Source organism: Sphingomonas floccifaciens, assembly GCF_042681125.1.
GTDB classification, from domain to species: Bacteria; Pseudomonadota; Alphaproteobacteria; order Sphingomonadales; family Sphingomonadaceae; genus Sphingomonas; species Sphingomonas floccifaciens.
Window position 1 is genome coordinate 727,488 of record NZ_JBHUFC010000002.1, and the last position, 99,735, is coordinate 827,222.

The 99,735-nt window shown below is 66.3% G+C and carries 93 protein-coding genes and 1 pseudogene (1 of these 94 cut by a window edge); 35 read left to right on the top strand and 59 right to left on the bottom strand.

The window, feature by feature from the left end; genetic code table 11:
- The 8 genes from ACFSC3_RS06235 to ACFSC3_RS06270 all read right to left on the bottom strand — a co-directional run.
- A protein-coding gene (locus ACFSC3_RS06235; RefSeq protein WP_380939526.1) for a sterol desaturase family protein crosses the window boundary here: on the bottom strand, positions 1 to 358 show its 5' portion. The gene continues 131 nt to the left of window position 1, outside the view; 358 of the gene's 489 nt are visible here — the first part of the coding sequence; the start codon lies at positions 356 to 358; its stop codon lies off the left edge, out of view.
- Positions 359 to 411: 53 nt separating this feature from the next.
- A complete protein-coding gene (locus tag ACFSC3_RS06240; RefSeq protein ID WP_380939527.1) occupies positions 412 to 1,866 on the bottom strand; it encodes an efflux transporter outer membrane subunit in 1,455 nt (484 codons plus the stop codon).
- Positions 1,859 to 5,074: a multidrug efflux RND transporter permease subunit gene (locus ACFSC3_RS06245; protein WP_380939528.1), complete on the bottom strand. Its 3,216-nt coding sequence runs from the start codon at positions 5,072 to 5,074 to the stop codon at positions 1,859 to 1,861. Before ACFSC3_RS06245 ends, ACFSC3_RS06240 begins: the two co-directional genes overlap by 8 nt.
- Before the next feature lie 6 nt (positions 5,075 to 5,080).
- Entirely contained in the window at positions 5,081 to 6,280 is a 1,200-nt protein-coding gene (locus tag ACFSC3_RS06250; protein ID WP_380939529.1) for an efflux RND transporter periplasmic adaptor subunit, read from the bottom strand.
- Between the two features lie 54 nt (positions 6,281 to 6,334).
- Positions 6,335 to 6,904, bottom strand: coding sequence for a TetR/AcrR family transcriptional regulator (locus ACFSC3_RS06255; RefSeq protein WP_380939530.1), 570 nt, complete (start codon positions 6,902 to 6,904; stop codon positions 6,335 to 6,337).
- A gap of 113 nt (positions 6,905 to 7,017) precedes the next feature.
- Positions 7,018 to 8,034: a YeiH family protein gene (locus ACFSC3_RS06260; RefSeq protein ID WP_380939678.1), complete on the bottom strand. Its 1,017-nt coding sequence runs from the start codon at positions 8,032 to 8,034 to the stop codon at positions 7,018 to 7,020.
- 98 nt (positions 8,035 to 8,132) lie between these two features.
- Positions 8,133 to 9,467, bottom strand: a complete 1,335-nt coding sequence (locus ACFSC3_RS06265; protein ID WP_380939531.1) for a sigma-54-dependent transcriptional regulator — start codon at positions 9,465 to 9,467, stop codon at positions 8,133 to 8,135.
- A complete protein-coding gene (locus tag ACFSC3_RS06270; protein ID WP_380939532.1) occupies positions 9,464 to 11,224 on the bottom strand; it encodes a sensor histidine kinase in 1,761 nt (586 codons plus the stop codon). Before ACFSC3_RS06270 ends, ACFSC3_RS06265 begins: the two co-directional genes overlap by 4 nt.
- Positions 11,225 to 11,428: 204 nt before the next feature.
- On the opposite strand from ACFSC3_RS06270, the gene ACFSC3_RS06275 reads away from it, so the two are divergent.
- From ACFSC3_RS06275 to ACFSC3_RS06285, 3 genes are all read left to right on the top strand, one after another.
- On the top strand, positions 11,429 to 12,784 hold the full coding sequence (locus ACFSC3_RS06275) for a dicarboxylate/amino acid:cation symporter (RefSeq protein WP_380939533.1): 1,356 nt from the start codon (positions 11,429 to 11,431) through the stop codon (positions 12,782 to 12,784).
- Between the two features lie 82 nt (positions 12,785 to 12,866).
- Entirely contained in the window at positions 12,867 to 15,971 is a 3,105-nt protein-coding gene (locus ACFSC3_RS06280) for a TonB-dependent receptor domain-containing protein (protein WP_380939534.1), read from the top strand.
- Position 15,972: 1 nt separating this feature from the next.
- Entirely contained in the window at positions 15,973 to 16,875 is a 903-nt protein-coding gene (locus ACFSC3_RS06285) for a DUF4886 domain-containing protein (protein WP_380939535.1), read from the top strand.
- A 92-nt stretch (positions 16,876 to 16,967) separates the two neighbouring features.
- On the opposite strand, the gene ACFSC3_RS06290 is transcribed toward ACFSC3_RS06285, so the two are convergent.
- The 6 genes and pseudogenes from ACFSC3_RS06290 to ACFSC3_RS06315 form a co-directional block, all read right to left on the bottom strand.
- Positions 16,968 to 19,079, bottom strand: a complete 2,112-nt coding sequence (locus ACFSC3_RS06290) for a TonB-dependent receptor (protein WP_380939536.1) — start codon at positions 19,077 to 19,079, stop codon at positions 16,968 to 16,970.
- 127 nt (positions 19,080 to 19,206) lie between these two features.
- The gene (locus ACFSC3_RS06295; protein ID WP_380939537.1) at positions 19,207 to 20,508 is read right to left on the bottom strand and encodes a pectate lyase; all 1,302 of its coding nucleotides are present in this window, start codon (positions 20,506 to 20,508) and stop codon (positions 19,207 to 19,209) included.
- A 223-nt stretch (positions 20,509 to 20,731) separates the two neighbouring features.
- Complete coding sequence (locus ACFSC3_RS06300; protein WP_380939538.1) at positions 20,732 to 22,828, bottom strand: NAD(+) synthase; 2,097 nt, start codon at positions 22,826 to 22,828, stop codon at positions 20,732 to 20,734.
- Entirely contained in the window at positions 22,786 to 23,289 is a 504-nt protein-coding gene (locus tag ACFSC3_RS06305) for a CinA family protein (protein ID WP_380939539.1), read from the bottom strand. Before ACFSC3_RS06305 ends, ACFSC3_RS06300 begins: the two co-directional genes overlap by 43 nt.
- A gap of 197 nt (positions 23,290 to 23,486) precedes the next feature.
- The gene (locus ACFSC3_RS06310; protein ID WP_380939540.1) at positions 23,487 to 24,200 is read right to left on the bottom strand and encodes a murein L,D-transpeptidase catalytic domain family protein; all 714 of its coding nucleotides are present in this window, start codon (positions 24,198 to 24,200) and stop codon (positions 23,487 to 23,489) included.
- A 492-nt stretch (positions 24,201 to 24,692) separates the two neighbouring features.
- Positions 24,693 to 24,833, bottom strand: a pseudogene (locus tag ACFSC3_RS06315) (SPFH domain-containing protein); the annotation flags it as partial.
- Positions 24,834 to 24,936: 103 nt separating this feature from the next.
- On the opposite strand from ACFSC3_RS06315, the gene ACFSC3_RS06320 reads away from it, so the two are divergent.
- Together ACFSC3_RS06320 and guaB are read left to right on the top strand one after the other, a co-directional pair.
- A complete protein-coding gene (locus ACFSC3_RS06320) occupies positions 24,937 to 25,743 on the top strand; it encodes an HpcH/HpaI aldolase/citrate lyase family protein (protein ID WP_380939541.1) in 807 nt (268 codons plus the stop codon).
- Between the two features lie 313 nt (positions 25,744 to 26,056).
- Complete coding sequence (gene guaB / locus ACFSC3_RS06325) at positions 26,057 to 27,517, top strand: IMP dehydrogenase (RefSeq protein WP_380939679.1); 1,461 nt, start codon at positions 26,057 to 26,059, stop codon at positions 27,515 to 27,517.
- 236 nt (positions 27,518 to 27,753) lie between these two features.
- Here guaB and ACFSC3_RS06330 read toward each other — a convergent pair whose 3' ends face one another.
- Complete coding sequence (locus tag ACFSC3_RS06330; protein WP_380939542.1) at positions 27,754 to 28,161, bottom strand: hypothetical protein; 408 nt, start codon at positions 28,159 to 28,161, stop codon at positions 27,754 to 27,756.
- Between the two features lie 241 nt (positions 28,162 to 28,402).
- On the opposite strand from ACFSC3_RS06330, the gene ACFSC3_RS06335 reads away from it, so the two are divergent.
- Positions 28,403 to 29,581 (top strand): RsmB/NOP family class I SAM-dependent RNA methyltransferase, encoded by a 1,179-nt coding sequence (locus ACFSC3_RS06335; protein ID WP_380939543.1) that lies wholly within the window; start codon positions 28,403 to 28,405, stop codon positions 29,579 to 29,581.
- A 35-nt stretch (positions 29,582 to 29,616) separates the two neighbouring features.
- Positions 29,617 to 30,138, top strand: a complete 522-nt coding sequence (locus tag ACFSC3_RS06340) for a hypothetical protein (RefSeq protein ID WP_380939544.1) — start codon at positions 29,617 to 29,619, stop codon at positions 30,136 to 30,138.
- Positions 30,139 to 30,147: 9 nt separating this feature from the next.
- Here ACFSC3_RS06340 and rsmA read toward each other — a convergent pair whose 3' ends face one another.
- The 4 genes from rsmA to ACFSC3_RS06360 all read right to left on the bottom strand — a co-directional run bounded on the left by rsmA (position 30,148) and on the right by ACFSC3_RS06360 (position 35,689).
- On the bottom strand, positions 30,148 to 30,969 hold the full coding sequence (gene rsmA, locus ACFSC3_RS06345) for a 16S rRNA (adenine(1518)-N(6)/adenine(1519)-N(6))-dimethyltransferase RsmA (protein WP_380939545.1): 822 nt from the start codon (positions 30,967 to 30,969) through the stop codon (positions 30,148 to 30,150).
- Entirely contained in the window at positions 30,966 to 31,952 is a 987-nt protein-coding gene (gene pdxA, locus ACFSC3_RS06350; protein WP_380939680.1) for a 4-hydroxythreonine-4-phosphate dehydrogenase PdxA, read from the bottom strand. Before pdxA ends, rsmA begins: the two co-directional genes overlap by 4 nt.
- Before the next feature lie 25 nt (positions 31,953 to 31,977).
- Entirely contained in the window at positions 31,978 to 33,354 is a 1,377-nt protein-coding gene (locus ACFSC3_RS06355) for a peptidylprolyl isomerase (RefSeq protein WP_380939681.1), read from the bottom strand.
- A 94-nt stretch (positions 33,355 to 33,448) separates the two neighbouring features.
- Positions 33,449 to 35,689 carry an LPS-assembly protein LptD gene (locus ACFSC3_RS06360; RefSeq protein WP_380939546.1) on the bottom strand — a complete coding sequence of 747 codons (2,241 nt, stop codon included), beginning with the start codon at positions 35,687 to 35,689 and terminating at the stop codon, positions 33,449 to 33,451.
- A gap of 154 nt (positions 35,690 to 35,843) precedes the next feature.
- On the opposite strand from ACFSC3_RS06360, the gene ACFSC3_RS06365 reads away from it, so the two are divergent.
- From ACFSC3_RS06365 to ndk, 3 genes are all read left to right on the top strand, one after another.
- Positions 35,844 to 37,322: a leucyl aminopeptidase gene (locus tag ACFSC3_RS06365; RefSeq protein ID WP_380939547.1), complete on the top strand. Its 1,479-nt coding sequence runs from the start codon at positions 35,844 to 35,846 to the stop codon at positions 37,320 to 37,322.
- Between the two features lie 13 nt (positions 37,323 to 37,335).
- Positions 37,336 to 37,776: a DNA polymerase III subunit chi gene (locus ACFSC3_RS06370; RefSeq protein ID WP_380939548.1), complete on the top strand. Its 441-nt coding sequence runs from the start codon at positions 37,336 to 37,338 to the stop codon at positions 37,774 to 37,776.
- A 79-nt stretch (positions 37,777 to 37,855) separates the two neighbouring features.
- A complete protein-coding gene (ndk, locus tag ACFSC3_RS06375) occupies positions 37,856 to 38,278 on the top strand; it encodes a nucleoside-diphosphate kinase (protein ID WP_380939682.1) in 423 nt (140 codons plus the stop codon).
- Positions 38,279 to 38,323: 45 nt separating this feature from the next.
- On the opposite strand, the gene ACFSC3_RS06380 is transcribed toward ndk, so the two are convergent.
- The 4 genes from ACFSC3_RS06380 to purM form a co-directional block, all read right to left on the bottom strand.
- A complete protein-coding gene (locus tag ACFSC3_RS06380; protein WP_380939549.1) occupies positions 38,324 to 38,917 on the bottom strand; it encodes a hypothetical protein in 594 nt (197 codons plus the stop codon).
- A 74-nt stretch (positions 38,918 to 38,991) separates the two neighbouring features.
- Positions 38,992 to 39,597: a hypothetical protein gene (locus ACFSC3_RS06385; RefSeq protein WP_380939550.1), complete on the bottom strand. Its 606-nt coding sequence runs from the start codon at positions 39,595 to 39,597 to the stop codon at positions 38,992 to 38,994.
- The gene (purN, locus tag ACFSC3_RS06390; RefSeq protein WP_380939551.1) at positions 39,594 to 40,142 is read right to left on the bottom strand and encodes a phosphoribosylglycinamide formyltransferase; all 549 of its coding nucleotides are present in this window, start codon (positions 40,140 to 40,142) and stop codon (positions 39,594 to 39,596) included. The genes ACFSC3_RS06385 and purN overlap by 4 nt, the downstream gene beginning before the upstream one ends.
- Before the next feature lie 183 nt (positions 40,143 to 40,325).
- Entirely contained in the window at positions 40,326 to 41,414 is a 1,089-nt protein-coding gene (purM, locus tag ACFSC3_RS06395; RefSeq protein ID WP_380939552.1) for a phosphoribosylformylglycinamidine cyclo-ligase, read from the bottom strand.
- A gap of 197 nt (positions 41,415 to 41,611) precedes the next feature.
- Here purM and ACFSC3_RS06400 point away from each other — a divergent pair, with 197 nt between their 5' ends.
- From ACFSC3_RS06400 to ACFSC3_RS06415, 4 genes are all read left to right on the top strand, one after another.
- Positions 41,612 to 42,847, top strand: coding sequence for a heavy-metal-associated domain-containing protein (locus ACFSC3_RS06400; RefSeq protein ID WP_380939553.1), 1,236 nt, complete (start codon positions 41,612 to 41,614; stop codon positions 42,845 to 42,847).
- 167 nt (positions 42,848 to 43,014) lie between these two features.
- Positions 43,015 to 43,653: a P-loop NTPase family protein gene (locus ACFSC3_RS06405; protein WP_380939554.1), complete on the top strand. Its 639-nt coding sequence runs from the start codon at positions 43,015 to 43,017 to the stop codon at positions 43,651 to 43,653.
- Complete coding sequence (locus ACFSC3_RS06410; RefSeq protein WP_380939555.1) at positions 43,650 to 45,818, top strand: RNA degradosome polyphosphate kinase; 2,169 nt, start codon at positions 43,650 to 43,652, stop codon at positions 45,816 to 45,818. Before ACFSC3_RS06405 ends, ACFSC3_RS06410 begins: the two co-directional genes overlap by 4 nt.
- Entirely contained in the window at positions 45,815 to 47,278 is a 1,464-nt protein-coding gene (locus ACFSC3_RS06415) for a Ppx/GppA phosphatase family protein (RefSeq protein ID WP_380939556.1), read from the top strand. Before ACFSC3_RS06410 ends, ACFSC3_RS06415 begins: the two co-directional genes overlap by 4 nt.
- Before the next feature lie 43 nt (positions 47,279 to 47,321).
- On the opposite strand, the gene ACFSC3_RS06420 is transcribed toward ACFSC3_RS06415, so the two are convergent.
- Complete coding sequence (locus ACFSC3_RS06420) at positions 47,322 to 47,594, bottom strand: I78 family peptidase inhibitor (RefSeq protein WP_380939557.1); 273 nt, start codon at positions 47,592 to 47,594, stop codon at positions 47,322 to 47,324.
- Positions 47,591 to 48,769 carry a ribonuclease D gene (gene rnd / locus ACFSC3_RS06425; protein ID WP_380939558.1) on the bottom strand — a complete coding sequence of 393 codons (1,179 nt, stop codon included), beginning with the start codon at positions 48,767 to 48,769 and terminating at the stop codon, positions 47,591 to 47,593. The genes ACFSC3_RS06420 and rnd overlap by 4 nt, the downstream gene beginning before the upstream one ends.
- 180 nt (positions 48,770 to 48,949) lie before the next feature.
- On the opposite strand from rnd, the gene aspS reads away from it, so the two are divergent.
- The gene (aspS, locus tag ACFSC3_RS06430) at positions 48,950 to 50,788 is read left to right on the top strand and encodes an aspartate--tRNA ligase (RefSeq protein WP_380939559.1); all 1,839 of its coding nucleotides are present in this window, start codon (positions 48,950 to 48,952) and stop codon (positions 50,786 to 50,788) included.
- A gap of 292 nt (positions 50,789 to 51,080) precedes the next feature.
- Here the strand turns inward: aspS and ACFSC3_RS06435 are convergent, their stop codons facing one another.
- From ACFSC3_RS06435 to ACFSC3_RS06455, 5 genes are read right to left on the bottom strand one after another with little or no spacing between them, the layout of a single operon-like run.
- Entirely contained in the window at positions 51,081 to 51,302 is a 222-nt protein-coding gene (locus tag ACFSC3_RS06435; protein WP_380939560.1) for a DUF4170 domain-containing protein, read from the bottom strand.
- Between the two features lie 58 nt (positions 51,303 to 51,360).
- Positions 51,361 to 51,774, bottom strand: a complete 414-nt coding sequence (locus tag ACFSC3_RS06440; RefSeq protein ID WP_380939561.1) for a hypothetical protein — start codon at positions 51,772 to 51,774, stop codon at positions 51,361 to 51,363.
- Positions 51,775 to 51,792: 18 nt separating this feature from the next.
- Positions 51,793 to 52,113: a hypothetical protein gene (locus tag ACFSC3_RS06445; protein WP_380939562.1), complete on the bottom strand. Its 321-nt coding sequence runs from the start codon at positions 52,111 to 52,113 to the stop codon at positions 51,793 to 51,795.
- Entirely contained in the window at positions 52,110 to 52,460 is a 351-nt protein-coding gene (locus ACFSC3_RS06450; RefSeq protein WP_380939563.1) for a phage holin family protein, read from the bottom strand. Before ACFSC3_RS06450 ends, ACFSC3_RS06445 begins: the two co-directional genes overlap by 4 nt.
- A 22-nt stretch (positions 52,461 to 52,482) precedes the next feature.
- On the bottom strand, positions 52,483 to 52,980 hold the full coding sequence (locus ACFSC3_RS06455) for a hypothetical protein (RefSeq protein ID WP_380939564.1): 498 nt from the start codon (positions 52,978 to 52,980) through the stop codon (positions 52,483 to 52,485).
- Between the two features lie 132 nt (positions 52,981 to 53,112).
- Between ACFSC3_RS06455 and eno the strand changes: the two genes are divergently transcribed.
- From eno to ACFSC3_RS06475, 4 genes are all read left to right on the top strand, one after another.
- Complete coding sequence (gene eno / locus ACFSC3_RS06460) at positions 53,113 to 54,393, top strand: phosphopyruvate hydratase (RefSeq protein WP_380939565.1); 1,281 nt, start codon at positions 53,113 to 53,115, stop codon at positions 54,391 to 54,393.
- A 178-nt stretch (positions 54,394 to 54,571) separates the two neighbouring features.
- Positions 54,572 to 54,898, top strand: a complete 327-nt coding sequence (locus tag ACFSC3_RS06465) for an FtsB family cell division protein (RefSeq protein WP_380939566.1) — start codon at positions 54,572 to 54,574, stop codon at positions 54,896 to 54,898.
- 372 nt (positions 54,899 to 55,270) lie between these two features.
- Positions 55,271 to 56,326: a pyruvate dehydrogenase (acetyl-transferring) E1 component subunit alpha gene (gene pdhA / locus ACFSC3_RS06470; RefSeq protein WP_380939567.1), complete on the top strand. Its 1,056-nt coding sequence runs from the start codon at positions 55,271 to 55,273 to the stop codon at positions 56,324 to 56,326.
- Positions 56,326 to 57,756, top strand: a complete 1,431-nt coding sequence (locus ACFSC3_RS06475; protein WP_380939568.1) for a pyruvate dehydrogenase complex E1 component subunit beta — start codon at positions 56,326 to 56,328, stop codon at positions 57,754 to 57,756. The genes pdhA and ACFSC3_RS06475 overlap by 1 nt, the downstream gene beginning before the upstream one ends.
- A gap of 25 nt (positions 57,757 to 57,781) precedes the next feature.
- Here ACFSC3_RS06475 and ACFSC3_RS06480 read toward each other — a convergent pair whose 3' ends face one another.
- Genes ACFSC3_RS06480 through ACFSC3_RS06490 form a run of 3 tightly spaced genes read right to left on the bottom strand, consistent with a single transcriptional unit; the run spans position 57,782 to position 60,272 of the window.
- Complete coding sequence (locus ACFSC3_RS06480; protein WP_380939569.1) at positions 57,782 to 59,155, bottom strand: TadE/TadG family type IV pilus assembly protein; 1,374 nt, start codon at positions 59,153 to 59,155, stop codon at positions 57,782 to 57,784.
- A gap of 29 nt (positions 59,156 to 59,184) precedes the next feature.
- On the bottom strand, positions 59,185 to 59,721 hold the full coding sequence (locus ACFSC3_RS06485) for a TadE/TadG family type IV pilus assembly protein (protein WP_380939570.1): 537 nt from the start codon (positions 59,719 to 59,721) through the stop codon (positions 59,185 to 59,187).
- Positions 59,721 to 60,272, bottom strand: coding sequence for a TadE/TadG family type IV pilus assembly protein (locus tag ACFSC3_RS06490; RefSeq protein ID WP_380939571.1), 552 nt, complete (start codon positions 60,270 to 60,272; stop codon positions 59,721 to 59,723). The genes ACFSC3_RS06485 and ACFSC3_RS06490 overlap by 1 nt, the downstream gene beginning before the upstream one ends.
- Before the next feature lie 48 nt (positions 60,273 to 60,320).
- On the opposite strand from ACFSC3_RS06490, the gene ACFSC3_RS06495 reads away from it, so the two are divergent.
- Together ACFSC3_RS06495 and ACFSC3_RS06500 are read left to right on the top strand one after the other, a co-directional pair.
- Positions 60,321 to 60,965 (top strand): squalene/phytoene synthase family protein, encoded by a 645-nt coding sequence (locus tag ACFSC3_RS06495; RefSeq protein WP_380939572.1) that lies wholly within the window; start codon positions 60,321 to 60,323, stop codon positions 60,963 to 60,965.
- Between the two features lie 49 nt (positions 60,966 to 61,014).
- A complete protein-coding gene (locus ACFSC3_RS06500; RefSeq protein ID WP_380939573.1) occupies positions 61,015 to 61,485 on the top strand; it encodes an EF-hand domain-containing protein in 471 nt (156 codons plus the stop codon).
- Here ACFSC3_RS06500 and trmFO read toward each other — a convergent pair.
- The 4 genes from trmFO to ACFSC3_RS06520 are packed head-to-tail and all read right to left on the bottom strand — an operon-like array spanning position 61,424 to position 64,914.
- Positions 61,424 to 62,791: a methylenetetrahydrofolate--tRNA-(uracil(54)-C(5))-methyltransferase (FADH(2)-oxidizing) TrmFO gene (gene trmFO / locus ACFSC3_RS06505; RefSeq protein ID WP_380939683.1), complete on the bottom strand. Its 1,368-nt coding sequence runs from the start codon at positions 62,789 to 62,791 to the stop codon at positions 61,424 to 61,426. The genes ACFSC3_RS06500 and trmFO overlap by 62 nt on opposite strands.
- Positions 62,792 to 62,838: 47 nt before the next feature.
- Positions 62,839 to 63,462, bottom strand: coding sequence for a hypothetical protein (locus tag ACFSC3_RS06510; protein WP_380939574.1), 624 nt, complete (start codon positions 63,460 to 63,462; stop codon positions 62,839 to 62,841).
- A gap of 17 nt (positions 63,463 to 63,479) precedes the next feature.
- Complete coding sequence (locus ACFSC3_RS06515; protein ID WP_380939575.1) at positions 63,480 to 64,352, bottom strand: fatty acid desaturase; 873 nt, start codon at positions 64,350 to 64,352, stop codon at positions 63,480 to 63,482.
- A 13-nt stretch (positions 64,353 to 64,365) separates the two neighbouring features.
- Entirely contained in the window at positions 64,366 to 64,914 is a 549-nt protein-coding gene (locus ACFSC3_RS06520) for a GbsR/MarR family transcriptional regulator (RefSeq protein ID WP_380939576.1), read from the bottom strand.
- Between the two features lie 47 nt (positions 64,915 to 64,961).
- Between ACFSC3_RS06520 and ACFSC3_RS06525 the strand changes: the two genes are divergently transcribed.
- Positions 64,962 to 65,597, top strand: coding sequence for a lysoplasmalogenase family protein (locus ACFSC3_RS06525; RefSeq protein ID WP_380939577.1), 636 nt, complete (start codon positions 64,962 to 64,964; stop codon positions 65,595 to 65,597).
- Positions 65,594 to 66,025, top strand: a complete 432-nt coding sequence (locus ACFSC3_RS06530; RefSeq protein WP_380939578.1) for a DUF488 domain-containing protein — start codon at positions 65,594 to 65,596, stop codon at positions 66,023 to 66,025. The genes ACFSC3_RS06525 and ACFSC3_RS06530 overlap by 4 nt, the downstream gene beginning before the upstream one ends.
- A gap of 31 nt (positions 66,026 to 66,056) precedes the next feature.
- Here the strand turns inward: ACFSC3_RS06530 and ACFSC3_RS06535 are convergent, their stop codons facing one another.
- The 8 genes from ACFSC3_RS06535 to ACFSC3_RS06570 all read right to left on the bottom strand — a co-directional run bounded on the left by ACFSC3_RS06535 (position 66,057) and on the right by ACFSC3_RS06570 (position 75,039).
- Entirely contained in the window at positions 66,057 to 66,722 is a 666-nt protein-coding gene (locus ACFSC3_RS06535; RefSeq protein ID WP_380939579.1) for a spermidine synthase, read from the bottom strand.
- Between the two features lie 126 nt (positions 66,723 to 66,848).
- A complete protein-coding gene (locus ACFSC3_RS06540; RefSeq protein WP_380939580.1) occupies positions 66,849 to 67,202 on the bottom strand; it encodes a DUF952 domain-containing protein in 354 nt (117 codons plus the stop codon).
- Positions 67,199 to 69,898: a DNA gyrase subunit A gene (gyrA, locus tag ACFSC3_RS06545; RefSeq protein WP_380939684.1), complete on the bottom strand. Its 2,700-nt coding sequence runs from the start codon at positions 69,896 to 69,898 to the stop codon at positions 67,199 to 67,201. Before gyrA ends, ACFSC3_RS06540 begins: the two co-directional genes overlap by 4 nt.
- Positions 69,899 to 70,098: 200 nt before the next feature.
- The gene (locus ACFSC3_RS06550; protein ID WP_380939581.1) at positions 70,099 to 70,629 is read right to left on the bottom strand and encodes a glycine zipper 2TM domain-containing protein; all 531 of its coding nucleotides are present in this window, start codon (positions 70,627 to 70,629) and stop codon (positions 70,099 to 70,101) included.
- Between the two features lie 219 nt (positions 70,630 to 70,848).
- Positions 70,849 to 71,502, bottom strand: a complete 654-nt coding sequence (locus ACFSC3_RS06555) for a hypothetical protein (protein ID WP_380939685.1) — start codon at positions 71,500 to 71,502, stop codon at positions 70,849 to 70,851.
- A 76-nt stretch (positions 71,503 to 71,578) separates the two neighbouring features.
- Positions 71,579 to 71,890 (bottom strand): hypothetical protein, encoded by a 312-nt coding sequence (locus tag ACFSC3_RS06560; RefSeq protein ID WP_380939582.1) that lies wholly within the window; start codon positions 71,888 to 71,890, stop codon positions 71,579 to 71,581.
- Between the two features lie 138 nt (positions 71,891 to 72,028).
- Positions 72,029 to 72,646 (bottom strand): hypothetical protein, encoded by a 618-nt coding sequence (locus ACFSC3_RS06565; protein ID WP_380939583.1) that lies wholly within the window; start codon positions 72,644 to 72,646, stop codon positions 72,029 to 72,031.
- A gap of 71 nt (positions 72,647 to 72,717) precedes the next feature.
- Positions 72,718 to 75,039, bottom strand: coding sequence for an ATP-dependent helicase (locus tag ACFSC3_RS06570; RefSeq protein WP_380939584.1), 2,322 nt, complete (start codon positions 75,037 to 75,039; stop codon positions 72,718 to 72,720).
- 63 nt (positions 75,040 to 75,102) lie between these two features.
- Here ACFSC3_RS06570 and ACFSC3_RS06575 point away from each other — a divergent pair, with 63 nt between their 5' ends.
- The 3 genes from ACFSC3_RS06575 (at position 75,103) to ACFSC3_RS06585 (ending at position 77,972) form a co-directional block, all read left to right on the top strand.
- On the top strand, positions 75,103 to 75,507 hold the full coding sequence (locus ACFSC3_RS06575; protein ID WP_380939585.1) for a GFA family protein: 405 nt from the start codon (positions 75,103 to 75,105) through the stop codon (positions 75,505 to 75,507).
- The gene (locus ACFSC3_RS06580) at positions 75,504 to 76,523 is read left to right on the top strand and encodes a sensor histidine kinase (protein WP_380939586.1); all 1,020 of its coding nucleotides are present in this window, start codon (positions 75,504 to 75,506) and stop codon (positions 76,521 to 76,523) included. Before ACFSC3_RS06575 ends, ACFSC3_RS06580 begins: the two co-directional genes overlap by 4 nt.
- Positions 76,524 to 76,691: 168 nt before the next feature.
- A complete protein-coding gene (locus ACFSC3_RS06585; protein ID WP_380939587.1) occupies positions 76,692 to 77,972 on the top strand; it encodes an MFS transporter in 1,281 nt (426 codons plus the stop codon).
- A gap of 2 nt (positions 77,973 to 77,974) precedes the next feature.
- Here ACFSC3_RS06585 and rsmD read toward each other — a convergent pair whose 3' ends face one another.
- Together rsmD and ACFSC3_RS06595 are read right to left on the bottom strand one after the other, a co-directional pair.
- Positions 77,975 to 78,517, bottom strand: a complete 543-nt coding sequence (rsmD, locus tag ACFSC3_RS06590; protein WP_380939588.1) for a 16S rRNA (guanine(966)-N(2))-methyltransferase RsmD — start codon at positions 78,515 to 78,517, stop codon at positions 77,975 to 77,977.
- Positions 78,514 to 79,782 carry a pseudouridine synthase gene (locus ACFSC3_RS06595; protein WP_380939589.1) on the bottom strand — a complete coding sequence of 423 codons (1,269 nt, stop codon included), beginning with the start codon at positions 79,780 to 79,782 and terminating at the stop codon, positions 78,514 to 78,516. The genes rsmD and ACFSC3_RS06595 overlap by 4 nt, the downstream gene beginning before the upstream one ends.
- A 118-nt stretch (positions 79,783 to 79,900) precedes the next feature.
- On the opposite strand from ACFSC3_RS06595, the gene ACFSC3_RS06600 reads away from it, so the two are divergent.
- Positions 79,901 to 80,332, top strand: coding sequence for a response regulator (locus ACFSC3_RS06600; protein WP_380939686.1), 432 nt, complete (start codon positions 79,901 to 79,903; stop codon positions 80,330 to 80,332).
- Between the two features lie 22 nt (positions 80,333 to 80,354).
- On the opposite strand, the gene ACFSC3_RS06605 is transcribed toward ACFSC3_RS06600, so the two are convergent.
- Complete coding sequence (locus tag ACFSC3_RS06605) at positions 80,355 to 81,476, bottom strand: aromatic ring-hydroxylating oxygenase subunit alpha (RefSeq protein ID WP_380939590.1); 1,122 nt, start codon at positions 81,474 to 81,476, stop codon at positions 80,355 to 80,357.
- Between the two features lie 56 nt (positions 81,477 to 81,532).
- On the opposite strand from ACFSC3_RS06605, the gene ACFSC3_RS06610 reads away from it, so the two are divergent.
- Positions 81,533 to 82,867, top strand: coding sequence for an AmpG family muropeptide MFS transporter (locus ACFSC3_RS06610; protein ID WP_380939591.1), 1,335 nt, complete (start codon positions 81,533 to 81,535; stop codon positions 82,865 to 82,867).
- Here the strand turns inward: ACFSC3_RS06610 and ACFSC3_RS06615 are convergent.
- From ACFSC3_RS06615 to ACFSC3_RS06650, 8 genes are all read right to left on the bottom strand, one after another.
- Positions 82,859 to 83,281 carry a DUF6628 family protein gene (locus ACFSC3_RS06615; RefSeq protein WP_380939592.1) on the bottom strand — a complete coding sequence of 141 codons (423 nt, stop codon included), beginning with the start codon at positions 83,279 to 83,281 and terminating at the stop codon, positions 82,859 to 82,861. The two genes, ACFSC3_RS06610 and ACFSC3_RS06615, sit on opposite strands and share 9 nt — an antisense overlap.
- 74 nt (positions 83,282 to 83,355) lie before the next feature.
- Positions 83,356 to 84,678 (bottom strand): bifunctional folylpolyglutamate synthase/dihydrofolate synthase, encoded by a 1,323-nt coding sequence (locus ACFSC3_RS06620; protein WP_380939593.1) that lies wholly within the window; start codon positions 84,676 to 84,678, stop codon positions 83,356 to 83,358.
- A gap of 90 nt (positions 84,679 to 84,768) precedes the next feature.
- Complete coding sequence (gene accD / locus ACFSC3_RS06625; RefSeq protein WP_380939594.1) at positions 84,769 to 85,623, bottom strand: acetyl-CoA carboxylase, carboxyltransferase subunit beta; 855 nt, start codon at positions 85,621 to 85,623, stop codon at positions 84,769 to 84,771.
- Entirely contained in the window at positions 85,620 to 86,408 is a 789-nt protein-coding gene (trpA, locus tag ACFSC3_RS06630) for a tryptophan synthase subunit alpha (RefSeq protein WP_380939595.1), read from the bottom strand. The genes accD and trpA overlap by 4 nt, the downstream gene beginning before the upstream one ends.
- Complete coding sequence (trpB, locus tag ACFSC3_RS06635; protein WP_380939596.1) at positions 86,405 to 87,634, bottom strand: tryptophan synthase subunit beta; 1,230 nt, start codon at positions 87,632 to 87,634, stop codon at positions 86,405 to 86,407. Before trpB ends, trpA begins: the two co-directional genes overlap by 4 nt.
- 15 nt (positions 87,635 to 87,649) lie before the next feature.
- Positions 87,650 to 88,291, bottom strand: coding sequence for a phosphoribosylanthranilate isomerase (locus tag ACFSC3_RS06640; RefSeq protein WP_380939597.1), 642 nt, complete (start codon positions 88,289 to 88,291; stop codon positions 87,650 to 87,652).
- 22 nt (positions 88,292 to 88,313) lie between these two features.
- Positions 88,314 to 88,841 (bottom strand): GNAT family N-acetyltransferase, encoded by a 528-nt coding sequence (locus ACFSC3_RS06645; RefSeq protein ID WP_380939598.1) that lies wholly within the window; start codon positions 88,839 to 88,841, stop codon positions 88,314 to 88,316.
- An 87-nt stretch (positions 88,842 to 88,928) separates the two neighbouring features.
- Complete coding sequence (locus ACFSC3_RS06650) at positions 88,929 to 89,642, bottom strand: hypothetical protein (protein ID WP_380939599.1); 714 nt, start codon at positions 89,640 to 89,642, stop codon at positions 88,929 to 88,931.
- Positions 89,643 to 90,009: 367 nt separating this feature from the next.
- Here ACFSC3_RS06650 and ACFSC3_RS06655 point away from each other — a divergent pair, with 367 nt between their 5' ends.
- The 5 genes from ACFSC3_RS06655 to ACFSC3_RS06675 all read left to right on the top strand — a co-directional run bounded on the left by ACFSC3_RS06655 (position 90,010) and on the right by ACFSC3_RS06675 (position 93,166).
- A complete protein-coding gene (locus tag ACFSC3_RS06655) occupies positions 90,010 to 90,693 on the top strand; it encodes an energy transducer TonB (protein WP_380939600.1) in 684 nt (227 codons plus the stop codon).
- Positions 90,694 to 90,775: 82 nt separating this feature from the next.
- Complete coding sequence (locus ACFSC3_RS06660) at positions 90,776 to 91,585, top strand: MotA/TolQ/ExbB proton channel family protein (RefSeq protein WP_380939601.1); 810 nt, start codon at positions 90,776 to 90,778, stop codon at positions 91,583 to 91,585.
- Positions 91,586 to 91,689: 104 nt separating this feature from the next.
- Positions 91,690 to 92,166 (top strand): ExbD/TolR family protein, encoded by a 477-nt coding sequence (locus tag ACFSC3_RS06665; RefSeq protein WP_380939602.1) that lies wholly within the window; start codon positions 91,690 to 91,692, stop codon positions 92,164 to 92,166.
- Positions 92,167 to 92,198: 32 nt separating this feature from the next.
- Positions 92,199 to 92,624: an ExbD/TolR family protein gene (locus ACFSC3_RS06670; protein WP_380939603.1), complete on the top strand. Its 426-nt coding sequence runs from the start codon at positions 92,199 to 92,201 to the stop codon at positions 92,622 to 92,624.
- A gap of 182 nt (positions 92,625 to 92,806) precedes the next feature.
- Positions 92,807 to 93,166, top strand: coding sequence for a tetratricopeptide repeat protein (locus ACFSC3_RS06675; protein WP_380939604.1), 360 nt, complete (start codon positions 92,807 to 92,809; stop codon positions 93,164 to 93,166).
- A 988-nt stretch (positions 93,167 to 94,154) separates the two neighbouring features.
- On the opposite strand, the gene dcd is transcribed toward ACFSC3_RS06675, so the two are convergent.
- Positions 94,155 to 94,706: a dCTP deaminase gene (gene dcd / locus ACFSC3_RS06680; protein ID WP_380939605.1), complete on the bottom strand. Its 552-nt coding sequence runs from the start codon at positions 94,704 to 94,706 to the stop codon at positions 94,155 to 94,157.
- A gap of 204 nt (positions 94,707 to 94,910) precedes the next feature.
- Between dcd and ACFSC3_RS06685 the strand changes: the two genes are divergently transcribed.
- Entirely contained in the window at positions 94,911 to 96,968 is a 2,058-nt protein-coding gene (locus ACFSC3_RS06685; RefSeq protein ID WP_380939606.1) for a prolyl oligopeptidase family serine peptidase, read from the top strand.
- Positions 96,969 to 97,094: 126 nt separating this feature from the next.
- Here the strand turns inward: ACFSC3_RS06685 and ACFSC3_RS06690 are convergent, their stop codons facing one another.
- Together ACFSC3_RS06690 and ACFSC3_RS06695 are read right to left on the bottom strand one after the other, a co-directional pair.
- On the bottom strand, positions 97,095 to 97,553 hold the full coding sequence (locus tag ACFSC3_RS06690) for a cytidine deaminase (RefSeq protein ID WP_380939607.1): 459 nt from the start codon (positions 97,551 to 97,553) through the stop codon (positions 97,095 to 97,097).
- Between the two features lie 3 nt (positions 97,554 to 97,556).
- Positions 97,557 to 98,039 (bottom strand): UPF0262 family protein, encoded by a 483-nt coding sequence (locus ACFSC3_RS06695; RefSeq protein ID WP_380939608.1) that lies wholly within the window; start codon positions 98,037 to 98,039, stop codon positions 97,557 to 97,559.
- Between the two features lie 107 nt (positions 98,040 to 98,146).
- Between ACFSC3_RS06695 and ACFSC3_RS06700 the strand changes: the two genes are divergently transcribed.
- Positions 98,147 to 99,658 carry a replicative DNA helicase gene (locus ACFSC3_RS06700; RefSeq protein WP_380939609.1) on the top strand — a complete coding sequence of 504 codons (1,512 nt, stop codon included), beginning with the start codon at positions 98,147 to 98,149 and terminating at the stop codon, positions 99,656 to 99,658.
- Positions 99,659 to 99,735: the final 77 nt, after the last annotated feature.

Here is a 99,735-nt window from a genome sequence, read left to right on the forward strand (position 1 = left end):
GGTGCGCCTGGAGCAGGCGCTTGAAATAGCCGCGCTTGGGGACCCAGCGGAACCCGCCGCGCTGGTGGACCAGCATGTCGTGGACGAAGGCGTAGATGCCGCCATAGACGGTGATGCCGAGCGCCGCCCACCAGAGCGGCGGCCACCACAGGCCGACGACGAACATCACGATCGGCACGATGGCGAAGACGACCGCGTAAAGGTCGTTCTTCTCGAACCAGCCGTCATGATCCTCGTGATGCGACTTGTGCCAGCCCCAGCCCCAGCCGTGCATGACATAGCGGTGCGTGGCCCAGGCGAAGCATTCCATGAACAGCACCATGCCGATCACGATCGCGAGTTTCTCGAACCAGGTCATCGCAGTTCACATAAGCCATCCGCCCCCGCGATGCGAGAGCGGGTGGCAAAAACTCAACCGCTCGAAACCTCCTTCAGTCCCCCGCCGAGCGCAGTGTAGAGCGATACGTCGTTCTGAAGCTGCGCACTCCGTAGCTGGAGCAGCTGTTGTTCCGCGGCGAACAGATTGCGTTCGGCGTCGAGCACTTCGAGATAGATCGCCAGGCCGTTGTCGTACCGCAGGCGCGCCACGCGGACGAGGCGGCGCTGGGCATCGATCGCGCGAGTCTGTGCGTCGATCTGCTCAATGTAGCGGCGGCGCGCGACGAGCGCGTCGGCGACTTCGCGGAACGCAGTCTGCGTCGCCTTCTGATACGCGGCGACCAATTCGTCCGCCTGTGCCCTGGTCAACGCAACTCCCGCGCGCCCCTTGCCCCAGGTCAGGATCGGCTGGGTCGCATTGGCGCCGACGCGGTATTGGAGCGAGTCGCCGCCGATCAGGCTGCCGAGCGCGGGCGAGATGAAGCCGAGCAGGCCGGTCAGCGTGATGTTCGGCAGGAACGACGCGCGGGCGACGCCGATATTCGCGTTGGCCGCGCGCAGTCGCTGTTCGGCCTGAAGCACGTCCGGGCGATTGACGAGGAGTGCGGAGGGCAGGCCGGGTTCGATCGCGGCAAACTGCCCCGGATCGCTGAGCGGGCGCGCCGCAGGGAGCGGGCCGGGCAGGGGGCCGCCGACGAGGACGGTCAGCAAATTCTCGCTCTGCGCGGTCGTGCGGCGCAGCTCGGCCAACTGGGTCTCGGCCTGCGTCACCAACAGCCGCGCCTGGTCGAAGTCGACCGTGGAGGTGACGCCGGCATCCATCCGCTTGCGCGCGATCGTCACCGCATCGCGTCGGCCGGCCAGCGTGCGTTCGGCCAGCGCGATCTGTTCCTCGCCTGCACGGATTTGCAGGTACGTGGCGGCAACCTGCGCCACGAGCGAAATGCGGAAGGCGCGCTCGGCCTCCACGGTCGCGAGATATTCCCGGCGCGCCGCCTCCGACGTGTTGCGCAAACGGCCCCAGAAATCGAGTTCGTAGCTCGGCACCTGCACGCCCAGCGAGAACTGGTTGATCGTGAAGGCATCGGGCGTGCTGCTCGGGGTCGGCGTTCCGGTTCCCGTGCCGCTGTTCGTGCCGCCGATCGGGAAGCCCAGCGCGTTGATCGGCTGACGGGTGCGGGTCGCGCCGGCGACGCCTTCGACTTGCGGCAGGCGGTCGGCATCGGTGATCCGGTACTGCGCACGGGCCTGTTCGACCCGCGCGACCGACTGGGCAAGGTCACGGTTGTTGGCAAGCGCAGCAGCCAGATAGGCCTGGAGCCGCGGGTCGCCGAAGAATTCGCGCCAGCCGATATCGGTCGCCGCCCGCGTGCCAGCCGTCGCTTCTGGGAAGGTCGGTGCGACGGGGGCGACGGGCTGGACATATTTTGGCGTGAAGTTGCAGCCGGCGAGCGAGGCCAGGCCGGCGAGCAGGATCGCCTTACGCATGGGCGGGGGTTCCTTCCGAGCGATCGCCCTCCGGGCCATCGTGATGCGCCGCCGCCGACGTCGGCGCCTTGCGCGACAGCCAGCGCCGCGCGGCGAAGTAGAAGACGGGGGTGAAGAAGATGCCGAGGATCGTGGCGGCAATCATGCCGCCCATCACGCCGGTACCGACCGCATGGCGGCTCGCCGCACCCGCCCCGCTGGCGATCACCAGCGGCACCATGCCGAGGATGAAGGCGAGCGACGTCATGAGGATCGGACGCAGGCGCTGGCGCGATGCCTCCAGCGTCGCCTCGCGCACCTTTTCGATCCCCTCTCCGGGTTGATGCTCCTCGTCGTCGATCGCGAACTCGACGATCAGGATCGCGTTCTTCGCCGCAAGGCCGATGATCGTGATCAGGCCGATGTTGAAATAGACGTCGGCCGACAGCCCGCGCAGCATGGTGAAGACCACCGCACCCAGCACGCCGAACGGCACGACCATCAGCACCGAGAAGGGGACAGCCCAACTGTTGTAGAGTGCGGCCAACAACAGGAAGACGACGATCAGCGACAGGCCGAGCAGCAGTCCGATCTGGCCGCCCGCCTGCTTTTCCTCATATGCCGTACCGGTCCATTCATAGCCGAAGCCGGGCTTCAGCACCTGATCGGCGATCCGCTCCATCTCCTTCAGCGCCGCGCCCGACGACTGGCCCGGTGCCGCCTGGCCCGAAATCGTCAGCGACGGATAGCCGTTGTAGCGCTGGAGCTGGGTGGCGCCGGCTTCCCACGAGACCTTGGTGAAGGCTGAGAAGGGGACCATCGACCCCTGCGCATTGCGGACGCGCAGCGCGAGGACGTCTTCGGCCTTCATTCGGTTCGGTGCATCGGCCTGGAGGTAGACGCGCTGGACCGTGCCCTGGTTCGAGAAGTCGTTGGCATAGGCCGAGCCGAAGCTGATCGCGAGGGTCGCGTTGACGTCGGCGATCTGTAACCCCAGCGCGCGGGCCTGGACGCGGTCGATGTCGACGTAGAGCTGAGGCGATGGCGCCTGCCCCTCGGGGCGGATGCCGGCCAGGATCTTGCTTTGCGACGCCGCGCCCATGATCGCCCCCATCGCCTGCTGGAGCCCGGCCGGATCGTTGCCCACCCGGTCCTCCAGCTTCAGCGAGAAGCCGGTTGCGTTGCCCAGCGCCTGGATGGCGGGCGGATTGAGCGCGAAGATGGTCGCGCCGGTGATCCCGCTGGTCGCGCCGAAGGTCTTGCCGACGACGGCGTTGACCGAATTCTCCGCACCATGCCGGTCGGCATAGGGCTTAAGCATCACGAAGGAGAGCGCCGCCGACTGGCCCTGGCCGAAGAAGTTGAAGCCAAGAACCGAGATTACCCGGTCGAACTGCGGCTGCTTCATCAGGAACGCTTCGGTCTGGCGCACGGCCGCTTCGGTCCGCTCGGTCGTCGCACCCACAGGTGCGTCGTAGCTGACGACGAAATAGCCCTGATCCTCCTCAGGCAGGAAGCCGCCGGGAAGGCGCAGGAAGAGGAGCGCGGTGACGCCCAGCACGGCGAGGAAGACAGCGAGCCAGCGCAAGGGGCGCGACAGCATGCCGCCGACGCCGCGGATATAGCGATCGGTCGCGTTCTGGAACCGGTCGTTGAACCAGTTGAAGAAGCGCTGCGGATAGCCGCGCCAGCCGTCGCGCGGCTCTGGCGTGACGCCCGGCTCATGCTTGTGCGGCTTGAGCAATGTCGCGCACAGTGCCGGGGTCAGCGTGAGGGCCAGGACAGCGGAGAAGAAGATCGAGACGGCCAGCGTCACCGAGAACTGGCGGTAGATGCCGCCGGTCGAGCCGGGGAAGAAGGCCATCGGGATGAACACCGCGATCAGTACGAGCGTGATGCCGATGATCGCGCCGCGGATCTGGCCCATCGCCTTGATCGTGGCCTGGGCGGGCGGCAGCCCTTCCTCCGCCATGATGCGCTCGACATTCTCGACCACGACGATCGCATCGTCGACCAGGATGCCGATCGCCACCACCATCGCGAACAGCGACAGCGTGTTGATCGAGAAGCCGAACATCCACAGGCCCAGACACCCGCCCGCCAGCGCGATCGGCACGACGATCGCCGGGATGACGGTCGAGCGCCAGTTCTGGAGGAACAGGAACATGACGAGGAAGACGAGCAGCATCGCCTCGACCAGCGTGCGGATCACGTTGTCGATCGAGGTCGAGATGAACGGCGTCGTGTCGTAGGATACGTCCCAGGTGATGTCGGCCGGGAAGGTGCGTTGCAGCTCCTTCATCCGCGCGCTGACGGCATCGCGGGTGGCGATCGCGTTGGCACCGGCGGCCAGCTGGACGGCGATACCCGCCACCTTGTCGCCGTTCAGCGAGGTCGAGAACTGGTAGTTGTCGGAGCCGATCTCGACCTTGGCGACGTCGCCCAGCCGGACGGTCGACCCGTCGGTATTGGCCTTGATGATGATCTGACGGAACTGCTCCGGGGTCTGGAAGCGGTTCTGCGTCACGATCTTGGCGTTGAATTCGGTGCCGGGCGTTGTCGGCTGGTCGCCGATACCGCCGCCGGCGGTCTGGCTGTTCTGCTCCTGCACCGCGAGCAGCACGTCGGACGGCGACAGGTTGAAGCCCGACAGCTTCGCCGGGTCGAGCCAGATGCGCATCGCCTTTTCGGAGCTGAACAGCAACGTGTTGCCGACGCCGGGGACGCGACGGATTTCGTTGACGACCTTGGTCGAGGCGAAGTCGCCGAGTTCGAGCGCGGGCGTCTTGCCGGACTTCGACCGCAGCGTCAGCACTTCGAGGAAGCCCGACGAATTGTCGGTGATCTGAATGCCCAGACGCCGGACATCCTCCGGCAGGCGCGGTTCGGCGCGGTTCAGGCGATCCTGCACCTGGGTGCGGGCGACGTCGATGTCGGTGCCCGACTGGAACGTCAGCACGATCTCGCCGGTGCCGTTCGCGCGGCTGGTCGACGACATGTAGAGATATTTGTCGACGCCGTTCAGCTCGCGCTCGATCACCGACGTGACGTTCTTGTCCATCGTCTCGGCATCGGCGCCGTTGTAGTTATAGGTCAGCGTCAGCGACGGCGGGGCGACCGAGGGATATTGCTCGACCGGCAGGTTAAGCAGGGCCATCGTGCCGAACAGCGCGATGAAGGCGGCGATCACCCAGGCGAAGACCGGGCGGTGAACGAAGAAACTGTCCATGATCGCTTACTTCTTCGCCGGCTGCTGCGGGGCCTGCGCAGCGGGGGCGGGGTCGCCCTTCACCTGGACGCGCATGCCCGGCATCATCAGTTTCTGCCAGCCATCGGTGATGACGCGCTCGCCCGTCTTGAGGCCCGACTTCACCAGCCAGTTGCTGCCGACCTGACCGGCCAGCTGAACGGGCCGGGGGGCGGTGGAGCCGTCCGGGTTGGCGATCGTCACGCTTGCCCCACGCTCACCGAACTGGATCGCGCGCGCCGGAATCAGGATGCCGTTGGGCGCCGTGCCGATCGCGATGCGACCGCGGACGAACTGGCCGGGGACCAGCAGTCGCTCGCCGTTGGGGAAGACCGCGCGCAGGACTTGCGTTCCCGTCTGCGGATCGACCGATGGCGCGGCGAAATCGAGCGTGCCGACCGGGCCATATTCGCGGCCGTTGGCCAGCACCAGGCGGACCTCGACCTGCCGCAGCGGCTTCAGGTCGGTCTGGCCGGAGCGCCCGGTCGCCAGCATGTCGAGCAGTGCCGTGTTCGATTCGGTGAAGACGGCGTAGATCGGCGATGGCTGCTCGATCGTCGTCATCAGCGTGCCCTGGGCGGCACTGACCAGCGCGCCCTCGGTCACCTGCGCGCGCCCGACGCGGCCGGAAATCGGCGCGCGAACGGTGGTGTAGTTCAGCTGCAGTTGCGCGCGGGTCAGCGCGGCGCGCGCCTGCGCGACATCGGCCGATGCCGATCGCAACGTCGCCTGCGCTGCGTCATATTCCTGCCCACTGACGGCGCGCTCCTTGATCAGGGGCGCGTAGCGACGGACGACCGACTGGGCATTGGATTGCGCGGCCTGCGCCCGGGCGAGCGTCGCGCGGGCCTGTTCGACCGCGGCGCGAAGGTCGCGCGCGTCGATGCTGAACAGCGGCTGCCCGGCGCGCACGTCGGCGCCTTCGGTGAACAGCCGGCGCTCGATGATGCCGTCGGCGCGGGCGCGCACCTCGGCGGTGCGAACCGCTTCGATACGGCCGGGCAGCTCGACGATATTGGGCACCGTCTGCGTCTGGACGGTGATCGCCTCGACCAGCGTCGGCGGGGGCGGGCCGCCTGCGCCGCCACCGGGCATGCCGCCACCGGGCGGGGCATCGCCACCACTACCGCACGCGGCCAGGGCGAGGAAGGCAAGGATCGAGATCGAGCTTTTGAAGCGGTTCGGCACGGGAAGTCTCCGGGGGTGGCGGCCGGGAAGGGATGTTACGAAGGTCGTGTGACGTCAGGGCGACGCGCGGGTCATAGCGATCATAGCGCCGCGTACGTCCGGCGAGACGTCGGCGACACCGGCCGCCGATCGCATCGTCGACAGCCAGATGCCATCGGCGGCAAGGCGGACGATGCGGCAGGGGACATTGTCATCGGTTGCGGCATGACGCCGGACCTGCCCGTCGACCCAGGCCGCCCAGCGGTCCTGCAACGTCGGATCGGCGATCATCGACAGGCACAGAGCGTGCGAAGACACGGAGTCGCGGATACAGTGCTTGACGAAGACGCCGTTCAGATAGGCGCGGGTGAACCGTCCATACGGTTCGGGGTCTTGCGCCATCTCGGCCTCGATCGACGCTTCGGCGAAGGCGGTCATGCTTTCGAGCACGCCGTCGATCAGCGCGTCCTTTGTCGGGAAATGGTGGAACAGCCCGCCCTTCGTCACGCCCGCCGCGCTCGCCACGCCGTCGATCGTCAGGCGTGCAAGCCCCTTGTCGGCAAGCACCGCCATGGCCGCATCGATGATGGCGGCACGGACCCCTTCAGGGTCCTTCTTGCGTTCATAGGCGGTAGGCGGGCTCAAGCGTTATCGACCATGTACAGTGTGATACCGACCGTCCGGTATCTTTCCAGGACGCTTCGGTCAAGCGGTCTTCGCAAGTGCAGCAAATCACAGGATTTTCGTTAGCCTGCTCGTCAGCGAATCGCGATCAGCGTACCCGTTGCGGTCAATCCGAACATCGCCAGCGTGACGAGTCCGATCAGGATCAGCGGGCGCGATCCCATCTTCATCAGTTGCGGCAGCGGCGAGCGGATGGCGGTGGCGGCGACGGCGGTCGCCAGCAGCGCGCCGGCCGATGTTTCCGCGCCGTGGACCACCGGCAGCGGGATCACACCCGTGGAATTGATCCCCGCTACGACGAAAAAGCCGATGACGAACCACGGCACACCCTGTCCGGCGGCCGCGCGTTCGCTCTTCGGCAGGAAGAGTGCCAGTACCGCGAGGACGGGGGCGAGCAGTGCGACGCGGGTCAGCTTGACGATCGTCGCGATCCGCCCGGCTTCGGCGGAATAGGAATAGCCTGCGCCCAGCGCCTGCGCGACGTCGTGGATCGCGCCGCCGAGCAGGAAACCCGCGCGTCCGTCGGAGAAGCCGGCGGCGTGCGCGAGCATGGGATAGAGGACCATCGCCGCCGCGCTCATCGCCGAGATGCCGATCAGGACGAGGGTCAGTTGCGCCTGGCTGATCCGCCGCGTGCTGAGCGTCGTCGCGACGGCCAGCGCTGCCGAAGCCCCGCAGATCGCGACCGCCCCGCCAACCAACATCCCGAACCAGCGGTCGTACCCCAGCCACCGCGCGAGCATCACCGCGATCATCATGGTGCTCGCGACGACGACGACGATCGCGCACAACGCGGGCAGCCCGAGATCGGCGATCTGCCCCAGCGTCACGCGCGCACCGACAAGGACGATCCCCCAGCGCAAAAGGTCGCGTGATGCGAAGCCGAGCCCGGCGTGCAGCCTCTTGTCTGCCGACAGAAAATTGAGCGCGAGGCCGATCAGCAGCGCCATCAGTGTCAGCGGCGCACCATAGCGGTCGGACAGAAACCCCGCCGCCAGCATCGCCGCAACGACCAGCGCCAGACCGGGCAGATGTTCCCGCCATCCGACCCGCGGTCCTTCGACGATATCGCCGAACAGGTCGGCGGCCATGGGGAAGGGGCGGGTCGTTTCGGTCACGACCCGCCCGCTACCATGACTTAGCAGCTTTTGGCAGGGGAAGATGGCCGAGCCCGAACGCGGTCAACCGCCTATGCTTCGGCCGGGCGTTGGCGGAAGGCGTCGAGATCGATCCCGTGCCGCGCCACCTTGTCGTAGAAGGTCTTGCGCGGGATGCCGAGGTCGACGAGCGCGGCTGCGACCCGGCCGCGGTGATGGCGCAGCGCGGCCTCGATCAGATCCGCCTCATATGCGGCGACACGGGTGGGAAGGTCGGCGTCCGACGGGACGCGCGCGACTTCGGTGCCGAGGCCCAGGACGCTTTCGAACGCGAAATTGCGCAGCTCGCGGACGTTGCCGGGCCAGTCGTGCTCGCGCAAATGTCGACTGGCGGCGTCGGTCAGCGTGAAGTCCGGGCGACCGAGCTGCGCCTTCGCCTCATCGACGAAGGCCGCGAACAGGCGGAAGATGTCGCCGTCGCGCTCGCGCACCGGTGGGATTGGCAGGCGGACGGTGTTCAGGCGGTAGAATAGGTCGGCGCGGAAGCCGCCCGCAGCGACGGCGGCGGCCAGGTCGGTCTTCGTCGTCGCGACGATGCGCAGGTCGACCGCGATCGGGCGGGCCTCCCCGATCGGCTGCACCTCACGCTCCTCCAGCACCCGCAGCAGGCTGGCCTGGATCGTGAGCGGCATGCTGTCGATCTCGTCGAGCAGCAACGTCCCGCCGCTCGCCGCCACGATCTGCCCGTCGCGCGACAGGCGGGTGTGGGGAACGCTGTCGGCGGCGTGACCGAACAGGTCGAACTCGGCGAGCCCGTCGATGAGCGCACCGCAGTTGACCGCGACGAACGGCCGGCCCCGCCGCGGCCCCATCCGGTGCAGCAGGGTCGCGACCAGCTCCTTGCCCGTGCCCGTCTCTCCCTCGATCAGCACGTCGATATCGGCGGCAGCAAGTTGCGCGATCGTCGCGCGCTGGCGGACCATCGCCGCACTGTCGCCGATCAGGGGGCTGCCGGCCTGCGCCGCTTCGGCTTCGCTGCGCAACCGCCGGTTCTCGACCACCAGCAGCCGGCGCTCGATCGCGCGGTCGATGCTGGCGGTCAGATGGTCGACCGCGAACGGCTTGGTGAGGAAGTCGAAGGCCCCGCGGTGGAGTGCGGACACCGCCATCGCGACGTCGCCGTGGCCAGTGATGAGAATGATCGACAGGTCGGGGTCGGCGGCGTGGACGGCGTCCAGAAACGCGAAACCGTCCATGCCCGGCATCCGGATGTCGGAGACGATGGCGCCGGCGAAATCTGCTGGGATCGCCGTCAGCGCCGCGCGGGCGTCGGCATGGGCGATGACGGTATAGCCGGCCAGCTCCAGCGCCTGCGTCGTCGCGGAACGCAGCGCCTCATCATCCTCGACGAAGATCACCTCGCTCATGGCGTCACCGCCAAGGTGAGGGCGAAATGCGCGCCCGGGCCATCTGGCAGCAGTGCGAGGTCGCCGCCGAATTCCCGCGCGATATCGCGCGCGATCGCCAGGCCAAGGCCAAGACCGGCGGGCTTACCGGAGGTGAAGGGTGTGAACAGCGCGTCACGGATGCCGGGATCGACGCCGGAGCCGGTGTCGGCCACCGTGAGTGTCATTCGCGCCTCTTCGCGGACGGCGCTGACGGTGATCCGGCCATCGGTCTCCCCGATCGCGTCGAGAGCGTTCTGGATCAGGTTGACCAGGATCTGCTCGATCCGCACGCGGTCACCGACCAGGCGCACCGCGCGGGTATCAGGATCGGTGTCTACCGCGATCCGTCCGCGCGCGCGTTCTCCGATCAGGATCAGCGTGCCGTCGAGGATGTCGCCCAGCGTCGCCGTTCCGCCGGCCGGCGTGCGCTTGCGGGCGAAGCCGCGCAATTCGGCCTTGATCGTACCGATGCGGTCGGCGAGCGCGACGATCCGGCCGAGATTGTCGCGCGCCGCATCCTCCGCGCCGCGGTCGAGCAATATCGTACCGTTCTCGGCAAAGGTTCGGATGGCGGCAACCGGCTGGTTGATTTCATGCGCCACCCCGGCCGTGATCTGGCCGAGCGTGCCGAGCCGGTTGGCCTGCGCCAGTTCCTCCCGCGCGGCGCGATAGCGGCGGTCGGTGGCCACGCGCTCCTCGGACTCGATCCGCAACCGTTCATTGGCGTCGCGCAGATCCGCGGTGCGCGCGGCGACCTGCTGCTCCAGCCGGGCATGCGCTTCGCGCTGCAACCGCCGCCGCTCGGCCCCGCGAACGACGACCGCGCCGACGACGCCGGCACAGAGCAGCGCGCCGAACCCCCAGAGTAACGCGAGTGTACGGGCGGAGGAGAGGGCTGGCGCGAAGGGCGTCAGGTGGATGAGCCGGGCTCCGGCGATGGGGGCAGGGACGATGCCGATACGATAGCGGTCGCCTCCCGCGACGGCGATGCTGCCGGAGATGACCAACGGGGCGGGCAGGGGGGCGGCGGCACCGAACTGGAGCGTGCGGCGGGCGGCGGCGGCGACGGCCGGTGCGACCGGGCCGATCGAGCGGAAGCGCCAGTCGGAGCGGCTGGTGATCAGGACGACATTCTGCGGCCCCACGACGAAGCTCGCGCCGCTCGCCCGCGCCCATGCCGCCTCAACCGCCTCGAATTCCACCTTCACCACGACGACGCCGAGTGCGCGTCCGCCCTCGTCGACGCGCCGGGCCAGGTAGAAGCCGGGGCGACCGCTGACTGTTCCGAGCGCGAACAATTCGGACGCGCCGCGGCGCATGGCGTCGCGAAAATAGGGGCGAAAGCTGTAGTTCTGGCCGACGAAGCTGGTCGGCGCGCGGTAATTGCTCGATGCGACGGTGCGTCCGGCCGTGTCGATGACGTACAGATTGGCCGCGTCGGTGCGGGCGACAAGCTGTTCGAGCCGCGCATCGAGGCGGGCCTGTGCCGGTTGCGACCCCGACAGGGCAGCACGGACATCGGGGAACTCCACCAGCACCAGCGGCAAAAGGCGAAACTTCTGTAACTCGCTGGCGAGCAGCGCTGCATGACCACGCGCCGTCGCCAGCGCGATTGCATCGGTGGCCCGCGTCGCCTGCGCGCGCGACCAGCGGTCGCCGGCGAACGTCGCCACGGTAAGAACGACCAGCGCGACGACCAAGGGGGCGATCCAGCGGGGAGCGTGACGACTCGGCATCTGTGCGGAATATCGCACAAACCGGTCTATACGCATGTCTTTTTACACGCGCATTTCGGTCTGCATCTCGTACTAAAGGCGCGATAAAGCGTTATCTGTCAGTAGGTTACGCGTATTGACGCATCGGTTTGCGCCTGCTTTCCCGGTCACGATACACCTAGTGACGAGCCGCCGTGCACAGACACGCGTCAGTCGAGAGGATGTATGATCGCGATTCCAGACCGCTCACCGGACGCCGAGACGCTCCGCAAGGTCCCCTTTTACCGCCATCTCTACGTCCAGGTCCTCGTCGCCATCGCGCTCGGCGTGACATTGGGTGCCGTCTGGCCCGAAACGGGCGCGGCGCTCAAACCGCTGGGCGACGGCTTCATCAAGCTGGTGAAGATGGTGATCGCGCCGGTCATCTTCCTGACCGTCGTCACCGGAATCGCCGGGATGCGCGAGTTGACCGCGGTGGGCCGGGTCGCAGGCAAGGCCTTCGCCTATTTCCTCTTCTTCTCGACTCTGGCCCTGATCGTCGGCCTGGTCGTCGCCAACGTCGTCCAGCCCGGCGCGGGGATGAACGTCGATCCCGCCACGCTGGATAGCAAGGCGATCGCCGACTATGCGCACAAGGCGGAAGAGACGTCGCTGATCGCCTTCCTGCTTGACATCATTCCGACGACGATCCCCTCGGCACTGACCGACGGATCGATCCTCCAGACGTTGTTCGTGGCCATCCTGTTCGGTATCTCGCTAAGCCTGGTCGGCAAGCCGGCGGAACCCGTCTTCGACTTTCTCGAGCGCGTCACGCTCGTCGTCTTCCGCCTGGTCGGGATCCTGATGAAGGCCGCTCCGATCGGTGCGTTCGGGGCGATGGCGTTCACCATCGGCAAATACGGAATTGCCAGCCTGGCGAACCTCGGCGCGCTGGTCGCGACCTTCTACCTGACCTCGCTGATCTTCGTGCTGGGCATCCTGGGCGCAGTGGCGTGGCTGCACGGTTTCTCGATCCTGAAGCTGATCGCCTATCTAAAGGCCGAACTGCTGCTGGTGCTGGGCACCTCGTCGTCCGAAGCGGCATTGCCCAGCCTGATCGGAAAGCTGGAGCGCGCCGGTTGCGACAAGGGTGTCGTCGGGCTGGTCGTCCCGACCGGCTATTCCTTCAACTTGGACGGCACCAACATCTATATGACACTGGCGGCGCTGTTCATCGCGCAGGCGACGGGAATCGACCTAAGCTGGGGCGAGCAGGCCGCGCTGCTGGGTGTCGCGATGCTGTCGTCGAAGGGCGCGGCGGGCGTGACCGGGGCGGGCTTCATCACGCTGGCCGCGACGCTCAGCATCGTACCCTCGGTCCCGGTCGCGGGCATGGCGCTGATACTGGGCGTCGACCGCTTCATGAGCGAGTGCCGCAGCCTCACCAACTTCACCGGTAACGCGGTCGCCGCGATCGTGGTCGCGCGCTGGGAAGGCAAGCTCGACCGCGCGCGACTGGACGAGGTGCTCAACAACCGCCGCGTGTCCGATGCCGAAACGATCGACGAAGACGATGCGCTGGTGACCGTGCCCGCCGCCTGAACCCGATCACCGACTACCTATCGCCGACCGGCGATCACCGACTGCCGACTACCAAAACAGAATATAAATCGAGGGAGAGATCATGACCAAGACGACAGCCGCATTGCGTGCGGGCTCGGCGCTGCTCGCGCTGGTGACCGCCGGCATCGCCAGCGCTCAGACGACCCCGCCGCAGACCGCGCCGGAGAATGTGCCCGGCATCGCCGCGAGTCAGGACGAGGACAGCCCCGCGCAAACCGAACAGGACATCGTCGTCGTCGGCACGCAGATCCGCGGTGCCAGCACCACCGCCGCGCTGCCCGTCACGGTCGTCGACGCCAACCAGATCGAGGCGACCGGCGCCCTCAGCGGCGACGAACTGTTCCGCGCGATCCCACAAGCCGGTGACGTCACCTTCAACGAAGCGAACAATCCGCAGACGTCGAACGCGGCGCGTGGCGACGTCAATTCGATCAACCTGCGCAACCTGGGCGTCGGCAACACGCTGGTGCTGTTGAACGGCCGCCGCCTGGTCCAGCATCCCACCAGCCAGGCCGGCGACGGCAATGTCCCGGTGCTCGGCTTCAATTCGAACGCCCTGCCGGTCGCCGGGATCGAGCGCCTGGAGATCCTGCGCGACGGCGCCGCAGCCATCTACGGCGCGGATGCGGTCGCAGGCGTCGTCAACACGGTGACCAAGGGCAACGTCAACGGCGGGCAGGTCGACCTGCGCTATGGCGGCGCGGAGGGCACGCATCGCCGCGAGTTCCAGGCGACTGGCCTGCTCGGTACCGATTTTGCCAGCGGGCAGGGCAATGTCTCGGTCTACGCCGACTACACCCGCCGCACCGCGCAATTGGCGGAGGACCAATATTACACCGCAACGGACAATCTGCTGCCCTATTTCGCGAACGATCCCCGCTTCGCCGGCAACCTGACCGCTGACGGCCGTGCGACGCAGAGCCCGTGGGCCAACCTCGCCGTCGTCAACGGGCCTGGCACGATCCGCCGCAATCCGGGCAATACCGCGCTCACGTCATCGGCCGGCGCGTTCCACACTCAGTCGATCCTCAACCCCGGCTGTGCGGTGACGCTGAACGCGGAAACCTGCCTCGGCAGCGGAACCCGCGCTACCGCCTCGACCTTGCGGTCGGAGCGGTTCGACACCCGGCCGGGCACCACCGTCGCGCCGTCGATCCACCGCTTCAACAGCTTCCTGTCGGCGCATTACGACGTCAGCGACAGCCTGACGCTCTATACCGAGATCGGCTATTACCGCGCCGGTACGACGCGCATCCAGCCGCCGACGATCAACCTGAACGCGATCGTCGTGCCGGCATCCAACTATTGGAACCCGTTCGGGCCGGTGACTTTCGCCAACGGGACGGCAAACCCGAACCGCGTGTCCGGCCTGACCAACGTCCCCGCCGCCGGCCTGCCGGTGCGCCTGTCGACCTATCGCTTCGTCGATGCCGGCTATCAGCGGGTCAACGTCGATAACTGGCAGTCGCGCTTCCTGGGTGGTGCGCGTGGCAAGATCGGCAGCTTCGATTTCGATACCGCGATCCTTTATTCCGAAGCGCAGGCGACCGACGTGTCGAACGCGATCAACATGACGAAGCTGCAACAGGCGTTGTCGCTGTCGACCCCGGACGCGTACAACCCGTTCTCCGGCGGCTGTTCGGCCAGCCCGTCGCTCGGGGATTGCACGCCGTCGTCGCAGGCGACCATCGACAGCTTTACCTTTGATCTTGCCCGCCGGTCGAAGACCACGCTTGCACTGGCCGATTTCAAGATGTCGCGCGCCGATCTGCTGGCGCTCCCCGGCGGCAATCTGGGCGTCGCGTTCGGGATCGAGGGGCGACGCGAGACCCAGGCCGATATCCGCGACGACAATTTGAACGGCACGATCCATTTCGTCGATTCGGTGACCGGCGAGCGCAATCTATCCAACGTCGCCGCGGTCAGCCCGACGCCGACGACGCGCGGTCAGCGCACCGTCTTCTCGGCCTTCGCCGAACTTGCGGTGCCGGTGATCTCGCCGGAGATGAACATCCCGCTCGTCCAGCGTGTCGATTTGCAGATTGCCGGGCGGTACGAGCATTACAGCGACTTCGGATCGGTCGCGAAGCCCAAGATCGCTGCCGCCTGGGACCTGACCAACGGCTTCCGCATCCGCGGGTCTTGGTCGCAGGGCTTCCGCGCGCCGAACCTCGAACAGACCAACACGGTGCAATATTCACGGCTTGGCTCGAACACCGACTTCTACCGCTGCGAAGCCGACCTGCGCGCCCGCCGGATCGCCAATTTCGGGGCGTGCGGGCGTAACGTCAGCTATTCGATCTTCATCGCCGGCAACCCGGATCTGAAGCCGGAGGAAAGCACCAACTGGTCGGCGGGCGTCGTCCTGCAACCCGACTTCGGCAACCCCAAGCTCGGCAAGCTCACGATCACCGCGGACTATTGGTCGATCCGGCAGGAGGGGATCGTGGGTCAGTTCGGTCCGCAGAACGCGCTTGTGCTCGACTATCTGTTGCGTCAGCAGGGATCGTCGAACCCGAACGTCATCCGTGCCGCGGTGACGGCCGACGATACGCCGCTTTTCACCGGGACCGGCCTCGCTGCAGCTGGCGTCGTGACCCAGATCAACGACCAATTCACCAACCTGCAGCCGCAGACGGTCGAGGGCCTGGATCTGGGCCTGTTGTACAATGTCCGCACCGACATCGGGAAGTTCGACTGGTCGGTGAATGCGGCGCACCTGATAAAGTTCAGCCGAGATACGCCGCCGGGCGTGACCGAGCTGTTCGATGCGCGCGCCGCCGGTACGATCAACGCCGCGACCCCGCTGACCGATGCGACCGACCTGATCGAACAGCGCGGCCGGCCGAAGTGGCGGCTGACCAGTTCGCTGACGTGGAGCCTCAAGCGGTTCCAGGTCGGCGGCTTCGTGAACTATGTGGCCGACGTCGACGACACCGGGTTCCTCGACGTCAACGGCCAGCCGTACGTCGTGAAGGGGCAGGCGACGGTCAACCTCTATGCGCAATACCGGTTCAAGGGCGGCGTGCTCGACGATACCCGTTTCCGCATCGGCGCGCGAAACCTGTTCGACGTTCAGCCGCCGATCACGGCTGACGGCTATCTTGGCTCGCTCTATTCGCCTTATGGTCGCTATCTCTACGCGACAATCAGCAAGAGGTTCTGACGTGAAGACTGTCCTTCTCGCCCTGGCGGCCGTCGCGGTTGCCACCCCCGCCACCGCCCAGGTCGCGCCCCCGCCGGCGCGACCGGCGTCGGCGGCGCCTGCGCGCACGATCCTGTTCATCGGCAACAGCTTCACGCAAGGCGCGCACTCGCCGGTCCGAAACTATCGCGCGGGGACGGTGACCGACCTGAACGGCGACGGTTATGGCGGGGTTCCGGCGCTGTTCAAGCTGTTCACCGAACAGGCCGGGCTGAACTATGCGGTCAGCCTGGAGACGCAGGGCGGGCGGTCGCTCGGCTTCCACCTGACCGAGCGCGCGGCGCGGTTCAATCGGCCGTGGGACGTGGTCGTGCTGCAGGAATATTCGACGCTCGACCGGCGGCGCCCTGGCGATCCGGCCGCCTATATCCGGGACGCGGGCACGCTCGCGGCAATGTTCACGCGTGCGAACCGCAATGCCGAGGTGTTCCTGATGCCGACCTGGAGCCGCGCCGACCAGGTCTGGCGCAGCGGCAGCCCCTGGTCGGGAACGCCGGTCAACAAGATGGCCGACGACCTGTTCACCGCGGCGATGCGCGCCAAGGCGGCCTCGCGCGACATCGACGGGATCATCCCGGTCGGCCTGGCATGGAACCGGGCGTTCTCCACCGGCGTGGCGGACCCGAACCCGTATGACGGCGTCGCCTTCGGCCAGCTCGATCTCTGGTCCTACGACCAATATCACGGGAGTACGGCGGGCTATTATCTCGAAGCGCTGACCGTATTCGGCCGCATCACCGGCCTCGACCCGCGGACGTTGGGGCCGAACGAGCGGGGCGCTGACGAGCTTGGCCTGTCGAATGCGCAGGCGAGCGCGTTGCAGCGGATCGCTTACGAGACGTTGCAGGCTGAAGGGCGACGGTAAAGCCGTCGGTGCCCCCGCGAAGGCGGGGGCCCAGGGCCACGAGCGAGACTGCCTGTGGCCCTGGGCTCCCGCCTGCGCGGGTGCACGGAGGCTTAAAAGCCGAACCGCACCGTCGCGCGGATGTCGCGGCCCGACAGCGGCGCGAAATCCTTCAGCACGCTGGTGTGGCGGCGCGTCAGCTGGTCGAAGATGTTGTTCGCGCTCAGCATCAGCGTCGTACGGTCGTTGTCGAACGGCTTGAACGACAGCGACGCATTGACCAGCGTATAGCCATCGGTCGGCGTCTCGAACGCGGCGATGCGGTCCTGCTCGAACACATGTTCGACTTCCGCTCGCGCGGTCAGTCTCGGTCCCTGCGCTTCGATCCCGCCGAGCACGCGCAGCGGCGGGATGCGCGGGATCGGGCCGCTGTTCTTAACGGTCGCGCGGACATAATCGCCCAGCACATCGGCGTTGACCGCATAGGACCCGATCTGCGCGACGCGGAACGACGCGTCCGCCTCGAACCCGTAATAGCGCGCATCGGCCTGCGCATAGGCGAAGCAGGGCAGGTCGACGTCGCGTCCCGAAGGCGCGGCGGCGGCTTCGCAGACACCCTGATCCGTCTGGTTCTCGAAGATATAGTTGCTGAACCAGCTATGGTAGGCCGACGCGTCGAAGCTGAAGCCGTCGCCATGGGCGTGCAGCGTCGCCTCCAGCCCCCATGCCTTTTCGGTGCGGAAATTGGCGTTACCCAGCTCATAGGCCTGGGTGCCCGCATGCGGGCCATTGGCGAATAGTTCCTCTGCCGACGGAGCGCGGGCGGTGCGCGACCCGTTGATGCCGATACGCACGTCCGGCGCGATCTCGACCGACGCGCCGAGCGAGCCCGACAGCGTCTCGAACTTGCGCGCGCCCGAGAAGAAGCGCTGGTCGCCGGCGACGACGCGGGTGTCGTGGTCGGTCAGCTCGTAACGCAGGCCGCCTTCCGCCCTGACGCCGCCGAGGTCGAACTGTTGGAGCGTGAACAGGCCGACCTGATTGGTCTCGGCCTTGGGAATAAAGGCTTCGTCGCCGACCGCCTGGAAGACGCGGTTGTAATATTGGACACCGGTCGCGCCCTGCCAGCCGCCGCGCTTCGCCTGAACCAGTTCGAGGCGCCCTTCGGTCCCCTTGTTGTAGAAGGCGGTTCCGACCTCGCCGCTCGGCTCCAGTTCAAAATGGCGATAATTGGCGTGGCCGGCGCGCAGGCGGATACGGTCGAGGAAGCCGCCGCCGGTCTGCACCTCGGCACGCAGGTCAAACCGGTTCTGGACGACGTCAAGACGCGGCGCTTCCTGCTCCTGCCCGACCTCGGTCGCATAGCGGATCGGCACGCCGTAGAGGCTATCGTAATGGCCGTAGGAGATGCCGAGCATGCCGCTATCGGTGATCAGAGAGGCGCCGACGCCGGCCGTCCATGTCTCGGCGGCGGTGTTCGGGATGCGACCGCGCAGGTTCGCGCTGCCGGCGAAGTCGATCGGGTCTTCGTCCGGATCCTGCGGGCGGCCGACCTGCGACAGTGCGGCGGCGCGCGCGGCCGGGCTCAGCAGATAGCCACGGCCGATGCGCATGTCGCCGGTCTTGAGATACGAGCCATCCGCGTGCAGCACGAACTTGTCGCCCAGCGCCACATCACCGGCGGCGCCACCCGATCGTTCGTCGGCAGCGCTGCCATAGGTCGCACGGCCATCAACCTTGAAGCCGTTCTCCGGCATCCGGCGCGGAATGCGCGTGTCGATGACGTTGACAACGCCACCGACCGCCGACGATCCGAAGAGCAGGGCGGAGGGGCCGCGCAGCACCTCGATCCGCTCTGCCAGCAACGGGTCGATGATCACGGCGTGATCCACCGACGTGTTCGACACGTCGATCGAACCGATGCCGTCGGTCAGCACGCGTACGCGCTCACCCTGGAAGCCGCGCAGGATCGGGCGCGACGCATTGGGGCCAAACGAAGTCGCCGACACGCCGGGTTGGCGCGCCAGCGTCTCGCCGATCGTCGAGCGGAGTTCGCGGGTCAGTTCCTCGCCGGTGACGACCGACGTGCCTTGCAGGACGTCGCGCTCACTCGTCAGCACGGGGGCGGTGACGATAATTTCGTTGCGGGCGGTCGGCGTGGTCTGCGCCATCGCGGGCGCGGCGAGGACGAGCGGAAGGGCGGTGGCTAGAGTGAAACGGGACATGACGACCTTTCGAACGTGAATTCCGCGTCGCCGTTACGCGCTACGTTACAACGTATCAACCGCGAAACGAACGCGGCCCGGCGGTTTGTCCCGCCAGGCGTGCGGTTCGTTGATCAGGTCGCCGGCCTTACCCCCGTGTCAGGCTGTCGAGATATTCCTCCAGGTTCGTCCAGCCGTTGCCGTTGCGGTCGGCGTTGCCGTCCTCGGCCTTGCGCGGGTCGAGCCCGTGTGCGCGTTCCCACGCGTCCGGCATGCCGTCACCGTCGCTGTCTTTCGCTGGCGCGCGCGTCCGGAGCATCGGCCAGCCGCCCATATCGTGCTGACTGTCGATGATTCGCCCCGCGCCCGACCGGACGCCCGCGACGACGGCGGCGTCGATCGCGTCGCGCGCCTTCGATGCGCCTGCCCGCGCGAGAACGGCGTCGAGCGGCTTCGCGTCAGCAGTAACCGGGGCCACGTCGATCGGGCCGGCTAGCTTCCAGCCGGGTGCGATCGTGCCCGTTACCAGCGTCATCTGGTCGGCCGGCTTGGTGCCTGCCATCGAATTCCCGTCGAACCAGCCCTTCGCCAGTACGTTCGACTCATCGAAGGCGAACGCGCCCTTACTGTCGGGGCCGAGCAGATAGACGTTGTCGATGAAATTATACCGGACGATCGCGGCCTTGTCGGCGTCGTACCCAGAGTGCGACCCACCCCAATTGTAGAAGACGTTCGACCGGAAATCGAAGGTCGCGCCTTCGGGATCGATATCCGGTCCGTCATAATTGCCCGGACGCGGCATGCGGGCGATGTGGTTGGCCCAGAGGTTGTGATGCCAGCTCGCCTTCGCGCCGCGGCCGCCGCGGATCAGGCTGCCATAGCCGTGTTCGCCCTTCACATGACCCGATTTGCGCAGCGAATTGGCGATGATCGACCATTGCACGGTCAGATCGTACCAGCCCTGGTCCGGGTCCTTGTAGTTGGCGGACGCCGACAGCGACTCGTCGATCGACCAGCTGGCAGAGACATGGTCGAGGATGATCCGCCGCCCCTTGGTGACGGTCATCGCATCCTCCTGGCTCTTCGACACATTGCCGAGGCGCGAGCGGATGTAGCGGATGACGACGTCGTCGGCGGCGACGACCAGGCTGTGGTCGCGCAGGGTGATGCCGTCACCCGGAGCGGTCTGGCCGGCGATGGTGATGCGCGGTTCGCGGATCTTGAGTTCGGATGCGAGCGCGATCGTACCGGAGATGTCGAACACGACCGTCCGCGGCCCCTTCGCCTCCACCGCGGCGCGCAGCGAGCCGGGGCCGGAGTCGGCCAGCGTGGTGACCTTGATGGCCCGGCCGCCGCGTCCGCCTTGAGCGAACCGGCCCGCGCCTTCTGCGCCGGGGAAGGCGACGACGGCCTGCGGGGCGGCGAGGCTGAGCAGGAACAGCGGGATCATGACGGGCCTCTCCAATATCTTGTCGAAGGATGGTCGGGCAGGAAACCGGTGTCAATAAACTTCCGCATTTGTCATGCCGCAAGGGCTAGGACCAATTTTCGGTGAGGACATTCGAAGCCGTCATCCTGACGGAAGTCAGGATCCAGGGCCAAGCAACAAGGTCGGGGCGGAGAAACACTGGATTCCTGCTTTCGCCGGAATGACGATCGTTAGGGAAGATCGATCAAAGAGCCGGCAGCTTCGCCTTTAGTTCGTCCAGCCATACCGCCGTCGTACCGTCCGACGGCGCCCGCCAGTCGCCGCGCGGACTCACTGCGCCGCCGGCCGACACCTTCGGGCCGTTGGGGAGGGCAGAGCGCTTGAACTGGCTCGTCTGGAAGAAGCGTCGCACGAACGCCTCCAGCCACTTGGCGATGGTCGCCAGATCATAGGCGTTCCGCCCGTCCTCCGGAAAGCCCATCGGCCAGCGCCCGGCGTCGGTATCGCGCCACGCGTGCCAGGCCAGAAACGCGATCTTCGACGGCGGCAGGCCGTGACGCAGGACATAATGCGCGAAGAAGTCGTGGAGCTCATACGGCCCGATCCGGTCCTGTGTGCTCTGCATCGCGCCCGAGCCATCGGCGGGGACCAGTTCAGGCGAAATCTCAGTCGCGAGGATCGCCTCCAGCACCGCGTTCGTCTCCGCGTCGAACTGGTCGATGCGGACCGCCCAGCGGATCAGATACTGGATCAGCGTCTTCGGCACGCCCGCGTTGATGCCGTAATGGCTCATATGATCGCCGACGCCGTAGGTGCACCAGCCAAGCGCGAGTTCGCTGAGGTCGCCGGTGCCCAGCACGATGCCCTGCCGTTGATTGGCGAGGCGGAAGAGGTAATCCGTCCGCAATCCCGCCTGCACATTCTCGAACGTCACATCGTATACGGGTTCGCCGCGGCCATAGGGATGGCCCATGTCGGCCAGCATCTGGGTCGCGGCGGGGCGAATATCGATCTCGTCGCCGGTGATGCCGAGGGCGTTCATCAGGCCCCAGGCCTGTCCCTTGGTCGCTTCACCCGTCCCGAAGCCCGGCATGGTGAAGCCGAGGATGTCGGAGCGCGGGCGGCCCATGCGATCGAACGCCTTGGCTGCGACGATCAGCGCGTGGGTCGAGTCGAGTCCGCCCGATACGCCGATGACGAGGTGCTTCGACCCCGTCGCCGTCAGGCGCTTGCGCAGCCCCTCGACCTGGATGTTGAACGCCTCGTAGCAATCCTCGTCGAGCTTCGACGGCGTATTGGGGACGAACGGGAAGCGGCGAATATCGCGCGTCAGCCCGCGGTCGGCGAAATCCGGTGTGTGGCTGAAGCTGATCCTGCGGAAGCGCGTCTCGGGGTGCCCGTGCGCGGCGGCGCAGTCGTTGAACGTGCCGGTCCGCATCCGCTCCAGTCGCAACCGTTGCACGTCGACGTCGGCGACGACGATCTCGGTCGCGAGGTCGAAGCGGCCGCTCTCCGCCAGCATCTCGCCGAGTTCGAGGATCATGCCCTGTCCGTCCCAGGCGAGATCGGTAGTGCTCTCGCCGGGACCCGACGCCGAATAGACATAGGCCGACGCCGTCCGCACCGACTGCGACGCGCACAGCAGCACGCGCTCGCGCGCCTTGCCGATGACGATGTTGGAGGCGGACAGGTTGGCGAGGATCAGAGCGCCGGCCAAGGCCCCCTGGGTCGAGGGCGGGGCGGGCGCCCAATAATCCTCGCACACCTCGGCATGGACGATGAAGTCGGGCAGATCGTCGGCGGCGAACAGTAGATCGGTGCCGAATGGCACCGTCTGTCCGGCGACGATGATGTCGAGCCCGGTCAGCCCGACGCCCGGCGCGAACCAGCGCTTCTCGTAATATTCACGGTAGTTCGGCAGGTAGGTCTTGGGCACGACGCCCAGGATGCGGCCGCGGTGGATCGCGATCGCGCAATTATAGAGCCGCCCGTTCCGCCGCAGACCCGCGCCGACCAGCAGCACCGGGGTCAGATCGGCGCTCGCAGCGGTAACCTCCGTCAGCGCCGCCTCGACCGCGGCGGCATGCGCGTCCTGCAGGTGCAAGTCGTCGATCGCATAGGACGATAGGTTGAGTTCGGGAAAGACGAGCAGGTCGCAGCCCTGCTCATGCCCCTGCCGCGCGAGCGCGATGGTGGCGGCGGCGTTGGCCGCCGGATCGCCGACCGTTCCGATGGGTGTGCAGGCGCCGACGCGGACGAAGCCCTGCGCCTGATGCGAGTAGAAGGGATGATTGCTGGTCACAGCGCCTTTTCGATCATCTGGAGCGCGACTTCCAGGCATTTCACACGCGTCGGTCCGCGTCCGATGTCGCCGAAATGCTCCTCGCGATGATCGGTCGCGCGGCCGGTGCGGGCGCAGCCGAAATGGACGAGACCCGGTTCGTCGTCCGGCCCGCCCGGTCCCGCAAAGCCGGTGATTGACAGCGCCACATCGGCGCGGCTCGCCGCCAGCGCTCCGTCCGCCATCGCCAGCGCGACGTCTCGGCTGACCGCCCCGCAGCTTTCGACCATGTCGCGCGCGATGTGCAGCAATTCGCACTTCGCGTCCTTCGAATAGACGACATAGCCACGCTCGAACGCGCCCGAGACGCCTTCGACATCGGTCAGGAGCGAGGCGAGCAGCCCGCCGGTGCAGCTTTCGGCCGTGGCGAGCGACAGGCCGGCGTCGTTGGCCTTCTCCAGCACGCGACGAGCGGCGTCCTCGATGTGGTCGGGGAGGGCGGGGGACAGGGTTTCGGTCATGGCGCCAGCCTATGCCGGTTGGCCGGCGGACGCTTTGATGCCAGTTTATCTCGAAGAAACCGTGCAAAAATCCTCCCCTGCAAGGGGAGGTGGCAGGCCGAAGGCCTGACGGAGGGGTGTCACCCTTTCCGAATAGGGTGACACCCCTCCAACGCGCTTACGCGCGCCACCTCCCCTTGCAGGGGAGGATCATGCCGTTACACCTTCGCGGCGTAGATCATCCGGCCTTCGCCGAGCAGGTCGAACACCGTCGCCAGCGTCGTCTCGCCGACCGCGAAACAGCCCTGGCTGCGGCCGAGCTTGCCGTGCTTCGCCAGCATGTCTTCGTTCGAATACCACGCACCGTGGACGACGATCGCGCGGTCGAGGGCGTTGTTGTTGGTCGGGTCCAACCCGATCAGCCGCTGTGAGCGGCCATGCTTGCCGACATAATAGTCGCTGGTCAGGAACGCGCCCTCGCAGGACGCTTCGCTGTTCACTTCGTTCGAGAAGCGCTGAAGCCAGCCGGTGTGCGCCGGGTCGGACCCACTGCCGTGCGCGACCAGCAGCGAGGTTACGGTCCCGTCGTGCAGATTGATCAGGTGGAGCCGCGGGCTGGACGATGATTTGCTGAAGTCGGCAAGCGCGATGCGGTCGCGGCGCGCGATCGCATTGCCATGTCGGTCGAGGGCGTTGCGGGCCCGGTCGAACAGCGCGGCACGGATGCCCGGCGGCGCAACGGCGGGCGTCGCTGCGACGGCAACGGGCGCCGGCGCGACATGCACCGGGACGGGCGGTGGCGGCGGCATAGTCAGCGTCGCGACCTTCGCCGCCTGCTGAGCACAGCCGGGCACGACCGCAATCGATCCGGCGACACATGCTGTCTTCAACAGCGCACGACGCGAGGCCGCACGCGCGAGCAGATGCTCCATTCACGGGTCCTGATTGTTGATCCCCGCGATCTATGTAGCAGTAAATGGTTGCTTTTTCATGTGCTTGCCGACCGCGATCCGTCGCGGGGTTGGCTCAACTCATCCCGCGGCAAAACGGCGGGGCGGCGGTCGGAGGTGGTAAATGCGGCGGTTAACTCTCCACGGCGGCTAAGGAAATCGCGGGAAACCGCGTGTCCAAGGGGTATTTGCGCCCCAGACGGTTCAGCCGACCGCTCCATGCGCGGCTGCCAATCGATTCGGTAGCGGAACGCCCTAGGCTTGGGCAGGCCCCGATTCACCGCTCCGCACCGCGCGCGTTGGAGATCAGCGGGCGCGATCTGTCACAGACCGGCGATCATCTGACGAGCTGACAGGCCCGCTACTTGCTCTCCGGCAGGGTTATGGCCTCGACGACCAGCACGGTGTCCTGCACGCCAGTGACCCGGACGCGCGTACGGGCAGGCACGTCGGGGCCGGCGGCGATCCATTCGCCATCATGTTCACGCGGCGGCCGACCCGGTAGAAGAAGTCGGGGTAGGAGTTGAACCCCGGCGACGCGGTGGTGGTGTAGCGGCCGAAATGTTCGATCGTATATTGATGACCTTGCCGCACGATCTTGATCGACGCGAACAGCTAGAAAACGACGATCAGCAGCGCGACCAAGGCGGTGATTGTCAGTTCCATAAGGGCGATTTCCACTCCCGTTGAGGGCCAAGGGGCAGCATAAGCGGACCCCATGACCACACCCCGCCTTGCGCCCCGTTCGCTCCTGTTCCTGCCCGCATCGAACCCCCGTGCGATCGCGAAGGCGCGGACGCTAGCAGCGGATGCTGTGTTGCTCGACCTAGAAGACGCTGTGGCCAATGACGCTAAGGCGGCGGCGCGTGAAGCGGCTGTGACGTCGGTGGGGGAGGGGTTTGCGGGCAAGCTCGCCGCGATCCGGGTCAACATGGTCGACCGCGCAGAGCATGCCGCCGATGTGGCGGCGGTGGCCGATTCCACGGCCGACCTGATCGTCCTGCCGAAGGTCGAGCGCGCGCAGGATGCGGCGTCGGTCGCGCGGACCAGCGGCAAGCCCCTGCTTGCTATGATCGAAACGCCGCGCGGCGTGCTCGCCGCGGCCGAAATCGCGGCCCAGAGCGGCGTAGTCGGCCTGATCGCCGGCACCAACGACCTACGCGCCGCCCTCCGCCTGCCGCCGACCGCCCCGCGCGAGTGTCTATCACACGCCCTCCAAGCCATCGTTCTCGCCGCCCGCGCGCACGACGCCTGGGCGTTCGACGGCGTGTTCAACCGCCTGACCGACGCGGACGGCTTTGCGACGGAGGCCCGGGCGGGACGCGACCTCGGCTTCGACGGCAAGACGCTTATCCACCCGTCCCAGGTCGATCCCTGCAACACCGCCTTCGGCCCGACCGCCGGGGAGATCGAAGAAGCCCAGGCCCTGATCGCCGCCTTCACCGGCGGCGCCGAACGCTTCCGCGACCGGATGATCGAGGGGATGCACGTCGATCAGGCGCGGGCGGTTTTGGCGCGGGTTTGAAGACAGAAGGAATTTTTCACGCAAAGGCGCAAAGGCGCTAAGAGAAGAAGGGCTTTAGCGGAGGGCAGAGCGCACCTTTGCTACGTCAGCGGCTTAATTCGTGTTTCAGACACTGAGCGCTCACGCGCTCGAAGCGTCGTCAAACAGCTTGAACCCCTTCGCGCCTTTGCGCCTTTGCGTGAACCAAATCTTCCTTCTTCCTGTCCGAGCGCTCACCACGGAAACGAAGTGAACCGACAGGACTAGCGCCATTCACCCCGCTTGTTTACATGGCCCGCCAAATCTCGACTCGACCCAGATTGGCGCACCCATGATCGACATCCCCTACGGCCTGACTTTCGACGACGTCCTGCTGGTGCCGGCCGAAAGCGAAGTGCTGCCGTCGATGGCGGATACCCGGACCCGCGTGACGCGCGGTCTGGCGCTCAACATCCCGGTCCTGTCGTCGGCGATGGACACCGTCACCGAAGAGGCGATGGCGATTATGATGGCGCAGCTGGGCGGCATCGGCGTGCTCCACCGCAACCTGACCATCGAGCAGCAGGTCGCTGCGGTGACCGCGGTGAAGCGGTTCGAGAGCGGCATGGTCGTCAACCCGATCACCATCCGCCCCGATGCGACGCTGGCCGAGGCGCAGGCTCTGATGACCCGCCACCGGATCAGCGGCATCCCGGTTACCGAAGCCTCGGGCAAGCTGGTCGGCATCCTGACCAACCGGGACGTCCGCTTCGCCGAAAACCCGAACCAGCCCGTCGCCGAGCTGATGACGCATGAAAACCTCGCGACCGTCAGCGTCGGCGTCACCCAGGAGGAGGCCCGCCGCCAGCTCCACCAGCGCCGTATCGAGAAGCTGCTGGTCGTCGACGACGCCTATCGCTGCGTCGGTCTCGTAACCGTCAAGGACATGGAAAAGGCGGTGACCTACCCGGACGCGACCAAGGACGCCGCCGGCCGCCTGTGCGTGGCCGCCGCGACCACGGTCGGCGACAAGGGCTATGAGCGCACCGAAGCGCTGATCGACGCCGACTGCGACCTGATCGTCATCGACACCGCGCACGGTCACAACAAGGACGTCGCCCGCGCGGTCGAGCGGGTGAAGGCCCGCTCCAACCGCGTCCAGGTGATCGCGGGCAATGTCGCCACCGCGGAAGCGACCCGGGCGCTGATCGACGCGGGCGCAGACGGCGTGAAGGTCGGCATCGGACCCGGCTCGATCTGCACCACCCGCATCGTCGCTGGCGTCGGCGTGCCGCAGCTGACCGCGGTGATGAACGCCGCGGAGGCCGCCGCGAAGCTCGGCGTGCCGGTCATCGCCGACGGCGGGCTGCGCACCTCGGGTGACCTCGCCAAGGCGCTGGCGGCCGGGGCCTCGACCTGCATGGTCGGCTCACTGCTCGCCGGAACCGAAGAAGCGCCAGGGGAAACCTTTTTGTATCAAGGCCGTGCGTATAAGTCCTACCGCGGCATGGGAAGTGTCGGCGCCATGGGCCGGGGCTCGGCCGACCGCTATTTCCAGGGCGATATCAAGGACCAGCTGAAGCTGGTGCCCGAGGGTATCGAGGGACAGGTTGCCTTCAAGGGCTCGGCACGCGAGGTGATCCATCAGCTCGTCGGCGGCATCAAGGCGGCGATGGGCTATACCGGCTCGGCGACGATCCCGGACCTTCAGCAGCGCGCGCAATTTGTGCGGATCACGGGCGCAGGGCTGCGCGAAAGCCACGTCCACGACGTTACGATCACGCGCGAAGCCCCGAACTACCCGACGCGGGGGTGAGGGGGCAAAGGCGCTGCCTCACGTCGGTCCTCCTTCAAAAAAAGTCGACCAAAGTCGTTTCCGTCATTCCGGCGAAAGCCGGAATCCAGAGTTTCTCTATCCAAGCCGTTGATCTGCTTGGCCCTGGATCCTGACTTTCGTCAGGATGACGAATTTGGACAGGCGACGGATTCGTTCTCAGCAGTTCCGCCAGCGCGGGGATAAGAGGGGATTCCAACGGCAGCGGAGAACTGTGCCTATTTCCCCACCACCGGCTGCTTCAACTCTACCCGCAGCAAGCGAAACGGCGCCTTCCCCAAATTTGTCACCGCATGCGGCGCTTCGTTCGGCGCCCAGATCGCCGCGGGCGGCGCGCCGGCGGGCAGGCGCGTCCGGTCGACCTCCACCAATTTACCGTCGCGAACCGCGTAACGAATGTCCAACGCAGGCTGCCACGACTGGATGTGGATGACGCTCGGCCAGCGATGCTCATGGACCGCTTCAGTCTCGCCCGGCATGACGGTGACCTGCAGCACGCGAACCTGGTCGTTTTCCAAGATAACGCGGTGATTGTTCGGAGCCGCCGCCACGGCGTCCAGATCGGGCGGCGCGACTTGGCCAACCTGCATCGCCAAGAGCGTCACCGGTAGGAGAGAAGTCATCACGTCGCCTCCCTATGTCAGGCTGCGAGTATGACGAGAGTGGCCCCCATCGGCAATCCCGGCCTGCCGGTTCGCCTCGCCCATGTTGCGCCACGTCCACAAATCGCTGGCAAAGTTGGAAGCGATTTGCTCCACGCGGAGCCATGACCATTCTGCCCCGTCCCGCGGAAATTTCGCAAAGAAACTTCACACCGAAAACATATGCCCATGTGGGCGAAGATCGTGAAGTTTGGAGCCTCGCCGCATGACCCCCGCCGCCCGCACGCAAGCCGCGATCGAGCTGCTCGACGCGATCATCGCCTCTGCCCGTGACGGCGGTCCGGCCGCCGACACGCTGATCGCGCGCTATTTTGCCCAGCGCCGCTACGCCGGCTCCAAGGACCGCCGCGCCGTCCGGACCCACGTCTATGACGCGATCCGCAGCCTCGGCGAGCGCCCCGCGAGTGGCCGCGCCGCCATGCTCGCGCTGGCGAAGGACCGGCCCGAAATCGCCGAAACCTTCGACGGCAGCGCTCATGGACCCGCGCCGATCGACGCCAAGGAGCCTGCCGCGCTCCCCGGTGTCGCCCCCGCATGGCTGATGGACGCGCTCCAGCGCTCCGGCCTGGACCGCGCGCAGCTTATCGCGCTGCTCGACCGTGCGCCGCTCGACATCCGGGTCAACACGCTAATGGGCAGCCGCGACGACGCGCTCGCCATGTTCGAGGGCGCCGAGCCGATCGGCGGCACCGTCGCCGGCCTGCGCTTGCCTGCCGACACGCCGGTCGAACGCTCGCCGGCGTTCGAGGGCGGGCTGATCGAGGTGCAGGACGGCGGCAGCCAGATCGTCACCACCGTGGCGCAGGTCGCGCCGGGAATGACGGCCATCGACCTCTGTGCGGGAGCGGGGGGCAAGACGCTGTCGCTCGCCGCGCTGATGGGCAATGACGGCCGGATCGTCGCGACCGATACCGACCGTGCCCGGCTCCAGCGGCTTCAGCCACGCGCCGACCGCGCCGGCGTGATGATCGTCGAAACTCGACTGCTCGATCCGGGCGAGGAAGCCGAGGCGCTGGCGGACCTGAAAGGCGCGGCCGACGTAGTGCTGATCGATGCGCCCTGCTCGGGGACGGGGACATGGCGGCGCAATCCGGAGGCACGCTGGCGGCTGACCTCACCGCGGCTCGAACGGCTTGTGGCGACGCAGGCGCGACTGCTGGACCTCGGCGCGACCCTCACGAAGCCAGGCGGATCGATCACGTACATCGTCTGTTCACTGCTCGATGCCGAAGGTCGCGGCCAGGTCGACGCGTTCCTCGCTCGGCACCCGGGTTGGGTGGCGGAAGCACCCGTGGTCGGCTCGCCGCACGGCGCCGGCGCCCGGCTGACGCCGGCCAGCGACGGGACCGACGGCTTTTTTGTCGCACGCCTGCGGGCTGCGTGATAGTTTTGCCCGCGATGATCGGGTGGGAGAATGTGATGCGGTATCTATCGGTCGCGGCGGCGGTGGGGCTGACGTTGGTGTCGCTGTCGACCTCGCTTCACGGCCAGCGCCGCGACGATCAGATCGATCCGCGCTCGATCGCTCTGCTGGAAAAGGGCCGTGCGCTGAAAGCGGCGGGCAACCTCGCCGGCGCGACCGACATGGTCGAGACCGCGCTGGTCGTCGATCCGCGCAATCGTCCGGGGTTCCTGCTCCTGGCGGAGATCGCGCGCGCGCAGAACCTGCCGGGCAAGTCCATCCGCCTGTATCGCGAGGCCCTGCTGCTCGAACCCAATGACGTCGCCGCGCTCAAGGGGCAGGGCGAGGCGATGGTACAGAAGGGCGCGGTTGAGAAGGCGAAGGAGAACCTCGCCAAGATCCAGAAGCTGTGCGCGGCAAAGCCCTGTGCCGAAGGCCCGCAGCTGGCGGCGGTGATCGCCAAGGGGCCGCCGGTGGTGTCGGCAACGGCACAGGTCGCCAAGCAGGATGCGACCAAGGTGCCCGAGGCGAAGAATTAGGGTCGGACCCTAACCGAGCAGGCGAGCAACCGAGACGAACTCGGCGACACTGACGGTTTCCGCGCGCCGGGCCGAATCGATCCCGACCTGCTCCAGAGCCTCCAGCGCACCGGGCACAGACTTCAGGCTCTGCCGCAGCATCTTGCGGCGCTGCCCGAAGGCGGCGGCGGTCAGCCGTTCCAGCGTCGCGATGCGGACGCCGTCTGGCGCTTCGGTCGGGACGATATGGACGACGGCGGACATGACCTTCGGCGGGGGGGTGAAGGCGGAGCGGTGGACCGGCATCGCGATCCGTGCGGTCGAGCGCCACTGGCTTAGCACCGCCAATCGGCCGTAATGGTCACTTCCGACCGGGGCCACGACGCGCTCGGCGACCTCCTTCTGGAACATCAGCGTCAGGCTCGCCCACCACGGCGCCCAGTCGGTGGTGAGCCAGCCGACGAGCAGGGGGGTGCCGATGTTGTAGGGCAGGTTCGCGACGATGTGCGGACGGCCTTCGAACAGGCTGCGATGGTCGATCGCCATCGCATCGCCTTCCACGACGCGGAGCTTACCGGGATAGGCGGCTTCCAATTCGGCGAGCGCCGGAATGCAGCGCCGATCGCGTTCGATCGCGGTCACACGCGCGCCGGCCGCGAGCAGCGCGCGGGTCAGGCCGCCGGGGCCGGGGCCGATCTCCAGCACCTCGGCATCGGCCAGGTCGCCGGGGATCCCGGCGATGCGGGCGAGCAACTGACCGTCGAACAGGAAGTTCTGGCCCAGCGCCTTGGACGCGGCGAGACCGTGACGCGCGACGACGTCGCGCAACGGGGGCAGGGACGGGGCGGTCACTGCGAGGCGCGGCGCGCGGCGGCGGTGCCGGCCAGGCGGATCGCCGCGATCATCGCGCCGGGCTCGGCGGTGCCGGTGCCGGCGATGCCGAAGGCGGTCCCGTGGTCGGGCGAGGTGCGGACGATCGGCAGGCCGAGCGTCATGTTGACGCCCTCGTCGAAATGCAGTGCCTTCAGCGGGATCAGCGCCTGGTCGTGATAGAGGCACATCGCCGCGTCATATTGCGCGCGGGCACGGGCGTGGAACATGCTGTCCGCCGCCATTGGCCCCACCGCATCGATGCCCTCTTCGACAAGCTGGGCGATCGCCGGTTCGAGGACGTCGATTTCCTCCCGCCCGATCGCGCCCGACTCACCGGCGTGCGGATTCAATCCGGCAAAGGCCAGGCGGGGGTGCTCGATCCCGAAATTGCGCTGTAACCCGCGTGCCGTCGCCCGCGCCTTGGCGAGGATCAGCTCGACCGTGATCAGTTGCGGCACGGCGGCAAGCGCGACATGCGTCGTGATCGGCACCACCCGGAGCGTCGGGCCGGCGAGCATCATCACGGCGTTCTCCCGCGCGATGCCGCAGCGTTCGGCGACGAATTCGGTCTGGCCGGGGTGGGTGAAGCCGATGCGGTAAAGTTCGACCTTCGACACCGGCCCGGTCACCAGTGCCGAGGCTGCACCGGAGCGGGTCACGCCGACCGCAACCTCGAGCGATTCGATCGCACAGCGCGCGCCGTCGACGTCGGGCTGACCCGGCGTTATTCCGCCAGCGTCGGACACGGACAGGACGGGCAGGGCGTCGGCGAAGGCGGCGGCGGCTTCGGCCGGTGCGGCGATCCGGGTGATCGGCCCCTGCCACACCGTCTCGATCGCGCGCACGTCGCCGATCGCAAAGAAAGGTGGAAGGGCGTGGGTCGCCCGCGCGTCCCACGCCTTCGCGATCGTCTCCGGACCGATGCCGGCCGGGTCGCCCATCGACACGGCCAGCGGTGCCATGTCGGAATGGGCGCCCGCGGTCACGTCAGCGATACTCGACGACTGCGTCGCGCCGCAGGTCGCGCAGCATGCGCTGGGCACGCAGATTGACGCGCTGGTCCTCCAGCTTGGCCTGAACCTGCTCCGTCGTCGGTAGGTTCGCGTCCTTGGGATCGTCGCGACCGCACAGCACGAAGGCGCGGACGCCCTCCTTGGGATCGCCGAACATCGGTGTCGATTCGCCGATCTGCAGCTTCAGAATGACGTCCTGAAGCGCCGGCGGCAGCTGGCGCGCGCTGATCGCGTCGTTGTCGACCACTTCGGCGCCGATCTCCTCGGCCACCTTCGCCACGCCGCCGCAGCCTTTGATCTGCTTGATCGCAGTGGCAAAGGCCGCGCCGCGCTGGTTCGCCTGCGCCTCGGTGATCCCGGCCGGGAACTTGACCGACAGCTGGCGCAGCGCGAGCTTGGCGTCGCGTGGGTCGACCGTCAGTACCTGGCGCTTGTCGACCAGGTACAGGATCGAATAGCCACCCGGCACCTCGATCGGACCTGCGATCTGGCCGACGTTCAATCCCGCCGCCGCCGTCTGCAATTCCCGCGGCAGCACGTCGAGCCGGACCCAGTCGAGATCGCCGCCGACCCCCTTGGTCGTCGCGTCGGAGAAGTTGCGCGCGAAATATTCGAACGGCGCGCCGCCACGCATCTGCTCGATCATCTTGCGGCTCGCCTCGACCACTTCCTCGGCCGAGCGCGACGCGTCGACACGCAGGTAAATTTCGGCGAGGTGATATTCCTCGGTCCCCTTGGCCGCGCGCAGACGGTCGATCTGGGCCTTCGCCTCTTCCTCGCTGACGTTGACCTGGGGCGTCACCTTCTTGCTGAGCAGCCGGTTCCAGGCGAGATCGCCCTCGAGCTGACGCTTCAGCGCGCGATCCGACGAGCCCATCGACCGCAGCAGCTTTGTGAACTCTTCCGGCGACTTGCCGAAATTGCGCGCCACCCGGACATAGCTCTGGTCGATCTGCGCCGGGGTGATGGAGATGTCGTTGGCCTTGGCCTCCTGCACCTTCAGCGTGTCGTCGACCAGCTCGCGCAGCATCTGCAGCTTCACCTGATCGACCTGATCGGCGGGCAGGTTGACCTTGCGGCCGTTCTGCAACTCGCTGAGACCGATGGTCATCGCCATGCGCTGGTCAACATCGGTGCCGGTCAGCACCGCACCGTTCACGATCGCCGTCGGCTTGCGGACGTTGGGATCGGCCTTGCCGAAGATCTGAAGGTTCTGTGGCAGGTTCAGGCCGGTGGAGGGCGCTTGCGCGTCCGTCATCGTCTGCGCCGTGAGCGTTGCGCCCGCGACGGTTGCCATCAACGCCGCGATCCGCGCGGCCGGGCGGCTGAGCCGCACCAGGTTCGAAACCATCGTCACGTTGTTTCCGCTATCCCATCCCGCGCCCATGCGTGCGCACCGACGGTCGTTATACATCAATTCCGGCTGAACCGTGGCTTACACGATCCTACCGCCCCAAATTCTTGAACGACAACGTCAGCAGGTAACTGTTTCCCCGCCGCGCGTCACCGCGATCCTGATAGTCGCGTCGCCACGTCAGGCCAAGCCTGAGGCAATCGTCTTCATAGGACACGCCGACGCGGTGTCGAACGGGCTGGAACCCGTTCGACAGCGACAGCGGGTCCTCCGCACGGTCGGTCAGGTCGACGACAGCAGACCCGAACACCGACCAGAAGCGCGCGACCTGCGCGCGCCCGCCGACGCGTGCTTCCTCACGGTCGCGCAGATCCTCCAGGTCGAAGCCGATGTTGCGGTTGAGACGGAGGTAGCCGAGCAGGACATAGGTCGACTGGCTGCCGATCGTCGCGTCGATCTCATTCCGGCGCACCGCCAGCCCGTCCTTGTCGAGCCGGAAGCGGTGGGTGAGCGACACGAAGTCACGGTAGCGGACCGTCGTGCGACCGACGATGTCCGAGAAGCGGTCGGACAGGCCGGTGCCGTCGGGCAGGATCGATGGCCGGGTCGACAGGCGGTAGCTCTGGCCGATCGTCGCTTCGACCGAGACGCCGGGGAGGTCGAGCGCATAGTCGCCGCCATAGGTGAAGCGCGCGCTGTCCTCGAACCGGTCGTATCCGGGGAAACGATTGAGCGCGAACAGGTTCGAATCTTCCAGGTCGACGGCGCGCGCGTCCTCGTTGGGGATCGACAGATTGGCGATCTTCGGGCTGGCGACAATCTGGACCCGCGGCGTAATGCGCTGGGTTCCGCCGAAGATCGTGCCGATGAACGGCCATTTCACGTCGACCGCCACCGCACCGATCGCGCGGGTGGAGAAGCCTTCGTCGCCGCGATAGCTCGCAACGCTCGTCGCCAGCACGTCGTCGGCATTGTAGACGTCGCCGCGGGCATAAGCGGTGAACGTCACCTCCTGCCCCCAGGTCGTCAGGCGGCGCAGGTCCCAGCGCAAAGATGCAAACGCGCGCTGGGTATCCTGTCCTTCAGGCCGAAACAGTGCCAGGGTATTGAGCTGCACCAGCGTCTGCCCGCCGAGTAGCCCTGAAATGCGCCGACGATAGTCGATCTCCGGCAGCGCGATCGGTTGCAAACCCTGGTCGTCGGTCAGACGCATGGTCTGGACCGACCATCCGGTGATCGACAGATAGCTGTCGGGATCGATCCGCTCCGCGCGGATGTTGGATCGCAACCGGTCGTCGCTGGAGATGTCGTAGCGGCGCAGGAAGGTGCGGTCGCTGGCGATGCGGACGGATTCGCTGATGCTCCAGTTGGGGCTCAGCTGGAAGCGGCCGGCACTGTCGAGATAGCCGCGGAAGTCGCGCTCCGTCGTGCCCGTCATGCCGGCAATGCCGGGATCGTCGCTGCGGCTGCTGTAGGTTCCCCAGCCAGCCACCCGGAACGCGCCGAGGCTGTTGAGCTCGCGATATTCCGCCGACAGCATCGGAAAGGCGTTGGTGTAGATCCGCGGTGTAACCGTCAGATCGCGGCTTTCGTCGAGCCTGAACAGATAGGGCACGCCGATTTCGAGACCGTTGACGCGGCCGAGGCGGATCGTCGGCAACAGCAGGCCGCTTGCGGGCCGACCGCCGACCGGGTGCGAGAAGGTCGGCAGCGGAATCGTCGGCAGGCCGAAAAGCGACAGCCGCGCGCCGGTATATCGCATGCGCCCGGCCTTGGGATCATAGACCACGCGTACCGCGCTGATCTTCCAAGACGGCTCCTTCGGACAGCCGACGCTGTTGGTCACCGAACACGGCGTATAGGCTGCGTCCTCGACGGTTATGACGCCGCCGTCCGCGCGGCTGCCGCGCCGGGCGGCGATGCGACCGCCCTGTTCCAGGACGACGAGCATATTCTCGATCACGCCGTCCTTCAGCGAATCGGTCAGCTCGATCCGGTCGCCGTAGGCGACGTCGCCGCCGGGGTTGGTGACCGCGATGTTGCCATTGGCGACGACCTGACCGGTCTTGCGGTTCCAGGTTACGGTGTCGGCGCGGAGGCGGTCGGCGCGCCGGAACATGCGGACATCGCCCTTCGCGATGACGATGTCGTCGTTGAATTCATATTCGAGCGTGTCGGCGCTGAACTGCACCTGGTCGTCTGCGGTCGGCAGCGCGGTTTCGGAGGGTGGGGGCGGCGCGACAGCGCGGTCCTGCAGATCCTGTCCCGCGGCCGGAAGCGCGACGAATGCAAGGGCAAGGGCGCCGGTCGACAGCAAGGCGGGACGCTTCACGAAAATCCGGTCTCCACACGCCCCCTGTCGGGCCGAACCTCCCGGCCCTATCGCATCGGAAGCCGCCGCCCGCAATCACCTGTCGGCGCTTTGCGAAACACGAGTAGGATGCCTAGATAAGACATTCCAGATCATGATTTGCCGGATCCTTCGAATGCATGTGACTTTCGCCGCCACCGTTCCCGCCGACGTCGATGTGCTGGTGCTGCCGGTTGAGAAGGACGGCTTGGGGCGTGTGCGCTTCGCTGGACTGGACGATGCGGCGCGCGCGCTGATGACCGGCGGCGCGGCTGCGACACGGTTCGAGGGCGAGGCGGGAGCGATCGTCGAGTTCGTGGTATCCGCCGAATCGGGCGTGCGGCGCGTGGCATTGCTTGGCGTCGGAGCGGGCGCCGATCGCGACTGGGACAAGGCTGGCGGTGCACTGGTCGCGCGCTACCAGCTGGGCGGCACAGCGTCGGTCGCGGTTGACCTGTCGAGCCTCGACAGGCCGCCGACCGCGCAAGGAGTTGCTGGCTTTGCCGCGACGGCGGCGCAGCGCGACTGGCGGCACGATGTCTATCGCACGAAGCTGGCCGAGAAGCTGAAGCCGACACTCAAGACGCTGACCATCGTCGGGGCGCCGGGCGACACTGACAGCAGCTTCGCCGCGGTCGATGCCGTCACGCAGGGCATGGCGCTGACACGGACGCTCGTGGCCGAGCCCGCCAACATCCTCTACCCCGAAAGCTTCGTCGAGCGCGTCACCCAGGCTGTCGACGGACTGGATCTTGAGATCGAGGTGCTGGACGAGGCCGCGATGGGCGCGCTCGGCATGGGTGCGCTGCTCGGCGTCAGCCAGGGCTCGCGGCGCGAAGCACGGCTGCTGGCGTTGAAGTGGAACGGTGGTGGCGAGGGCGCGCCGACGGTCGCACTCGTCGGCAAGGGCGTGACCTTCGATACCGGCGGCATTTCGATCAAGCCGGCCGGCGGCATGGAGGACATGAAGTGGGACATGGGCGGCGCAGGTGCCGTCGCCGGTGCCATGAAGGCGCTCGCCACGCGCAAGGCCAAGGCGAACGTCATCGGCGTGATGGGCCTGGTCGAGAACATGCCCGACGGCAATGCGCAGCGCCCCGGTGACGTTGTGACGTCGATGTCCGGCCAGACGATCGAGGTCATCAACACCGACGCGGAAGGGCGTCTGGTCCTGTGCGACGCGATCACCTGGGTCCAGCAGACGCACAAGCCCGACACCATCGTCGACCTGGCGACGCTCACCGGCGCGATGATCGTCAGCCTCGGCAACGAATATGGCGGGTTGTTCGCGAATGACGAGGATCTGGCGGGGCAGTTGCTTGCCGCCAGCCTGGCATCGGGCGACAAGCTGTGGCGTTTCCCGCTGGCGGACGCATACGACAAGCTCATCGACAGCCCGATCGCCGACATGAAGAACGTCGGGCCGCGCGGCGCCGGCTCGATTACCGCCGCGCAGTTCCTCAAGCGTTATGTGGACGAGGGCGTGAAGTGGGCGCACCTCGATATCGCGGGCATGGTCTGGTCGGACAAGGACGGCCCCAACTATGCCAAGGGTGCGACCGGCTATGGCGTGCGGCTGCTCGACCGCTTCGTCCGGGACGCGTTCGAGCGGTGAGGGCGCCGCTCTGATGCAGGTCGACTTCTATCACCTCGTCGCCAGCCCACTGGAGCGGGTGTTGCCGCGGATCGCCGAGCGGGTGGTCGGCGGCGACGGGCGGCTGGTGATCGTGGCGGGGGACGAGCGCCAGCGCGCGGGGCTCGACCGCCTGCTGTGGACCTATACGCCCGACAGCTTCCTGCCCCATGCGCAGGCCGGCGGCGAGCGGGATGCCGACCAGCCGGTGCTGATCGCGGCCGAGGCGGTCGCGACCAACGGTGCGCGCAACGTGGCGCTCGTCGATGGCGTGTGGCGGGACGAGGCTCTGGGCTTCGACCGCGCCTTTCATTTCTTCGACGACGACACGGTCGGTGCCGCGCGGGCGGCATGGAAGGCGCTGGGCGGGCGCGAGGATGTCGAGCGGCGCTATTGGAAGCAGGACGACGCAGGCAAGTGGACGCAGGCGGCCTGACGGTTGCCAAGCGGGCGTGCCCGGACTAGGGCGGCGCCGCAATTCCCACACCTCATGAAGACAGGAGCCCGTGACCATCATGGCCGCGAACCGTACCTTTTCGATCATCAAGCCCGACGCCACCCGCCGCAACCTGACCGGTGCGGTCACCAAGATGCTGGAGGAAGCGGGCCTGCGCGTCGTCGCGTCGAAGCGCATCCAGATGACCAAGGAGCAGGCCGAGGGCTTCTACGGCGTGCACCGCGAGCGTCCGTTCTTCAACGACCTCGTCAGCTTCATGATCTCCGGCCCGGTCGTCGTGCAGGTGCTGGAAGGCGAGAACGCCGTGCAGCGCAACCGCGACATCATGGGCGCGACCAATCCCGAGAACGCCGAGCCCGGCACGATCCGCAAGGAACTCGCCGAATCGATCGAAGCGAATTCGGTCCATGGTTCGGATTCGGACGAGAACGCCGCGATCGAGATCGCGTATTTCTTCAAGCCGGAAGAAATCGTCGGCTAAGCCGATCCAGGCGGCCGGTTCACCCGGCCGCCTGTCCGTTACCCGTCAGTTGGTCCCGGTCGGACGCGCAACGGCGGCGACCGGGGTGACCACCGCGCCCGCCGGCAGCGAAACCGGCAGCGCCTCGGCGGTATAGGCCTTCAGCTCGCGCCCCTGCGGGATACGCGCGCTCTTGCCCGTCACGAACGGCGCGACCGGCCAGATCAGCGCGACCGAGGCGACCGTAGCGACGGTGTTGCCTTCGCCTTCCTGGCGATACTTGCCGGTGACCGGGATGCGACGACCATTCAGGTTGATCGAGCGCATCTCGACTTCCATCTTGCCCGACTTGCCGAACGCGCCCTTGCCGGTCTTCCACACGACTTCGCCGACCGCGGGCGTGCCCTTCGGGATGACGACATAGTCGCCCATCATCACGTCATAGGCGACCGACAGGTCGAACTTTGTGCCGACGTCGATCTTCGAGCCCTTGGTCGTCAGGTCGCTGTTCATCGACAGGATGACTTCGGTGTTGGCCGGCAGCGTGATTCCAGCGTCGGCCGGCCGGGCCGCGGCGAGCGGCGCGGTGTCGGCGGTCTGCGCCGACGCGCTACCGATCATGGCGCACGCGATCGCGGCGCCAGCGAAAAGACTTTTCATGATACCCCCTTTGGATGCCCCCCACGGGCATAACTCAAGTCTATGTGGCCGGCGCGGGCTTGGCTAGTCCCCCGTCAGACGCCCTTCCACAGGCTGTCGAGCCGCGTCTGATCGCCGCCCGCTGCGCGGCGGACCATACCGCGCAGGGTGAACGAGCGACCGCCGATAAGCCCGCCGGGTTCGGTGCGCCACAGCAGGTCGTAGATCGCGGTCTCGCTGCGGTCGCCGTCGTCGGCGGTACAGGTCGCGGTGACGAGGATCGGGATGCGACCGTCCCGCCGGTCCGCGCCGCCGTCGGTCAGCTTGCGCATCGGGCGGGCGATCCAGTCGGCATCGATGCGGTGGGTAGCGACGGTCGTCTGGGTGGCGACACCCAGCGCGGAGGGAAAGCGGATGTCGGTTGATGCGAGAGGGCAGTCGGCGGGACCGCGGAACTCCACGCCGCGCTTGTCGGTCGCGGCGGTGGTCAAAGGCACGCGGCGGCGCTCCGCGGACTTTTCCGCCCGGGTCGCGGCCTTGTCGGCAGCGGCGTCCTGGCGATCCTCATAGCCGCTCCAGAAGGTCAGGCCGGCGATGACGACGCCAGCGACCGCGACCGCTTCGCCGATCGAGATCCAGCGCCGGCGGATCGCCCGCGACTCCGCCTTTTCGGCCGGGGTTTCGTCGGCATCGGGGCTCATCTCTTCACGAACTCCGCGAGTATCCTGGGATACAGCGAATGCTCGACGGCGAGGACGCGTTCCGCGAGGCTGTCGGCGGTGTCGCCCGGCAGGATGGGCACCCGTGCCTGGCCCAGCACTTCGCCGGCGTCGAGCTCTTCGGTCACGACATGGACCGAACAGCCCGCTTCGGCATCGCCCGCTTCGATCGCGCGGGCGTGGGTATCGAGGCCCTTGTAGAGCGGCAGCAACGACGGGTGGATGTTGAGCATCCGGCCCGCCCATCGCGAAACAAAGTCGCCCGACAGGATCTGCATATGGCCGGCCAGCGCGATCACGTCGACGCCCTTGTCGCGCATCGCGGCATCGAACGCCGCTTCGCGCTGTGCTCGCGGGCCGGGGTGCGAGAAGGTCGCGATGCCCTGTTCCACCGCCCAGGCGAGCCCGGCCGCATCGGCCTTGTCGCTGGCGACCAGCACGACCTGATAGGCGTCTCCGGCCGCGCGGACGAGCGACTGCATGTTCGAGCCGCGGCCCGAGATGAGGATGCCGACGCGCTTAGGCATCGGCGGCGAAGTTCACGAAGTTCACGCTCAGAGCGCAATTTTCGCGATGCAAATTGGTGTCCTGGAGGCGTGCGCAAAAGACCATCGCTGGTGGCTGACAGAGATTTTCCAACATTACCAGCCCTCGGGCGGATGGGAGAACTATCGTCATCCTGGATCACGTCCGGGATGACGGATAAGGGATCAGTCGGTGTGTGTCGCCGACCAAGCCCCGCGCGCGCTCCACGTCTCGGTCGAGCCGGACACGGTGCAGCCCCGCTGGCCCGTACGGACGTCGCCGATCCGGACCACCGTCTCGCCTGCGGCGGTCAGGTTGGCAGTGACGGTATCGGCATCCGACGCAGCGACGATCACGGCCATGCCGATTCCGCAGTTGAACGTGCGGGCCATTTCCTCGGGCTCGATCGCACCCTGCGCCTGGAGGAAGGCCATCAGGCGCGGCTGCGGCCAGGCGTCGGCATCGACATGGGCGTGCAGCCCCTCCGGCAGGACGCGCGGGATATTCTCCAGCAGGCCGCCGCCGGTGATGTGGGCGAGGCCATGGATACGGCCGGCGCGCAGTTCGGGGAGCAGCGGCTTCACATAGATGCGGGTCGGCGCCATCAGCGCGTCGATCATGCGGATCTCGTGATCGAAGGTCGCGGGGCGATCGAGCTTCCAGCCTTTGTCGGCGGCGAGGCGGCGGACCAGGCTGAAGCCGTTGGAATGGACGCCGGACGACGCGAGGCCGAGGAGCACGTCCCCGTCAGCGACCCGGTCGCCGGTCAGCAATTCGTCGCGTTCGACCGCGCCGACGCAGAAGCCGGCAAGGTCATAGTCGCCATCAGCGTACATGCCGGGCATTTCCGCCGTCTCGCCGCCGATCAGCGCGCAACCGGCCTGGCGGCACCCCTCGGCGATGCCGGCGATCACCCGCTCGGCGACCGCGTTGTCGAGCTTTCCGCTGGCGTAGTAATCGAGGAAGAGCAGCGGTTCGGCGCCCTGGACGATCAGGTCGTTGGCGCACATCGCGACGAGATCGATGCCGACGCCGTCGTGTGCGTCATGCTCGATCGCCAACTTCAGCTTGGTTCCGACACCGTCGTTTGCGGCGACGAGCAGGGGGTCTTTGAACCCGGCGGCCTTGGGATCGAACACGCCGCCGAAGCCACCCAATGCCGCATCGGCGCCCGGACGGCGGGTCGATTTGGCGAGCGGCGCGATCGCGCGAACGAGGGCATTGCCCGCGGCGATCGAGACGCCGGCCTGTTCGTAGGTGTAGGATTGAGACATCGCGCGTTCCTGACCTGACCGTTCGTTTCGAGTAGCCGTCGAGCGAAGTCGAGACGGCGTATCGAGAAAGCTGTCTCGATACGGGCTCTCGACTTCACTCGATCCCACTCGACACGAACGGTTGGGGTGAGCTTTGCGCGTCCCCGTAACGACAACGCGCTTGGATTTCCACGCCCGCTTCGCCAAAAGGGCGGCAGATGGTCATCCGCCGCATCCCCCGCGCCCTGGAAATCGGACTGGCGGCAGCCTTGCTGGCCGGTGCCGGCTATGTATCCGCGCAGATCGAGGGTGAGGAGCGGGGCGCCGCGCCGATCGACAGCTCGGGCGATTTCGAGGTCGGCGGGGTCAGCGTCGACACCAGCGGCAAGACGGCCGAGGCGGCGCGGCTTGCCGGATGGCGGATCGCGCAGCGCAAGGCGTGGACGATGCTGTCGCAACGGCTGACCGGCGCGAGCGGCAGCCTGCCGGACGGGACGCTCGATTCGATCGTCACGGGGATCGTGGTCGAGAACGAACAGATCGGCCCCGGCCGCTATATCGCCCGGCTGGGCGTGCTGTTCGATCGCACGCGGGCCGGGCAGATATTGGGCGTGGCGACGACGTTCACGCGGTCGCCGCCGATGCTGGTCATCCCCATCATGTGGTCGGGCGGATCGGGGCAGGTATTCGAGCGGACGACGCCGTGGCAGCAGGCATGGGCGCGCTATCGCACCGGTAATAGCGTGATCGATTATGTCCGGCCGGTCGGCACGGGCTCCGATCCGCTGCTGCTCAATGTCGGCCAGACCGGGCGGCGGGGCCGCGGATGGTGGCGGACGGTGCTCGATCAATATGGTGCGAGCGACGTGGTGATGCCCGAGGCGCGGCTGTACCGGCAATATCCGGGTGGCCCGATCATTGGCGTGTTCACCGCGTTTCATGGACCCGACCGGCGCCCGATCGCGCGCTTCACGCTGCGTGCGCCGAACGCGGATGGGCTGAACGCGCTGCTCGATGCCGGCGTCGCGCGGTTGGACGAGGCGTATCAGTCGGCCTCGCGCGGCGGGGCCTTGATCCCCGACGCCATGCTCGCGCCGCCGCCGAAGCCGGAGGAGACGCCGATACCCGAAGCGACGCCGACCAGCGGCGATCCGATCGGCGACATCATCGCGACGACCGGTGGGCAGACGTACCAAGTCCAGTTCGAAACACCTTCGGTCGGCGCCGTCACCAACGGCGAGGCCGCGGTGCGGGGCATTCCCGGCGTATCGTCTGCCGCGACCGCCAGCCTGGCGCTGGGCGGCGTCTCGGTCATGCGGGTCGTCTATGCCGGCGACATCGCGGGCCTGCGCGCCGCGCTGGAAGCACGCGGGTGGACCGTGCAAGAGGGCGGGGGCACGCTGCGCATCCGCAGGGCCGCCGCGCCGGTCGCGGTCCCGTCGCCGGAAGGATGAGGCGGTCGCGTGATATCGGGTGACTGGAGCGAGCCGTTCCAATCCTGCCGTCATCCCCGGCGTGATCGGGGATCCAGCGTCGCTGGCGATGCGGCTGTTGGCCCTGGATCCCGGATCAAGTCCGGGATGACGTTTGTGCGCGTGGCGACGCAAGCCGTGCGGTCCTGATGCAGCAACTGGATTTGCCGCTGCCCAAACCCGTGAGCGTGCGGCCCGAGGAGTTTCTGGTCGGGCCGTCCAATGCGCAGGCGGTGCATGCGATCGAACATTGGGCGACGTGGCCGGTGATGACCGCGTTGCTGGTCGGGCCGCGCAAGTCCGGCCGCAGCCTGTTGGCGCGGGCGTTTCTGGCGACGTCGGGCGGGACCGTCATCGACGATGCGCACCGGTCGAGCGAGGCCGAGTTGTTCCACGCCTGGAACCGCGCGCAGGCCGAACATCGCCCGCAATTGCTGGTGGCCGATCATGCGCCCCCGGGGTGGACGATCCGCCTGCCGGACCTGAAGTCGCGGATCGCGGCGTCACCGCACTTGATGATCGACCATCCCGACGATGTGCTGGTCGGCGACCTGCTGCGCTATCTGTTCGAACGGCGCGATCTGGACGTGCGCGACGATGTGATCGGCTGGCTCGACCGTCGGTTGGAGCGAACTCATCTGGCGGTACTGCGCGCCGTCGAGCGGATCGAGGAAGAGGCCGATCGCCGCCGCGTCCGGCGCCTGTCGATCCCGATCGCCCGCGCGGCGCTGGGTGGCGGAGGCTTTATCATCGATCCGTCACAGGAGGATGGCAGGGACTGCGGATGACCGTGCAACCGAACCCCGACTCGGATCCCATCACCGAACCGCGCGCCGACGCCTCCAGCCGCTATTTCAACCGCGAGCTGTCGTGGCTCGCCTTCAACCGCCGCGTGCTGGAAGAGGCGTGCAACACCGCGCATCCTCTGCTCGAACGGCTACGGTTCCTGTCGATCTCGGGGTCCAACCTCGACGAATTCTTCATGACGCGGGTCGCGGGTCTGATCGGGCAGCAGATCCAGGGCATCGCCCAGCGTTCGCCGGACGGGCGCACCCCCAAGCAGCAGTTAGCCGCGATCGTCGAGGCGGGCGATGCGCTGGTCGATTCGCAGCAGGGCGTCTGGCGGGATTTGGTCACGGCGCTCGATGCGCAGGGGATCCGCATCGTCGATGGCGACCGGATGCCGCCCGACGTGGCAAGCTGGCTCGCGACCTATTTCCGCGAGCAACTGTTCCCGATCCTGACCCCGCAGGCGCTCGATCCCGCCCATCCATTTCCCTTCATCCCGAACGGCGGCCTGAGCGTCATCTTCGACCTGGTCCGCCTGTCGGACCGGGAGCCGATTCGCGAGCTGGTGCTGCTGCCCTCGGGCGTATCGCGGTTCGTACGGGTTCCGGGCGACGAGCCGCATTTCCTGACGATCGAAGAGGTCATCAAGCGCTTCTCACATCAGCTGTTCCCCGGGTACGAGGTCAAGGCGTCGGCGGCTTTCCGCATCCTGCGCGACAGCGACATCGAGCTGGAGGAAGAAGCGGAGGATCTGTTCCTCTACTTCCGCAGCGCGATCAAGCGGCGGCGGCGCGGGCGGGTGATCCGGCTGGAGATGGAAAACGGCATCGTGCCCGATCTGGAACAAGTGCTGAAGGAGGAACTGGGCGGCGCTCAGGCTCTGCTGACGGAAACCGGTGGGTTCCTGGGGATCGGCGACCTTGCGCAGCTGGTCGAGGTCGAGCGGCCGGACCTGCGCTTCCCGCCCTATTCCGCGCGCTTTCCGGAACGCATCCGCGAATTCGGCGGCGATTGCTTCGCGGCGATCCGGGCGAAGGACATCATCGTCCACCACCCCTATGAAAGCTTCGACGTCGTCCTCGAATTCCTGAAGCAGGCCGCCGCGGACCCGGACGTGGTGGCGATCAAGCAGACGCTCTATCGCGCCGGCAAGCAATCGGCGGTCATCAACGCGCTGATCGCGGCCGCCGAGGCGGGCAAGTCGGTGACGGCAGTCGTCGAGCTGAAGGCCCGGTTCGACGAGGAGCAGAATTTGCTTTGGGCCTCCGCACTGGAGCGCGCGGGCGTGCAGGTGGTGTACGGCTTCATCGACTGGAAGACGCACGCCAAGATTTCGATGGTCGTCCGGCGCGAAGGGGCGGGGTTCCGCAGCTACTGCCACTTCGGGACGGGGAATTACCATCCCGTCACCGCGCGCATTTACACCGATCTCAGCTTCTTCACCGCCGACCCGCGGCTGGGGCGGGATGCGGCGGCGGTGTTCAATTACGTCACCGGCTATGTCGAACCCGATTCGCTAGAGCTTCTGTCGATATCCCCGCGCGGGCTGCGGCGGCGGCTGATGCAGTTGATCGATGGCGAGATCGCCCATGCGCTCGCCGGTCGGCCGGCGGCGATCTGGGCGAAGATGAATTCGCTGGTCGATCCCGCGATCATCGAGAAGCTCTACGAGGCGTCGAACGCAGGCGTCGAGATCGACCTGATCGTCCGCGGCATCTGTTGCCTCCGGCCCGGCGTGCCGGAAATGTCGGCGCGCATCCGCGTCCGGTCGATCGTCGGGCGCTTCCTGGAGCATAGCCGTATCTGGGCATTCGCGGACGGCGAGGACCTGCCCAACGACGGAGCGAAGCTGTTCCTGTCGTCGGCCGACTGGATGCCGCGCAACTTCGACCGACGTGTCGAGTTCATGTTGCCGGTGCTGAACGAAACCGTCCACGACCAGGTGCTCGATCAGGTGATGGTGGCGAACCTTCTCGACAGCGAACAAAGCTGGGAATTGCAGCCCGACGGCTCCTACGTTCGCGTCGATCCGGGCGCGAAGCCGTTCAACCTGCACCGCTACTTCATGACCAACCCGTCGCTGTCGGGCCGCGGGGCCGCGTCGGGACGGCGGGGATCGGTGCCGACGCTCTCGCTCACCCGGCGCAGGCGTCCGATCGGATGAGCGGCGCGCGCCGAACGGCGATCATCGATATCGGATCGAACTCCATCCGTCTAGTCGTCTATCAGAGCGCGCGTCGGGTGCCGGCGCCGATCTTCAACGAAAAGGTGATGGCAGGGCTCGGCCGCTCGCTGTCGGAGACGGGGGCGATCGACGCGGAGGCGTTTGCATTGGCGCGGACGGGCCTGGCCCGGTTCGCCTGGCTGGCCCGCGAGATGGGGGTCGCCCACGTCCGCACCGTCGCGACGGCCGCGGTGCGTGACGCAAGCAACGGCGGCGACTTGATCGCGGTAGCCGAGGGACTTGGCCTGACGGTCGAAGTCTTGACCGGCGAGGAGGAAGCGACCGCATCCGGGCTGGGCGTGCTGTCGGCGATCCCCGACGCGGACGGCATCGTCGGCGATCTGGGTGGCGGCAGCCTGGAACTGGTTCGGATCGTGGCGGGGACGGTGACAGACCGCATATCCTTTCCGCTGGGCGTGCTGCGGCTGGCGGCGATTCGGGCGAAGGGCAAGTCCTCGCTCGATCGGCGGGTCGCGAAGCTGCTGGGCGACAGCGGCTGGGCGGGGCGGGGCAAGGGGCTGCCGCTCTATATGGTCGGCGGGTCGTGGCGGTCGCTCGCCAAGCTTGACATGGAATTGAACGGCTATCCGCTGCCCGTCATCCACGGCTACGCCATGAGCGCGGACGAGGTGGCGCGACTGGAGCGCTCGATGGGGCACATCGACAAGGCGCGGATGAAGACGCTGGCAGGAATCTCGTCGGCGCGAGCGCCGACCTTACAGGATGCGGCCGCGTTGCTCGCTATCCTGATGCGGCGGCTGGGCACGACGGCGGCGGTGGCATCGTCGCACGGATTGCGCGAAGGGCTGCTCTACCAGCAATTGCCGGCGAGTGTGCGGGCAGAGGATGCGCTGATCGTCGCGGCGCGCGAGGAAGCGCGGGTGGCTGGCCGCTTTCCCGAACATGGCGACACGCTCGACCGCTGGATCGCGCCGCTATTCGGCGGCGATAGCGCCGATCGCGCCCGCCTGCGCCACGCTGCCTGCCTGCTCGCCGATGTCGGTTGGCGGGCGAACCCGGAATTCCGGGCCGAGCGCGGGGTCGAGATCGCGCTGCACGGCAACTGGATAGCGATCGACGCGCGCGGACGGGCTCTGGTCGCGCAGGCGCTGCACAGCTCGCTGGGCGGAGAAGCTACGTCGCCCGATCCGCTTGGACGGCTGGCTCCCCACGACGAACTTGCGGTCGCGGTGCAATGGGGCTTGGCGATGCGGTTGGGGCAGCGGCTGTCGGGAGGCGTCGCCGCGCCGCTCGACCGGACACGGCTGACGCTGGATGAGCAGACGTTGACGCTGCATGTCGGCGCGCAAGATGCGGCCCTGTACGGTGATACGGTCGAGAAGCGCCACCGGGCGCTTGCGTCGTCGATGGGGCGGCAGGCACGGCTGGCAGTGGCGTAACCGCCCGCTCGGCGATCCAGGCCCCAAACTTCCGACGCTGACTTTACCCGCAATAGATTCGCGTCACCCGGTTGTTCTCGTCCAGCGAGACGTTCACGCGACGCGTGTTGACGTCCATCGTCACGACGTCGCCCGGCCGGATGGGCCGAACCTTGGTCGCGCGCGACTGGACCTTGATACGGTCGGCGATGGCATCGCTGTAGACCTGTCCGACATAGCCCTGCGCGCGGTCATCCCGGCAGGTGCCGGTGGTGTTCAGGTCGACGGTGCAGCCGGCGATCGGCGCGATGGCGAGCAGGATCATCCCGCGCTTCATGCGTCCTCGACCTCCGTCCGCGTCATCACCAGCTTGCCGTCGCGCACCGTAAAGCCCAGGCGACCCTCGACGAGGTCGAGCGCATCGCGGCCGAACTGCTCGAAACGCCACCCCTCGAGGATCGACAGATCGGAGCGCTGACCCGCTGCCAGGGCCTCCAGATCGTCGGAGCGGGACAGCAGGCGCGGGGCGACGTTGATGTCGCGGGCACGAATTTTGAGCAGCAGCTTCAGCAGGTCGGCGACCAACCCGCCCTCCTTGCCGAGCGCCGGGCCACGCTCGTCGCGGTTCGGCATCTCGGCGGCGGGCAGGGGGTGGGCATCGGCGATCGCCGCCATCAGCCGGCCGCCGATGTCGTTGCCGGCCCAGCTGGCGGACAGGCCGCGCACCTTCGACAGATCGGCCTGTTTGCGCGGCGGATTGCCGGCGAGGTCGGCGATCGTCTCGTCCTTGGCGATGCGGCCCCGCGGTAGGTTCTTGTTGCGCGCCTCCGTCTCGCGCCAGCGTGCGATCGCCTTCAGCCGGCCAAGCACCTCGGCCTTGCGGCTGTTGATGCGCACGCGCTGCCACGCGAGGTCGGGGTCCTGACGGTAATTCTCGGGATCGCCGAGCCGCTCCATTTCCTGGTCGAGCCAGTCGCCACGCCCGGTCTTGCGCAGGCGTTCGAGCATCTTCGGGAAGATTTTCGACAGATGCGTCACGTCCGCGATGGCGTAGCTGATCTGGCGCTCGTCGAGCGGCCGGCGGCTCCAGTCGGTAAAACGCGCACCCTTGTCGACCTGGATGCCCAGATAGCTGTCGACGAGGTTGGAATAGCCGATCTGTTCGCCCTGACCCAGCGCCATCGCCGCGACCTGCGTGTCGAACAGCGGATACGGCGTCTTGCCGGTCAGGTTGTAGACGATTTCCAGATCCTGCCCGCCGGCGTGGAAGACCTTCAGCACGTCCTCGTTTTCGGTCATCAGGTCGAGCAGCGGCTTCAAGTCGATGCCGGGGGCCATCGGGTCGATCGCCGCGGCTTCCTCGGTATTGGCGACCTGGATCAGGCACAGCTCGGGCCAGAAGGTATTCTCGCGCATGAACTCGGTATCGACCGTGATGAACGGCGATTGCGCGAGGCGGGTGCAGAGATTGGCGAGGGTGGCCGAGTCTTCGATCAACGGGTGAATGTGCATAGGCGGGCGGCCATAGCCCCGTGCGCGCGGCTTGACAAAGGGGCGCGTGGAGGGGAGGGCGCGCGCCGACCCTTTCAACCGTCATGCCGGGCTTGATCCGGCATCCAGAGCAACAGGCGACGTCGCCCGTGACCCTGGATTCCGGCTTCCGCCGGAATGACGACGGTATAGAGACGAACCATGCACGCCTATCGCACCCACACTTGCGCCGCGCTCCGCGCTTCCGACGTCGGCCAGGCGATCCGCCTATCGGGCTGGGTCCATCGCAAGCGCGATCACGGCGGCGTGCTGTTCGTCGACCTGCGCGACCATTACGGCATCACCCAGGTCGTCGCCGACGCCGACAGCCCGGCGCTGCCGATCCTGGAGGGGCTGCGGGTCGAATCGGTCATCACGATCGACGGTGAAGTGAAGGCGCGTTCGGCAGGAACGGTGAACGCCAATCTTCCGACCGGCGAGATCGAGGTCTTCGCCCGTAGCGTGACCGTTCAGTCGCCGGCGCAGGAACTACCGCTGCCGGTGGCGGGCGAGGCCGACTATCCCGAGGATATCCGCCTTCGCTACCGCTTCCTCGACCTGCGTCGCGAGAAGCTGCACGCCAACATCCTGCTGCGTTCGGGCGTCATCTCGTCGTTGCGCCGCCGGATGATCGACCAGGGCTTCACCGAGTTCCAGACCCCGATCCTGACCGCGTCGTCGCCGGAGGGGGCGCGTGACTATCTGGTGCCGAGCCGCGTCCATCCGGGCAAATTCTATGCGCTGCCGCAGGCGCCGCAGATGTTCAAGCAGCTGCTGATGGTCGCCGGTTTCGACCGCTACTTCCAGATCGCGCCCTGCTTCCGCGACGAGGACGCGCGCGCCGACCGCAGCCCCGGCGAATTCTATCAGCTCGATTTCGAGATGAGCTATGTCACGCAGGAGGACGTGTTCGCCGCGATCGAGCCGGTCCTGCACGGCGTGTTCGAGGAATTCGCCGACTGGCAGGGCAAGGGCCGCACCGTCAGCCCGCTGCCGTTCAAGCGCATTCCGTACCGCGAATCGATGCTGAAATATGGCAACGACAAGCCGGACCTGCGCAACCCGATCCTGATTTCCGACGTCAGCGAGCATTTCAAGGGTTCGGGCTTCGGCCTGTTCGACAAGCTCGTGTCGTCGGGCAACGTCGTCCGCGCGATCCCGGCGCCGGGCACGGCGGACAAGAGCCGCAAGTTCTTCGACGACATGAACGATTGGGCGCGTGGCGAGGGCCATGCGGGCCTCGGCTACATCACCCAGAAGAACGGCGAGCTGGGCGGGCCGATCGCCAAGAACCATGGCGAGGAAGCGACGCGCAAGCTGATTGCCGAACTGGGCCTGGGGCCGAACGACGGCATCTTCTTCGCCGCCGGCAAGGAGGGCGCGGCTGCCAAGCTGGCGGGCCTTGCGCGCACCCGGATCGCGGAACAGCTCGGGCTGATCGACGACAAGCGCTTCGAATTCTGCTGGATCGTCGACTTCCCGATGTTCGAATATGACGAGGACGCGAAGAAGGTCGACTTCAGCCACAACCCCTTCTCAATGCCGCAGGGCGAGATGGCGGCGCTGGAGGGCAAGGACCCGCTCGACATCCTGGCCTACCAGTATGACATCGTCTGCAACGGCGTGGAGCTGTCGTCCGGCGCGATCCGAAACCACCGGCCGGAGATCATGTACAAGGCGTTCGAGATCGCCGGCTATTCGCAGGCCGATGTCGACACGAACTTCGCCGGCATGATCAACGCGTTCAAATATGGCGCCCCGCCGCACGGCGGTTCGGCGCCGGGCGTCGACCGGATCGTCATGCTGCTGGCCGATGAGCCGAATATCCGCGAGGTCATCGTCTTCCCGATGACGCAGAAGGCGGAAGACCTGATGATGGGCGCGCCGAACTTCGCGACGCCCAAGCAGCTGAAGGAGTTGAACCTGAAGCTGGTCGAGCCGACGAAGCCGGGCGTCGCAGCAGGCGCGCAGCCGGTCGCGGCGGTCGTGAAGCCGGAATGATGGGGCGGGATGGGGTTTCGTGCCTCATCCCACGCTGTGCTCACGCAGCCTGTCGACCGTAAAGGTTGCTGACAGGCTGGAGGTGAGTGCCGGAATTCCGTCCGATCGAACCACCCCCGTCATCCCCTCGCAGGCGGGGATCCATCTCCTGTGCTCGCCAAGATGACAGGGCGGGAGATTGGTTCCCGCCTTCGCGGGAACGACGGGTTGGCAAATAGTGGGCCTTATACCCAGCGATCGGTCGAACCGGAGCCGGGACGCCGCCATGAGCGATGGCTTCCCCCTTGACCACTCAGGCGCCCGGCAAATTCGGTTCGAGCAGGCGGTGCAGGTGCACCAGCACATATTTCATCTCCGCGTCGTCAACCGTCTTCTGCGCTGCGCCACGCCACGCCTTTTCCGCACTGGCATAGTCGGGGAAGATACCGACGATATCGATCTGCGACAGGTCGGCGAAGTCGAGGGTGCGCGGATCGGTCACGCGACCGCCGAATACGAGATGCATTTTGCTCATGAGAACTCCCGGGAATGTCGCGGCTCAGATAGCCGTCCATCCCCGGGGGTCAAGGCGGTCACACCGCGTCGGCGGCGCGTTCGACCGTGTCCTCGGCCTTCGACTTGCCGGTGCGAGCCGCGGACAGGGCGCTGTCGAAGACCTTGCGCGCGCTTTCCTTGGCGGCGTCGCGACCGAGGACCGCGCCGCTCAGCTGTTCCTTCCCCGTTTCGCGCGCGGCGATCAGGGCGGCGGTAGCACCTTCGGCCAGGCGCTTGCCGACGGTGCCGAGCAGCTGCTTTTCCTTGTTGCTGCGTGGAACCAGCGCGCCGGCGATCAGACCGACGGTCAGGCCGCCGACGAGCACGCCGACCGGGTTGGACTCGAGGCCCTTCACGGCGGATTTGGCGCGATCGAACGCGGCTTCGCGCGCATCGGCCAGTTTGGCCCGCTTGGCCGGCTTGGTCTTTTCGGACTTGTTGGATTCGGCCATGTTCAATCCTTCAGATATTCAGGTTTCTGAACCAATATCGGGCGGCGTGGTTGCATCGTCTCGACCCATCAGCGACGTCGCCCAACCCAGGATAGGCTTGCGGGCAAGCGCGAGCCCGACCGCCCCGGCGACGGCCGCCGCGATGGCCGGGCGTTCGCGGACCGCCTGGATACCGGTCTGTGCGGCCATGCTCGCCCTGTCGGCAGCCCCGCCCATCGCATCGGCGGCCAGCGAGCGCGGGTTAAGCCGCTGCTTGGCGATGTCGAGCGAGGCGTCGAGCTTGGCGCGCGCCGCTAGAGCCTGCGCCCGCGCGGCAAGCACGGCGGGATCGTCGATCATGCGCCGCCTCCGAACGCGCGAGACAGACTCGAAGCCGCACGTGCGCCCAAGATGCCGGCGATCGCCAGAACGACGACGACCACGATCGCTGTCGCCAGAAGGGGGCCGGTTAGCGTCGAAAGCGCGATGATGAGCCCGACGAGGAGGGCCGTCAGCGCCGACCCAGCCAACAAAACGGCCGTGACGCCGAGGATCAACCCGGCTTTTGCTGCACGGAAGCGGGCAGCGGCGACCGCCTTTGCGACGTCGACCTGGGCAAGAGCATAGGCCTTGGCATCTTCGGCGACCTGACCGATCGCATCGCCGATACCCGTGCCAACCTCCGCCTCGTCCGGCAGTCCCGCCATGTCTAACCTTCCAAGTCGCGATTTACGCCTCGCGGTTCGCGTCGATGCCCGACTGGACGAGGCGGGCCAGCACGAAGCCGACCGCCGCTGCGGCACCGATCGCTACGCCGGGCGACTTGCGGACAAATTCACGGGCATCGTCGAGCAGATCGTCGATGTCCTTGTCCCGCAGCGTGTCGGCGAAGTTGACGACCGCACCGGACGCGGACCGGGCATAGCCGCCGAATTGCGGTCCTACCTTATCATCGATGGTCGCGGCGGCGTCCTCGATCGTCTTCGCCAGCTCGTCGAGCGCACCGGTCGCGCGCGATTTGCCGTCGTCGGCGAAGGCGCGCAGTCTGTCGCCTGCCTGGCCGGTCAGCTTGCCAGCCTCATCCTTCACCAGCTGCGTCGCGCCGCGAAGCTTGTCCGTAGTCGCGGTGCCCTGTTCCGCATTCGCATCGTCGAAACGTTGCTGCAGGGCGGGTTCGGGGGTGAATTCCACGTCCAGATTGCCGGGGGTTCCAGTGTCATTGGCCATGATACGACGCCTTCCTTCGGTTTGCCTCCACAACAAGGCGCGGGCGGGGCGGTTCCATCGGCGTTGCCGTTCCGACGGCGAACCGTTAGACGCGCCCCGCAAATGCCAACCCCTATGTAGGAAGGTCGTTACGTGACCGCAATCATCGACATCCACGGCCGCATGATCCTCGACAGCCGCGGCAACCCGACCGTCGAGGTCGACGTGCTGCTGGAAGACGGCAGCTTCGGCCGCGCGGCGGTGCCCTCGGGCGCCTCGACCGGTGCGCATGAGGCGGTCGAGCTGCGCGACGGCGAGAAGAGCCGCTGGCTGGGCAAGGGCGTCGACAAGGCGGTCGAAGCGGTCAATGGCGAGATTGCTGAGGCGGTGCTGGGGCTCGAAGCCGAGGACCAGGCCGATCTCGACACGCGGATGATCGAGCTGGACGGCACCGAGAACAAGGGGCGTCTGGGCGCCAACGCGATCCTGGGCGTCAGCCTAGCGGCGGCGAAGGCGGCGGCGGAGGCCCGCGGTCTGCCGCTCTATCGCTATGTCGGTGGCGTCGCGGCGCATCTGCTACCGGTGCCGATGATGAACATCATCAACGGCGGCGAGCATGCGGATAACCCGATCGATTTCCAAGAGTTCATGATCGTGCCGGTCGGCGCGCAGAATATCGTCGAGGCGGTGCGCTGTGGGTCGGAAATCTTCCACACGCTGAAGAAGGGACTGCACGACAAGGGGCTGGCGACCGGCGTGGGCGACGAGGGCGGCTTCGCGCCGAACCTGTCGTCGACCACCGACGCGCTCGACTTCATCATGGCCGCCATCGAGAAGGCGGGCTACACGCCGGGCGACGACGTGATGCTCGCGCTTGACTGCGCGGCGACCGAATATTTCCGCGACGGCGCGTACAAGATGGTGGGCGAGGGCAAGACGCTCACCCCGCACGAGAACGCCGAATTCCTCGCCGACCTGACCCGGCGCTACCCAATCTTCTCGATCGAGGACGGCATGGCCGAGGATGATTTCGAGGGATGGAAGGCGCTGACCGACCTGATCGGCGGCAAGGTGCAGCTGGTCGGTGACGATCTGTTCGTGACCAACCCGGCGCGCCTGGCCGACGGCATCGAGCGCGGCCTGGCCAACTCGCTGCTGGTGAAGGTCAACCAGATCGGCACGCTGACCGAGACGCTGGCGGCGGTGAATTTGGCGCAGCGCAGCCGCTACACCGCGGTCATGTCGCACCGTTCGGGTGAGACCGAGGACGCGACGATCGCCGATCTGGCGGTGGCGACCAACTGCGGGCAGATCAAGACGGGCTCGCTGGCGCGTTCGGACCGGTTGGCGAAGTACAACCAGCTGATCCGGATCGAGGAAGAGCTGGGCGACGCCGCGCGGTATGCAGGCCGGGATATTCTGGCGCGGAAGTAAGTCTCCTAAATCCTCCCCGCTGGCGGGGAGGGGGACCAGCCGCAGGCTGGGGGAGGGGGCTCTCCGCGAGCGACGACTTTGCGGCCCGCCCCCTCCACCACCGCTTCGCGGCGGTCCCCCTCCCCGTGCCGGGGAGGATTTTCTTGAACCAAGCTCCCCAATAAGCGATTACCGCCACATGGCCGCCGTTCGCACCCGTACTAAGACACCCGCTCTCGCTATCGTCCGCCGGGCCGGGCTGCCCGCCGCGGCGCTGATCCTGATGGGCTTCTTCGGCTATTACGCGGTACTCGGGCCGAACGGCATCCTGTCATATCGCGACTATTCGCGGCAGCTGGAGAAGCGCCGTGCAGACTATGAGAAGCTCGACAAGCAGCGGACCGAACTGAAGAATCGCGTCGCCTTGCTCGACCCCAAGCGGGCGAACCCCGATATGGTCGACGAAATGACGCGCAAGAATCTGAACGTCGTTCATCCCGACGAGGTCATCGTCCCGCTCAACTAGGGTCTGACCCCAATCAGGACGGGGATCGTGATCGACCGGAGGAAGACGCTGACAAGGAGCGCTGCGCAGCGTGTAGCGGCGCTACACGCAAGCAAGCGACGACGTCCAGCGTCTTCCTCCGGTCGACCGCGAAGCGGCGGGCCGATTTTGGCCCAAGACTACGGCACTCGTCGGTCACGATGCACCAGCATCGTTCCGCTCCTCGCTTCTTGTCCTGAACCAAAATCGGCTCCGTCACGACCCCGTCCTGATTGGGGTCAGACCCTTGCGTTTCCGTAAGGTCTTTTCGCGGCTTGCCACCGGTTGCAGACGCTGCGCTTTCCCGCCATAGCCGACTTCCTGACTCCGTTCGGAACGAGGTTTCTAAGCATCGTGGCAAAAGCCCCCGCACGCACCACCGACACCGCCGGCGCGCCGCCGATTTCCAATCGCGAGCGCCCCGCCGAGCCCAAGCCCTATGAGGCGTCCAAGGACGAGCTGCTCCAATTCTACAAGGAGATGTTGCTCATCCGCCGGTTCGAGGAAAAGGCGGGCCAGCTCTACGGCCTGGGCCTGATCGGCGGTTTCTGCCACCTGTACATCGGCCAGGAAGCGGTCGCGGTCGGCCTGCAGTCGGCGCTGGACGGCGACAAGGACTCGGTCATCACCGGATATCGCGACCACGGACACATGCTGGCCTATGGCATCGATCCCAAGGTCATCATGGCCGAGCTTACGGGGCGTGCCGCCGGCATCTCCAAGGGCAAGGGCGGGTCGATGCACATGTTCTCGACCGAGCATAAATTCTACGGCGGCCACGGCATCGTCGGCGCGCAGGTGTCGCTGGGCGCGGGCCTGGCGTTCAAGCACAAATATTCGGGCGATGGCGGCGTGACGCTGGCGTACTTCGGTGACGGCGCGGCCAACCAGGGCCAGGTCTACGAAGCCTTCAACATGGCCGAGCTGTGGAAGCTGCCGATCATCTTCGTGATCGAGAACAACCAGTACGCCATGGGCACGAGCGTCAACCGCGCGTCGTCGGAGGACCAGCTGTACCGCCGCGGCGAATCATTCCGTATCCCGGGCATCCAGGTCGACGGCATGGACGTACTCGCCTCGCGCGGCGCGGCCGAGACGGCGCTGGAATGGGTGCGCAGCGGCAAGGGGCCGATCATCCTCGAGATGAAGACCTATCGCTATCGCGGTCACTCGATGTCCGACCCGGCGAAGTATCGCAGCCGCGACGAGGTCCAGGCCGTCCGCGACAAGTCGGACCCGATCGATCACGTCAAGAAGCTGCTTGAAGGTCACGGCGTAACCGAGGCCGATCTGAAGGTCGTTGAGCAAGAGATCCGCAAGGTCGTGAACGAAGCGGCAGACTTCGCCGAGAATGCGCCCGAGCCGAACCCCGAAGAGCTGTACACTGAAGTGCTGGTGGAGTCGTACTGATGCCGATTGAGATCAAGATGCCGGCATTGTCGCCCACGATGGAAGAGGGCACGCTCGCCAAGTGGCTCGTCAAGGAAGGCGACACGGTCAAGTCCGGCGACATCATGGCCGAGATCGAGACCGACAAGGCGACGATGGAATTCGAAGCGGTCGACGAAGGCACCATCGGTAAGCTGATGGTCGCCGAGGGCACGGATAACGTGAAGGTCGGAACCGTCATCGCGACGCTGCTGGCCGAGGGCGAGGATGCGTCCGCCGCTGCCGCTCCGGCTGCTGCCAAGGATGACACGCCAGCGGCTGAGGCTCAGGCCGACGCGAAGACGGACGACAAGGTCGAGGACTCCGCACACCCGGCGCAGGAGAAGGTCGAAACCGGCGCGCGCCAGATGTTCGAAGCCGCCAGGCACGACGCCGAGGTCGCCGATCCGGAAGTCCCCGCGGGTACAGAAATGGTCAAGACCACGGTCCGCGAAGCCCTGCGCGACGCGATGGCCGAGGAAATGCGCGCCGACGAGCGCGTTTTCGTGATGGGCGAGGAAGTCGCGCAATATCAGGGTGCCTACAAGGTCACCCAGGGCCTGCTCGACGAGTTCGGCGAAAAGCGCGTCATCGATACGCCGATCACCGAATATGGCTTCGCCGGCATCGGCACGGGCGCGGCAATGTCGGGCCTGCGCCCGATCGTCGAGTTCATGACGTTCAACTTCGCGATGCAGGCGATCGACCACATCATCAATTCGGCTGCCAAGACCAACTATATGTCGGGCGGCCAGATGCGCTGCCCGATCGTGTTCCGTGGTCCGAACGGTGCGGCAAGCCGCGTCGGTGCGCAGCACTCGCAAAACTATGGCCCGTGGTACGCCAGCGTCCCCGGCCTGATCGTGATCGCGCCTTATGACGCGCAGGACGCCAAGGGCCTGCTGAAGGCCGCGATCCGCAGCGAAGATCCGGTCGTCTTCCTCGAGAACGAGCTGATGTACGGCCGTTCGTTCGATGTGCCGAAGCTCGACGATTTCGTCCTGCCGATCGGCAAGGCGCGCATCATGCGCGAGGGCAAGGACGTCACGATCGTCAGCTATTCGATCGGCGTCGGCGTTTCGCTGGAAGCTGCTGACAAGCTGGCCGAAGAGGGCATCGACGCCGAGGTGATCGATCTGCGGACGCTGCGTCCGCTCGACAAGAAGACCGTGCTCAAGTCTCTCGCCAAGACCAACCGTATCGTGGTTGCTGAAGAGGGTTGGCCGACGTGCTCGATCGCGTCGGAAATCGCGGCGTTCGTTATGGAAGAAGGCTTCGACGATCTCGACGCACCGGTGCTGCGCGTCGCGAACGAGGACGTGCCGCTGCCCTATGCGGCGAACCTCGAGAAGCTGGCACTGATCACCGCGGACAAGGTCGTCGCTGCGGTGAAGAAGGTGACCTACCGCTGATCGTAACGGCGTCGCCGCCGCCCCATCACTGGGTGATGTGGGCGGTGGCAACGGCCTGTTGGAACAGGCGATTCAGCGCGGCCGAGATATCGTCGTCGGTCGTGACCTTGTAGTAGAGCCCCGGCGACGCGCAGGTCTGCAACGCGGGCTCGATCTGCGGCAGATAGGGCACCACGTTACTCTGCGACCAATTGTCGCCGTCCATCGAGCTTTGCAGGAACTCGGTGTAAAGAATCGCGATCCGAAGTCCGCGGTTCTTGATCGTGTCACATAGGGACGTGTCGATCGCGACTTCGGGCCGTCCATTCGGCCGATACTCATCGCGCATGCCATCAGTCACGATGAAGACGATGCCCTGTGGCTTATCCTTGGCAGCGTTCGTGCCGTTACCCGGGGTTTGGATCTGGCTGTTGAGCTTCGTGAACGCATCGCTAGTCGCGGTATCAGTATCGTTGTTGCAGAACGACGACGTCGGGCAGCCGTTTGAATAATAGAGCGACGTTTGAGCGTTGTTGGCTGCCGTCGAGACAGTCGACAAGGTGGCCGTCATTGCGGCTAGCGATTTGAAGCTGTTATTCGCCCGGGTGTCGGCTGCTGCAAAGCTGTAAAGCGCGGCGCGATACTTCGCCTTGTTGTTGGCGGCGAGGGACGTGGCCTGCGTCATCATCGACTGCACGGCCTTGCGTGCCTCGTCGACTCGCAATGGGATATCGTAGGACGTTGCCACGCCGTAATAGTCGGTGACCTTGCCGCTCTTGTCTCTTGCCGTAGCGTCCGCCGTCGAGTGACAGGCGAAAGCGCAACCGTTGGTTTTGGATCGAAGCAACGTAATGCCTGCCGACGTCGAGGGAAAAGCCATCGAACCCGACGTGTCGAGCATGATGTAGAAATCGATGTTCGGTGCAACCGCCGCCTTGGTTTCCGTCGTGCCGCCGATCGGGATCGATGTCATTCCCAAGATGCCGCCGAAGGCGTTCGTCGATTGGGCGTTCCAAGTAATATTCGCCGTACGATTGTATGAAACCGACGACGACGCCTTGGTCGTCGAACAACTCGTCGAACTAGCGTTGTCGGTGACCACGATACTGAGCTGCGCCGTTTTCGTCGTGTCGATGACTAAGCCATCGAGGTCTGCCGTCTGGTTTTCGAACATGCGCCTAGCCGCCGCACACCCCTCGGAACTGGTCTTGCTCATCATGGGCGTAGTGACGGCCGCCAGGGCAGCGGCGTCGGCGATCGCGTTCATCTTCGTCTGAAGCCGCGCCGCTCGCACATAGTCGACCGCCATGCCGGTCGAGAAAGTGAGGGGAATGGTGGCGAATCCCATGATCATCAGCACGTTGCCACGGCGATCGCCGACGAACCGACGCAGCGTGGCGGGCAGGGTCGAAAGCTTCATGAGCATCTCTCGAAGGCGGGGTCTACGGATCATGGCTGGAGGGCGACCGACGCGGATGCGCGCGGGCTCATGATGATGGTTTCGGACAGCGGCAAAGTGCCGACGAAGGCGGCGCCGAACGCCGGCTTGTAGGTATAGGTCACGGTCGCGACGATCACGCTGGTGTTCGCCTGACGGATGGCGGTGGGAAGGTTGTAGACGCTTCCCTTGATCAGGCCGGTCGTGTTCTTGCCGCGGCTCCAGTCGACCGTCGGGTTCTTGTTTGCGTCCATCGTGACCTGCGTCACCACAAGCTTCGCGGCGGTCGTCGCATAGGGGGACATGACCTGGATCGACGAATCCAGGATCTCGGTGACGTCCTGTTCGTCGACCGAGGTATATTGCGACGTCAGGTCGGCGATGGTGCGCGTGGCACGGGTGACCTTGCGATAAGCGGCCACCGCGTCGCAAATCTGGTAGCTGCCGACGTACAGCAGCGCCATGAACGGCAGGACCATCGCAAACTCCACGAGCGCAAGGCCCTGGTTGGCAGTGGCGAGCCGGCGCAGGAAGGTGACCGCGCGCATCAGCTGATCTCTCCCTTGAACACCTGGGTCGAGACGATCAACCGCTTGTTGTTGCCGACAGTCGACAGGTCGAAGCCGAGCGGACCGGGGGCAACGTCCCATACGTACATCATGCGGACGATCGTGATCTGGCCTGGGTCGCCCGGTTCGAACGTCAGGTTGGTCGGGTTGCCGTTGCTGTCATAGGTGATCGTCGGAATTCTGGTGTCGATGCTGGAAAAGCGCGACGCGGAGCGGACGTCGATCAGCAGCTTGCTGCAGGTAAAGAACGGCGGGAGCCGCTTGCATGCGAGCGCCTTGTAATCCGACGCGGTCATATTCGCCTTTTGCGCGGCGCCGGTGACGAGGATACGGACGGACTTCTCGGCGACGGTGTCCAGCGTCTGCTGAACGAAGAAGGTCAGCGATGTCTGGAGGATCGCGATCATCAGCGCGAAGAAGGGAACGGATATCATCGCGAATTCGATGATCGTCCCGCCCCGCGCGTCGGCCGCCAGCCGGTACAGCAGCCCGCGCCGCGCGGAACGTGTCGGATGGCGGGTGGCGGACATGGTCTCGACGACTATCCGGGTGAGATTAATTATCGGTATAGCGGCCTGATGTCCGACGCCCTCAGCCTGACACTGCAACAGCTGCCGGAAGCGGTTCGCCCCGCTATCGAAGCGCTGTTCGCGCTCGATCGACGACTGGAGGAGTTGGCGCGCCGGACCAGGGATCCGCTGGTCGCGCAGATGCGCCTGACCTGGTGGGCGGAGGCCTTGACGGCGCTGGGCACGCGTCCGGCCCCGGCCGAGCCGTTGTTGCAGTCGCTGGCCGAGACGGTGGTGGTGCGCGGGATCGCCGGAGCGCGGTTAGCGGCGATGGTCGATGGGTGGGATATGCTGCTGGAGGATCGTCCGCTGGACGAGGCTGGACTGTCCCGCTTCGCAGCCGGGCGCGGGGGCGTGCTGTTTGACGCGGCGGCCGAACTGCTCGGCCATGCCTTTCCACCCGCGGCCCTCGCTGGCGAAGCTTGGGCGCTCGCCGATCTGGCACCATCAGTAGCGCCGCCTGAACGGGAGAGCGCGCAGCGGTTGACGGAGGAGCGTTGGCGCGAGGCAACGGCGACGCGATGGCCGACACGTTTGCGCCCCCTGGGGGGGCTCGCGTTGCTGGACATTCTGCCGCTGGGGGCTTGCGATGGGTCGAGCGGCGGGCTCGCGGCGGCATGGCGGATGCTGCGGTTCAGGTTGACGGGACGCTGATCGACGTTAGCTTTTCGTCACAACAACGCGTTGAGCGGGGACGACGGGCATGTTGCGATATCTGGCGGGCGTAGTGTCGGCGTTGCTGCTGGTCGGGGCGGGGGTATTCCTGTTCCGATCGAGCGCGTCGACCGAGGCGCCGTTACCGACGCCGCGCGCTATCGGCGCGGCGCAACAGGGTGACGGGGTCGCCGCGGATGACGATGCGCCCCTGCCGGAGGCGTCGCGACAGACGCGCGAGCAACGGCGGTTCAACCGCTACGACAAGGATCGCGACGCGAAGATTACGCGCGATGAATATCTCGCCAGCCGACGCAAGGCCTATGCGAAGCTCGACACCAACGGCGACGGGCGGTTGTCGTTCGAGGAATGGGCGGCGAAGACGACCGGCAAGTTTGCAGAGGCCGACGGCGACAAGTCCGGAACGCTCGATGCCAAGGAATTCGCGACGACCGCGGTCAAGCGGTCGCCGGCACCGCGTCGCTGCCCGCCGCAGCAGCCGGCGAACGAGGCGGATTGAGCCAGTCCTTCAGCGCGGCGCGGGCGCGGTCGGTATACATGCGCTTGCGATCCGCCTTCTTCGTGCGGCCCTCGATCGGCGGAAACAGGCCGAAATTGACGTTCATCGGCTGATAGGTTTCCGCCACCGCAGCGCCCGTGATGTGATGGAGCAGGGCACCCAGCGCTGTCTCGACCGGGGGCGGCGCCAGCGTAGTGCCGAGGACTTCGGCCGCGGCGAACCGGCCGGCGAGCAGGCCGACCGCGGCACTTTCGACATAGCCTTCGCAGCCGGTGATCTGCCCGGCAAAGCGGATGTTGGGCTGCGACTTCAGCCGAAGCTCGGGATCGAGCAGTTCGGGCGAGCGCAGGAAGGTGTTGCGATGTAGGCCGCCCAGCCGCGCGAATTCGGCATTCTGCAAACCCGGGATCGTGCGGAAGATGCGGACCTGCTCGCCGTGCTTCAGCTTCGTCTGGAAGCCGACGATGTTCCACAACGTCCCAAGCGCATTGTCTTGGCGCAGCTGCACGACGGCATAGGGCCAGCGGCCGGTCTTCGGATCGTCGAGCCCGACACCCTTCATCGGGCCGAAGCGCAGCGTCTCGATTCCGCGTTCCGCCATCACTTCGATCGGCATGCAGCCTTCGAAATAGGGGACGTCTTCCCAGCCTTTGTACTCGGTCTTCTCGGCGGCCATCAGTTCGGCGTGGAAGGTGTAATATTCGTCTTTCGACATCGGGCAGTTGATGTAGTCGCTGCCTTCGCCCTTGTTCCAGCGGGACTGGAACCAGGCGATGTCCATGTCGATCGAGTCGCGGTGCACGATGGGGGCGATCGCGTCGAAGAAGGCCAGCGCGTCCTTGCCGGTCGCAGCGGCTATGGCGTCGGCGAGCAACGGGTCGGTCAACGGGCCGGTCGCGACGATCGTCGGGCCGCTTACCGGCAGCGCCTCGATCCGTTCCCGAACGATCGTGATGTTCGGATGCGCCTCCAGCGCGGCGGTGACGCCGGCCGAAAAGGCGTCGCGGTCCATCGCCAGCGCCGATCCGGCGGGCACGCGGGTGGCGTCGCCTTGGGCCAAGATCAGCGATCCGAGCGTGCGCATTTCCTGATGCAGCAGGCCGACCGCATTGCTTTCCGCATCGTCGGACCGGAAGCTGTTCGAGCAGACGAGTTCGGCGAGGCCATCGGTATGATGTGCCGGAGTGGAGACGCCCGAACCGCGCATTTCCGAAAGCTTCACGCGGACGCCCGCTTCGGCCAACTGCCAGGCGGCCTCCGACCCGGCGAGGCCGCCGCCGATGATGTGAACCTGATGATCGTGCATGCGCATGTCCATGCCGGGATCGCGGCGGCGGGGCAATGGTGTCGACGTCAGGCGAACTCGGGCTCGACCCAGTCGATCGCGCGATGTGCCACGGTTGCGCAGGCGATGGATGTCAGGACGAGCGGGATCGTCACCATGCCGGCGTCGAAGAGGGCGGCGATGGCCAAGCCCATGCCGGTCCCGGTCGCGGCCCAAAGGCTGCCACGACGGGCAAGCGGGCGCTCGCTGCCGAGCCAGGCGAGCGTTGTGACCCCCAGGATCACCGGCAGCAGCGCGGCGAGCCCACCGACCGGAATGGTCAACGGGAAGGAGACCAGGGCCAGTGCGAGGCCGCCGGCAATGCGCTCGATCGGTGTGCTCGGACTTTGCACGACGAGGCTGAGTGCAGCAACGAACACCGGCCCGGCGACCGCGACCGCCAAGCCGATCGCGCCCGTGGTTCCGGTCGCTGTCATCTCCGGGGTCGCAGAGTGTTGCGGCTCCGTCTGCGGCATGGGGGCAAGGGGCGGCTCGGGCAGCAGGTCGTCGGCGTCGGGCGCGAGCCAGAAGGCTGTCGGGCAGTCGCGATACAGCCGCTCCTCCTCGGTCGCTGGCCAGTGGAAGGCGGCCGCCAGAGTTGCGTCAGCTATGCGGGGCATGGCGGCGAGTTCGGTTTCGGTGACGGCAGGCATGGCGATCCTCCTTCGGGTCAACGGAACGGGCTGGGCACGACGCGGCGCGCGCCGGCGGCGAGAGCGGGCATGACGCTATCGAGGCGCTGGGCGAGGCGGCCGAGACGCTTGACCGGCACGGCAGGAAACAGGTGGTGTTCGAGGTGGAAGAACATGTTGTAGGTGAGCAGGTTGATCAGCCCGGCGCGCTGTGTGCGGGCGACGGCACCATCTGCCTCGCACCCATGATGCGTGATCCACACCGCGAAGAAGGCGGTCAGGCACTGCGCGAGGACCATCGCGGTGAGGTGGAATGTCAGAAACGTCCAGCCGGTGCCGATCGCGAGCGCGACCAGCACGCCGTTGAGGGCGAGGTCGAGGGTCATCCTGCGCCGCAATGTCGGATTGCCGCCGCGCCAGGCCGCGCGATGCATCTCGACCGGGAATAGGGGGCCGTAGAGCAGGACGCGCCATGCCGGCATGGCGCCGCATCTGCCTTCCAGATCGTCGGCATGGCCGACGTGGCGGTGGTGATGGAGGTGATTGACCGCGACCGCGGAATTGGAACCCAGCATCAGGGCGCTCAGCAGGTGGATGACCAGGCGATGACCCCGCGGCGCGAAGCCGAGGTTGCCGTGGATCGCTTCGTGGTTGAGGCGGAGCGCGGTCAGAAAGAACATGAAGAGCGCAGCGGCGGCGGGTATCCACCAGCCCTGTACCGCACCGGCCCAACCGGCAGCGAGCCAGGGGACTGGGTGGAGACATTCGACCAGCCCGTCGCGGCGACGCATCGGAGTGAGGTCGCGCCATGGCACCGACCGCAACAATGTCAGTCGCAAATTCTTTCTGACCGAAATATCGGTTGTTTCGATAATCTCAGAAATAGGAGTGCGTGCGTCGATGCTGGTCATGACGATCTCCTTATCAATCGGCCTTCTTGGACTTTCCGGGGAGAAATTTAGCGATTCTCCCGCCCATCTTCATCAGGGCGACGAGGGTCGGTTTCGGCAGCACGCGGACTTGGTCGTACCAGCCACCGAGCGTCCCGAGAAACTCATGCATCCGCGCGACGCGCTGGCGAAGGTGGGCGGGAGCGGTGTCGTCCTTGCGCAACCGCTCGGCCAGTTCGCCGAGCAGCGCGATGGTAGGGTCGATCTCGCGCCGCTTGCGCTCCTCCGCGATCCGCATCAGCATGTCCCACAGATCGGTTTCCGCGATGAAATGGTCGCGGCGATCGCCCTCGACATGGACGCGACGGACGATGCGATAGCCTTGCAATTCCTTCAGTGCGGTCGACACGTTGGAGCGCGCCAGCGTCAGAGCATCGACGATGGCGTCGGCGGTCAGCGGATCTTCGGAGAGGTACAGGAGCGCATGAACCTGAGCCACGGACCGGTTGACGCCCCATTGCGTTCCCATTTCTCCCCAATGAAGAATGAACGCCTTGGCATCGGGATGATCGACGAGTCGCATATGACCTTCTTTTCTGTCATTTCAGAAATTACGATCAGGCCGAGCTGATGTCAATCGATCTTCGCGCGCGCCCGCAAATGCTGTGGTGGTTCGCCCTGTTCGTGGGGGCGAGCTATTTCATCGCCGACAAAATGGCGTTGCAAGGCCCGGACATGGTGGCGTGGAAAGGGTTTGGCGTCGGCCTGCTGGCACTTTGGGCCGCACGGCATGCCGATGACGTCCAGGGGTGGGCGATCGCGACGATCCTCGCAGCCGGCGCGACGGGTGACGTCCTGATCGAGACGCACGGGCTGGTCGCCGGAGCGTTGGCGTTCCTGATCGGGCATCTGCTGGCGATCGCGCTCTACGCTCGCGGAGCGTGGCGGCGGGGATGGCCGCTAGTGGTTTGCGTTGCTGTCGGGGTGTCCGTCGTTGGCTATGCCTTGACGGGAGCGGCGGGGGTGGCGGTCTATGCCGCGGCCCTTGGCGGAATGGCGGGGGCGGCGAGCCTCGGTCGGTTCGGTCGATGGCCCATGGCCGGCGCGTGGCTGTTCGTGGTGTCGGACGTGCTGCTCTTTGCGCGGATGGATGTGCTGGCGGGGAGCGTCATTCCCAGCCTGCTGATCTGGCCGACCTATTTTGCGGGTCAGGCGTTGATCGCCTGGGGCGTCGTGTCGACGCTCGTTGCGGAGCAGCATGGGTGACGATCTACACCATCGGCTATGAAGGTGCGACGCAGGGTGAGGTCATCGCGGCGCTTGAGCGGGCGGGCGTACGGCGGGTTATCGACGTTCGTCAGTTGCCGCTGTCGCGACGGCCGGGCTTCTCGAAATCGTCGCTTGCCGCCTCGCTGGCCGAGCATGGCATCGATTACGTCCACCTGAAGGCGCTCGGCACGCCCAAGCCAGGGCGTGATGCCGCGAAGAAGGGTGATCGCGCGACGCTGGAGGCGGTGTACGCGGGGCAACTCGAATTGCCCGAAGCACAGGCCGCGGCGGCGCGGATGCGGGCGCTGGCGGCGGAAATGCCGAGCGCGCTGCTGTGTTTCGAGCGCGATCCGTGCGTGTGTCACCGGACGCTGTTGCTGGCGGCCGAGGGGGACGGGGCCGACGTGGTCGATCTGGTGCCGTAATCGCGGCGTTCGAGCGGGACCGGGTACGGTCTCAGCGTCGCGTCGCGAACCAGATTACGTGGCGCGGCCCCTTGCCGTTGCTGCGGGCACGGACGGCGACTTCGTCGACCCGGAAACCGCTGTCCTTCAGGCGGCGCGTGAAGCTGGGATCGTCGCCCGCGGACCAGACCGCGAGGATACCGCCGGGCTTCAGCGCCGTGCGGGCTCGATCGAGGCCGCTCATCGAATAGAGCCGGTCGTTGGCATCGCGCACGACGCCGTCAGGGCCGTTGTCGACGTCTAGCAGGATCGCGTCATAGCCGCCCTGACGAATGGCATCGGCGACGTCGGCGATGACGATCGTCACGCGCGGATCGTCGAGACAACCCGCGGTCAGTTCGGCCATCGGCCCGAGTGCCCAATCGATGATCTGGGGCACCAGTTCGGCGACAGTCACGCGCGCGTCCGGGCCGAGGTTCGCGAGCGCGGCGCGCAGGGTGAAGCCCATGCCATAGCCGCCGATCAGAAGGTGCGGCGCAGGGCGCTGGCCGAGGCGCTCGATCGTCATGGTCGCGAGCGCTTCTTCGGACCCGCTCATGCGCGTGTTCATCAGCTCGTTGCGGTCGAGCATGATGATGTGGTCGCGGCCGTGACGGAACAGGCGCAACGGCGCCCCGCCGGGGACGGGAGCGGTGTCGAGGAGTTCGCGGGGGGTCATGAGTGTGCCTAATCCTCGCGATCGTCATCCCCGCGGAGGCGGGGATCAATTGTGGCTGACCGACGTGAGTCTCACTGCCGTCAGCGACTATTTATCCCCGCCTTCGCGGGGATGACGGTGTCGGGTTCAGCCCGCCACCGGCAGCTCGACCTGCCCGCCTGCGTCCCGCTCCAGCGGCGAATAGGCTACCACCGCCGACAACGGCAACGCGGCATAGATGTGCGGGAACAGCTGGCCGCCGCGGCTTTCTTCCCAACGAACCGCGTCGCCGAGCGCGTCGAGATCGACCGCCACGACATGCAGATCGGACTGACCGGCGAAATGCTTGTCGACAGTCTCGGTTAGCTGCTCGGCGGTCGAAAGGTGGATATACCCATCGGCCAGATCGACGGGCGCGCCGGCGAACGTTCCGTCCGCCTCCAGCGCGTCCATCTGATCCTGCGTCAGCACCTTATAGGCGGTCGAGGGTTGCTGGCTCACTGGCCGCCCTCCGGACCGGCCGCCGCGTCGCCGCCGATCGTGTCACCGGTATCGGGCGCGGTTTCCGCGCTCAGTTCGGCGGCGATCATTTCCTCGGCGGCGTTCTCGGGTTCTTCCTGCTCGTCGATCTTCGCAGCGGAAACGACATGCTCGCCCTTGCCGACGTCGAACAGCCGCACGCCGGCCGAGCCACGGCCGATGACGCGCAGGTCGCCCAGGTGGATGCGGATCAGCTTGGCCTGGTCGGTCACCAGCATCAGCTGTTCGGCCTTGGTCGCCGGGAAGCTGGCGACGACAGGACCGTTGCGGGCGATGTTGTCGATGTTGGTGATGCCCTGCCCACCGCGGCCGGTGCGGCGATATTCATAGGCCGAGGACATCTTGCCATAGCCGTTGGCGCAGACGGTCAGGATGAACTGCTCGCTGCCGCGCAGCAGTTCGAACCGGTCGAGCGGCATCGTCGGTTCGCCATCCTTCTCCGCCTTCCACGGCGCGAAGCGGAGGTAGTCCTCGCGCTCCTCGGACGAGGTGCCCACGCGGTGGAGGATCGACAGGCTGATGACTTCGTCACCTGGCGCGAGGCGCATGCCGCGCACGCCGGTCGAGTTGCGGCTCTGAAACTCGCGCACCTCGTCACCGGCGAAGCGGATTGCCTTGCCCTGGCGCGTCGCCAGCAGCACGTCGTCGCTTTCGTCGAGCAGCGCAACGCCGATCAGCGTATCGCCTTCGTCCTCGCCTTCGAACTTCATCGCGATCTTGCCGTTGGACGGCACGTTAGCGAAGGCGTCCATGCTGTTGCGGCGGACGTTACCCCGGGCGGTCGCGAACATGACGTGGAGCTTGCCCCAGTCATCCTCGTTCTCGGGCAGCGGCAGGACGGTCTGGATCTTCTCGCCATTGGCGAGCGGCAGCAGGTTGATCATCGGCCGGCCGCGCGTCGCCGGACCGCCCTCGGGCAGGCGCCAGACCTTCATGCGGTAGACCTTGCCGAGCGTAGAGAAGAACAGCACCGGCGTATGCGTCGACGTCACAAACAATTCGGTGACGACGTCCTCTTCCTTCGTCGCCATGCCGCTACGGCCCTTGCCGCCGCGGGCCTGGGCGCGGAAGGTCGCGAGCGGAGTGCGCTTGATATAGCCCTCGACCGTGACGGTGACGACCATGTCCTCGCGCTCGATCAGGTCTTCGTCGTCGATCCCGTCGGCGGCGGCGGCGATCTCGGTGCGGCGCGGCGTCGCATATTGGTCGCGGATCGCGGTCAGTTCCTCGACCATCACCTCGTACAGGCGGGCGCGATTGGCGAGAATTTCGAGCAGTTCGGCGATCGAGGAGGCAAGCTCCTGCAACTCTTCGCCGATTTCGTCGCGGCCGAGCGCGGTCAGGCGGTGGAGGCGCAGGTCGAGGATCGCGCGGACTTGGATATCCGACAGGCGATAGGTGTCGCCGGTGACCTCGACCTCGACCGCCTCGACCAGCTTGATATACTGCGCAATCTCAGCGATCGGCCAGTCGCGGGCGAGCAGCGATGCGCGTGCTTCGGCGGGCGACGACGACCCGCGGATGATGCGGACGACCTCGTCCAGGTTGGTCACCGCAATAACCAGGCCGAGCAAGATATGGGCGCGGTCGCGGGCCTTGTTCAGCTCGAACTTCGCGCGGCGGGTGATGACCTCTTCGCGGAACTTGACGAACGCCTCGATGATGTCGCGCAGGTTGAGCAGCTCGGGGCGGCCTCCGCGGATCGCCAGCATGTTGGCCGGGAACGACCCTTGCGCCGGCGTGTGGCGCCACAGCTGGTTGAGCACGACTTCCGGTGTCGCATCGCGCTTCAGGTCGATGACGATGCGGACGCCATCGCGGTTCGATTCGTCGCGGATGTCGCTGACGCCCTCGACGCGCTTGTCCTTCGCGGCCTCGGCGATCTTCTCGACCAGCGCGTTCTTGCCCTGCTGGAACGGGATTTCGGTGAGGACGATCGAGCGTCGCTCACCGCGCTGCTCAAATTCGTAGCGGCTGCGGACGATAATTGAACCGCGACCGCCGGTGTAGGCGCTGCGGCAACCGGCACGGCCGAGGATGACGGCGCCGGTCGGGAAGTCCGGCCCCGGCACTATCTCCATCAGTTCTTCGGGCGTGATCGCGCCATTAGCGATGTACGCCAGGCAGGCGTCGATGACTTCGCCCAGGTTATGCGGCGGGATGTTCGTCGCCATGCCGACGGCGATGCCGCCCGCGCCGTTGACCAGCAGGTTGGGGAAGCCGGCCGGCAGAACCGAAGGCTCGCGTTCCTGCCCGTCGTAGTTGGGGACGAAGTCGACCGTATCCTTGTCGAGATCGTCGAGCAGCGAGTTGGCGACCCGCGCCAGGCGGCTCTCGGTATAGCGCATCGCGGCGGGCGGATCGGGGTCCATCGAGCCGAAGTTGCCTTGACCGTCGATGAACGGCACCCGCATCGACCAGTCCTGCGCCATACGCGCCAAGGCGTCGTAGATGCTGCTGTCGCCATGCGGGTGATATTTACCCATCACGTCGCCGACGATACGCGCCGACTTGCGATAGGGGCGGCCGGCAACATAGCCGCTTTCATACGCCGAATAGAGGATGCGACGGTGGACCGGCTTCAAGCCGTCGCGCACGTCGGGCAGCGCGCGCGAGACGATGACCGACATGGCATAGTCGAGGTAACTCGACTTCATCTCGTCGACGATGGAGATCGGCGAAATGTCGGATTGGTCGGTCGTAGGCGCGTCTGACAAGATGTACGCTTTCGTGCGGTATGACGGGAACGTTACGCCCTAGCCCCCGCACCGACACCCGACAACCCCGCGCACGCGTGTACGCGCGCGAGGCGTGTAGGTTCCCTGCCCCCGCGCAGTGCAGGGGCGGGGCAGACGGATCAGCGGCAGCGAATCTCGTCGTTGCTCCGTTCGATCGCGCGACCGCCGAGCGCACCCGCGGCGGCGCCCAGCAGCGTGCCAACTGTCCGCGAACGGCCGCCGTCGATAACATTGCCCAGGATGCCGCCCGCCGCGCCGCCGACGATCAGGCCGGTCGTTCCATCGCTGCGGCGGCAGTAATAGCGGCCGTCATTGCCCGAATAGACGCGGTCATCGGGGCCGAGCACGCGTTCACGATATTGCGTACCGTTGCGATAATAGCGGGCCGGGTCATAGCCGCCTTCATCGCGCCAATCCTCGTAGCTATTGTAGCCTTGCGCGCGATAGTCGGGCGCCTGACGATAGGCATTACGGTTGGCGGCAGCGCGGTAGCGATCGGTTTCCTCGCGGAAGATCTGATATTCGCGGTCGAAGCGCTGCTGCGCGGCGTCGAACCGCTGTTGCTCGGCGCCGGTCTGCGCGGACGCGGGGAGGGCGACCGCAGCGCAGGCGCTGGCCGCAAGGATGGCGATAGTCTTCAGACGGGTCATGGTTCGACGTCCTGCATAGTTGATCGCCACGAGGGGGCGTGGCGGCATCCGTCGATACGGGTCGGGAACGATATGGTTCCTGAACGGGGAGGCGGGTCTGCTCGGGCTTAGAGCCTGAAGCGATAAGCCTTGCCCCCCGTTCGCCCTGAGCGAAGTCGAAGGGCCGCCCTCCACTATGTGTTTCGACGTCGCGCAGCACGAACGGTTGGTTAAACGACCCTAGTCAGCCGGACTGACCGCGGCCAACGGCAGGACCATGCCGAGCGGTTTCGTGTCGGGCAGGATGTAGACGTAACCGCCCTTTTTCAGGAAGCGGGGGCGCAGCAGCTTTGTGTAGAAGGCGGCGGGGACGTTGATGCAGCCGTAGGTGATGCGGTTGTCGTCGGCGGTTTCCGACAGCATGCGTTCGCGCCGGCGATCCTTGCGACTGGCGTCCTTGGGGATCGGATGGATCGCCACCGAGGTCGCATAGTCGACCCACAGCATCTTGGTGCCGCCGGCCGCCGGCCCGAATTTGGCGAGGAAGCGCCCCGCCGGAGTCGTCTTCTCGGCGGGGCCGATCTCCGCCAGCGACTTCGACCCGACGCCCGGCGTCGCATCGTCGCCCGGAGCGATGCCGATCAGCACCGGCACGCTGGCAAGCGGCTGTCCCGACGCGTCGAACAGGTGCAGACGCGCCGCCACCTTGTCGATCACCGCGAACGGGAGGTGTCGGTGATCGTCCGACGCGGTCGCCCAGCGCGCCACCCGGGTGGCTTCGGGTGACATGGGCGTGGGAGCCTGTGCCGCCGGAGCAATCTGAGCGGCAACGGGTGCTGCGGCACAGATCGGGCTAAGGGCCAGACAGGCACTGGATAGAGCAAGCCGCATGATGTCGGTGTCTCGGCAGTGGGGCAAAAGGATCGGGTCGGCCCGTCATGACAGGCCGACCCGGAGAGTTCGTAGCGGATCAGTTGCGTGCGCGCTTGGCCGGCTTCGCTTCCTGGATCTGCAGGCGCTGATCGAGGCCGTCGACACGACCGTTCAGCTGATCGAGGCGCTGGGTGTTGTTCTGGCCCTGCTGGCCGGCAGCACGCGCCTCGGCGAGGGCCGATTTGGCGACGCCATCCGTCTCGACCAGACGCGTTTCCAGCGTATCGACACGCTGGCTGACGGGCGCGATCTGCTCACGAACATATTTCTTCGTAGCGCAACCGCCGAGGCCGACACTGCCGGCCATGATCGCCAGGGTGGCGACCAGCTTCAGGTTAACTTGCGACATTACTGTCCTTTCACGTCATTGGGGGCACGCCGGACCAAGCGGAGCGACGGGGTCGTAACAATCCGGATTCTGACGGGACGTGCGCGGTTAACGGCCAACCGACGGTTCGTGCGGCCAATTCACCCGATTATGCGCTGGCTAACGTTTCGACTTGCGCGCCGAGCCAGCGGCAAACGGGTCGATCGGAACGTCTGACGACGGTGAAGAGCCCTTCGCACCAGGAGCTTGTTTCGCCGTACACCGCTTCAGCTCCGCCACTGCAGCACCGCTGCCCGTCAGGTCGAGCCGGGCGACCGGCATCTTGCCGCGATAGATGTCGAGTCGCTCAGACGCGGCGAAATGGTCCGGAAAGCGGGGCTCGAACGTCGCGACGAAGCCGCGCGTGCCGTCCACGTCGATACCGATCGCCGCATGGTCGCCATAGCCGCCGCGGCTGAGCCGGAACTCCAGCGTCAGCGCCTGCTTCGGCACGATCGACCAATTGCCGTTGAGGATGGTCAGATGGTTCGAACCATCGCTATCCAGACCGAGCATCAGCACCGTCTCGCCCGGTCCGTCGAAGCGTCGCGTGACGAAACAGCCCTGGCCGTCCCGGCTGACCGCAAGGCTCCATGCCCCCAGCGTCTTCTTGGGAGCGGTCTGCGCCGATGCCGGCAACGCCGTCGCCATGATCGCGCAACACAGAATTGTGGCGGTCGCCCAGCCGTTCCGACGCGCCCGATGCGTCTGTCTCAGGTCCGTGTGCAACGCCGTCATGATGTCTCCCGCATTTCAATTCGGGTCGAATGCCGAATCCGCCTATGATGGTCCAGCCGTACCGGCGAGGCTCATCCTGCGACCACGAAACTGTCCATCACCCGCTTCCGCCCTGCCTGTTCGAAATCGATCTCCAGCTTGTTGCCTTCGATCTCGACGATCTCGCCATAGCCGAACTTCTGGTGGAACACGCGCTGGCCCATCGTCAGGTCATCGCGCCCCTTGTTGCCCAGGCTGACCGCGCTGCGGGTGGCTTCCTTCACGCGAGCGGGCTCGCGGGTGAAGGTCCGGCTTGTGAAGGCCCCGCCGGGGTTTTTCACGTCGACATTGCCACCGACACCGGCCGCGCGCTGCCAGCCCGGGCCACGGCCCGTGCCGCGGGCGACATCGGCGAACGGGTCGGCGCGATCGGTCCAGTTGGCGCGCCAGAGCGACTCGCCGCCGGACATCGTCGTTTCTTCATCGATGTGGACCTTGGGCAGCTCGCCGACGAAGCGCGACGGGATGGAGGAATTCCACTGGCCGTAGATGCGGCGGTTGGCGGCGTGGAGGATGATCGCGCGCCGCCGGGCGCGGGTGATCGCGACATAGGCGAGGCGGCGTTCCTCCTCCAGGCTGGCGAGACCACCTTCGTCCAATGACCGTTGCGAGGGGAACAAGCCTTCCTCCCAGCCGGCGCAGAACACGGTGTCGAATTCCAGACCCTTGGCGGCGTGGATCGTCATGATCGTGACCTGTGCGCCGCGATTGCCGGCGTCATTCTCCATGACCAGACTGACGTGCTCAAGGAACGCGCCGAGCGAATCATACTCCTCCATCGCGCGGACGAGTTCGGTCAGGTTCTCCAGGCGCCCGGCGGCTTCGGCAGAACGATCGGCCTGGAGCATCGCCGTGTAGCCGCTCTCGTCGAGCAGCTGCCGGGCGAGCTCGGCGTGGGGCAGTTCCGCGGCCTTGGTGTGCCAGCTGGCGAAGTCGGCGACGAGCCGGCCGAGAGACTTTTTCGCCGCACCCGTCATCTCGTCGGTGTCGAGGATGCGGGCGGCGGCTTCGCTGAGCGGCACGCGAAGCGCGCGCGAGAGCTGGTGGAGTTTCGCGACCGCCTTGTCGCCCAATCCACGCTTGGGGACGTTGACGATGCGTTCGAAGGCGAGATCGTCGGCAGGCTGCGCGACGACACGGAGATAGGCGAGCGCGTCGCGGATTTCGGCGCGTTCGTAGAAGCGGAAGCCGCCGACGATGCGGTAGGGCAGACCGGTCGCAATGAAGCGGTCCTCGAATTCGCGGGTCTGGTGCTGGGCGCGGACGAGGATGGCAATGTCATCGAGCGACTTGCCCGCAACCTGGCAGGCTTCGATCTCCTGCGCGACGCGGCGGGCCTCCTCGGGTCCGTCCCAAACGCCGATGACCTTCACCTTCTCGCCGACATCGAGTTCGGTCCACAAGGTCTTGCCAAGCCGGCCGCCGTTATTCGCGATCACGCCTGACGCGGCACCCAGGATGTGCGGGGTGGAGCGATAATTCTGCTCTAATCGAATGACGACCGCGCCGGGAAAATCGCGTTCGAACTTTAGGATGTTCTCGACCTGCGCGCCGCGCCAGGAATAGATCGACTGGTCGTCGTCGCCGACGCAGGCGATGTTCTTGCGCTCCTGCGCCAACAGCCGGAGCCAGAGATACTGGACGCTGTTGGTGTCCTGATATTCGTCGACCATGATGTAGCGGAAGCGCTGCTGATAGTGTTCCAGCACCTCGCGGTGTTCGCGCAAGAGTACGAGGCTGTGAAGCAGCAGGTCGCCGAAGTCGCAGGCGTTGAGCGTCTTCAGCCGGTCCTGATAGGCCTGATACAGCTGCTGCCCCTTGCCGTTGGCGTAGAGTTCGCTTTCGCCTGCATCGAGCTGGGCGGGGGTTAGACCCTTGTTCTTCCACGAATCGATGAAGCCGGCGAGGCTGCGCGCCGGGAAGCGCTTCTCGTCGATGTCGGCATCGGCGATCAGCGTCTTGAGCAGGCGCAATTGGTCGTCGGTGTCGAGGATGGTGAAATTCGATTGCAGCCCGACCAGTTCGGCATGACGCCGCAGCATCTTGGCGCCGATCGAATGGAAGGTGCCGAGCCACGGCATCCCCTCCACCATGTCGCCGACCAGACGGCCCACGCGCTCGCGCATTTCCTTCGCCGCCTTGTTGGTGAAGGTGACGCTCAGGATTTCGCTCGGATAGGCGCGGCGGGTGTAGAGCAGGTGGGCCAGCCGCGCGGTGAGCGCTGCGGTCTTGCCGGTGCCCGCGCCGGCGAGGACGAGCACCGGGCCTTCGGTCGTCAGCACGGCCTGGCGCTGCGGTTCGTTCAGGCCCTGGAGATAGGGGGCAGCGTCGGTTTGGGGGGCTGGCGCAGACATGGGCGAACAGGTAGAGAACGACGGCGGCCGGGGCAAGGTTCGCAAAAACAGGGGTTTTCCGACATGACGATCACCGGCGGGTGCCAGTGCGGCGCGGTGCGCTATGTGGCGGAGGGTGATCCGCATCACAACGCGCTGTGCTGTTGCGCCGATTGCCGGAAGTCGGCGGGCGCGACGCCGGTCGGCTGGGCGCTGTTCGACGAGGACAAGGTGACGATCACCGGCGCGCCCGTCAGCTATAATTCGTCGCGCGATTCGATCCGGCAGTTCTGCGGGACGTGCGGGACCGGGCTGTTCTTCTACTCGGCGAGCGTCTTTCCGGGGCAGGTGGACATTCAATCGGCCACGTTCGACGACCCGGATGCGGTTCCGCCGGCGGTACTGATTCAGACGGCGGAGGCTCCGAGCTGGTTTGAGACGATGCACGATCTGCCGAAATTCGCGCGCTATCCCGGCGCAACGGGTTGAGCCGATCCGCCGAGCGCTCGCGGTGGATCGAGCGATATCCGGTCTATGAGGATCGCCCGTGGTTTGGCGTGAGCGCGATGCTGTTGATCGCCGCACTGGCGCTGGTGGTGCGCGAGGCGGTCGATCCGCTGATGCCGCCCGGCTTTCCCTATGTCACCTTCTTCCCCGCGGTCATCGTCACCTCGTTCCTGTTCGGCGCGCGGCTGGGGGCGGTGTCGGCGGTCGTTTGCGGGTTCCTGGCGTGGTATTTTTTCCTGACGCCGCGCTATTCGCTCGACCTCAACCTCGGCTCGTCGATCGCGCTCGGATTCTACCTGTTCGTCGTCGGCACCGACCTAGTGCTGGTCCGTTGGATGCAGAGCGGTAACCGTCGACTGGCGGCGGAGCGCGAGGCGAACCGGGTGATGGCCGAGACCCGCGAATTGCTGTTCCGCGAGCTCCAGCACCGGGTATCGAACAATCTCCAGGTCGCCGCCGCGCTGCTGACGGTGCAGACACGACAACTGGCGGACGAGGACGCCAAGGCAGCGCTGCGTGAGGCGTCGCGGCGGCTGGAGTTGATCGGGCGGATCAGTCGGCAACTCTACGACCCCAACGGCACCGCGCACAGGCTCGTGCCGTTCCTTGACGAACTGTGCCGGGGCGTGATCGAGGCGAGCGGGCGTCACGACATCGGACTGACGGTGACGGGCGATCCGTCGGTGGGGATCGAGCCCGATGCCGCGATCCCGACCGCGCTGATCGTCGCCGAAGCCGTGGCCAATGCGATCGAGCATGGCTTTGCCGGCGACCGGCCCGGCAGGATCGACGTCCGCGTGCTGCGCGATACCGCGACCGGCGAACTCGTCGTGAGCGTGGAGGATGACGGCCACGGCCTGCCCGATGGCTTCGATGGCGATCAAGCGACCAGTCTCGGCCTGCGCATCGCGACGATGCTGGCGCGATCGCGGGGCGGTCGATTCGATTTGGCGAAGGCCGAGCGGACGCGGGCGACGTTGACGCTGCCGGGGGCATGAAGCAACGCCGTCATCTCCGCGGAGGCGAAGATAAATAGTCGCTGATGGCAATGAGACTCACGAAGTCCGGCCATAATTGATCCCCGCCTTCGCGGGGATGACGGGACTGGTCGAGGGGGTTGCCCTCCCTTGCCGTCGCTCTATCGTCCCGCCGGGGAGGATCGCCAGTTGCAAGGACCATCAGATCGCCGGGTACTGACCGCCAGCTTCGTCGGCACGGCCATCGAATTCTACGATTTCTACATCTACGCGACCGCGGCGAGCCTGGTATTCGGCGCGCTATTCTTTCCGGAAGTGGAGCCCGGCCTTGCGCAAATGGCGTCGTTCGCGACGCTGGCCGTTGCGTTCTTCGCGCGGCCGGTGGGGGCGGCGTTCTTCGGGCATTTCGGGGATCGGATCGGGCGCAAGTCGACTTTGGTCGCCTCCTTGCTGACGATGGGCATTTCGACGACATTGGTTGCGGTGTTGCCGACCTATGAGCAGGCCGGCTGGATCGCCCCCTTGGCCTTGTCCCTTCTGCGGTTCGGACAAGGCTTCGGCTTGGGCGGCGAGTGGGGCGGGGCGGCGTTGCTGGCGGTCGAGAACGCACCGCCGGGCTGGCGCGCACGATATGGCAGCGCGCCGCAGATGGGGGCGCCGGCCGGCTTCATCGCCGCCAACGGCCTGTTCCTGATCCTGGGCGTTGCGCTGACGCCCGAACAGTTCCGCGACTGGGGCTGGCGGCTGCCCTTCGCGATCAGCGCTTTGCTGGTCGCGGTCGGCCTCTACATCCGCCTGAAGCTGACCGAGACGCCCGAGTTCGCACAGTCGCTGAAAGAAGCGCCGCCACCTAAGGTGCCGCTCGCCGAGCTGCTGAGCAACCATTGGCGAATGCTCGTCGGCGGCACGGTCGGCGCGATCGCGTGTTTCGCGACCTATTACGTCGGGACCGCCTTCCTGCTCGGCTACGGCACCAAGACGCTCGGCTATTCGATGCAGGCGTTCCTCGGCATCCAGCTGGTCGCGATCCTGTTCATGGCGGTGGGCATCTATTCGGCCGCTTGGCTGGCCGACAGGCATTTCGACGAGCGGCGGGTGCTGGCGGGCGGATGCGTGGCGACGATCCTGCTGGGCTTCACGATCGCGCCGCTGATGCAGGCGTCGCTGTTCGGCGCGTTCCTGTTCCTGTCGCTGGCGCTGTTGGCGATGGGGTTCGTCTATGGGCCGCTCGGTGCCTGGCTGCCGGGACTGTTCCCGCCGCGGGTGCGCTACACCGGCGCGTCGATGACGTTCAACATCGCGGGCGTGCTGGGCGGCGGACTGACGCCGCTGATTTCGCAGTGGCTGACGCTGCACGGCGGATTGGCGCTGGTCGGCCTGTACCTGAGCGCGGCGACGGCGCTGAGCCTGGTCGCGCTCCTGTTGTTGCGACAGCGGCCGACCGATCCGGTTCCGCTCGAAGGGGTCTGAGGTTACCCGGTCGTCCGCAGGAGCGTGATCTTCGCCTTGCCGTGAACGCGCTCGGCCTCGACCGCAAAGCCGGCGACGTCGACGTCCTCGGTCTTGCCCGTCTCGATGCTGACCCAGGTCGCGGGCGTCGTCCATCCGAGCCTCGCCAGCTTGTCGAGCGCGACATTGCCCGCGCCGCTGGCATAGGGCGGGTCCATCAGGATCAGGTCGAGCGGCGCACGCGCAGGACCGAGGGCAAGGACGGAGCTTGCCCGAACCTCCGCGCCCTTCGCGCCGAGCTTGGCGATATTGGCCTTGAGTGCGTCGAGGGCGGCACGGTCCTGTTCGACGAACAGGCAGGACGCGGCGCCGCGCGACAGCGCTTCCAGGCCGAGCGCGCCTGACCCTGCGAACAGGTCGGCGATAGCAAGATCCTCGAAGCTGCCGACGCGGCTTGCGAGCATCGAGAACAACGCCTCGCGTGTGCGATCGGCGGTCGGGCGGGTGGCGTCACCCGCGGGGGCGGCGAGCGGGCGGCCGCGCCATTGTCCGGCGATGATCCTCATGCGCGTGGCTTCCGGGGCTTGCCGGGACGCGGCTTCGGCTTGGCCTTCGCCCAGCCGGCGCCGCGCTTCGGGCGCGGCTTGGGGGCAGCGGCATCACCGTCCGGTCGCGGGCTACGCGGGCGAGCGGTGGCGAGGTCGTCGCGGGTTTCACGGCCTTCATAGGCCTTCGCGGGGCGTTCGGCGCGCGCGGCGCGCGCGGCGCGCGCGGCGCGATCCGGGCGTTCCGGCCGGGTTCGGTCGCTCCTGCCGCCGTTACCGTGCTCTGGCGCAGACAGGGGCGTTGGCGTGCGCCGCCCGGTAGCGGCAGCGGCTCCGGCCTTCATTGGAGCACGGGTGGGTCTGGGGGCAGCGGCGACAGGCTCGTCGGCGCGGTTCTGGCGGGCCAGCGTCACGCGACGCTCCGCCGGCGGCTTGCGCTCCGCGCGCGGGGGCGGGGCATCCGCTTCCGGCTGTGGCGCGGGCTTTGGCTGTGGAACCCTGACCGCGACCGGGTTCGCGCGCGCCTCCTCGACAGCCTTCGCCTTGTTGCCCTTCAGGCTCGCGCGGAACTGGATGAGGTCGACCTGACGCACTTCGCCGATCCCGCCAACCGGCAGGTCGCCCAGCACGAACGGGCCGTAGCGGGTGCGGATCAGGCGGGAGACCTGGAGCCCGAGATATTCCAGCACGCGGCGGACTTCGCGGTTCTTGCCCTCGGTCAGCACCATCTCGACCCAGACGTTCGCACCGGTGCGGCGTTCGAGATTGGCGTCGATCGGGCCGTAGCGGACGCCGTCGAACTCGACGCCCTCGATCAACTCCTCCAGCTGCGCCTGGGTCACATCGCCATAGGCGCGGGCGCGATAGGAGCGCTCGACGCCGGTCGCCGGGAGTTCCAACTGACGCTTCAACTCGCCATCGGTCGTCAGCAGCAACAGCCCTTCGGTATTCAGGTCGAGGCGGCCGACCGGCATCAGCCGCGGCAGGTCGTTGGGCAGGACGTCGTAGATCGTCTTGCGGCCGTTATAGTCGACCGCCGCGGTCAGCGTGCCCGCCGGCTTGTTAAACAGGAACAGCCGGGCGGGGGACGCGTCCTTCACCGCTTCGCCATCGACGGTCACGCCGCGCAGCGACGTCAACAGCGTCGCGGGGGTGTCGACACGCACGCCGTCGATCGCGATCCGCCCCTCGGCGATCATCCGTTCGATCTCGCGCCGCGAGGCGACGCCAGCGCGCGCGAGGAGCTTGGCAATGCGCTGCTGCTCTTTTGGTCCTGAGTTCTGCACGGACCGGGCCTTAGCCGAGGTGGCGAGGGGTGACAAAAAAACTTTGCGACGCGACTCCACGTCGTGCGTTACGGCTTCGCAACCGTAGGCCCGACCGTATCGGGCAGAAATGAGGACCATGTTGTTCGCCAGGAAGGAACGCCGGATTACGCGCATCCTCCTCGTCGAGGACGAGCCGCTGGTGGCGTTCGATACCGAGCATTTCCTGAGCAGCGAGGGGTTCGAGATCGTCGGCACGTTCGACACCGTGGCCGACGCGTGCAGCGTGATTGACAGCGGAGCGGATATCCATCTGGTGCTGGTCGACGTGAACCTGTCGGACGGCAGCGGTGTCAGCGTGGCGCAGGCCGCGGCGGGACGCGGGATCAAGGTGGTGTTCGTGACCGGCAATTGTCCCGGCGACGCGCGCGCTCTGGCGGTCGGGTGCCTTGCCAAGCCCTATGCCCAGCGTGACCTGTTGACCGCGATCGGGGCGCTGGAGACGGTGATGGACGGAAAGGCGCCGAAGCGGTTGCCGTCGAGTTTCAGCCTCTTCGCGACGGTGGGCTAGGCTCAGCCAGCTGGCCGGATGGTCAGCGCAGCCGGCTTTCGACCTGATCGTGGAAGAGGCGGATGCCGTGTTCCAGTCCGCCTAGCGTCACTTTGTCCAGGGACCCGGACGCAAGGCCTTGCTGACACAGCGCCGCTGCGCGAAAATCCTCGCTGCCGAACACGCCGCCATCGAGCAACGTCCAGCTGCGCTCCCAATGCTCGCGCGCCTTGTCGGTCGCGGGGGCTTGGGGAATCAGCATGAAATTCTCGACGAACACGCGGTTTTCGGACTGCGGCATCAGGACCATCAGGTTGATATAGTCCGGGCTCGCGGCGAGCACGGTGCCGGGGAACATCTGGTATGTGAAGGTGATCGCGCCGCGCAGATCCGCCCAGTCGCGGCTCGTCAATGCAGCATCGTCCGCGGCGCGGCCGACCGCGGAGCGCTGGTGGATGCCGATCGTGTCGGCGGCAGCGACCCCGTCCTTGAAGAACTTGCCGATGGAGTCGGCATGGAGGCGGGAGAGGTGATAGCTCTCGAGGAAAGCGTCCATCACCAGCTTCCAGTTGGCGGGTACGTCGTGGGTCCGGCGGCGGAAGAGGTAATGGTTGGCGAGGTCGAAGGCGGCGAAATCCGGGGCCAGTGCCTCGGCCTCGGCGAAGTCGGCCGCTTCGTCGAAGGCGAACCAGATCAGGCCGCCGATCTCTCGTGCCGGTAGCTCCCGCAACGCGTAGGCGGCGCGATCGAGACCGGGAAAACTGTCGCCGCGGGGGACACCCGCCAGCCGCCCGTCAGTCGCATAGGCCCAGGCGTGGTATGGGCAGACGAGCCGCGGCGCCTTCACGCATTCATCACCCTCGACCAGCCGGGTGCCGCGGTGACGGCAGACGTTAAGGAAGACGTGGATATGCCCGTCCCGATCGCGCGTGATGAGCAGCGGCTTGCCGAAACCGTCGTGCGGGACCGCCATGTTACGCTCGGGCAACAGCGCGGAAGGCGCGATGACGAGGGGAATGCGCTCGAAGATCGCGCCGCGCTCCGCGACATGGCGGGCGGGGTCGGTATAGGCCGTCGCGTCGACGTAGACGATCGCGTCGCCACGGTCGCCGCCGGTCGCCAGTCGCGCGGCAAGGGCAAGCTGGCCCTCGGTCGGTGCGTTCACGCTTCCTCTCCCCGAATTTTCCGCTAGTTTCGCGCCTTTGTAGGGCGGGAGCAAGTATGGCGAGCGTAAGCGAGGCGGGCAGCAGGTGGGGAGGGTTACGTCCCTATTTCGAACGCGCCCCGCTCGCGACCTTCTTTCTCGGTATCTCGTCGGGATTGTGTTTCACGTTGATCGGGGCGACGCTGACCACGCGGCTCGCGCAGAGCAATATCGACAAGAAGACGATCACCGCCTTCACGCTCGCGTTCCTCGTCTACAATTTCAAGCCGTTGTGGGCGTGGATGGTCGATGGCATTCGATTGCCCATCCTCGGACGGCTCGGGCAGCGCGTATCCTGGATGATCTTCGCAGGCGTGTTGGTAATGGCCGCAGTCGCCAATCTCGCGCGAGTCGATCCGGGAACCCAGCTATGGGCGACAGTTACCGCAGCGATCATCGTCGGGGCAGCGGGCGCGACTTATGACATTGTCATCGACGCCTATCGTATCGAGATTTTGAAGCCATATCAGCTGGGCGTCGGGTCGGGCATGATCCAATATGGCTGGCGTGTCGGCTCCGTCCTGACCGGCGGCTTGGCCCTGGTGCTTGCGGCGCGTCTTGGTTGGAACATCTCCTATCTGATCTGCGCTCTCTTCGCGCTGCCGGCGATCGCCGTCGCGCTGCTGTTCGGGGAGCCCGACCGCCACCGTGAGCCGACCGGCCGGCGCGGGGCAGGGGAGATTTGGGCGTCGATCATCGGGCCGTTCGTCGAATTCTTCCGGCGTTCGGGTGCGTGGCTGCTCCTGCTCTTCATCCTGATCCACAAGATCGGTGATACGCTGGGGCAACTCGTCCTGCGCCTGCTGCTCGACGACCTGGGATTTACCAACGACGAAATCGCATTGTTCGACGTCGGCATCGGCTTCTGGGCCTATCTGATCGGCATATTCATCGGCGGCGCGCTGTATGCGCGTATGGGCCTGAAGCGGTCGGTACTCCTTAGCCTGACGTTGATGGCCGTTTCTAACGCTAGCTTCGCGATTCTGGCTAATGCCGGCCACAGCAATGCAATCCTGGCCGGCGCAATGACGTTCGAGAATATCGCAAGCGGGATCGGTAGCGTGACGGTGATCGCCTATTTCTCTGCCCTGTGCGACCTGCGTTTCACCGCCGCCCAGTACGCGCTTATCAGTTCTGCCGCGAGCATCGTGGGACGGTTCCTGAATGTAGCAGTGGCGAGCGATCTGGTCGATGCGTTCGGCTGGGCGGGCTTCTACTGGGTCACGACCATTGTCGCGCTGCCGGGTGTGCTCCTGTTTTGGTGGATGGCGCGAAGCGGCGTGATCGATCGATCGATCGGAACGGCTGGGACCGAAGGCGAGAGCGATGCCCGCGCCGGCGCGTCAGCCTAACGGCAGGCCACAGTCGGCGAAGGCCATCGCCAGCGCTGTCGCGGTTGCCAGCGGCCCGGTCGGGTCGCGCGTGGCGAGGAGGTCGGCGAGGAGCAGGCGCGCGGCGGCTTCGTTGTCGAGCGACTTGGCGACGACCGCGAGCAGCGCGCTCTCGCATCCGGTCATCCGGCTGCAGCACCACGGCGCGATCTGTAGCGGACGCTGCGCTGCGGACGACAGTTCGAGCATCAGCGTGCGCAGAAGAATGAGCGGCCGGCGGAAATCCTTGCCGAACGCGGTGATGAAAGCGTGCGCAGCAGCAGCATCATCGACTCCATGCGCACCCATCTGGCGGACAGCGAAGAGGAGCAAACGCGGGGCGGGGTCGTCCGGCTGACGCTGCGGCAGGATGGTGAAGCTTTGCGTTATGGACATGGGCGCGACTCTGGTTGCGGACGTCAGGCCGACATCCTCACCAGTGCGCTATTGATAGTCAATCGCAATAATGATCAGTCCGGCCATTCGTCGTTTTTCGCGAGCACTTCACCGGCGAGATAGAGCGAACCGAGCACGGCGACCGCCTGTGTCCCGGAGCGTGCGAGCGCATCGAAGGCGGTCGGAACGTCGGCTGCGGTGCCGCCCGATACACCCGACTCCGCAGCGATCGCAGCCAGTGATTCGGGAGCGTGATGGTCATGGCCCGGGATCGGAACGCCAGTCAGCGACCGCGCGAGCGGCAGGATCGGCGCCAGAAATCCCGCCGCATCCTTGTTGGCGAGCATACCGACGACGAGGTCGACCTTCGTGCCCGCCGCCATCAAGCCAAGTGTATCGGCGACCGCGCGGGCGGCAGGTTCGTTATGCCCGCCGTCGAGCCATACGGCCGTGCCGACAGGGAGGCGGGATACCAGCGGGCCGTCGGACAGGCGCTGCATCCGTGCAGGCCACCGGACGGAGGTGGCGGCAGCGCCGAGTGCAGCCGGAGAGACATGGATACGGTCCTGCGCGCGCAGCATGGCAATGGCGAGCGCGAGATTGGTGACCTGATGATCTCCGGCGAGCGTGGGCCAGAGGGTGACGATCATATTCCCATCCGCGGGGTAACGATGACGCGCGACGCGGGCGGCTGCCTCGGCAGTGTAGCTCCATGCCTGATCCTGGACTTGCAGGTCGGCGCAGGCCGCCAGCGCAACCTCGCGCACCGCGCGGTTGACGCTGTCGCTGTAGGAGAGGGTGACGAGAGGGCGGCCCGGCTTGGCGATCCCGGCCTTCTCTCGCGCGATGATCTCTGCTGTGTCGCCCAGGAAGGCTTGGTGATCGATCCCGAGCTGTGCGATCCCGCAGGCCGCGGGATCGTCGACGACGTTGGTCGCATCGAGCCGGCCGCCCAAGCCGACCTCGATCACGCAGGCGTCGGCCGGTGTTTCGGCGAAGGTCAGCAGGGCAGCAGCGGTCGAGACTTCGAAGAAACTCGCACCGATACCGTCCGCAACATCCAGCACCCGGGCGAGCAGGGGGGCGAGCGCGTCGTCCTCGATCAGCCGGCCGGCGACTCGGATGCGTTCGTTGAAGCGGACGAGGTGCGGGGACGTATAGGCGTGGACCACGTACCCGTCCGCCTCCAGCGCTGCGCGCAGGAAGGCGCAGGTCGATCCCTTACCGTTGGTCCCGGCGACGTGGAACACCGGCGGCAGGCGCGCTTCCGGATTGCCAAGGCGATCGAGCAACGCACGGATCCGCGACAGGCCGAGGACATCGGCACCGGGCGACAACATCGTCAGCCGATCGAGCTGGGCCTGGACGGCGGGGGAGGTGGAAGTGGCGTGGTCCATCGAACAACCGTTCGTGCTGAGCTTGGCGGGCAAGATGTCGCAGGCTTGTCGAAGTACGGCGCTTCGACAAGCTCAGCGCGAACGGAACGCTTACGCCGCCATCTTCGGGCCGGCGAGATAGTCGACCAGCTTACCCAGCGTTTCCTTCAGCTGGTGGCGATGGGTGACCATGTCGATCAGCCCGTGGTCGCGGTAATATTCGCTCGTCTGGAAGTCCTCGGGCAGCTTCTCGCGGATCGTGCTCTCGATGACCCGGCGGCCGGTGAAGGCCAACGTCGCATTGGGTTCCGCTATCTGGACGTCGCCCAGCATCGCATAGGCGGCCATCACCCCGCCCGACGTCGGATCGGTGAGGACGACGATATAGGGCAGGCCGGCGTCGTGCAGCATCTCGATCGCGACGGTCGAGCGCGGCATCTGCATCAGGCTGAGGATGCCCTCCTGCATCCGCGCGCCGCCACTGGCGGTGAAGACGATGTAAGGTGCCGATTCGCGGATCGCAGCTTCGCAGCCCGCGACGAAGGCTTCGCCGACGAACTGTCCCATCGATCCGCCCATGAAGGCGAAGTCCTGCACGCCGATGACCGCGCGGTGGCCGTCGATCGTGCCGACCGCGTTGAGATAGGCATCCTGCTCGCCCGTGTCGGCGCGAGCGGCCTTGAGGCGATCGGTATAGCGCTTCGAATCGCGGAACTTCAGCGGATCTTCGGCGACCTTGGGATTGGGAAGGACGGTCCAGCTGCCCGCGTCGAAGTGGTATTCGAACCGCAGGCGGCCGCCGATCCGCTCATGATGCTGGCATTTCGGGCAGACGTGCTGGTTCTCTTCCAGCTCCTTCACGAACACCATCTGCCCGCAGCCCTTGCACTTGTGCCAGAGGTTGTCGGGCGTCTCGCGCTTGGCGACGAAGGGGATCGCGTTACGGACGCGGTCGATCCAGCTCATGATGTGGCCTTGCTGATGGCGGTTTTGAGGGTGTCGATATAGGCGCGGACCGGCTTGGCCGCATCCGCGCCATGTTGCGCCACGAGGTCGACGATCGCGGAACCGACGACGACGCCGTCCGCCACGCGCGCGATCGCGGCAGCCTGTTCGGGGGTGCGGACGCCGAAGCCGACCGCGACAGGCACGTCCGTTGCCGCCTTCAGCCGAGCGACCGCATCCTCGATCGAGGATTGCGCGGCCTGCTGAAGACCCGTGATGCCGGCGACCGACACATAATAGAGGAACCCGCTCGCGCCATCGAGGACGGCGGGCAGGCGGGCCGTGTCGGTCGTCGGTGTCGCGAGGCGGATTGGGGCGATGCCCTTGGCGCGCAGCTCGGGGCCGAGCGCGTCGTCTTCCTCGGGCGGAATGTCGACGCAGATCACGCCATCGACGCCGGCATCGGCGCAGGCTTCGGCGAACCAGGCGGGGCCACGGCGGAGCATCGGGTTGGCATAGCCCATCAGGACCAGCGGCACGTCCGGATGCCGCGCGCGAAAACCCTTGGCGATCGACAGGATATCGGCGGTGGTCGTGCCGGCACCAAGGCTGCGGATATTCGCCGCCTGGATCGCGGGACCATCGGCCATCGGGTCGGTGAACGGCATGCCCAGCTCGACCACGTCCGCGCCCCCGGCGACGAGCGCGTCGAGGATGGCGGGCGTGGCAGCCGGCATCGGGTCGCCCGCGGTCACGAAGGTGACGAGTGCAGGACCGCGAGAGAAGGCGGAGGCGAGGCGGGTCAAATCGCCACTCCCAGCGCCTCGGCGACGGTGAAGATGTCCTTGTCCCCGCGACCGCACAGGTTCGCCAGGATCACCTGATCGCGATCCATCTCCCGCGCGCGCTTGGCGACGGCGGCGATGGCGTGGCTTGGCTCCAGCGCCGGAATGATGCCTTCGGTGCGGCACAGCAGCTGGAACGCATCGAGCGCTTCGGTGTCGGTCACGCTCGTATATTCGACGCGCCCGATGTCCTTCAGCCAGCTATGCTCCGGCCCGATGCCCGGATAGTCCAAGCCTGCCGAGATCGAATGCGCCTCGGCGATCTGGCCGTCGTCGTCCTGAAGCAGGTACGTCTTGTTGCCGTGGAGCACGCCCGGGAAGCCGCCGGCGAGGCTCGCGGCATGCTTGGCATCAAGCCCTTCGCCCGCCGCTTCGACGCCCAGCATCGCGACGTCGGCGTCGTCCAGAAATGGATGGAACAGCCCGATCGCATTCGACCCGCCGCCGATCGCCGCGACCAGCAGGTCGGGCAGGCGGCCGGTGCGGGCCAGCATCTGCGCGCGCGCCTCGCGACCGATCACGCTTTGGAAGTCGCGGACCAGCTCCGGGTAAGGATGCGGACCCGCGGCGGTGCCGATGATGTAGAACGTGTCGTGGACGTTGGCGACCCAGTCGCGCAGCGCCTCGTTCATCGCGTCCTTGAGCGTCGCGGCACCCGACTTCACCGGTCGGACCTCGGCGCCGAGCAGCTTCATGCGGAACACGTTCGGCGCCTGTCGCTCGACGTCCTTGGCGCCCATGAAGATCGTGCACGGCAGGCCGAAGCGCGCGCAGACGGTCGCGGTCGCCACACCGTGCTGGCCCGCGCCCGTCTCGGCGATGATCCGCGTCTTGCCCATGCGGCGGGCGAGCAGGATCTGGCCGACGCAATTATTGATCTTGTGCGCGCCGGTGTGGTTGAGCTCGTCGCGCTTGAACCAGACTTCGGCACCCTTGCCCTCGGGGGCGCCTTCGCGCAGCGCGTCGGTCAGCCGCGTCGCATAATAGAGCGGGCTAGGGCGGCCGACATAATGTTCGAGCAGATCGTCGAACTCGGCGGCGAACGCCGGATCGTCCTGCGCCGCGCGATATTCGCGCTCCAGGTCGAGGATCAGCGGCATCAGCGTCTCGGCGACGTAGCGGCCGCCATAGTCGCCGAAGTGGCCGCGCTCGTCGGGCTGCGCGCGAAAGGAATTGGGAGCGTTCATCCGGTAAGCCTTCGCTCAGGAAATCTGGCGGACCGCTTGAAGGAAGCGGGCGATCCTGTCCACATCCTTCACGCCGGGCGCGCTTTCGACACCGGACGAGACGTCGACCAAAGGCGCTCCCGTGCGGCGAGCCGCCGCGGCGACATTGTCGGGGTCGAGCCCGCCGGACAGCGCCCATGGCAACGGATGGCGATGCCCATCGAGCAGCGTCCAGTCGAACCGGACGCCCATGCCGCCGGGCAGGGCGGAACCCTCCGGCGTCTTCGCATCATAGACGATGCGGTCGGCCGCCCCAACGAAGCTCCGTGCGGCGGCAAGGTCGGCCGACGTCTTGATCGCCATCGCCGCCCAGACCTTTAGTCCGGTCCGGCGACGCAGGATCGCAGCACGGTCGGGGGAGACCTTGTGGAGTTGCAGGACGTCGAGACTGCCAGCGGCGATGCTCGCGTCGATCAGCGCGTCGTCGGGATCGACGAAGACGCCGACGATTCCGACATGGCCCGGCACCCGCGCCGCCAAACCCGCCGCGCGGTCGCGGTCGACGTGGCGCGGGCTCGGCGGGAAGAAGACGATTCCGACGTGACTCGCGCCGTGGCGGATCGCGGCGTCGAGCGTTTCGGGCGTCGAAAGCCCGCAGATCTTGGCGGTAACGGACATGGCGCGCGCCATGCCCCGTCGTTCAGGATGCGACAAGCGCCGTGAGCGGCTTTTCCAGCACGGTCATGAACAGCGGCGGGTCGAGCGGAATGGGAAAGTCCCGCCGCTCGCCGGTGACGTGGTAACCCCGACGCAGATAATATGCGATCAATTCGGTGCGACTATCGATCACGGTCATCTCGATACGATCGGCGTGGAAGGCGGCAACCGCCGTACGCTCGGCAGCGGCGATCAGACGCCGGCCAAGGCCACCAGCCTGAAGCGTTGGCTCGACACAGAGCTGGCCCAGATAGGCGAGTCCTCCGCCACGATCGGCGACGGCCACGCAACCGACCGGCCGCGCATCGATCCAGGCCGACAACAGGCGCTGGCGCGGATCGGCGACGATTTCGTCGAGCACGTCCGCCGTCGTCCGCGGGCCGGACAGCAGATCGGCCTCGTGCGTCCAACCGAGCCGCGCGGTATCGCCGCGGTAGGCGCGCTCTATAACGGCGTGAAGCGAGACCAGGTCACGCGTCGTAGTCCCGCGAATCGAAAGCGAATCCCGCATCACTGCGAGAATTTCACTCAACGCGGTGCCCTGCAATCGAAGTTACGGAATTACCGCCGAATCGGGTAGAACCGATCGCGCGGCTTCTTACCGCTCGCACGGTCCCAGCGACGACAGGACGAAGGCATAGTCGTTGCGCGCCGTCGCCGCGTCGAGCGGCTCCATCGCCGCAACGGAGCGGTCGGGCAGCGTGCGCGGCAGGCCGCAGGCAAGCCGATACCAGAGCAGAGTGTCGCGTGCCGGGGGTTGGGCGGCTTCATCGACGACTTCACTCAGCGCGACCGCCCAGCGGCGTTGCTCGCCCGGCCGGCGCAGGACCGACAGGGAAACCGGGCGACCATCGGCTGTGGTCAGGAAAATCTGCGTTTCGCCCTCGCCGGGCAGTGACCCGGGGACGTGGAAGGCATTGCCGATCGCGGTAATCTGCGCTGCGGCGTCGCTAGCAACCACCTCGCGAGCGATCCCGCGAATGCGCGCGTCGAGTTCTGCGGACCACGGCTGTTGACCGGTCGCGCCGATCAGCTGGATCTCGCCCGGCCGACCGGCGACAGGTCGCGCGAACAATAAGACGCGCGCCTTCTTCAATCGCGGCGGCTTGCCCCGAGCGTCGAGTGGCACATCGGCGAGATAGGACACGCGGACAGCAAGCTCCGCTGGCCCGCGAATCAGGGCACCGACGTCCGCGACGATATAATAGCGGACTAGGCCCGGCCGCAGGCCCGGCGACTCTTCCGGCTTCAGGCGCTGGGCCTCCCGGATGGTCGCGTCGATGAGGAGAGGTGCGGCAAGCACCTGATCCATTACTGTCACATAGGATGGCGTGACTTGCCCTGAAGGTGCCGCAATCTGGGCACTTCGCGACGGAAATGCGGCTAAAACCACGCTAGCGGCGAGGATGGCCGACGGAAGGTTAACACGTATCGACATGATCGAAAGCGATAGCCGTGCGCCCCTGAACGATACAGAAATAATTTTGTCCTTTCTCGTCCGCATGTTTCTTGCGCCCGACAAAGCGTTTGCGTCAGGGGAACCATGTGATAGAGCCACATGGCCCTGTCGCGCGATGGCATAACATGTGCGGCAGAAGGTGGGCAGTGGCAGAGGACGCGACATACCGTGTGGACGCCGCCGCTTGCCTCAGTCAGTCATGAGGGAGTTTCGTAGCTGAATGGCCTACGCTGACAAGAATATGAGCGGGAGCAGGGTGGTGGCGCTTGTCATCGTCGCCCTGATTCACGCCGTGATAGGCTACGCCTTTGTGACGGGCCTCGCCTATCAGTATATCAAGAAGACCCAGGAACAGCTGACGACGTTCGAGGTCGAGGAACCACCACCCCCGCCGGAGGAGGTGCCTCCACCTCCGCCGCCGCCGGACCAGCCGTCGACGCCGCCGCCGCCGGTTCTCGTCACCCCGCCGCCGATCGTTCAGACGGTCGCACCGCCGGTCGTGATGCAGGCCCAGACGACGCCGCCGCCGTCTTACACGGCGCCGCCCCCGGCACCGCCGGCTCCCCCTGCGCCGCCGGCACCGCCCGCGCCGCCGGCTCCGCCGCGGATCAGCCAGAAGGCCGGTCTGAAGGGTAACCCGGGCCAGTTCTTTGGTTCGGACAATTATCCTCCGACTGCGCGCCGAGAAGGTGCGGAAGGTCGCGTGGTTGCCGCGCTGACTGTCGGTGTGGACGGCCGGGTGACGGATTGCCGCGTGACTTCGTCGAGCGGTAACCGTGATCTGGATGACACGACTTGCCGGATCGCTCGCAGTCGCGTCCGATTCACCCCGGCAAAAGACGACGCCGGCAACCCGATTGCGTCGACCTTTACTCTGCCGGTGAAATGGCAGTTGGAACAGTAACGGGGAGGTCGACGCCTTATGCGTCGGCCGTCTCTGATCGATTTCGAACCAAGATACGCTTTTCTCAAAGGACCAACCGAGCATGATCACCACCATTCTCGCCGCGGCAACCAACGGCGCGGCAGCGGGCGAAAACCCGTACGGCCTGTGGGCGGCACTGGAACAGGGCGGCACGATCGCCTGGACCGTGTTCCTCATCCTCTGCGCCTTCTCGATCGTTTCGTTCTACATCATGTTCACGAAGCTGTTCGAGCAGCAGAAGGTCATCAACCAGGCCAAGCGCGTGCGCACCGGCTTCTGGACCTCGAACTCGCTGCGCGAAGGTGCCGCCAAACTCGAGAAGAACTCGGCCTATCGCCAGATCGTCGACGACGGCATCCAGGCGCAGGACCAGCACGCCAAGCTGACCGATCCGGTCGAGGCGCATGACTGGCTGCACGGCTCGCTCGCCCGCTCGGAAGCGGCGATCAACGCGAAGCTCGGCACCGGCCTGGCCTTCCTCGCGACCGTCGGCGCGACCGCGCCGTTCATCGGTCTGTTCGGTACGGTTATCGGCATCTACCGCGCGCTCATCAAGATCGGCGCTGCCGGTCAGGCGTCGATCGACGCGGTCGCCGGTCCGGTCGGTGAGGCTCTCATCATGACCGCACTGGGTCTGGCCGTCGCGGTTCCGGCCGTGCTCGCCTACAACTGGCTGCAGCGTCGCAACAAGTCGATCGCGGAAGACCTGTCGGCCTTCTCGAACGACGTGCTCGGCTTCCTGGCCTCGAACGGCGCCGTCCGTCCGGCGCTGGCATCGAAGACCGCTCCGGTGACCAAGCCGGCCGCTCCGGCGAAGCCCGCTGCGACGACGACCGCCGGTCAGACCGGTGGCGTGCAGACCAAGGCGTAACTGGTTTTCGGGACTGCGCGTCCGTTGACGCGCGGTCCCGGACCAAACCCGAACGGTTCTTCAGGGAGCCGCAAAGGGCCAGTAGAGAATAGGAAAAGCTCGCAATGGCGATGAGTTCAGGTGGTGGCGACGAGTCCACCCCCATGTCGGACATCAACACGACGCCGCTCGTCGACGTCATGCTGGTGCTCCTCATCATCTTCCTGATCGCGGTTCCGGTCGTGGTCCAGTCGATCCCGCTGACGCTGCCGAAGGTCGCGTATGAAGTGACGACGACGAAGCCCGAGAATGTGTTGCTGTCGGTCACCGGGAACGGCGAATCGTGCCAGGTCGTCTGGGGCATGACCCCGGTCACCAGCCAGGAACTTCTCGACCGCGGCGTCGCGAAGCTGAAGGGCGTGGTCGATCGTCTGGGTGCGAACATCAAGCCCGACGACATCCCCGAAGTGCATATCCGTGGTGACGTGAACACCCCGTATCGCTGCATCGGCGGCGCGGTCTACACGATGCAGTCGGCAGGCTATGCCAAGGTCGGCTTCATCTCCGAACCGCCGGCCGGCACCGGCGGCGTCCGCCAGTAACCCGCACGCGACCAGTCTAGGAGTATTTTGATATGGCTATGAGCGGCGGCAAGGACGACGGCGAGCCGATGATGGAAATGAACACGACGCCGTTGATCGACGTCATGCTCGTGCTCCTCATCATGTTCATCATCACGATCCCGATCCAGACGCATGCGGTGAAGGTCGACCTCCCGCAGAATGACAACAGGCCACAGAACGTCATCCAGTCCGAAAAGAACACGCTGACGATCGATCCGCAGGGCCAGTCTTACTGGAACGGTTCGCCGATCGACGACGTGACGCTGCGCCAGTATCTCGACCGCACGGTCGTGATGGCGCCGCAGCCGGAACTTCACTTCCGGCCCGATCCGCAGGCGCGGTACGAGAAGGTCGACCAGGTCCTGGCGATCATCAAGCGTGCCAACGTCAGCAAGCTCGGCTTCGTCGGCAACGAACAATATCGCGCCGCCTTCTGATCCTTCGGATCCGGTTGCGACACGATCAGGGGTGGCTTCGGCCGCCCCTTTTTTTGTGTTCGCGGGACAAGATCGATGGTCCCAAGGTGACTGTCATGGAAATGCAATAAACGCACTTGCCCGCCAGAAACAAAAGTGACACTCATTCGTCATAAAAGAGTAACATTATGACGGAGGATGGGATGACCAAGCGGTTCGCTCTTGCAGCAGTGGCAGCAGCCATCGTCGCGACGCCGGCGATGGCTCAGGACGGCGCGGTCCGCGTCGCGCACGCCGCGATTGTCGGCGGCGACTATTCCAAAGCCGAACGGGTGCTCCTCGCCGAACGTCAGATTTATCCGGGCAGCGCCGAGGTGCTGGTCAACCTGGCGGCCGTCTATACTGCGACGGGACGTCCGATGCAGGCCGCGACGCTCTATCGTCAATTGCTCGACCGCGAGGCGGTCCTGCTCGATCGTAATGATGCGAGCGTCGTATCATCGCATCAGATCGCGCAGGCCGGACTGAGCCGTATCAATTCAGTGCAGATGGCGACCCGCTGAGGTTGCGAACCGTCAGACGAGGCTGAGTTCATTTGAACACAGGGGATGGCAACTCGGGTTGCCATCCTTTTTTCATGCCATGCCGCCGCCCGGCTTCGCGAAGGAATATTAGGATTGCTGGCCATTGATCTTGGGCCGGCGCGAAAGCGCGGTTCGGACCAGCAGGGCAGGGGAGCATCCGTACAGCGGCTGCATGGGGCGATATTTAATTCTCGCCCAACATGACCGAGCTCGTCGATAGAAGCCTGGGAGCAGCCGAGCCTTGCGCCAATGACGGCGAAAGACAACAACATGCAACGAGCTTGGTCGGCTGTTCCATGATCATAACCGATGCGGATCCGCATTTGCCGAGGGTCGACGAATAACGTCGCGAGGCGGCGGTGTGGATAGACGCCCGCTCGCCAAGGTAGAGCGTGACTGAGCGACGAGAGGCAAGCGATCGTGACGAATCGCAGCGCCAGAGAAGGTAATTCGTCGAGCGTTAAGCATCGTCATGACCTGTCAAAGGTCCGAGTGTCGACGGGCGTTCGCGTTCCGGCTGCTAAAGCGTGATCCAGCCAAGCTGAACCATCCTGTGCTCCGACGGGCCGGAGCCTTGGCAATCGAAGCCCTGACGCCCGCCAACGCTCAGGCCTTCGCCCGCAGTACGCCTGTGCATCAAACTTGGGCTGATCGACATTCAGGTCGGACCGAGCCGAAAATGGTGGTTTTGCGGAACCCGGAGCGCAGCGTACTCAAGGTACGCGAGCACCGGAAGCACGGGATACCGCCATTTGCAGGCCGGTATGGGCAGAATGTCGATCGGCCCTAGATGGATCAGACCCTAAACGCTTCGGCCCGCGCCAGAGCAGCCGATATGTCAGCTTAGCGGTATCAAGCGCTGGCGGAGAAGTTCAGGTTGCATGTTGTCAGCCATAGGCCACCCACAAGTTGCGCAATGATGCCAGTCAGCGACCGCGGGACTTGATCCGGTCAGCCCGTCAGCGACCTACAGTCGCGGCAAGGTCACGCCGCGCTGACCCATATATTTCCCGGCGCGATCGGCGTAGCTTGTTTCGCAGGGCTGATCGCCCTTCAGGAACAGGAACTGGCATGCGCCCTCGTTGGCGTAGATCTTCGCCGGCAGCGGCGTCGTGTTCGAGAATTCGAGCGTGACATGCCCCTCCCACTCGGGTTCGAGCGGGGTCACGTTCACGATGATGCCGCACCGCGCATAGGTCGACTTGCCGAGACAGATGACCAGCACGTCGCGCGGAACACGAAAATACTCGACCGTGCGGGCAAGCGCGAAGCTGTTCGGCGGGATGACGCACACGTCGGTCTTGCGGTCGACGAAGCTGTTCGCCGCAAAATCCTTCGGATCGACGACGGCCGAATCAACGTTCGTAAAGATCTTGAATTCATCGGCCACGCGCGCGTCATATCCGTAGGACGACAGGCCATAGCTGATGCAGCCTTCGCGGCGCTGCGCCTCCACGAACGGCTCGATCATGCCGTGAGTGGTGGCCTGTTCGCGAATCCAGCGGTCGGAGAGGATCATGCCGCCGTCATCGCGGCCCCCGCCGGGAAGTGCAAGCGCGAGATTGGGCTTGCCTCAGGTTAGGCGTGGGCGCAGCTTGTCGTCGGGTCATGACGTCAGGGGATTATCATGCGATCGTCGATATATGCGGTGATGTTTGGATTGGCGGCCCCCGCGGCAGCACAAACCGCGCCGCAGCGCCCGGCCCCGCCACCGGTCAAACCCGTGACCGAGACGTATTTCGGAACCGAAGTCGTCGACGACTATAGGTATATGGAGACGAAGGACGACCCGGTAGCGGTGCCGTGGATCCGTTCGGAAGGGCGATACACGCGGGCCTTGTTCGACGGCGTCGCGCCGCGTGCCGAAGTGGCCAAAGCGATCGCCGCATCGACCGGATCATATACCGCGACACGCGATTATCGCCGCTTCGGCGCCCGCGAGTTCTGGATCGAGCGCGCCGCCGGTTCGGACAATTTCGACGTGATGGTCCGGGAGGGCGGCGCGACTCGCAAACTGATCGACATCGCCGCCCTGCGTGCCGCGCGCGGCGGCGCGCCGATGGCGATCAACTATTACATGCCCTCACCTAACGGGAGCCGCGTCGCGGTGGGCATCTCGGAAGGCGGATCGGAACGCGCCGTCCTGACGGTCTATGACGCGGCGACCGGAAAGGCGGCGAGCCCCGCGCTCGAGCGTGTTCAATGGGGGCCACCGATCTGGTCGAGCGACGGGCGGCTACTCTACCTCAACCGCCTGGCCGAGCCGCCCGCTGGCGCCCCGCCGAGTGCGCGTTATCTGAACAGCAGCGCCGTCGCGTGGGACATGAAGGGTGAGCCGGCCGAGCTGTTCGGAGGCGCCGTGCGCGAAGCCGTCATTCCGGTTCGCCCGGAGCAGGCCGCAGTCGTCAATGTCGTTCCCGGGGCTTCGACCCTGCACGGGCTTGTCATCAACGGCGTGCAGAACGAGGCAGAGCTCTGGCTTGCGCCGACAGGTACGGCACTGACGTTGACGACGCCGTGGAAGAAGGCGTTCAGCTATGATGCCGGCATTACCTGGATCGAGCAGCGCGAGCGCACACTCTACCTGCTGTCGCACAAGGATGCGCCGACTTTCCAGGTACTGGCGCTCGAGGCGGGGCAGCCGCTGTCGACCGCAAAGACTCTGGTGAAGGCAGAACCCGGTCGACTGATCGAGACGATACGTGCCGCATCCGATGGTTTGTATGTCATTGCGCGCGAGGGGCTGCATTCGCGGCTGTTCCGGGTTGGTCCTTCGGGCACGCTCGAGCCGATCGCGCTGCCGGCCAAGGGTTCAATCGATGGGAGCAGCAGCTTTTCCGATCCGACTAAGCCGGGCATCACCGTCCTGTTCGACAATTGGGCGACGCCGCCGACATGGCTGCGATTTGATCCGGCCAAGCGGGTAATGGCGAGCGTCGGGATCGGCAGCGTCCCGGTGAGCTTCGATCCGAAGCGCTACGTCGTCAGCGACCTGACCGCGACCGCAAGGGACGGGGTGAAGGTGCCGTTGAGTGTCGTTCGGGCGGCCGGACACAGCCGGCCAGGGCCGCTGCTGCTCAACGCCTATGGCAGCTATGGCGTATCGAACTTTCCATATTTTTCTCCACGCACGACTGCGCTGGTGGATCAGGGCATCGACTTCGCGATGTGCCATGTCCGCGGCGGCGGGGAATTGGGCGAGGCGTGGCGACTGGGCGGCAAGGACGCGAATAAATCCAACACCTGGCGTGACCTGATCGCGTGCGCCGAGACGGCAATCGCTCAGGGGCTGACGACGCCCGACCAGCTGTTCATCACCGGCGGTTCGGCCGGCGGCATTCCGATGGGCATGGCGCCGATGGAGCGGCCCGACCTGTTCGCCGGCGTCATCGACCAGGTACCGATGGCGAGCGCGCTGCGAGCGGAGTACCAGACCAATGGCCCCGCGAACATCGTCGAGTTCGGGACGGTGAAGGACGCACAGGGCTTCCGCAATCTGCTGGCGATGGACGGATATCAACATGTGAAGACGGGCGTGGCCTATCCGCCTTACCTGATCACCACGGGGCTCAACGATCCGCGTGTCGACAGCTGGCAACCGGGCAAGCTGGCGGCGAAGATGCGGGCGGCCAATCCGAAGAATGTCGTGCTGCTGCGGGTCGACGAAGATGGCGGGCATGGCATCGGATCGACCAAGGCACAGACCGATTCGCTCTATGCCGACATCGTGACCTTCATCAATTGGCGACTGGGGAAGCCGGGGTGGACGCTCGCGTATTGACGGCGCGGTCCTGAACGGGGCGCCGATGGTGGTTCGGGCTGCGGGTGTCGAAGTCCTGCCGCCGCCTGCGTCCTAAAGGCACGGAGAGCAGGCTTCAGCACGATCGGCGGAGGAAGCGGTTAGACTTCAGGCAATCCCCAGATCAGCCGGCCCGAACGCGTCCGGTAGCAGTTCCGACAGCGTGTAACGGCGGACGGCATCGCCCTCCGCCGCGCCGCACAGGACGGGCAGGTCCCGCCGGCTCATCTGGGCGGCTTCGTTGATGACCTGGCGGCAACGACCACAGGGGGAAACGGGGCCGGTGCCGGTCGGGCGGCCGTCGGCATCCATCGCACCGCCGATCACCGCGATCGCGGCGACCTCGCGCAGACGGCCCTGCGCGCTGATCGTCGCCAGCGCGACCGTCTCCGCACAGAGCGACAGACCGTAGCTGGCGTTCTCGAAATTCGCGCCGGTAACTACCGAGCTGTCGGTCATAAGTACCGCTGCGCCGACCGCGAAACGCGAATAGGGGGCGTGGGCGTGCAGCGCAGCCGCGCGGGCCGCGGCAATCAAGCCGGTTTCATCGACGGTCGTATCGTCCACTTGTCATCCCTTGATATGGAGCACGCAGATCAGCGTGAAGAGCCGGCGCGCGGTGTCGAAATCGACCGCGACCTTGCCGTCGAGCCGTTCGATCAGCAGTTCGGCGGCCTGGTTGTGGATACCGCGCCGCGCCATGTCGATCGTCTCGATCTGTTGCGGCGTCGACGCGCGGATCGCCTGATAATAGCTGTCGCAGATCGCGAAATAGTCGCGGATCGGGCGGCGGAACCGGCCGAGGGCGAGGATCAGCGTTTCGAGATGCGATCCGTCCTCGCGGTGGATGGCGAGGCCCAGGCGACCGTCTTCGACACTCAGCTTGATGCGATAGGGCCCGGCGTAGCCGTCCGCATGCGTCCGTTGCGGCGCGAAGCTGTTGTCTTCCAGTAGATCGAAGATGGCGATGCGGCGTTCCTGCTCGACATCTGCCGAGCGCCACAGGATGGTGCGCTCGTCCAGTTCGACATCGATGATCCGCGGATCGGCCATTGCCGCAACGGCTTAACCTATTGGCGCGCGGGATCAACGCACCGCGTTTCCCGTTATCCACATCGATCCGCAGTTGTCGGATAGGCGCCGGGGTGGGAGAGGGGGGGATGGCCACCCAGATTCGCCCCGTCGACCCGCCCGAAACAAAGCAGCTGCCCCAGAATCTGGAGGCGGAGAGCGCGCTGCTCGGTGCGATGATGATCGACAACCGGCTGGCCGACGACATTCTCGACCGGATCGAGCCCGAGCATTTCTTCAATCCGCTCCACGGTCGCATCTTCTCCGCGATCCGTTCGCTGCGCCAGAACGACATGCTGGCGACCCCGGTCACGCTACGCCCGATGTTCGACAGCGACGAGGGGATGAAGGCCGAGGGCGGCCCGGCCTATCTCGCGCAGATGACCGCGAGCAGCGCCAGCCTGATCGGCGCCAAGCAGTTCGCGCAGCAGATCTATGATCTCGCGATGCTCCGCGCGCTGGTGACGGTCGGCCGGACATTGGTCGACCGAGCAATGGACACCTCCGAAGAGGTCAATCCGCGCGTGCAGATCGAGGCGGCGGAGGAACTGCTGTTCAACGTCGCCGCCGATGGCGGCAGCGCGAATTCGGTCAAGACATTCGCTCAGGCGACGACCGAGGCTGTGCGGCTCGCCGAGAAGGCACTGAATGCGGGCGGCGGCTTGTCGGGTGTCACGACCGGTCTGAACTCGATCAATGCGAAGATCGGTGGTCTGCACCACAGCGATCTCATCATCCTCGCCGGGCGACCGGGCATGGGCAAGACGTCGCTCGCGACCAACATCGCGTTCAATGCGGCGAAGCGCTGGATGGACGACATGCGGCTCGGCATTCCCCCCGAGAAGTCGGTGGGGGCGAAGGTCGCGTTCTTCAGCCTGGAAATGTCGGCCGACCAGCTGGCGACGCGTGTGTTGGCGGAGGCATCACGGATCAGTTCCGAATCGCTGCGTATGGGCAAGATCAGCAAGGCGGAGTTCGCGCAGCTGGCCGCGGCGGCGGCGGACCTCGAAAACCTGCCGCTGTTCATTGACGATACCGCAGGTCTGTCGATCAGCGGCTTGCACACCCGCGTACGGCGATTGCAGCGACGACAGAACAACCAGCTAGGCCTGGTCGTGGTCGATTATCTTCAGCTGCTGTCGGGGTCGGCCAAGTCGTCGAGCGACGGGCGCGTACAGGAAATCTCGGAAATCAGCCGTGGCCTGAAGACGCTGGCAAAGGATCTGAACGTCCCCGTCATCGCGCTCTCGCAGCTGAGCCGTGCGGTCGAACAGCGCGAGGACAAGCGGCCGATGCTCTCCGACCTTCGCGAGTCGGGATCGATCGAGCAGGACGCCGACATGGTGTGGTTCGTCTACCGCGAGGATTATTATCTCGCTGCGCGCGAGCCGAAGATCCCGACCGATGGCGACGACAGCCGCGTCTTCGACGATCACGCAGCCTGGGCGATGCAGATGGACCGCGTGCACGGCCTCGCCGAACTGATCGTCGCCAAACAGCGTCACGGCGCGACGGGCAAGGTTACGATGCGGTTCGAGTCGAACATCACCCGGTTCAGCGACTATGCGGGTGAAACGCCGTTCGGGGACAGCGACGAGTGAAGTTAGTCCGCACCTGACGAACCGTGCTCCGGCGCAGGCCGGAGCCTTGGCAGTCGACGGACTTTCGCCCGCCAGCG

Coding starts and splice junctions, on each gene's coding strand:
- ACFSC3_RS06240 (WP_380939527.1), bottom strand. CDS start 1,866: ATGCGTAAGGCGATCCTGCTCGCCGGCCTGGCCTCGCTCGCCGGCTGC.
- ACFSC3_RS06245 (WP_380939528.1), bottom strand. CDS start 5,074: ATGGACAGTTTCTTCGTTCACCGCCCGGTCTTCGCCTGGGTGATCGCC.
- ACFSC3_RS06260 (WP_380939678.1), bottom strand. CDS start 8,034: ATGGCCGCCGACCTGTTCGGCGATATCGTCGAAGGACCGCGGGTCGGA.
- ACFSC3_RS06265 (WP_380939531.1), bottom strand. CDS start 9,467: ATGAGCGAGGTGATCTTCGTCGAGGATGATGAGGCGCTGCGTTCCGCG.
- ACFSC3_RS06270 (WP_380939532.1), bottom strand. CDS start 11,224: ATGCCGAGTCGTCACGCTCCCCGCTGGATCGCCCCCTTGGTCGTCGCG.
- ACFSC3_RS06275 (WP_380939533.1), top strand. CDS start 11,429: ATGATCGCGATTCCAGACCGCTCACCGGACGCCGAGACGCTCCGCAAG.
- ACFSC3_RS06280 (WP_380939534.1), top strand. CDS start 12,867: ATGACCAAGACGACAGCCGCATTGCGTGCGGGCTCGGCGCTGCTCGCG.
- ACFSC3_RS06290 (WP_380939536.1), bottom strand. CDS start 19,079: ATGTCCCGTTTCACTCTAGCCACCGCCCTTCCGCTCGTCCTCGCCGCG.
- ACFSC3_RS06295 (WP_380939537.1), bottom strand. CDS start 20,508: ATGATCCCGCTGTTCCTGCTCAGCCTCGCCGCCCCGCAGGCCGTCGTC.
- ACFSC3_RS06300 (WP_380939538.1), bottom strand. CDS start 22,828: ATGCCTGGAAGTCGCGCTCCAGATGATCGAAAAGGCGCTGTGACCAGC.
- ACFSC3_RS06305 (WP_380939539.1), bottom strand. CDS start 23,289: ATGACCGAAACCCTGTCCCCCGCCCTCCCCGACCACATCGAGGACGCC.
- ACFSC3_RS06310 (WP_380939540.1), bottom strand. CDS start 24,200: ATGGAGCATCTGCTCGCGCGTGCGGCCTCGCGTCGTGCGCTGTTGAAG.
- ACFSC3_RS06320 (WP_380939541.1), top strand. CDS start 24,937: ATGACCACACCCCGCCTTGCGCCCCGTTCGCTCCTGTTCCTGCCCGCA.
- ACFSC3_RS06335 (WP_380939543.1), top strand. CDS start 28,403: ATGACCCCCGCCGCCCGCACGCAAGCCGCGATCGAGCTGCTCGACGCG.
- ACFSC3_RS06340 (WP_380939544.1), top strand. CDS start 29,617: ATGCGGTATCTATCGGTCGCGGCGGCGGTGGGGCTGACGTTGGTGTCG.
- pdxA (WP_380939680.1), bottom strand. CDS start 31,952: ATGGCACCGCTGGCCGTGTCGATGGGCGACCCGGCCGGCATCGGTCCG.
- ACFSC3_RS06355 (WP_380939681.1), bottom strand. CDS start 33,354: ATGGTTTCGAACCTGGTGCGGCTCAGCCGCCCGGCCGCGCGGATCGCG.
- ACFSC3_RS06365 (WP_380939547.1), top strand. CDS start 35,844: ATGCATGTGACTTTCGCCGCCACCGTTCCCGCCGACGTCGATGTGCTG.
- ACFSC3_RS06370 (WP_380939548.1), top strand. CDS start 37,336: ATGCAGGTCGACTTCTATCACCTCGTCGCCAGCCCACTGGAGCGGGTG.
- ndk (WP_380939682.1), top strand. CDS start 37,856: ATGGCCGCGAACCGTACCTTTTCGATCATCAAGCCCGACGCCACCCGC.
- ACFSC3_RS06380 (WP_380939549.1), bottom strand. CDS start 38,917: ATGAAAAGTCTTTTCGCTGGCGCCGCGATCGCGTGCGCCATGATCGGT.
- ACFSC3_RS06385 (WP_380939550.1), bottom strand. CDS start 39,597: ATGAGCCCCGATGCCGACGAAACCCCGGCCGAAAAGGCGGAGTCGCGG.
- purN (WP_380939551.1), bottom strand. CDS start 40,142: ATGCCTAAGCGCGTCGGCATCCTCATCTCGGGCCGCGGCTCGAACATG.
- purM (WP_380939552.1), bottom strand. CDS start 41,414: ATGTCTCAATCCTACACCTACGAACAGGCCGGCGTCTCGATCGCCGCG.
- ACFSC3_RS06400 (WP_380939553.1), top strand. CDS start 41,612: ATGGTCATCCGCCGCATCCCCCGCGCCCTGGAAATCGGACTGGCGGCA.
- ACFSC3_RS06405 (WP_380939554.1), top strand. CDS start 43,015: ATGCAGCAACTGGATTTGCCGCTGCCCAAACCCGTGAGCGTGCGGCCC.
- ACFSC3_RS06410 (WP_380939555.1), top strand. CDS start 43,650: ATGACCGTGCAACCGAACCCCGACTCGGATCCCATCACCGAACCGCGC.
- ACFSC3_RS06415 (WP_380939556.1), top strand. CDS start 45,815: ATGAGCGGCGCGCGCCGAACGGCGATCATCGATATCGGATCGAACTCC.
- ACFSC3_RS06420 (WP_380939557.1), bottom strand. CDS start 47,594: ATGAAGCGCGGGATGATCCTGCTCGCCATCGCGCCGATCGCCGGCTGC.
- rnd (WP_380939558.1), bottom strand. CDS start 48,769: ATGCACATTCACCCGTTGATCGAAGACTCGGCCACCCTCGCCAATCTC.
- aspS (WP_380939559.1), top strand. CDS start 48,950: ATGCACGCCTATCGCACCCACACTTGCGCCGCGCTCCGCGCTTCCGAC.
- ACFSC3_RS06435 (WP_380939560.1), bottom strand. CDS start 51,302: ATGAGCAAAATGCATCTCGTATTCGGCGGTCGCGTGACCGATCCGCGC.
- ACFSC3_RS06440 (WP_380939561.1), bottom strand. CDS start 51,774: ATGGCCGAATCCAACAAGTCCGAAAAGACCAAGCCGGCCAAGCGGGCC.
- ACFSC3_RS06445 (WP_380939562.1), bottom strand. CDS start 52,113: ATGATCGACGATCCCGCCGTGCTTGCCGCGCGGGCGCAGGCTCTAGCG.
- ACFSC3_RS06450 (WP_380939563.1), bottom strand. CDS start 52,460: ATGGCGGGACTGCCGGACGAGGCGGAGGTTGGCACGGGTATCGGCGAT.
- ACFSC3_RS06455 (WP_380939564.1), bottom strand. CDS start 52,980: ATGGCCAATGACACTGGAACCCCCGGCAATCTGGACGTGGAATTCACC.
- ACFSC3_RS06465 (WP_380939566.1), top strand. CDS start 54,572: ATGGCCGCCGTTCGCACCCGTACTAAGACACCCGCTCTCGCTATCGTC.
- ACFSC3_RS06475 (WP_380939568.1), top strand. CDS start 56,326: ATGCCGATTGAGATCAAGATGCCGGCATTGTCGCCCACGATGGAAGAG.
- ACFSC3_RS06480 (WP_380939569.1), bottom strand. CDS start 59,155: ATGAAGCTTTCGACCCTGCCCGCCACGCTGCGTCGGTTCGTCGGCGAT.
- ACFSC3_RS06485 (WP_380939570.1), bottom strand. CDS start 59,721: ATGCGCGCGGTCACCTTCCTGCGCCGGCTCGCCACTGCCAACCAGGGC.
- ACFSC3_RS06490 (WP_380939571.1), bottom strand. CDS start 60,272: ATGTCCGCCACCCGCCATCCGACACGTTCCGCGCGGCGCGGGCTGCTG.
- ACFSC3_RS06495 (WP_380939572.1), top strand. CDS start 60,321: ATGTCCGACGCCCTCAGCCTGACACTGCAACAGCTGCCGGAAGCGGTT.
- ACFSC3_RS06500 (WP_380939573.1), top strand. CDS start 61,015: ATGTTGCGATATCTGGCGGGCGTAGTGTCGGCGTTGCTGCTGGTCGGG.
- trmFO (WP_380939683.1), bottom strand. CDS start 62,791: ATGCACGATCATCAGGTTCACATCATCGGCGGCGGCCTCGCCGGGTCG.
- ACFSC3_RS06510 (WP_380939574.1), bottom strand. CDS start 63,462: ATGCCTGCCGTCACCGAAACCGAACTCGCCGCCATGCCCCGCATAGCT.
- ACFSC3_RS06515 (WP_380939575.1), bottom strand. CDS start 64,352: ATGACCAGCATCGACGCACGCACTCCTATTTCTGAGATTATCGAAACA.
- ACFSC3_RS06520 (WP_380939576.1), bottom strand. CDS start 64,914: ATGCGACTCGTCGATCATCCCGATGCCAAGGCGTTCATTCTTCATTGG.
- ACFSC3_RS06525 (WP_380939577.1), top strand. CDS start 64,962: ATGTCAATCGATCTTCGCGCGCGCCCGCAAATGCTGTGGTGGTTCGCC.
- ACFSC3_RS06535 (WP_380939579.1), bottom strand. CDS start 66,722: ATGACCCCCCGCGAACTCCTCGACACCGCTCCCGTCCCCGGCGGGGCG.
- gyrA (WP_380939684.1), bottom strand. CDS start 69,898: ATGAAGTCGAGTTACCTCGACTATGCCATGTCGGTCATCGTCTCGCGC.
- ACFSC3_RS06550 (WP_380939581.1), bottom strand. CDS start 70,629: ATGACCCGTCTGAAGACTATCGCCATCCTTGCGGCCAGCGCCTGCGCT.
- ACFSC3_RS06560 (WP_380939582.1), bottom strand. CDS start 71,890: ATGTCGCAAGTTAACCTGAAGCTGGTCGCCACCCTGGCGATCATGGCC.
- ACFSC3_RS06565 (WP_380939583.1), bottom strand. CDS start 72,646: ATGACGGCGTTGCACACGGACCTGAGACAGACGCATCGGGCGCGTCGG.
- ACFSC3_RS06570 (WP_380939584.1), bottom strand. CDS start 75,039: ATGTCTGCGCCAGCCCCCCAAACCGACGCTGCCCCCTATCTCCAGGGC.
- ACFSC3_RS06575 (WP_380939585.1), top strand. CDS start 75,103: ATGACGATCACCGGCGGGTGCCAGTGCGGCGCGGTGCGCTATGTGGCG.
- rsmD (WP_380939588.1), bottom strand. CDS start 78,517: ATGAGGATCATCGCCGGACAATGGCGCGGCCGCCCGCTCGCCGCCCCC.
- ACFSC3_RS06600 (WP_380939686.1), top strand. CDS start 79,901: ATGTTGTTCGCCAGGAAGGAACGCCGGATTACGCGCATCCTCCTCGTC.
- ACFSC3_RS06610 (WP_380939591.1), top strand. CDS start 81,533: ATGGCGAGCGTAAGCGAGGCGGGCAGCAGGTGGGGAGGGTTACGTCCC.
- ACFSC3_RS06615 (WP_380939592.1), bottom strand. CDS start 83,281: ATGTCCATAACGCAAAGCTTCACCATCCTGCCGCAGCGTCAGCCGGAC.
- ACFSC3_RS06620 (WP_380939593.1), bottom strand. CDS start 84,678: ATGGACCACGCCACTTCCACCTCCCCCGCCGTCCAGGCCCAGCTCGAT.
- accD (WP_380939594.1), bottom strand. CDS start 85,623: ATGAGCTGGATCGACCGCGTCCGTAACGCGATCCCCTTCGTCGCCAAG.
- trpB (WP_380939596.1), bottom strand. CDS start 87,634: ATGAACGCTCCCAATTCCTTTCGCGCGCAGCCCGACGAGCGCGGCCAC.
- ACFSC3_RS06640 (WP_380939597.1), bottom strand. CDS start 88,291: ATGTCCGTTACCGCCAAGATCTGCGGGCTTTCGACGCCCGAAACGCTC.
- ACFSC3_RS06645 (WP_380939598.1), bottom strand. CDS start 88,841: ATGCGGGATTCGCTTTCGATTCGCGGGACTACGACGCGTGACCTGGTC.
- ACFSC3_RS06650 (WP_380939599.1), bottom strand. CDS start 89,642: ATGGATCAGGTGCTTGCCGCACCTCTCCTCATCGACGCGACCATCCGG.
- ACFSC3_RS06655 (WP_380939600.1), top strand. CDS start 90,010: ATGGCCTACGCTGACAAGAATATGAGCGGGAGCAGGGTGGTGGCGCTT.
- ACFSC3_RS06660 (WP_380939601.1), top strand. CDS start 90,776: ATGATCACCACCATTCTCGCCGCGGCAACCAACGGCGCGGCAGCGGGC.
- ACFSC3_RS06665 (WP_380939602.1), top strand. CDS start 91,690: ATGGCGATGAGTTCAGGTGGTGGCGACGAGTCCACCCCCATGTCGGAC.
- ACFSC3_RS06670 (WP_380939603.1), top strand. CDS start 92,199: ATGGCTATGAGCGGCGGCAAGGACGACGGCGAGCCGATGATGGAAATG.
- ACFSC3_RS06675 (WP_380939604.1), top strand. CDS start 92,807: ATGACCAAGCGGTTCGCTCTTGCAGCAGTGGCAGCAGCCATCGTCGCG.
- dcd (WP_380939605.1), bottom strand. CDS start 94,706: ATGATCCTCTCCGACCGCTGGATTCGCGAACAGGCCACCACTCACGGC.
- ACFSC3_RS06695 (WP_380939608.1), bottom strand. CDS start 98,039: ATGGCCGATCCGCGGATCATCGATGTCGAACTGGACGAGCGCACCATC.
- ACFSC3_RS06700 (WP_380939609.1), top strand. CDS start 98,147: ATGGCCACCCAGATTCGCCCCGTCGACCCGCCCGAAACAAAGCAGCTG.